Here is a 98,112-nt window from a genome sequence, read left to right as displayed (position 1 = left end):
CAAGCGGCGCCGCAGGCCGCGCTGCCCGGCACGCGCAAGTTCGCCACGCCCGCGGCGCGGCGCGTCGCGGCCGAGCGCGGCATTGCGCTGGACGCGGTCCAGGGATCCGGCCCGAACGGCCGCGTGACCGTGGCGGATATCGGGCAGGCCCGGCCGCAAGCCCGCGACGGCGGCCAGGCGAGCCCGAGGGAAGCCTGGGCGGCGACGCGGCACGGGGACGTCCGCCTGAGCTTGTGGGAGGGCGGAGCCCGGTCAGGCGGCCCGACGGTCGCGCTCGTCCATGGAATGTTCGGAGACCGGGATACCTGGGCCAGCCTGGCGCACGCGCTGAGCCGGGCCGGCGTGCGCGTGCTGGCGATGGACCTGCCCTGCCACGGCGAAACGCGTTCGCGGGCGACGCGGTTCGAGGACGTCGTCGATGCCGTGGCGGACGCCATCGCTTCCCAGTGCGTCGGGCCGGTGACGCTGGTGGGCCATTCGTTCGGCGCCGCGGTCGCGGCCAGGGCGGCGTCGCGGCCAGGCATCGGGGCGGAAGCGCTGATCCTGATCGCGCCGGTGGGGCTGGGCACCGAAATCGACCAGAGCTTCCTCACGGGCATGACGCACGCCGCCACCAACGAGGCGGCGCAGCGCGAACTGGAGAAGCTCACGGTCTCGGGCATGACGCCGTCGGCAGCCTTCATCGACGCACTGCGCCAGGGCACGCAGGCGCGCCGCGAAACGCTGATCGAGTTGTGCCGGTCGGTGGGCTGGAACGGCGTGCAGCAGGTGCACATCGGCCCCGACCTGGCCAACGCGCCCTGCCGCTGCACCATCATCCACGGACGGCGCGATGCGATCGTTCCATGGAAGCATGCCTTGAACGCGCCGCCCAGGACGGCGCTGCACCTGCTGCCCGACGCCGGGCACATGCCGCAATGGGAATCCGGCAAACTGGTCGCGGAGATCGTGCTGGAGGCCGTGCCGGCCCCGCGCTGACGCGTCGTGCCGTTCAGCCCCCCGGCACCAGCGTTTCCATGTGCTTGTTGAAGCGTTCGCCCTCGACCATGAGCCAGTCGCAGAACGTCTTGAGCAGCGGGTCGTGGCGGCGCTCTTCGCGGACGATGAGGAAGTAGCCCGGCGATTGCACGGTGAGCGGCCCGAACGGCGCCACCAGCCGCCCGTCCTCGATGTCGCTGGCCACCAGCGAGGAATAGCCTATCGTCATGCCCAGGCCGTCCAGCGCGGCCTGCAGCGCGAAATACAGGTGTTCGAGCTCCAGCGATTCGGCCGGCACGACGCGGCTGTGCTGCACGCTGGCGAGCCAGTCGTTCCACGCGCTGCGCCGGGCGCGGCAGTGCAGGAACGTGTGGCGCGACAGATCGGTGATGCGCGCAAGCGGCAGGCGCCGCAGCAGTCCCGGGGCGCATACCGGAAAGAAACTCTCGTTCAGCACACGGCGCTTGTAGAGCCCGGGCGCCGGCTCGGCTTCGCGCCGGATCACCACGTCCAGGTTGGAAGGCAGGCGGCTGAAGGGTTCCAGTCCGGTGGATATCTCCACTTCCACTTCGGGGTACTGTTCGCGGAACTTCGCCAGCCGGGGAAACAGCCAGCGCATGGTGAAGGTGGGCAGCGCATTGACGCGCAGCACCTCGCGCGAGCGCAGGCTGCGCGAGGCCGAGGCGATGGCGTTCAGCGCGGGGCTGATGGTGTCGAGATACAGCCGCCCCTGGTCCGTCAATTCGATTTTCTTGCCCAGGCGGCGGAACAGCTTCACGCCCAGCCAGTCTTCCAGCGCCTTGATCTGGTGGCTGACCGCGCCATGCGTGACGGACAGCTCGTCGGCCGCCTGCGTGAAGCTCAGTTGGCGGCCGGCGGATTCGAAGGCGCGGATGGAGGTCAGCGGCGGTAGTCTGGGCTTCATTGTGAATTTACCTCACAGCAGTCGCGAGAAATGATGCCTGGCCCTTGCGCGCGCCCCGTGCTGGAATACGCCGCATGGTTGCAGAACCGGGAATCGCGGCGGCGGATGCCGTGCCGCGAAACGCTGTGAATTTAACTCACCGGAGGGTGGCGGGCATGCTGCAGGGCAAGGTCATACTGGATCTGACGTGGGTGCTGGGCGGGCCGTTCGCCGGCCAGTTGCTGGCACAACTGGGCGCCGAGGTCATCAAGGTGGAACCGGTGGGTGGCGACTACGCCCGTTCCGTGCCGCCGGTGTCCGATACGCGGGATTCGCCGTTCTTCCTGTCGGTGAACCGGGGCAAGCGCAGCGTGGCGTTGGACCTGAAGCATCCGCTGGGCCGCCAGGCCTTCCAGGACCTTGTGCGCGAAGCGGACGCGGTGATCTACGGCTTCGCGTCGGATGTGCCGGCGCGGCTGGGCCTGGACCACGGCACGCTGGCCGCGATCAATCCCCGCATCGTCGTCGGCCAGTTGATCGGACTGGACGATAAGGGGTCCTACGCGGGGGCGCCGGCGTTCGACCTGATGTTGCAGGCCATGTCCGGGCTGATGAGCATTACCGGCGAGGCCGGCGGCAAGCCGGTGCGGGTGGGCTACCAGGTGGCGGATCTGGCGGGCGGGCTCTACCTGGCGCTGGGCGTGGCGGCGGGCCTGGTGCAGGCGCAGGCCACCGGTGCGGGCGAACGCGTCCAGGTGTCCCTGTTCGACGCGCAGATGGCCATGCTGACCTGGCAGGCGCAGGGCTACCTGCAAGGCGGCCCGGCGCCGCGCGCCAGTGGAGCGCGCCACGCGATGATCGCGCCCAGCGATATCTACCGCACGTCGGACGGGCGCTGGATCGCCCTGGCGCCCACGGGCGATGCGTTCTGGCAGGCCTTGTGCGAGGCCATCGGGCTGCCCGGGCTGGCGGCGGACGCCCGCTATGCCACCGCGGCGGCGCGCGTGGCCAATGTCGACGCCCTGACCGAAGACCTGGCGGGCGCCATCGGCCGGCGCACGGCGCAGGCATGGCTGGACATTTTCGAGGCGCGGCGGGTGCCCGCCGCGCTGGTGCTGGGCGTGGACGAAGCGCTGGCGCATCCGCTGGCGGCGTCCCGCGGCATGGTGGAAGCCGTGGCCAGGCCGCAGGGCGGCGAGCCGGTGCGCATGCTGGGCAATCCCTTCAAGTTCGCCGGCCAGCCGAGCCTGGGCTATCCGCCGGCGCTGGGGCAGGACACGGCGGCGCTGCTGCGCAGCATGGCGGGCTACGACGACGATAGCCTGGCCGCCCTGCAGGCGGCCGGCGCGATCGGGACCGGCGCCTCGCTGGCGGGAGCGGCGCAATGACGGCCGCCGTGGACGAGCGCGACGCGGGGCTGGGCGAGGACGCGCGCGCACTGCTGAGCGGCGTGGCGGCTTTCGCGCAAAGCGAGGTGGCGCCCTTGGCGGCGGCGGGCTGCGGCGCGCAGCCCTGGGCCGGCGGTCTGATCCGGCGCGCGTGCCGGCTGGGTTATGGCGGCATCGAGGTCCCGGCCGGCGACGGCGGGCTGGGCCTGCCCTACCGCATGCGCGCCAGGGTGGCGGAAACGCTGGCCGCGGCCGACTTCGCGTTCGCCTTCGCCTTCATCAACCAGCACAACGTGGCGCTGCGCATTGCCGAACACGGCAGCGCCGCGGCCCGCGCGCGCTACCTGCCGGGGCTGCTGGCGGGAGACCTGGTCGGCGGCACCGCGATGTCGGAGCCGCGCGCCGGCAGCGATTTCGCCGCCATCGCCACGCGGGCTCGGCGCGGCGAGGGCGGAGGCTGGATCCTGGACGGCGAGAAGGCCTGGGTGGCCAATGCCGCGGGCGGCGAGCTGGCGCTGGTGTTCGCGCAGACGGATCCGGCCCGCGGGCCGGGGGGGATCGCCTGCTTCATCGTCGACCTGCGCGCGCCGCAATGCGAGCGCGTGGACGGCGCGCCGCTGGAGGGGCTGGGCGCGGCCGGCATCGCCGGCATCCGCCTGGCGGGCTATCCGGCCGAGGACAGCGACATGCTTTACGCGCCGGGCCAGGGGTTCCCCATGGCGCTGGCCGGCGTGAACAAGGCGCGCACGCACATCGCGGCGATGGCCGCGGGCCTGCTCGACAGCGCGCTGCGGCTGGCGGTGCGGCACGCCTCCACGCGCCAGGCTTTCGGCCGCCCCATCATCGAACAGCAGGGCCTGCGCTGGTCGCTGGCGGACGTGTCGACGCGGCTGCAGATCCTGCGGATGCTGACGGACCGCGCCGCCGGCCTGATCGACGCGGGATCCGGCGAAGCCGTGCCCGCGGCCGCCATGGCCAAGAAGTACGCCGGCGAAGAATGCCTGGACGCCGTCGCCGCCTGCGCGCAGGCCTTGGGCGCGGGCGGGCTGCTGCCGGACCAGGGCATGGCGCGGCGGCTGCTGGCCGCCAAGGCGCTGTGCTTCGCCGACGGCACCACGGAAATGATGAACGAGCGCATCGCGGCCGGGCTGGCGTCGCGGTTCGCCACGGCGCCGCGCGCCATCGCGCCCGGCGCCGCCACTGACGGGGAGAGGGGAATGCCGTACCAGGCATTGAAACTGACGCGCGGCGAAGACGGCGCCACGCAGGCGCGGCTGGAGCGGATCGCCGAGGACGAACTGCCCGAGGGCGAGGTGCTGGTGGACGTTGCGTACTCGTCGCTGAACTACAAGGACGCCCTGGCGATCACCGGCAAGTCGCCCGTGGTGCGCAGCTTTCCCATGGTGCCGGGCATCGATTTCGCGGGCACGGTGCGCCGGAGCGCCGATCCGCGCTTCAAACCGGGCGACGCCGTGCTGCTCAACGGCTGGGGCCTGGGCGAAACGCGCTGGGGCGGCTTGGCGCAGGCCGCGCGCGTGCCGGCCGACTGGCTGCTGCGCCTGCCCGCGGGCATGGATGCCCGCCAGGCCATGGCCATCGGCACGGCCGGCTATACCGCGATGCTGTGCGTGATGGCGCTGGAACGCCACAACGCCACGCCCGAAGGCGGGCCGGTGCTGGTCACGGGCGCCAACGGCGGCGTCGGGACCGTGGCCATCGCGCTGCTGGCGGGCCAGGGCTATGCGGTTACGGCCAGCACCGGGCGCCCTCAGGAAGCGGATTACCTGTACAGCCTGGGCGCCAGCGGCATCCTGGACCGCGCCTCGCTTTCGGCGCCGGGCAAGCCCCTGCAGAAGGAGGCATGGGCGGCGGCCGTCGATTGCGTCGGCAGCCATACGCTGGCCAATGTGCTGGCCGGCATGCGCTACGGCGCGCCCGTGGCGGCCTGCGGCCTCGCTCAGGGCATGGACCTGCCCGCTACGGTGGCGCCGTTCATCCTGCGCGGCGTGGCCCTGATCGGCGTGGACAGCGTCTACGCGCCCATGGGATTGCGCGAGGAGGCGTGGCGCAGGCTGGCCGGGGAACTGCCGCGCGGCATGCTGGAGGCCAACACGCGCGAGCTGGGGCTGTCGGAGATTGCGGCCGTCGCGGCGCCGCTGCTGGAGGGCAGGATACGAGGCCGCATCGTCGTCGATGTGAACCGATAAGGGCCGCAGCATAGCGGCCCGCATACCACCAAAGGAGACTGGGCATGATCAAGCAACGATGGCGTTCCGTCATCGCTGCGGCGGCGCTTTGCGCCGCCGCGGGGGCGGCATGGGGGCAAGGCTATCCGGACAGGCCGGTGCGGCTGATCGTGCCGTTTCCGCCGGGCGGTTCGGTGGACTACGTGGCGCGCAACATCGCGCCGGTGCTGTCGCAGAAGCTGGGGCAGACCGTGGTGGTGGACAACAAGGGCGGCGCGTCCGGCACCATCGGCACGGCCGAACTGGCGCGCGCGCCGGCCGACGGCTATACGCTGATGCTGGCCTTCGATTCGCATGCGGTCAACGGCTCGCTGTACAAGAACCTGCAATACGACACGATGAAGTCGTTCGACTACATCAGCCTGATCGGCACCATGCCCGCGGTGCTGCTGACCGCCAGGAAGACCGGCATCACCACCTTGCAGCAATTCCTGGACTATGCGCGCGCGCATCCGGGGCAGGTGAACTATGGGTCGTCCGGAGTGGGAGGCTCCAATCACCTCAACCTGGCGGCCCTGGCCGCGCGCACGGACATCAAGTTGACGCACGTGCCTTACCGCGGAGGCGGACCGATGTTCAACGCGGTCCTGGGCGGCGAGGTGGACGTGGTGATCGCCAGCCTGCCCACCATCATCGGTTTCGTGCAGGGCGGGCGGCTGAACGCCCTGGCCATCGGCACGGAACAGCCCGCGCCCGCGCTGCCGGACGTGCCCCCCATCGCCAAGCTGGTGCCGGGTTTCGAGGCCTATTCCTGGGTCGGCATGCTGGCGCCGGCGGGCCTGCCGCCCGAGGTGCGCCAGCGGGTGCGGCAGGCGCTGAGCGATACGCTGGCGGCGCCGCAGGTCAGGAACAGCATGGAGCAGGGCGGCTTCAACATCGTGTCCAGCACCCCGGAAGAATTCCGGCAACGGGTGCAAACCGAATCGCAGCGCTGGGACCGGCTGATACGGGATACGGGCATCAAGATCGAGTAGGCGCGCGGCCGCCTTGCGCGGCGCGCTTTTAGCGCGCGAGCTTCATCGACACGTCGATGTGCGTGCCGCGATCCAGGTCGGCGCCCAGGGGCATGCTGCATTCGGGCAGGCTGAGCAGCTCTTTGCCGATGTCCCCGGCTTCGATGCGGCGGGCGATGTCGTCCAGAAGCAGGGTGCGCGTGGCGAAGCCTTGCCCTTGCAGGTTCTTCGCGTACAGCCGGTAGGTCAGATTGGGTTCGGAGCCCTTCATCACGCCCAGGTCCAGCACCACGCCTTGTTCGTTGCGCAGCAGCAGGTGGCCCGGGCGGGCGTAGATGCGGTAGATGCGCCAAGGGGAAGAGATGGCCGCGTGGGTGGGGCGCGAATCGCGCTGCGCGTCGCGCTTGCGTCCGCCATCGGGGGGTGTCGAGCTGCCAGGCAGCAGCTTGACGCAAGCGTTCGCCAGGCGCGCGATCGAGCGCCTGACGGCGCTCGCGTATAGCGGTTGCGTATTCATTGCCGTACTCCTGTATGGCGGTACGGCGAGGCGACGCGCGTTCAAACACCACCGGTCCAGCATACGCGCATTATCCGGAGGGTGCCGTGAAAATGGGGCGATCGTTACGTATTAACTGCAAATGCCCAGAAAAACAGGCATTTACAGAGCAGCAGGCAGCTTCGAAACAGGGCAATGATTCAACAAGGTGCTAATTGGAAACGTGCATTGACTTTCACCAACCCTGCGTCCATAGTGGTCAAGAAGCTTTTCGAGCATCGTGATTTTCGTCCGGTCTTGCTCCCTCTGTGGCGCTTTATTGTTCGCTGTCCTTTCCTTGACTGGCTCAATTCGCGGGTGTGCCCGCAGCATATAAAGGAAAGAGATCATGGAAACCGGAATCGTCAAATGGTTCAACGACGCCAAGGGCTTCGGCTTCATCATGCCCGAGGATGGCGGCAAGGACCTGTTCGCGCATTTTTCAGAAATCGTCAGCGACGGCCATAAAGTGCTCGTCGAGAATCAGCGTGTCAGCTACGTGACGGCGCAAGGCGCGAAAGGGCCGCACGCCACGCAAATCCGCGCTTTGTGAGTCAAGGGCCCGCAGGGCCCTTTGATCGCGCAGGGGGTTTTATGTTTCACAACAATATGGTTTACAAGGGCTACCGGCTTACCGCCCGCGTTTCGCGGATTTCAGTCGGGGGCTCCGATCGGCCCGCATTTACCGCGACGGTCGCCGTCGAATACGCGGGAGACCAGGACAAACTGGGCGAATCCCACGCCGTGCCTTTGTTCGAATCGGGCGGATTCGTTTCCACTCCCGGAATGGCGGTGGATGCCGCAATCAATCATGGCCGTCGCATGGTCGACGCGCACGCCAGGCCCGCATGATTTCCCGCGGCGCGTCGCGCCGCTTTACGGCTTGAGCCCGAGGCGCCGCGCCAGTTTGTGCAGGTTGCTGGGATCCACGTCCAGCGCGCGCGCGGCGACGGCCCAGTTGCCCTGATGCGCCGCCAGCGCGCGGCGGATCGCCTGGCGCTGGCAGGCATCGACCGCGTCGCGCAGCGATTGGTCGGGGCCCGACGGCGCGGGCGCGTCGTTTTCTTCGTCCGTCTCCGCCAGATCCATGCCGCCGTCCGACAGGTCCAGCAGCTTGGCGCCCAGCGTCACGATTTCGTTGCGGCTGGCGCCATGGCTGACCGCCTTGATGGCGGCGCGGCTGATGACGTGCTCCAGTTCGCGCACGTTGCCCGGCCAGCGATACCGGCGCAGCATTTCCTCGGCCTCTGTCGACAGTCTCAGGCTGCGCAGCCCCAGGCGCGCGCGGTTCAGCTCCAGGTAGCGGCCGGCCAGCAGCAGCACGTCGTTGCCCCGGTCGCGCAGGGGCGGGATCGGGATCGGGTAGACGGACAGGCGGTGATAGAGGTCGGCGCGGAAATCGCCCGCGCGCACCAGGTCGCGCAGGCTGCGGTTGGTGGCGGCGACGATGCGCACGTCCACCCTGCGCGGACGGTCGTCGCCCAGCCGCTGGATTTCGCCGTTCTGCAGGGTGCGCAGCAGCTTGGCCTGCACCAGCAGCGGCAGTTCTCCCACTTCGTCCAGGAATAGCGTGCCGCCGTTGGCGGCCTCGAAGCGGCCCGGGCGGTCGGTGACCGCGCCCGAGAAGGCGCCCTTGGCATGGCCGAACAGTTCGCTTTCGGCCAGCGATTCGGGCAGCGCGGCGCAGTTCACGTGCACCAGGGGCTTGTCGCGGCGGCGCGAAAGGCGGTGCACGCGGTGCGCGAACAGTTCCTTGCCCACGCCGGTTTCCCCCAGCAGCAGGATGGGCAGTTCGGAGTCGGCCACCACTTCGATCTCGTGCAGCAGCCGGCCGATGGATTCGCTCTGGCCCAGGATCTCGTTGCTGTCGGGCGCGGCGCTGTCCGCCGGCTCGGCTCCCCGCGCCACGCGCAGCGCCCGGATCTCGGCTTCGAGCCGCGTGGTCCGCAGCGCCGCTTCCAGCAGCACGATGTAGTCGCGCAGGTCGGATTGGGCCTCGGTGTCGAAGGTGCCGACTTCCAGCGCGTCCAGGGTCAGCACGCCCCAGGGCCGGCCTTCGATGTGCAGGCTGGTGCCCATGCAATCGTGCACCGGCAGCGGTTCGCCCGCCATGCCGTTGATCAGCCCGTCATAGGGATCGGGTAGGGTGCTGTCGTGGTGGAAACAGGTGACGCCGCGCCGCGCCAGGATCGCCGCCAGTCTTGGATGCTGCTGTACGGCGAAGCGCCGCCCCAGCGCGTCCTGCGTCAAGCCGTCCACCGCGATGGGGCGCAGATGGTCTTCCTCCAACTGCAAGAGCGCCACGGCGCCGCAGCGGAAGTGCGTGCGCAGGCTGGAGACCAGCCGCTGCAGGCGCACGGCGGGGGGAAGGTCGGCGACCAGATCGGCGAGCAGGAGATTTTGCATAGGGTGAATTCTACCGTGCGGCGGTGAATATAACCCTTATCACCCAGGGTGATATTCACCCTTTAATTTACAGATACTTGATAAATCACAACTTTTTCCTGGCACGGTTTTCGCTCTTCTCCTAGTACCCGTCATGATCAATGGAGAACACGATGAGCATGGTTGAGCAATCCCTGGGACAGTTGGCGCGCAGCATTCCTGGCGCCACACAGGTTTTTCACGAATACGAACTGGATTTCTGCTGCGGCGGCAAGAAGAGCCTGGCCGAGGCGGCGGCCCAGCGGTCGCTGGACGCGGCGCAGATCGAAGCGCGCCTGATCGCGCTGGCGCAGAATCCCTCCCAGGAAACGGACTGGGGCCTGGCCTCGCCGGCCGAGCTGATCGACCACATCCTGGAGCGCTACCACGAGGTGCACCGCCAGCAGTTGCCCGAACTGATCCGGCTCGCGCTGAAGGTGGAGCAGGTGCATGTCGACAGCCCGGACTGCCCGGCCGGCCTGGCGGACCATCTGCGCGTGATGCAGCAGGAACTGGAAAGCCACATGCAGAAAGAGGAGCAGGTGCTGTTCCCGATACTGGCCCGCGGGCACGGCGCCATGGCGGCCATGCCCATCCAGGTCATGCGCATGGAGCACGACGACCACGGGGTGGCGCTGGAGCGCCTGCTGGCCTTGACCAACGGCCTGACCTTGCCGCGCGCCGCCTGCAATACCTGGCGGGCGCTGTACCTGGGCATACGGACCTTCAAGGAAGACCTGATGGCGCACATCCACCTGGAGAACAACATCCTGTTCGAGAACGCCGCCGGTCCGGGCGGACAGTTGCGCGGCCAGCAGGCGGCGGGCTGAAGACGGCGCGGGGCGGGGTGGCCCGCCCCGCCGCTCAAGCATGGGAATCCAGGCATGAACATCGACAAATTCAAACAGCAACACGTGGATATCCTGCAGGGCATCGCGTCGCTGCGCCGGCTGGCGCACGCGGGCGTGGCCCGCAACGCGGCGGCGATCGCGCACGGCATCGTGTCCATCAGCGCGACGATCAAGCTGCATCTGGCCGTCGAGGACCGGGCCCTGTATCCGGCCCTAGCGCGTTGCGCGGATACCGACCTGGCGCGCGCGGGCCGCGCGTTCCAGGAGGAAATGGACGAGATCGCGCGAAGCTACGAAGATTTCGCCCGGCGCTGGAACAACGCGGGCAGCCTGGAACGGGACGAGGCCGGCTTCCGGGCGGACGCCAACATCGTGCTGCGCCGGGTCCACGAGCGCATGCAGCGCGAAAACCGCGATCTCTATCCGCGCATCGAGGCGATGTAGGCCCGGCGCCTGGCGTTCCTCGGCCGAACGCCTTCCAGGCCGCGCCGCGGGTCCGCCTGTACACTCGGGAAATCTCTCGGGGCGACAGGGGATGCCCAATGGCCGGAAGCAGTTTCTTCGCACTGTTCGACGACATCGCCTCCATCCTGGATGACGTGTCCGTCATGACCAAGGTGGCCGCCAAGAAAACCTCCGGGGTGCTGGGCGACGACCTGGCCCTCAATGCGCAGCAGGTCACCGGCGTGCCCGTCAACCGCGAGCTGGCGGTGGTCTGGGCGGTGGCCAAGGGCTCGTTCGTCAACAAGCTGATCCTGGTGCCGGCGGCGCTGCTCATCAGCGCTTTCGCGCCCTGGGCGATCACGCCGCTTTTGATGCTAGGCGGGGCCTTCCTCTGCTACGAGGGCGTCGAGAAACTGGCGCACAAGTACTTGTCGCACGGCGACTCGCCCGAAGGCCACCACGCCGCGCGCGCCGAAGCCCTGCAGGACCAGGCGGTCGACATGGTGGCGTTCGAGCGCGGCAAGATCAAGGGCGCGGTGCGCACCGACTTCATCCTGTCGGCGGAAATCATCGTCATCAGCCTGGGGGCGGTGGCCGGCGCCGATTTCACCCGCCAGGTCATGGTGCTGTCCATCATCGCCGTCGCCATGACGGCCGGCGTCTATGGCCTGGTGGCCGGCATCGTCAAGCTCGACGATCTGGGCCTGTACCTCAGCCGCAAGCCCTCCCGGCCCCTGGCCTGGCTGGGCCGGCGCGTCGTGAGCGCCGCGCCCTATCTGATGAAGGCGCTGTCGGTGGTGGGCACCGCCGCCATGTTCATGGTCGGCGGCGCCATCCTGACGCACGGCATCGCGCCGGTGCATGCCGTCATCGAACGCGCCGCCGCCGCCGTGGGCGGAGGCGGCGTGGTCCAGGCGCTGGCGTCCACCCTGCTCAACGCCCTGTTCGGCATCGTCGCCGGAGCCGTGGTGCTGGGGGCGGCCGGCCTGGCCAAGCGGCTGCTCAGGAAGGGCTGAGGCGCGGCCGCCAGCCTTCGCCCGGGCGGGCGCGGTGCCGCCCTAGGGAATCCCCTGCCTTGTTGATCCGGAACAGTGGCGCCTAAAATTGGCGCCAATTTATGTGATCATTGTTTCGACCACCGGCATAGACCATGGCACGCCGACACGGCCATGGAAACGAGGAAATCATGCAGTCCGACGCAGCACTCGCCATCCAACCCGACGCCGCCCGCGCCCGGGCCATCTACGATCTGGGCCACAGCACCGTTTTCGCCGCGCGCACCGACCCGCGCTTTTCCTATTGCATGTATGTGCCGCCGCACATCGACGCGGCCAGACATCCGATGGAGCTGGTGGTGATCATGCACGGCACGGGCCGCGCCTTCGTGGAATACCGCGACGCGTTCGCGGAATTCGCCCGCTGGAACGATTGCATCGTGCTGTGCCCGCTGTTCCCCGTCAGCCCGTTGGGCGACGGCAACCGCGACGGCTTCAAGCAACTGCGCGAAGGCGACATCCGCTATGACCAGGTCCTGCTGGACATGGTGGCGGAAGTGGGCGAGAAGTTCGACCGCGATTTCAAGCAGTTCGCCCTGTTCGGCTATTCGGGCGGCGGCCAGTTCGTGAACCGTTTCGCGCTGCTGCACCCGGAACGCCTGTGGGCCGTGTCGATCGGCGCGCCGGGCTCGGTGACGCTGCTGGATCCGGAGCAGGATTGGTGGGTGGGTGTGCGCGACGCGGAAACCCGATTCGGCAAGCGCATCGACGTGGATGCCCTGCGCAAGGTGGCCGTGCACATGGTCGTGGGCAAGGCCGACCTGGAAACCTGGGAAATCACCCACCGCGAAGGCGGCAAGTTCTTCATGCCGGGCGCCAATTCCGCCGGCAGGAACCGCCCGGAGCGCCTGGAATCGCTGCGCCGTTCGTTCGAAGCGGCCGGCGTGGACGTGACGCTGGACCTGGTGGACAACGTGCCGCACGACGGCCTGAAGTGCGTCGGCCAGGTCCAGGATTTCCTGGCCGGGGCGCTGGCCAGGCTGCGCAATGCGTAACACCGCAATCTTGAAGAGCGCGCGGCGCGGACGCGTCCGCGCCGGGAACTAGGAGAGGGCCATGCTGCGTTTCGCGCTATCCCGTATCGTCATGGCCGTGCCCACGCTGCTGATCGTGGCGGTGGCCGTGTTCGTGATGATCCGGCTCATCCCCGGCGATCCGGCCCAGTTGCTGCTGGGCGACCTGGCCACGCCGGCCGCGCTGGCGGACCTGCGGGCGAAGCTGGGCCTGGACCAGACCTGGGCCACCCAGTTCGGCATCTGGTTCGGCAACATGCTGCACGGCGACCTGGGCACTTCCATCAATACCGGCCAGCCCGTGCTGCCGCTGGTGTGGGACCGCTTCCTGATCAGCGGCCGCGTGGTGCTGGTGGCGGTGCTGTTCGCCGCGCTGGTGGCCGTGCCGGCCGGCATGGTCGCGGCCTGGAAGCAGAACAAGGCGCCGGACCTGTTCCTGGTGGGAACGGCCACGCTGCTGGTGTCCATCCCGACCTTCTGGCTGGGCCTGCTGCTCCTGATCTTCTTCGGCCTGAAGCTGCAATGGCTGCCGGTGGTGGGCTACGTGTCCATCGGCGACGACTGGAAGGCCGGCCTGCTGTACCTGGTCATGCCCATCGCGACCCTGTTCCTGCACGAGATCGGCGTGCTGATGCGCATGGCGCGGGCCAGCACGCTGGAAGTGCTGCGGTTGGACTACATCACCCACGCGCGCGCCAAGGGGCTGTCCGAATCGGCCGTGCTGATGCGCCACGCCTTCCGCAACGCCTTCGGCCCCACCTGGACGCTGATCGGCCTGGTGCTGGGCAACCTGCTGGGCGGTATCGCGGTCGTGGAAACCGTGTTCACGATCCCCGGCCTGGGGCGCCTGCTGGTGGATTCGATCTTCGCCCGCGACTACCCCGTGATCCAGGGCTGCCTGCTGTTCGTGGGCGTGGTCTACGTGATCGTGAACCTGCTGATCGACCTCTGCTATCCCATCTTCGACCCGAGAGTGACCGCCGAATGAAAAAGCGAATCCCCGCCAACGCGCTGCTGGGTGGCGCGATCGTGGCGCTGATGATCGCCGCGGCGATCATGGGCGCCTTCTGGACTCCCCACGATCCGCTCAAGATCAACTTCGCGGCCCGCCTGCGGCCGCCCGGCGCGGAATTCCTGCTGGGCACGGACGAGTTCGGCCGCGATGAACTGTCCCGCCTGCTGGCGGGGGCGGCAAGCAGCGTCTGGATCAGCCTCCTGACCGTGACCTTCGCCATCGTCGCGGGCACGGCCATCGGCACCCTGACGGGCTTCGTGCGGGGCTGGACCGACCGCATCATCATGGCCTTCAACAATGCGCTGCTGGCCTTTCCCGGCCTGCTGCTGGCGCTGGGCCTGCTGGCCGTGGTGGGCGCGAACAAGTACGGCATCATCCTGGCGCTGGGCCTGGCCTACACGCCTTCGGTGACGCGCATCGTGCGCGGCACGGTGCTGTCCCTGCGCGAAAAGGAGTTCATCGAGTCCTCCCGGGTGCTGGGCAACTCCGAGCTTTACACCATGTTCCGCCACGTGCTGCCGAACTGCGTGGCGCCGCTGACGGTGCTGGCCACCTCCATGTTCGGCTGGGTGATCCTGGCGGAAAGCGCGCTGTCCTTCCTGGGCCTGGGCGTGCCGCCGCCCGCGCCCACCTGGGGCAATATGCTCGCGGCGGCGCGGCCGTTCATGGCGCAGGCTTCCTATCTTTCCATTCTTCCCGGCCTGGCCATCGCGCTCGCGCTGCTGGGGATCAACCTGCTGGGCGACGCGGTGCGAGACCGCTTCGATCCCCGCATGAGGGGCGTGTAATGAGCGCACTGGTATCCGTATCGAATCTGTCGCTGACGGTAGGCCTGGGCGGACGCGAGATCGTCAGCGGGGTGTCCTTCGAAGTGGCGCCGGGCGAGATGGTCGGCATCGTCGGGGAATCCGGCAGCGGCAAGACCCAGGCCGCGCGCGCCATCATGGGCCTGACCCCGCCGCCGCTGGCGGTGGCGGGCGGCTCCATCCTGTTCGAGGGCGTGGACGTCACGAAAGCGAGCCCGGCTGTGCTGCGCAAGCTGCGCGGGGCGCGCATCGGCATGGTGTTCCAGGAACCCATGACTTCGCTGAACCCGTCCATGCCCATCGGGCGCCAGTTGGACGAAGGCCTGAAGCTGCACCGCAGGGACCTGCCGGCCGCCGCGCGGCGCGAACGCATCCTGGAGATGCTGCGCCGCGTGGGCATCCGCGATCCCAAGGCGGCGATGGAGGCCTGGCCCCACGAGTTCTCGGGCGGCATGCGCCAGCGCATGATGCTGGCCTCGGTGATGCTGCTGGAACCCGCGCTCCTGATCGCGGACGAGCCCACCACGGCGCTGGACGCCGTGGTGCAGCGCGACGTGCTGGAACTGATGGTCGACCTGACCCGCGAACACCATACGGCCGTGCTGATGATCAGCCACGATCTGCCCATGGTGGCGCGCTACACCGAGCGCATGGTGGTGATGCAGCACGGCAAGGTGCTGGAGACGGGCACCACGGCCGGCATCCTGGAGCGACCGCAGCATCCCTATACCCGCAAGCTGCTGGACGCCATGCCGCGCCGGCTGGCGGCGCGTCCGCAGACGAAGGAAGCGCCCATCGTCGAAGTGAAGAACCTGGTCGTGGACTACGCGGGCCACCAGCGGCTGTTTTCCCGCACGGGCGCCAAGCGCGCGCTGAACGGCATCGACCTGCACGTGAAGCCGCGGGAAGTGGTGGCGGTGGTGGGCGGCTCGGGCTCGGGCAAGACGACGCTGGGCCGGGCCATCGCGGGGCTGCTGACGCCTACGTCCGGCCAGATCCTGTTCCGGAACCAGCAGGTCGGCCGCCGCTCGCCCGCGTGGCGCGACTACCGGCTGAATTGCCAGATGGTGTTCCAGGACCCGTATTCCTCGCTGGACCCGCGCATGACCATCGGGCAACTGGTGGGCGAGGGCCTGCGCATGCTGGACGACATGCCGGCCGCCGACAAGCGCCGCCGGGTGGACGAGGTGCTGGCGGAAGTGGGCCTGGGGTCCGAATACGCCAGGCGTTTCCCGCATGAGCTGTCCGGCGGCCAGCGCCAGCGCGTGGCGATCGCGCGCGCCGTGGTGCGGCGGCCCGCCTTCGTGATCGCCGACGAGCCGGTTTCCGCGCTGGACGTGACGGTGCGGGCGCAGGTGCTGGACCTGTTCGCCGACCTGCAGGAGCGCCATGGATTCTCCTGCCTGTTCATCAGCCACGACCTGGGCGTGGTCGAACAGGTGGCCGACCGCGTGGTGGTGATGCGCGATGGCGGCATCGTGGAACAGGGCACCCGGGACGAGGTGTTCGACCGTCCGCAAGAGGACTACACCCGCAGCCTGCTGTCCGCGATCCCGGCGCTGGAATCCACCGAAGCGGGCGGAGTCCGCCTGCGCTGGCGGCTGGAGGGGCGGAAGGCCTTGCAGGCGACCGCGTAGGCCCTGGGGACGCCGCCGCCGCGAGCGGGCGCTGGCGCGGCGCGCACTTGCCCCTAAAATACGCGCTTCGGATTTGATTGACGGGAGGGGTCCATGCCGAAAGCGGCGGCGACACGGCCCGGCCTGGTTGATCGTATTGCCCATGATATCCAAGCGGGCGTATATGGTCCCGGCGCCTGGCTGAAACAGATCGACCTGCAGGAACGTTACGAGGCCAAGCGCCTGGACGTTCGGCGGGCGCTAGACCAATTGGCCGCCAAGCGGCTGATTGCGCACATCCCGAACCGGGGCTACCACGTGTACGCCATGGATCCCGACCTGCACCTGCAGATCCGGGATATACGCATTCTGCTGGAAACCGGCGCGGCGGCGGATCTGATGCCCAACGTCACCGCGGCCAAGGTGCGAGCGCTGCGCACGCTGGCCGAGCGCTTCGCCAAGCTGCTGCAGGACGGCACGCTGCTGGAACAGTACGAGGTCAACCTGGCTTTCCACGCCGGCATGTACGACATGTGCCGCAACCGCGAGCTGGCCGCGCTGATCCAGGAAACCCGCGCCCGCGGGCCCGCCGCGCCCGCCAAGGAATGGGTGACGCGCTCGCGCATCGAGATGTCCGCGCGCGAGCACTTCGACATGGTCGACGCGCTGGAGGCGCGCGACGTGAGGCGGCTGCAGAAAATCATCGCGGCGCACGTGGGCCAGGACATCTCCTGAGGGCATTCCTGCCCAGCCATCGCGGCGGCCATCCTGAAAAGGGGGCCGCCGCGATGCATTTGGCGCTCCGTTTCAGGGATACCCCGTATGGCGGCGGCCGGCAGACCGTCCATAATTGTCGGATTATTTTGGCGCCAATATATGCGTGAATTTCGCGCCGCACGCCGGGGAGTCTTTGCATGCACCACGTTTTCGTTCCCAGAGCGCTCGCGCTCAGCCTGGCGCTGGCCGCCATCGGTTCGGCCCAGGCCGAACTGCTGACCGTCGCCCAGCCTGCCGACATCCGCTCGACCAACCCCGGCGTCAACCGCGACAACACCACCGACGGCGTGGTGCTCAACATCGTCGAAGGCCTGGTCGGCTACCGCGAAAACGGCACCGTGGGCCCCTTGCTGGCCAAGTCGGTGGACCTGTCGGAAGACCGCCTGACCTACACCTTCAAGCTGCGCGAAGGCGTCAAGTTCCACAACGGCGCGCCGCTGACCTCGGCGGACGTGCTGTGGAACTGGCAGCGCTATATGGATCCGAAGACGGATTGGCGCTGCCGCAGCGACTTCGACGGCCGCAACGGGCTGAAGGTGACCGAGGTGTCCGCGCCCGACGCCCAGACCGTGGTGATGAAGCTGGACCGCAAGTCCGCCGTGTTCCTGGATTCGCTGGCGCGCACCGATTGCGGCATGACGGCCATTCTTTCCAAGGATTCCGTCGCGGCCGACGGCTCCTGGATCAAGCCGGTGGGCACCGGTCCGTTCGCGCTCAAGGAATGGAAGCGGGGCGAATACACCCTGTTGTCGGCCTTCAAGGACTACGTCTCGCCCGCCGGCGACAAGCCGGACGGCTACGTCGGATCCAAGCGCCCGCTGGTGGACGAAGTGAAGTTCCTGGTCGTGCCGGATCCCTCCACCTCGAAGGCGGGCCTGATGTCCGGCGCCATCGACGCCGGCCAGATCACGAGCACCGACGTCGCCGAACTGAAGAACGCGCAGCGCCTGACCGTGTTCAGTCCGCATGACGCGACCAAGCACACGCTGCTGTTCCAGACGCAGGACCCGGTGCTGAAGAACGTGAAGCTGCGCCAGGCCATCGCGGCTTCGCTGGACATCCCGCAAGTGGTGGCCGCCGCCTCGGAAGGGCTGGGCCAGTTGAACAACTCCGCGGTGTACGCGGGTTCGGCCTATTACAAGGACGCCGAAAAGCGCACCTACAAGTACGACCCGGCCCGCGCGCAGCAATTGCTGAAGGAAGCGGGCTACAAGGGCGAACCCATCGTCATCTACGCCAACAAGCGCGCCCACGTGCCGAGCTACCAGGTGGCGGTGATGGCGCAGGCCATGATGCAGGCCGTGGGCATCAACGCCAAGATCGAAGTGCTGGAATGGGCCACGCAACTGGACCGCTACAACACCGGCAAATACCAGATCAGTTCCTTCACCTATTCGTCGCGGCTGGATCCGGCGCTGAGCTTCGAACAGTTCGCCGGCGACAAGGCCAAGCAGCCGCGCAAAGTCTGGGACGACCCCGTCGCGCAGAAGCTGATCGACGAGAGCTTCCTGGAATCGGACCCGGCCAAGCGCCAGGCCCTGTTCGACCAATTGCACGCGCTGATGCTGGAGCAGACGCCGCTGCTGGTGCTGTACAACGGGGCCGACGCCTGGGCGAACAGCAAGCGCGTGCAAGGTTTCTCCGTCTGGGAGGGTAAGCCGCGCGTGTGGGAGACCAAGGTGGTCGGCGGGAAGTAACGAGAGTCGTTGGAACGTTGAGTTCTTGAGGCGCCGGCCGCGTCGGCGGCCTGGGGCGCGCGGGTCAACGATTGCGGTCCGGAGCCTTCGCTCCGGACTTCCCCTGCGTCATCCTCGTTGTCGCCTGCGGCGACTGCCTTCGGATTCCCTCGAGCTTATCGACTCCCCGCGCACCCCGGGCCGCCGACGCGACCGGCTCTGTTCGTAGAAACCTGGCGGATGCCGGGGAGGGCGGTGTGCTTGGGGTTCCCTCCGGCGGGGGAGCGGGGCGGAAGATCTTGCGGGGCCCGCCCCATGCCGGCCGCGCGGGCGGCAGGCATGGGGCCTACGCGGCATCTTGCGGGTGGTGATGACGCCGCGCGCTGTTGTGGCGGACGCGTGTCTGACATCCGCGGATCGATATTGCCGCCACGATTGGTGTCTGACACCCCGGTGCGCTGCTTCTGGGCTGTAGCGCCTTGCCGTAAGGGTGTCAGACACCTGCAGAGAGACGGCCTCTCGAGGTGTCAGACACCCATACGAGACGGCCTATGGTTCGCACCATTGCTTCCCGGGTGTCTGACACCTTCCAGCCAATCCTCAATGCCCCGCGACCCTTTCCACCTCCCAAGCCCGCGGCTTCTTCACCGCCCAGGGCTGGTATCCCTTCACATCGGCCCGATAAGCCCCGATATCCAGGCCGTTGTACAGCGGAATACTCGGCACGTCCGCCAGGAACAACTTATGCAACTGATCGAACGCCGCCTGCCGCTTCGCGTGGTCCGTGTCCACCGACGCCGCGTCGATCAGCTTCAGCGCTTCGGGGCTATCCCAGACCTTGCGCGGCTGCTTGGCCTTGTCGCCCGTCACCATCTCGTAATTCAGCGCCGCGTCCAGGCGCGCGGAATAGGGGAAGGCCATCATCTGGTAGGTGCCGGCGTTGTAGCGGTCCAGTTGCGTGGCCCATTCCACCACCGACAGGCGCGCGTTGATGCCCACGGCCTGCAGCATGGCTTGCAGGATCACGGCCGAGTTGTACGACTGCGGATAGCGCTTGGTCGTCATCAGCACCAGTTCCTGGCCCTTGTAGCCCGCTTCCTGCAGCAGCTTCTGCGACAGCGCCGCGTCATAGCTCCAGCCCTGCTTCTGCGCGGCATCGTAGTAGGGCGACACCAGCGGCACGATGGAATTGTTGGGCTGGGCCAGTCCTTCGGTCACGGCGCCGGCCAATTGGGCGTAGTCGATGGCGTGGGCCAGCGCCTGGCGCATCTTGGGATTGGACAGCAGCGGATCCTTGGTCTGCAGCAGCAGCGCCGTCATGCTCATCACGGGCGCGTACGCCACCTTGATGTTCGGCGTCTTTTGCAGCACCGGCACGTCGCTGTTGGACAGGTCCTCGATGATGTCGATGTCGCCGCGCTCCAGCGCGGCCTTGGCCGTGGAGTCGTCGGGAACGATGACGAACCGCACTTCGTCCACCAGCGGACGCTTGGATCCCGTATAGCCGTCGCGCGCGCCGCCGCGGTTGGCATAGCCGGCGAACTTGGTCAGGCGCACGTATTCGCCGCGCTTCCATTCCGCCAGCGAGAAGGGGCCGGTGCCGATGGGCTTGTCCCAACTGCCGTCGGCCTTGACCGAATCCTTGTGCAGGATGCCCGTGCCGCCGCAGTCCGTGCGGGCCAGCGACGCCAGGAACAGCGCGCTGGGCTTTTCCAGCCGGTACACGACCGTGTGGGCGTCCGGCGCTTCCACGGCCGCGACCTTCACGGTGCCGCGGCCGTCGAACTCGCTGGCGCAGCGCCAGCCCGATTTTTCCGCGGTGTAGTGCTGCCAGCTCCACAGCACGTCCGCCGACGTCAGCGGCGCGCCGTTATGGAACTTCACGTCTTCGCGCAGCTTGAAGGTGTAGGTCTTGCCGTCCGGGCTGATGTCGATCGACTTGGCCAACAGCGGGCGGACCTCCGCGTCCTCGCCGTAGGCGACCAGGCCTTCGACGATGTGCAGCACGACCGCGTCGCTGTTGCTGTCCCGGTTGACGCCGGGCTCGGTGGAACGGATGTCGGCCGTCAGCGAAATGCGCAGCGGCGCGGCTGCCTGCGCCCATGCCGTGCCGGACATGCCGCCCAGCGCCAGCGCAACCGCGGCGCTCAATAGGTGGATTTTCATGGCGATGTCTTCCTCGGGTCGCGCTGGCGCCCGCCTGTTCAGGCGGCGGCCAGCAGTTCGGGTTCGGCGTTCAGGCTGTACCGGGTGAAGCTGCGGTTCAGGGCGGGCAGCGGAGCGACCTCCATCAGGCCGGCGGCGGGCTCCATGATCACCATGGCGACCGTGGCCGACAGGTTGTCGTGGCTGCCCGGACGCGGCGGGCGGCACACCGAATAGGGGGTGCCGAAGTCGTCGAACAGGGCGCGCTTGAGGTCTTCTCGCGTCAGTTGCTGCTTTTCATTGAGCAGGCGGCGCACGCGCCAGTCGCGGTAGGCGCTTTCGGGCGTGCTGGCGCGGCCCGTGTCGCGCAGCTTGCCCAGGGCCACTTCGCTGACCCAGTGGTTGGCGTGGACGATCAGGTCATCGCTGCCCGGGTAGATGGGGAAGGCTTCGTCGGTGGTGCATTCGTAGTCCACGCCGAAGCCCGCGGCCATGCCGATCATGATGTTGTTGGAGCAGGACTTGGGGGTGGTGGCCACCGCCTTGATGGCGAGCGCGAAATGCTCCTGCTCCAGCACCTTGCGGCGGATCAGCGACAGCGGCACGCCCAGTTGGCGGAAGTCGCGGTCGGATTCCAGGTAGTTGGCGGTGATGGACACGCCCGCGCTGTTCAGGCCGCTGCGCGCCAGGCCGCCCGCTTCCACGAAGGTCAGGATGTCGGGGCCGTTATCGTTGCGCACGCGCAGCACGATGGCGGTCTCGGCGCATTCGGCGCGCCAGTCCCAGTTCTGGCCATGGATGAGACGGCCGTTGGCTGAGCGCGTGGGCAGGATCAGGGCGCCGGTGCAGCCGTCGCCCGGTTCGAGTTCGGCGGCCTTCTTCTTTTCGGCGCGCGCCTTGGCGATGACTTCGGTGCGCGCGTTGACCATGACGATGTCCTCGAAGGGCACGTCGGCGCCGGCGGCGATGCCGCGCATTTCTTCCAGGTAGTGCGGGGCGAAGCTCTCGATTTCGCGGGCGAAGCTGGCGATGAGCTGGGTGCGCGCCATGGCGTCATAGCCCAGGTCGACCAGCGTCTGGCCATACATGGCGGCGCTTTTGCGCACGCGGTCGGCGGCTTGCTGGCCATAGGAGCGGCCGCGGGCTTCGGGCGAGCCCGAAACCGATACGAAGGGAAATTGGGTGATCTGGGTCATGGACGGATGGCGGCGCGGCGCGCCTTGGGGTCGGGAGGTGGGAAATGTTTGCCGAAAAAATGTTAGCTTATTTTGGCGCCAATATTGCTCAGGGTTTACCAGGGCAAGGGGAGGGAGGGGCGTCGCGCGGACGCCCCGCGCCCAGTGGGATCAGCCGGCCGCGGCGCGCCGGGCCGCCAGGTCGGCGCAGGTCATGAAGGCGGCACCCGCCGCGCGGAAGCGTTCCAGCAACTGTTCGACTTTTTGCAGCCGCGCCGCGCGGCCGACGCCGTTGTCCGCGCGCGGGTGCAGCGTCAGGCAGGCGTAGCCGTCCGCCGCCAGCAGGGCATCGCCTTGCTCGACCCAGTGCGCGTAGGCGCGGTCCTGGGTGACGCGGCGGCTGAAGTGGGTGGCGTCGCACAGGCCTTCGCTCCAGGGCAGTTCCACCATGCCCGGCCCGCCGTCGGCGCCGAGTTCGTAAGGGGCGTCGTCGTCGATGGCGCTGCTGTCGTAGCGATAGCCCAGCCGGTGCAGCAGCGGCACGGTGCGGGGCGTGAAGGCGCTGCCCGTATAGCGGAACCCCTGCGGCGCGCGGCCCGTCAGCCCCGTCAGGCGGTCGCGGGCCCGTTCCAGGATTTCTCCTTCCCGGTCGCCCAGCGCGGCCAGGTCCTCGAAGGCATTGCCCTGGGAGGCCGCTTCGTGTCCGTCGCGCAGGCTTTGTTCCAGCAGGCCGCGGCAGCGCTCGGCCTCGAACGCGGGCCAGAACAGGGTGGCGCGGATGCCCTGCCGGCGCAGCATGTCCAGCACGCGCGCCAGTCCGCCGCCGTAGGTATAGCGGCCATGCGCGTCGCGGCCATGCAGCGAGGATTCGGGCTGGGTGGCGGCTTCGGGACCGATGCCCTGCACGTTCAGGGTGACCAGTACGGTTTTGTCGGCGCTCATGCGCTTCTCCAGGCGTCGGGGCGGGCAAGACAGTGGCGGGCCAGCGCTTCCAGCGTCATGACGTGCACGTCGGGCTGGGCGGCGACGTAGGCCAGGAAACGGTCCAGCGCGGCGGCGCGGGCGGGCGTGCCGGATCCGCCGGCGGCCTTGGGATGCACGGTCAGGTGCACGTAGCCTTCGGCCCGGCGCAGGGCCTCGAATTCCTGCACCCAGTTGTCATAGGCCTCGGCCGCGAGGCTGTGGCCCGTGAAATAGAACGGATAGTCATCCAGCGAGACGGTGTTGTTGGGCAGCATGACGAAGTCCGCCGCGCTGTCCGCGCCGTCCGGCAGATAGGGGCGGTCCTGGTCTTTCTCGCTGGCGTCGTAGCGGTAGCCCAGCTTTCGCAGCGTGGGCAGGGTGCGGTGGCTTTTGCGGCCGGACGGCGAGCACCAGCCCACGGGCGTCACGCCCAGTTCCCGCTGGATGATGCGGTGGGTTTTCTCCAGCAGCGCGGGTTCGTCCTCGCCCAGGTCCCAGGCTTCGTGCAGGTATCCGTGCGCGGCGATTTCGTGCCCCGCCGCAAGGATGCCGCGGAACAGGTCGGGGTAGTGCTCGACGTCGTAGCCGCAGGCGAAGAACGTGGCGGGCATGCCGTGGCGCGCCAGGATGTCGAGGTGCCGGGGCACGCCTCGCCGGATGGCGTAGCGGCCCGCGGTATAGGGGCCGGCGGGAAACTGCTTGCGGCCGACTTCGACCGCCGGGCCGTCGACGTGGACGGTGACGCAGAGCACCGCCCGCACCGGCGCCGCGTCCGCGGCGCGCAGGCCCTGGGCGCGCAGTTCACGGTCCAGCGGCAGCCAGGGGTTGGGGCAGGCGTCCGGCGGGACGCCATAGGGAATCCGCTGCATTAGCTGGCCTTGATGTTGGCGTTCTTGATCAGGGCGCGCCATTTTTCGCTTTCGGTGGCGACGAAGCGGCCCAGTTCCTCGGGCGTGCCGCCGTGCAATTCCAGCCCGTTCTGCGTCAGTTGCGCCAGGGCGGGCTGCTTGAGCGCGCTTTGCACGGCGGCGTTGAGCGCCTGGACGATGGCCGCCGGCGTGCCCGCGGGCGCGAACACGCCGTTCCAGCCGATGGCCTGGTAGCCGGGAAAGCCGGATTCCGCCACGGTCGGCACCTCGGGCAGCGCCTGGGCGCGCTGCGCCGAGGTCACCGCCAGCGGGCGCGATTTGCCGCCCTGGATGAACTGCTGCTGGTTGATCACCACGTCCATCAGGATCGGGAACTGCCCGCCCAGGAAGTCGTTGACGGCCGCGGCGGCGCCCTTGTACGGCACGCCGGGCAGGTCCAGGCCCGCCGTGGCCTTGAGCAGTTCCATGGCCAGGTGCGCCGAACTGCCGTTTTGCGTGATGCCGTAGAAGTACTTGCCCGGGTTGGCCTTGATGATCGCGACCAGTTCCTGGAGGTTGCGCGCCGGGAACGAGGGGTGCACGACCAGCACGTTGTTGTAGTAGCAGACCATCGATACCGGTTCGAAGTCCTTGATCGGGTCGTAGGCGATGTTCTCGTACAGGCTCTGGTTCACCGTGTGCGTGCCGGTGGATCCCAGCGCGATGGTGTAGCCGTCGGGAACCGACCGCGCCGCTTGCTGGGTGCCGATGATGCCGGCCGCGCCGCCCTTGTTGATGACGACGACGCTTTGCTTGAGCGCCTCGCCGATGCCCTGGGCCAGCGGGCGGGCCACCAGGTCGGTGCCGCCGCCCGCCGGGAAGGGCACGATGAACTGGATCGGGCGTTCGGACGGATAGCCGGCCGCCCAGGCGCTGCCGGGCCGGGCCAGCGCCGCGCTGGCCACGGCGGCCGCCGAGGCGCCCAGGAAATGCCGGCGGCTGATCCCGCCTTTGGTGCCGCAGGATTGCTTCATAGGTGTTCCCCTTGTCGTGGTCCGCACACCCGCGTCCTCGGGATCAGGGGTGTGCGTTCGTTGGTTGTGTAAATATCATTATTCGATAAAAATTTAGTCTTTAAAAGTTAAATTTATCTTTATTCGATAAAAATTCGATATTCGATAGATTGAAGCATGGGCGATGGGAAGACCCGATAGGCAGACTCGATCAAGCCGGTTCCGGGCTCCGGCGCCTGTGATACGCTGCGCCCGACCCCGCGTTGTTCCTGCCCCGATCCCATGTCCACCCTGAAGCGAGCCCTAGCGATCCTTGACCTCTTCAGCCTCGAAACCCCGGTGCTGACGGCGGAAGAGATCATTTCCCGCCTGTCGTATTCGGCGCCCACCGGCTACCGGTACATCCGGGACCTGTCGGACTTGGGCTATCTGCTGCGCATGACGGGAGGGGGCTACAAGCTGGGGCCGCGCATCATCGAACTGGACCACCTCATCATCGACGGCGATCCGGTGCTGGGCGTGGCGCGGCCGATCATGCGGGAAGTGGTGGACCAGGTGGGCGGCGACGTGCTGCTCAGCGTGATCCACGGCCTGCGGATCCTGAACATCCACCACGAGCGCGGCCCGGACGAACTGGGCATTCCCCACGGGCGCGGCCGCGCGCATCCGCTGTTTCGCGGCGCCACGGCCAAGACCATCGTGGCGTTCCTGCCGCGCAAGGACCAGCGCCGGCTGTACGACGCGCACCCGGACGAGATCCGGGAACTGGGGCTGGGCGGGACGCTCGCCGAATTCACCGGCAACCTGGACAAGATCCGCGTGCAGGGCTTTTACCTGGGCGTGGGCGAGATTTCACCGGAGCGCGCGGGCATCGCGGTGCCCGTATTCCAGGAAGACCGCCGCATCTTCGGCGCGCTGACGGTCACCTTCTTGGCGACGCGCCTGAACACGATTGCGCAGGACAGGACGGCGGCGCTGCTGCAATCGGCCGCCCGCCGCATCGAATCGCTGGCGCTGGCCACGCGCATGAAGGAACAAGCCCCCGCGGCGTGACGCGCCGGTGCGCCGCGGCTATCGCTGCGCGGCTTCCTGTGGCGCGCGCACCGGAGACCCCATCGCCTGGAACAGCGCCGCCGTTTCGATCAGGCGCGCATCGGCATAGTCGATTTCGCGCAGCCGGGCGGCGACGTAGTGCTGTTCGGCCGCGTACTCGGTATAGGGGGGCAGCGCGCCCAGCCGGACGCGGCTGGCCGTATTGCGGTAGGACTGCTCCGCGGCCCGCCGCGACGCTTCGGCCGAGGCCAGCGCCTGCCCGCCCGCGTCCAGGCGGGACAGCGTGTCGGCCACGTCGCGGAACGCCGTCAGCACCGTTTGTTTGTATTGCAGCAGGGACGCCTCGTAGCGTTCCTTGGCCGCGTTGCGTTCGGCCAGCAGCGCGCCGCCATGGAAGATGGGCTGCGTCAGCGACGCGCCGATGGCCCAGATGGAGCCGGCGCCCGACATGGCCGTGGCCCAGTTGAAGCCGGCCTGGCCCATGGATGCCGATAGCGACAGGCTGGGGAACAATTGCGCCGTGGCCGTGCCCACGTCGGCGGCCGCGGCCTGCACCACGGCGTCGGCCAGCAGGATGTCGGGGCGCGAGGCCAGCAGTTCGGACGGCACCGCCACCGGCACCTGTTCCGGCACCGCCAGCGCGCCGAAGGCCAGGTCGGGCGGAGCCTGGTCGGGGTTGCGGCCCAGCAGCACGGCCAGCGCGTGCCGCGTGGCATGCCAGCGCGCGCGCAGTCCGGGCAGCGACGCCTCCAGCGTGGCGGCGTCCTGGTCGGCGTCCAGGGCGTCGTTCTGCGACGCGGCGCCCAGTTCGTAGCGGCGCTGCGTATCGCGCGCCACCTGCCGCGCCAGCACCGCCTGTTTTTCCGTCAGGGCCACGCGTTCGGCCAGTGCCGCGGAGGCGATGGCGCCGGTGACGATGTTGCCGGCCAGGGAGCGGCGGGCGGATTCGAGCTGGAAGGCCTGCTGCGCCACCTGCGCCGCCAGCGACAGGTTGGCGAAGCGCGCCGCGCCGAACAGGTCCAGGTCGTACCTGGCCTGGATCTGGCCGGTGAAGACGTTGTAGCGGGCCGTGGGTTCGGGCAGGTTCGGCATCGTGAGCGCGCGCCTGCGCGAGGCGTCCGCGCCCGCGTCCACCGAGGGCAGCAGGGACGAATTCACCTGCCCGCGCAGTTGTTCGCGCGCGCCGGCAAGATTGCGTTCGGCGGCGGCCAGGTCGGGGCTGTTGGCCAGGCCCTCTTCCACCAGGGCGTCCAGCGCGTCGGAACGGTAGCGCTTCCACCATTCGGGCACCGGCCGGGCGCCCGGTTCGAAGCGCTGCGCCACGCCCTGGGCCAAGGCGCCCGTGGCGGGCGCCGGCTCCACGCCGTACTGCGCGGGCTGCGCCACGGCGGGCGGCTTGCCGCTGGGCGCGAAGGCGCAGGCGCCCAGGGCCAGCACCAGGGGCAGGGCGGCGAGGCGGATCGGGAATCGGGTCATGCTCATTGGATTACCTCCACGCTGCGCACTCCGGTATTCGCCCTTGGGGCGGCCCGGCGGGCTCATGTTCCCCGCTCCACGGTGTCGCCGGCGTTCGCGCCCGGCGGCACGCCTTCGGGTTCGTCGCGCTCGTCGTGGCGGACGCGGAACCAGGCGGCGTACAGCGCCGGCAGGAAGAACAGCGTCAGCACCGTGGCGCTGGTGATGCCGCCCATCAGGGCGGTGGCCATGGGGCCGAAGAAGTTGCTGCGCAACAGCGGGATCAGGGCCAGCACGGCGGCCGCGGCGGTCAGCGTGATGGGCCGGAAGCGCCGCACGGTGGCGCCCACGATCGCGTCCACGCGCTTGTGGCCGGCGGCGATGTCCTGTTCGATCTGGTCCACCAGGATGACGGAGTTGCGCATGATGATGCCGAACATCGCGATCACGCCCAGCATGGCCACGAAGCCGAAAGGCTTGCCGAACATCAGCAGCGCGGCGACCACGCCGATGAGGCCGAGCGGGGCGGTCAGCACCACCATCAGCACCCGGGCGAAACTCTGGAGCTGCACCATCAGCAGCGTCAGCACGGCAATCGCCATCAGCGGCATCTGGGCATTGATGGACGACTGGCCCTTGCCGCTTTCCTCGACGGGGCCGCCCACTTCGACGCGGTAGCCGACGGGCAGGCCGGCGCGCAGGGTGTCGAGCTTCGCGTCGATGGCGCGGGTGACGTCGATGCCCTGGGCGCCGCCGGTCACGTCGGCCTGCACCGTGATGGTAGGCTGGCGGTCGCGTTCCCAGACGACGCCATATTCCAGGCCGTAGCGGACGTGGCCCAGGCTGCCCAGCGGCACCGCGCCGTTGGGGGTGGGCATGGCCAGGGTGGCCAGGCGCGCGGGGTCGATCCGTTCGGCTGGCGGCGCGCGCAGGCTGACGTTGATCAGCTTGTCGCGCTCGCGGTACTGCGTCACCGCGTAGCCCGACAGCGTCATGGCGAGGAAATCGGAAATGTCGCTGGAACCGATGCCCAACTCGCGCGCCTTCTGCTGGTCGATCTCGAAGCGCACCGAACGCTCGGAGGGCTCGTCCCAGTCGAACTGCACGTTCGTCGACCGCTTGTCGGCGCGGACTTCGGCGGCCACCTGCTCGGCCACCGCGCGCACTTCGGAGATCTGGTCGCCGCTGACGCGGAACTGCACCTGGAAGCCCACGGGCGGCCCGTTCTCCAGGCGCGACAGGCGGGTGCGGATGGCGGGGAACGCCTCGCGCAGCATGGGCTGCAGCCATTGCGCCAGTTTTTCCCGGTCTTCCACGGAATGGGTGGTGATCACCAATTGGGCGAAGTTGGGGGTGGCGAGCTGCTGGTCCAGCGGCAGGTAGAAGCGCGGCGCGCCGGTGCCGACGAAGCTGACCGAATGCTCGATCTCGGGGCGTCCCTCCAGCGCCTTTTCCAGCCGCTCCACCTGGCGCAGCGTGGCCGCGAACGAGGCGCCTTCCTGCAGGCGCACGTCCACCAGCAGTTCGCTGCGGTCGGAACTGGGAAAGAACTGCTGGGGCACGAGCCCGAAGCCGGCCATGGATACCGCGAACGCCAGCACCGTTCCGCCCAGCACCAGGTAGCGCCGGTCCACGCACCACGCCACCCAGCCGCGCAGACGCAGGTAGAAGCGGGTGTTGTAGATGTCGTGTTCGTGGTCGTCGGGCAGATGGGCCTCGCGCTTGCGCTCGGGCAGCATCCGGTAGCCCAGCAGCGGAATCAGCACCACGGCGGCGAACCACGAGGTGATCAGCGCGATGGCCGACACCTGGAAGATCGAGCGGGTGTATTCGCCCGTGCTCGACTTGGCCAGCGCGATCGGCAGAAAGCCCGCCACCGTGACCAGGGTGCCGGTCAGCATGGGAAAGGCGGTGCTGGTATAGGCGAACGCCGCCGCGCGCGCGCGGCTCCAGCCCTGCTCCAGCTTCACGGCCATCATTTCGACGGCGATGATCGCGTCGTCCACCAGCAGGCCCAGGGCCAGCACCAGCGTGCCCAGCGATACCTTGTGCAGGCCGATGCCGAACATATCCATGAACAGCGCCGTGACCGCCAGCACCACCGGGATGGAAATGACCACCACCATGCCGGTGCGCAGCCCCAGCGAGACCAGGCTCACGATCAGCACGATGGCGACCGCTTCCGCCACCGAGCGCAGGAATTCGTCGACCGAATGCGACACCGCCCGCGGCATGCTGGACACTTCCTTCAACGCGAGGCCGGCGGGCAACTGGGCCCGCAGTTCGCCGAACTTGGCGGTCAGCGATTCGCCCAGACGCACCACGTCCTGCCCGGGCTGCATCGTGATGCCGATGCCCAGCGCCAGGCGGCCGCCCAGCCGCATTTGTTCCACGGGCGGGTCGTCGTAGCCGCGGCGGATCGTGGCGATGTCGCCCAGCCGCACCGACTTGCCGTCGATCCGGATCAGCGTGTCCGCCAGTTCCCGGGGGTTCGCGTACTGGCCGGTGGGCCGCACGAACACGCGGTCGTCGGCGGTGGTCAGCGTGCCGGCGCTCGCCACGGCGTTCTGGCTGTTGATGGCCTGCGCGATCTGCTGCGGGGACACGCCCAGCCGGCTCAGTTGCGTGTTGGCGATTTCGACGTAGACGTGTTCGGGCTGTTCGCCGAAGTAGTCCACCTTGGCCACGCCGGGCACGCGCAGCAGCACCGTGCGCAGCTTGTCCGCGTAGTCGCGCAACTGGGCGGGCGAAAAGCCGTCGCCCTGCAGCGTGTAGATGTTGGTATAGACGTCGCCGAATTCATCGTTGAAGAACGGGCCTTGCACGCCCTGGGGCAGCGTCGCGGCGATGTCGCCGACCTTCTTGCGGACCTGGTACCACTGCTCGGCCACGGTGCTGGCGGGCGCGGAGTCCTTCATGGTGTAGAAGATCAGCGATTCGCCCGGCCGCGAGTAGCTGCGCATGAAGTCGGTATTGGAGGCCTCTTGCAGCTTCTTGGCGATGCGGTCGGTGACCTGTTCCTGCACCTGCTGCGCGGTGGCGCCGGGCCAGAGCGTCTTGATGACCATGACGCGGAAGGTGAAGGGCGGGTCTTCGGACTGCGCCAGTTTCGAATACGACAGCACGCCGAACAGCGTCACCAGCGCGATGAGGAAAACGACCAGCGGCTGGTGGCGCAGCGCCCACGCCGACAGGTTGAAGCGGCCTTCTTCGTGGCGCCGGGCCGGCGCGTCCAGGTCGGCGCGGCTCATGAAGCGTAGTCCTCGGGATGCAGCGGCGGAATGGGGCGCACTTTTTCGCCGGCCGTCACGGTGTGCACGCCTTGCCATACGACGCGCTCGCCCGCCCGCAGTCCCTGGGTCAGGGTGACGGTGCGCGCGTCGTAGCGCAGCACGCCGACGCGGCGCAGTTCCAGGGTGTCGTCGCCGGCCTTCACGATCCAGACCGCGGGCGCGGGTCCGTCATGGAACAGCGCGGTAGCGGGCACGGTGTAGGTGGCCGGCCCGTCGCCGGACCGGTTGTCGAAGCTGATGTTGGCGGTCATGCCCAGGCGCACGTCCGGCGTGGGCGCTTCCAGGGTGAGCTTGGCGCGATAGGTGCGGCTGCGCGGGTCCGCCGCCGGCGAGATCTCGCGCAGCACGGCGGCGTACGTCCGGCCGGGCAGGGGGCCGAGCGCGACGCTGGCCCGCTGGCCGATGGACAGGCCCGCCAGCACGCTTTCCGGCACGTCGCAGATGGCGTCGATGTCGCCGGACCAGGCCAGGCTGTACACCGGTTCGCCGGCCGCGACGTTCTGGCCGGTGTCGGCCTGCTCCGCGGTGATGACGCCCGCGTGGTCGGCCTGCAGCGTCGTGTACTTCAACTGGTCGGCCGACAGCGCGGCCTGCTGCGCGGCCTGGTCGCGCTGCGCCAGCGCCGCGGCGTAGGCGTTGCGGGTCTGTTCCAACTGGGTCGCGGCGATCAGGTTTTCGCGGGCCTGGGCGCGGTCGCGGTCCAGTTGCTGGCGCGCATAGTCGAGCTGATGCTGGGCGGCCGACAACTGCGCGCGGGCGCTGGCCGCGTTCTTGCTGGCATCGGCCGGGTCCAGCCGGGCCACGGCTTGCCCGGGTTCGACCGTATCGCCCAGCCTGACGCTGCGTTCGATGATCTTGCCGCCCACGCGGAACGACAGCGGCGTGCTGTAGCGCGCCTGGACCTCGCCGGGCAAGGTCCAGGTCGGCAGGCGTTCATCGGCCTGCGCGGGCATGGCGACGACGGGGCGCGGAGCGGGCGGGGGGGCTTCGTGGCGGCCGCAGCCGGCCAACGCCAGCGCCAGCGCCGCCGCGGCGGACAGCGGCAGCATGCGGGGCCGGCCGCGGGCGGGAAAGGAGGGCGCCGCGTCGGCAGCGGAGTTGCGGGCGGCTGGGCGCGCGCAAGGGCCAGGGCAATTCACGGAACACCTCGCGGCGCGGAAAAGGACGGGAAGGGGGCCGGATCCGGCCCGATACGGCCTGGATTCTAATACAGGTATGTATTTGGATTCAATATTGAATCTGAAATAGGACCGAATGCTAAACTCGCGCCATGTCAAAAGTCCGTCTTACGCGAGAGCAAAGCCGTGATCAGACGCGGCAGCGTCTGTTCGACGCCGCGCAATCGATTTTTCTTGCCAAAGGGTTCGTGGCCGCCAGCGTCGAGGACATCGCCGAGCAGGCGGGGTACACGCGCGGGGCGTTCTATTCCAACTTTTCCAGCAAGTCGGAACTGTTCCTGCAATTGCTCAAGCGCGACCACGAAAGCGTGATGGCCGACATGCGCGCCATCTTCGAGGACGGCGAATCGCGGGCGCAGATGGAAGCCCGCGTGCTGGAGTACTACTCGACGCACTACCGCGAGAACGATTGTTTCCTGCTGTGGATGGAAGCCAAGCTGCAGGCCGCCCGCGACCCGGATTTCCGGGTGGGCTTCACGACCTGTCTGCGCGAACTGCGCGAGGCCACCACGGAATACATCCGCCAGTTTTCGGCGCGGGTGGGCACGCCGCTGCCGTTGCCGGCGGAACAACTGGCGCTGGGCCTGCTGGCCCTGTCGGACGGCATGCAGTTCAGCTATGCCTTCGATCCCCAGGCCGTCACCCCGGAAATGACCGAGGCGGTGCTGGCGGGCTTCTTCCGCCGCGTGGTCTTCGGCGACGCCAGCCCGCAATAACTACGGCAGCAGTTCCGATATCTCGATCAGGTTCAGGTCCGGGTCGCGCAGGTACACCGAGCGGATCCTGCCGGTCGCGCCGGTGCGCGGCACGGGGCCTTCGATGATGGCGGCGCCCGCCTGGCGCAACTGGGCGATCACGTCGTCCAGGGGGCGGTCGGCGATGAAGCACAGGTCCAGCGCGCCCGGCACCGGCAGGTGGGCCTTGGGCTCGAATTCGCGGCCGCGCACGTGCAGGTTGATTTTCTGGTTGCCGAAACGCAGCGCCTGCCGGCCTTCGCCGAAGGTTTCCAGGCGCATGCCCAGGACGCGGGTGTAGAAATCCACCGTGGCGCCGGGGTCGGTGCAGGTCAGGACCAGGTGGTCCAGGCGATCGATCATGAACGTCTCCGTATGTCAGCCAGCCTCAGGGCGTGATAGTAATCCTCGCGGAACCCGGCCACCCGCCGCTGTCCGCGCCAGCTTTTCCGCCCGTCCCGCCGCCAGATTCCTGGCGGCTTTTTGCTTTCTGGTTCCGCCAATAACCCTGCGCCATCGCGGGGATTGTGCAAGCCATTTTGACGAAATCGCGGATATCATTGATTATTCCAAGAATAATCTTTGATAAATAGCGAGCGGATCATGAAGTCGAATTCAGGAGCGTGGACGGCGGGGGCCGTCGCACTGGCGGTGGCGCTGGGCGGCGGCCTGTACTGGAAGTACGGCGGCGCAAAGCAGAACGGCGGCTGGACCATGGCGCCGGCCAGGGTCGCCGTCGCGGCCGCCGAGCAGGCGGACTTTCCCATGGCCCTGGGCGGCATCGGCTCGCTGGAGGCCACGCGCCAGGTGCAGGTGGCGGCCGAGGTGGACGGCAGGGTGGCGCAGATCCTGTTCGCGCCGGGCGAAAGGGTGAAGGCCGGCCAGTTGCTGGTGCAGTTGAACGACGCGCCCGAACAGGGCGAACTGGCGCGGCTGCAGGCGCAGGCGCGCAATGCCCGCGCCCTGCTGGAACGCACCCGCCGCCTGCTGCCGCAGCAGGCGGCCACGCGCGAACAACTGGACCAGGCCCAGGCGGACTACGACCAGGCCGCGGGCGATATCAAGCGCGTGCAGGCGCTGATCGAGCAAAAGCGCGTCAAGGCGCCGTTCGACGGCGTGCTCGGCGTGCGGCGGGTGAACCTGGGGCAATTCGCCCGGGCGGGCGATCCGCTGGTGTCCCTGACCGACGGTTCCGTCATGTACGCCAACATCACGCTGCCCGAACAGGCCCTGGGCGCGCTGCGCGTGGGCCAGCCCGTGGCGGTGACGGTGGACGCCCATGCGGGGCGCGTCTTCGGCGGCGAGGTCACGACGGTGGAGCCGCAGGTGGATCCGGGCTCGCGCACCGTGCGCGTGCAGGCGACCCTGCCCAACGCCGACGGCGCCCTGGCGGCCGGGATGTTCGCGCATGGCGAAGTGGGCCTGCCCGCCCGGCCGGGCGTGATCACCGTGCCGGAAACCGCCGTCAGCTACAGCGCCTATGGCGATTCCGTCTATGTGCTGACGCCGCCCAAGCCGGGGCAGGAGCCCGCCGGGCCGACCGTGCGGCAGGCCTATGTGAAGACCGCGGAGCGCGTGCGCGGGCGCGTCGTCGTGACCGAAGGCCTGCAGGCCGGAGACCGGGTGGTGACCTCGGGCCAATTGCGCCTGCACAACGGCGCGGCGGTGGAGGTCGGCGCCGAGGACACGGTGGCGCTGGGCGGTTTGCCGCAAGCCGTGGCGCAGGCCCGGTGAGGGCGCGGGAGCGAACATGAAATTCACCGATCTTTTCGTGCGCCGGCCGGTGCTGGCCCTGGTGGTCAGCACCCTGATCCTGCTGCTGGGCCTCAAGGCCCTGAGCGGCCTGCCGGTGCGGCAGTACCCGCTGACCGAAAGCACCACTATCACGATCACCACGCAGTACCCGGGCGCTTCGCCCGACCTGATGCAGGGCTTCGTCACCCAGCCCATCGCGCAGTCGGTGGCCACCGTGGAAGGCATCGACTACCTGTCTTCGTCGTCCACCCAGGGGCGCAGCGTGATCACGGTGCGGATGAAGCTGAACGCCGACTCGAACAAGGCCATGACCGAGGTGATGGCCAAGGTCAATGAGGTCAAGTACCGGCTGCCGCGGGACGTCTACGATCCCGTGCTGGTGAAGTCCGCCGGCGAGGCGACCGCCGTGGCCTATGTGGGATTCTCCAGTTCGACCCTGTCCCTGGCCGCGCTGACCGATTACCTGTCGCGGGTGGTGCAGCCGCAGCTCTCGTCCATCGACGGCGTGGCCAGCGTGGAACTGTACGGCGGGCAGAAGCTGGCCATGCGGGTGTGGCTGGATCCGAACCGGATGGCCGCGCGCGGCATTTCCGCCGGCGAGCTGGCCGACGCCCTGCGCGAGAACAACGTGCAGGCCGCGCCGGGGCAGGCCAAGGGCCTGTACGTCGTGTCCAACATCCAGGTCAACACGGACCTGGTCAACGTGGCGGAATTCCGCGACATGGTCGTCAAGCGTGACGGCGACGCCATCGTGCGGCTGGGCGACGTGGCGACGGTGGAACTGGGCGCGGCGTCCACGGATTCCAGCGGCCTGATGGACGGCGAGCCGGCGGTGTATTTCGGCCTGAACGCCACGCCGGTGGGCAACCCGCTGGTCATCGTGAAGCGCCTGAACGAGCTGCTGCCCAACATCAAGCAGAACCTGCCTCCGGGCACCAGCGTGCAGGTGCCATTCGAACTGGCCCGCTTCATCAGCGCGTCCATCGACGGCGTGGCGCATACGCTGATCGAGGCCATCGCCATCGTGGTGGCGGTGATCTTCCTGTGCCTGGGATCGCTGCGCGCCGTGCTGATCCCGGTGGTGACCATTCCCCTGTCCATGCTGGGCGGGGCGGCGATCATGGCCCTGTTCGGCTTCAGCGTGAACCTGCTGACGCTGCTGGCCATGGTGCTGGCGATCGGCCTGGTGGTGGACGACGCCATCGTGGTGGTGGAAAACGTGCACCGCCACATCGAGGAGGGCAGGTCGCCGGTGCGCGCCGCCCTCATTGGCGCGCGCGAGGTGGCCGGGCCGGTGATCGCGATGACGATCACGCTGGCCGCGGTCTATGCGCCCATCGGTCTGATGGGCGGCCTGACCGGCTCGCTGTTCAAGGAATTCGCCTTCACCCTGGCGGGCGCGGTGGTCGTCTCCGGCGTCATCGCGCTGACCCTGTCGCCCGTGATGAGCTCGTTCCTGCTGGACAGCCGCGTTTCCGAGGGCTGGATGGCGCGCCGGGCCGAGCATGTCTTCGGGCGCCTGGGCGACGCCTACGGCCGCTTGCTGGACGTGTCGCTGCGCCACCGCTGGGTAACCGGCCTGGTCGCGGTGGCGGTGCTGGCCAGCCTGCCGTTCCTGTACAACGCCGCCCAGCGCGAACTGGCTCCGGTGGAGGACCAGTCCACCGTGCTGACCGCGATCAAGTCTCCGCAGCAGGCCAACATCGACTACGTGGAGAAGTTCGGCAAGAAGTGGGACGACGTGATGAAGACGCTGCCCGAACAGAACGGGCGCTGGCTGATCAACGGCTCCGACGGAGTGTCCAACAGCATCGGCGGCGTGGACTTCGTGTCCTGGGAACACCGCAAGCGTTCGGCCGACGAAATCCAGGCCGACATGCAATCGATGGCCAACCAGGTCGAGGGCAGCAACATCTTCGCCTTCCAGTTGCCGTCCCTGCCGGGCTCCACCGGCGGCCTGCCGGTGCAGATGGTCCTCATGAGCGCCTCGGACTATCCCGTGGTCTACGAGGCCATGGAAGGGCTGAAGAAGGCGGCGCGCGAGAGCGGCCTGTTCATGGTGGTCGACAGCGACCTGGACTACAACAATCCGGTCGTGCAGTTGAAGGTGGACCGGGCCAAGGCCAACAGCCTGGGCGTCACCATGAAGGCGATCGGCGACACGCTGGCCGTGCTGGTGGGCGAAAACTACGTCAACCGCTTCGGCATGGACGGGCGTTCCTATGACGTCATTCCGCAGAGCCTGCGGGAGCAGCGCATTTCGCCCGAGTCGCTGGCGCGCTATTACGTCAAGAGCGCCAGCGGCGCGCAGGTGCCGCTGTCGAACATCGTGACGGTGTCCATGGGAGTTGAACCCAACAAGCTCACGCAGTTCAACCAGCTCAACGCCGCCACCTTCCAGGCGATTCCCATGCCGGGCGTCACCATGGGCGACGCGGTGCAGTTCCTGGCCCGGCAGGCGCAGGCGCTGCCCGCGGGCTTCAGCTACGACTGGCAGTCGGACGCGCGCCAGTTCACCCAGGAGGGGACGGCGCTGATGGTCACCTTCATCTTCGCCATCATCGTGATCTACCTGGTGCTGGCCGCGCAGTACGAAAGCCTGCGGGATCCGTTCATCATCCTGGTGAGCGTGCCCATGTCCATCTGCGGCGCGCTGATCCCGCTGGCGCTGGGCATGGCCACGGTCAACATCTATACCCAGATCGGGCTGGTGACGCTGATCGGCCTGATCAGCAAGCACGGCATCCTGATGGTGGAATTCGCCAACGAGATGCAGGTCAGCCACGGGCTGGACCGGCGCGCCGCCATGGAACAGGCCGCCCGGATCCGCCTGCGCCCGATCCTGATGACGACCGCCGCCATGGTGATGGGGCTGATCCCGCTGCTGTTCGCCACCGGCGCGGGCGCGCACAGCCGCTACAGCCTGGGCTTGGTGATCGTGGTGGGCCTGCTGGTGGGCACGCTCTTCACGCTGTTCGTGCTGCCCACCGTCTACACCGTATTCGCCCGCGACCACCGGGCCGCGAACGACACGCCGCGCGCCCGGGAACTGGCGCTGGCGCAGGCCGAGGACGCCGCCGCGCCCGGCGTCTCCGCCTAGAAGGAACCGACCATGAACGATTTTTCCCTGTACCCGCGCCTGCGCGGCGCCGCCGCGGCGCTGCTGGCCGCGCTGGCGGCCGCCGGCTGCGCCGTCGGACCCGATTACCAGGCGCCGCGGCCCCCGCCGGTTGCCCTGGCCAGCCCCGAGCAATCCCTGTTCTCCACGGACCGGGTGCAGCGCGACTGGTGGAAACAGTTGCGGGACCCGCGGCTGGACCGCCTGATCGAACTGACGCTTGCGCGCAACCTGGACATCCGCATCGCGCAGGCGCGCCTGGCCGAATCGCGGGCGGCGCTGGACGAAAAGGAGCTGGACCGGCTGCCCGCGGTCACGTTGGACGGCGGCTACGAGCGCAGCCTGTCCCAGGCCAACCCCGGCGCCGCGGGGCGGCGCAACCTGGCCGAAAGCTACCGGGCGGGCTTCGACGCCACCTGGGAGCTGGACCTCTTCGGACGCCTGCGCCGGGCGGCCGAGGGCGCGGCGGCGCGCAGCGAGGTTCAGGCCGCGGACCTCGCCCAGGCCCGCATCGTGGTGGCCGCCGAGGTGGCGCGCAACTACTTCGAATTGCGCGGCGCCGAGCAGCGGCTGGCGGTGGCGCGCGCCAACCTGGCGAGCCAGCGCGACAGCCTGCGGGTCATCCAGGCCATGGTATCGGCGGGCCGCGGCGACGAAGGCGACCTGGCGAGCGCGCGGGCCGAACTGGAAACCGTGCAGGCCAGCGTGCCGGTGCAGATCGCGGCGCGGCGGCTGGCGCAGTACCGGATCGCGGTGCTGGCGGGCCTGAGGCCGGTGGAACTGGGCGAACTGGAGGCGGGCGGGCCGCTGGCCCCCCTGGATGTCCGCCTGCCGATCGGCGACGTGAGCGCCTTGTTGTCCCGCCGTCCGGACATCCGCGCGGCCGAGCAGGGCATGGCGGCGGCCAACGCGGACGTGGGCGTGGCGGTCGCGGAACTGTACCCGCGCATCGACCTGGGGGGATTCCTGGGCTTCATCGCGCTGCGCGGCGCGGACTTCGGCTCGGCGGCCAGCCGGGGATTCAGCGTGGCGGCCGGGGCGAACTGGCCCGCGTTCCACCTGCCCACGGCGCTGGCGCGCAAGCGCGGCGCGGTCGCCCGCTATGAAGGGGAGGCGGCGCGCTACGAACAGACCGTGCTGCGCGCGGTCGAGGAACTGGAATCGGCGTTGACCGAGTACGGGCAGACCCAGCAGCGCCTGGGCAGCCTGGCGCAGGCGGCCGCGCACAGCGGCAGGGCGGCCGAACTGGCGCAACTGCGCTACCGCGAAGGCGGCGCGCCCTATTTGACGGTGCTGGACGCGCAGCGTACGCTTTTGCGCGCCCAGGACGCCGTCGCCGTCGCGGAGACCGAGTCCTATACCCGCCTGATCGCGCTCTACAAGGCGCTGGGGGGCGGCTGGGAGGCGGGCGGGGAAGCCCCGGCCGCCCCGGGCTGACCGGCCGCCGCCGTTCGTGGCACCATAGGAAAACCTCCGGAGCATCATTCCCCCATGTCCGACAGCCTGTCCCATCCCGTCGCCTGGCCGCAGCAGCCCGCGGACCGCGTGCTCATGACCCTGAAGACGCGCGGCCCGCAGTCGGTCGCGGTCATCGCGAAGGCCATGGACGTGACGGCCGAGGCAGTGCGCCAGCAGATGGCCCGCCTGCACGCCGACGGGCTGGTCGATTCCGAAAGCCGCAGCGCCGGCCGGGGCCGGCCCACCCAGATCTGGTTCCTCACCGAGGCCGGCCATGCCCGCTTCCCGGATACGCATGCCGAGATGACGGTGCAGATGATCGGCGCCATACGCCAGGTATTCGGCGACGATGGCGTGGACAAGCTGATCCAGGTGCGCGAAGCCGCCATGCTGAGCAGCTACCGCGAGGCCATGCGGGGCGCCAGGAACCTGAAGGGCCGGCTGGAGCGCCTGGCGGAGATCCGCTGCGCGGAAGGCTATATGGCCGAACTGCGCAAGGAGGGCGCGGACTTCCTCTTCATCGAGAACCATTGCCCGATCTGTTCCGCGGCCAAGGCCTGTATGGGCTTTTGCCGCAGCGAACTCGACCTCTTCCACCTGGTGCTGGGCGACGATGTCCAGGTCCATCGCGAAGAGCACATCCTGACGGGCGCGCGCCGCTGCGCCTACCGGATCCGCGCGCGCGATCGTGACGGGCGCGCCCGGGCATGACCCTCAAGCAACTCGAAGCCTTCTACTGGGCCGCCACCTGCGCAAGTTTCGCGGTGGCCGCCGAACGCCTGCACCTGTCGGTGTCTTCGCTGTCCAAGCGCATCGCCGAACTTGAAGAGGCCCTTGGCCAGCCGTTGTTCGACCGCAGCGGGCACAAGGCGGTGCTGACCGACGCCGGCCAGCGCCTCTTGCCGCAGGCGCGCGACCTGCTGGCCGCGGCCGAGCGGGTGCGGGCCTCGCTCGCGGAAAGCCCGGGGCTACGCGGCCGCTGCCGCTTCGGGGTGGGCGAACTGACCGCGCTGACCTGGCTGCCCCGCCTGATCCGGGGCGTGCGCGCGGCCTATCCGGACCTGGTGCTGGAACCCTATGTGGACATCGGCCAGGTGCTGGAACAGCGCGTGGCCGACGGCGAACTCGATTTCGCGGTGATCGCCGGCCGCTCGTCGCGGCCGGGCATCGCGTCCGAGCCCATCGGCCAGGCCGGCTTCTCCTGGGCCGCCTCGCCGGCCGTGCTGGACGGCGCCGTCCGCATGGTCCCCGAACTGCTGGAGCGCCTGCCGCTGGTGACGCTGCCGGCGGGGGCGGGCACCACGCGCATCATCGACGACTGGCTCGCGGGCCGGCACGCCGGCGGCGAACGCCTGTGCTGCAACAACTGGGGCGCGGTGGTCGGGCTGCTGATCGAAGGCACCGGCGTCGGGCTGCTGCCCAGCCATTGGGCCAGGGCGCTCCAGGCCGAAGGCAGCCTGCGCCTGCTGGACTGCGAGCCCGCTCTGGCGGCCTTGCCCTACGCCTTCCAGTACCGGCGCGACGACACCCGGCCGCTGGTCGGCAAGCTGCGCGACGAGGTCCGGGCCGCCGTGGATTTCTCGGCGCCCTGCCGGATTCCCTGACCACCAGGGGAAATTTAGGCTTCCGACAGCCCCGCTCTATACAATCGCTGCGCGCCTGGCGCAGAATCCAACAAGAACGTGCGCGGCGGGGGATGGACCCGGCGGCGCGGCACGGCTCGGGTCTGTTCCTCCATGCCGGGCGGCGTGCCGGCGGCGCGCGGGGAAGCAGGCCGACCTGAATCGACGGAGATATTCATGCGTAAACTTTGCCTTGCCATGGCCATGGCGGGAATGCTGGCCGGCGGATTGGCGCAAGCCCAGTCCACCCTGCGTATCGGCCTGCAGGACGATCCCGATGTGCTGGACCCGGTGCGCGCCCGCACTTTCGTCGGCCGCATCGTCTTCGCCTCGCTGTGCGACAAGCTGGTGGAGATCACGCCGGACCTGAAGATCGTGCCGCAACTGGCGCAATCCTGGACCGTCAGCCCCGACAACAAGGTGCTGACGTTCAAGCTGCGCACGGACGCCGTCTTCCATGACGGCACGCCGGTGAACGCGGCGGCCGTCAAGGCCAACCTGGACCGCGCCCGGACCCTGCCCGACAGCAACCGCAAGAGCGAACTGGCCACGGTGGCCAGCGTCGATGCGCCGGACGCCCAGACCGTCGTGCTGAACCTGTCCGAGCCGGACGCTTCGCTGCTGTCGCAGTTGTCGGACCGCGCCGGGATGATGATGTCGCCCGCCACGTTCGACAAGGATCCTGGCGGCAAGCCCGTGTGCTCGGGCCCGTACCAATTCAAGGAGCGCGTGCAGAACGACCGCATCGTGCTCGAGAAATTTCCCAAATACTGGGATGCGGCCAACTACCACTTCGACCGCCTGGTCTACACGCCGATCCCCGACAACACGGTGCGCCTGAACAACCTGCGCGCCGGCGACCTGGACATCATCGAACGCGTGGCGCCCAGCGACGCCAAGGCCGTGAAGGACGACAAGAACCTGCGCCTGGCGCCGGTGACGGGCCTGGGCTTCCAGGCGATCTCGGTCAACCTGGCCAATGGCGCCCGCGCCGACAATCCGCTGGCCAAGGACAAGCGCGTGCGCCAGGCGCTCGACCTGGCGATCGACCGCGACGTGCTGAACCAGGTGATCGGCGAAGGCATGTTCCAGCCCGCCTACCAGCCGTTCCCGCCGGCCAGCTTCGCCTACAACACCGCTTTCGAGCACAAGGGCCGCGATCCGAAGAAGGCGCAGGCCCTGCTGAAGGAAGCCGGCTTCGACCGCGTCAAGTTCGAGATCACCTTCGGCAACAACACGACCATGCAGCAGGTGTTCGAACTGGTGCAGGCCATGGGCGCCGAAGCGGGCTTCGACATCACCTTGCGTCCGGTGGAGTTCGCGTCGCTGCAGTCCTCGCTCGCCCGCGGCGATTTCGAGGTGGGCCAGAGCGGCTGGTCCGGCCGGGTCGATCCCAGCGGCAACATCCACCAGTACCTGAGCTGCAAGGGCAACCTGAACGACGGCAAGTTCTGCGACCCCGCCGTGGACAAGCTGCTCAACGACGCCCGCGCCGAATCCGACAACGCCAAGCGCCGCGCCCTGTACGACCAGGTGCTCGCGGCCATGCAGGACCAGCGCCCCATCGTCTACCTGTTCTACCTGCCGTGGACCTTCGGCGTGCAGAAGAAACTGGAAGGCTTCGTGCCTTATCCCGACGGTTTGATCCGTCTGAAGGGCGTAACCGTCGCCAAGAAGTAAATCAGTCAGGTCCGGTGTCTGGCACCCGGCGAGCGCCGTCGCGGATCGACGCGCGTCTCGTGGGGGGGCCAGACACCGCGTATCTCTATCGGGGTCCTTCCTGATGTTTGACACCTTTTGTGAGGTAGAACGTGGATATGCCATCCAGCGCGCCGCATGCGCAAGTGAACAACAGTACCTACGTAGCGCGCCCCATCGGGGACGCCGCGGATCCGGCTTTGCCGGTCCGTGGGCATCGCCCCCTTGACGGGGCCCGCGCAGCGGGCAGGGGGTGAGCCATGTTCACGACTCGCCCGGAAATCCTCGGCACCTTCGGTGTCGTGACCTCTACCCATTGGCTGGCCAGCGCGGCCGGCATGTCGCTTCTTGAGCGCGGCGGCAATGCCTTCGACGCCTGCGTCGCCTCGGCCTTCGTGCTGCAGGTGGTCGAGCCCCACCTGGTGGGCCCGGCCGGCGAAGTGCCCGCCGTGTTCTATTCCGCGCGCACCGGCCGCGTCGAGGTCCTGTGCGGCCAAGGCACCACGCCGGCCGCGGCCACGCTGGAACGCTACCGCGCCGAAGGCCTGAAGCTCATCCCCGGCAACGGCCTCCTGGCCACCGTCATCCCGGGCGCCTTCGACGCCTGGATGCAGCTATTGCGCGACCACGGCACGATGCGCGTGCGCGACGTGCTCGAACCCGCTATCTATTATGCGGAGCACGGCCACGCGCTGATGCCGCGCATCTCCAACACCATCGCCGGCCTGAAGGACTTTTTCGAGACCCATTGGCCGACGACGGCCCAGGTCTACGTGCCGGGCGGCAAGGTGCCCGAAGCCCGCAAGCTGTTCCGCAATCCGGCGCTGGCCCGCACCTGGACCCGCGTGCTGAAGCAGGCCGAAAGCGCAGGTTCGGACCGCGAACGCCAGATCGAGGCGGCGCGCGATGCCTTCTACCGCGGCTTCGTGGCCGAAGAAATCGACAAGTTCGCGCGCGGCACCGACGTCATGGACGAGAGCGGCTCCACCCACCGGGGCGTCATCACCGCCGACGACCTGGCGGGCTGGTCCGCCAGCTACGACACGCCGGTCACCTACGACTACCACGGCTATACCGTGGCCAAGGCCGGTTCCTGGAGCCAGGGGCCGGTCTTCCTGCAGACCCTGGCGCTGCTCAAGGACATGGACCTGGCCGGCGTCGGCCCGACCAGCGCCGAGTTCGTGCACCGGGTCACGGAAGCCATGAAGCTGGCCTTCGCCGACCGCGAGGCCTATTACGGCGATCCGGCTTTCGTCGACGTGCCGCTGGACCACCTGCTGTCCGACGCCTACAACGCCGAACGCCGCGCGCTGATCGGCGAGACGGCGTCGCAGGACCTGCTGCCCGGCCAGGTGCCCGGCTTCGAGGCGCAGGTGGCGCGGGTCATGGACACGCTGGAGCGCCTGTCGCAGGTCTCCGCGCCCGGCAGCGCCACCAACGAGCCCACGCTGGCCGACATGCGCGCCTCCGCCAAGCGCGGCGACACCACGCACGTGGACGTCATCGACCGCTGGGGCAACATGATCTCGGCCACGCCGTCGGGCGGATGGTTCCAGTCGTCGCCGGTGATCCCCGAACTGGGATTCGGCCTCAACACCCGCGCTCAGATGTTCTGGCTGGAAGAGGGCCTGCCCGGCACGCTGGCGCCGGGCAAGCGTCCGCGCACCACGCTGACGCCGTCGCTGGCGCTGCGCGACGGCAAGCCCTACCTGGCGTTCGGCACGCCGGGCGGCGACCAGCAGGAACAATGGCAATTACTGTTCTTCCTGCGCCACGTGCACCACGGGCTGAACCTGCAGGAAGCGATCGACCTCCCCATGTCCCACACCATGCATTTCCCCACGTCGTTCTATCCGCGGGACCGCAAGCCCGGGCATCTGGCGGTGGAGGCCAGCTTCGGGGCCGAGGTCATCGAGGCGCTGCGCCAGCGCGGGCACCGGATCGAACAGGTGCCCGAGTGGTCGGTCGGCCGCCTGACCGCGGCGTCGCGCGATGCCGACGGCCTGCTGCACGCGGCCGCCACGCCGCGCCTGATGCAGGCCTACGCCATCGGCCGCTGATCCGCCGCGACCCGGGCCGCGGGCTTTGTTGCGGCGCTTTGCCGGCATGGGGTATGTTTGACCCATGACGCCATCCCAGCAGAGCCCCGCGGCGGGGGTCCGATCCCTGACGGGACAAGAACCGCTCTTCATCGTCCTCAACACCGGATCGGGGCGCGGCGACGCGCAGGCGCTGCAGGACACCGTCCGCCGCATCCTCGATGCGGCCGGACGGCGCTACCAGTTGATCCCCGTGGAAGACCCGTCCCGGCTGGCCGAATCGGCCCGGACCGCGGTCCGGCGCGCGCAGGACGAGCAGGGCGTCGTGATCGCCGCGGGCGGCGACGGCACGCTCAGCGCGGTCGCCGGCGCCGTGCTGGGCCAGGGCGTGCCGTTCGGCATCCTGCCCCAGGGCACCTTCAATTACTTCGGCCGCAGCTACGGCATTTCCCAGGACACGGAAACGGCATTGCATGGTTTCCTGCAAGGCCAGCCCAGGCCGGTGCGGGTCGGCCTGCTCAACGGCCGGCTGTTCCTGGTCAACGCCAGCCTGGGCCTGTATCCGCAATTGCTCGAAGACCGCGAGGCCTACAAACAGAAGTACGGCCGCAGCCGCCTGGTCGCCCTGTGGTCGGGACTGGTCACGCTGCTGCGCGCGCCGCGCCAGTTGACCCTGATGCTCGACTACGAAGGCAAGGCCCGCAGCCTGCGGTCCCCCACCTTGGTGGTGGGCAACAACAAGCTCCAGCTCGAACACGTCGGCATCCCTTCCGAGGAACTCGGCCAGGACCGCCTGATCGCCATGGCCGCGCGGCCGGTCGGCACCCTGGCGCTGTATGGCCTGTTGCTGCGCGGGCTGGCCAGCCGGCTGGGCGAAGCGGAGCATGTCGTCAGTTTCGCCTTCGACCGCCTGACGGTGGGCGTGCGCGGGCGCCGGCGCGTCAAGGTGGCGATGGACGGCGAAATCTCCTGGATGGATACGCCGCTGGAATTCAAGGTGGCGGCCGACCGGCTGCCGCTGGTGGTGCCGGCGGACCCGCAATACCTGGACCGTTCATGACGCGCATCCTGCATCTTTCCGACACCCACTTCGGCACGGAACGCAAACCCGTCGTCGAGGCGGCGCTGGACCTGGCCCGCTCGCTCGCGCCCGACCTGGTCGTGCTCAGCGGCGACATCACGCAGCGCGCGCGCCGCGGCCAGTTCGCCGCCGCCCGCAAATTCATCGAACGCCTGTCGCTGCCGGTGCTGGCCGTGCCGGGCAACCACGACATTCCCCTGTTCAACCTGTTCGCGCGCGCGCTCAATCCCTACGGCAACTACAAGCGGGCGCTGGGCGCGGTGCTGGAACCGGTGTTCGAGAACGACGGCCTGCTTGCGATCGGCGTGAACACGACCCGGCCGCGGCGGCGCAAGGACGGCGAGATCTCGGGCGGGCAGATCGCCCGCGTCGCCCAGCGCCTGCGGCAGGCCCGGCCCGGGCAGTTGCGCGTCGTGGTGGCGCACCACCCGGTCCGCGCCAAGGTGGATTCGGACCTGTCCAACCTGCTGATCGGGCGCGAGCACGCGCTGGACGCCTGGAAACAGGCCGGGGTCGACCTGGTCCTGGGCGGCCACATCCATCTGCCCTACGTGCTGCCGCTGGACCCGTCGGCCCCGGCCGGCGGCTGGATCGTCCAGGCCGGGACCGCCTGCTCGCATCGCGTGCGCGGCAACGTTCCCAACTCGGTGAACGTCATCGCCCGCGATGGGGAGGGCGGCTGCCATGTCGAGCGTTGGGATTACGCTGCCGGGACGCATGCGTTTGCACCGGTCGACAGGACGCTGGTCGCGTTGTAGCGTGGCCTGCGGCGGGAATCTCTTCATGGGCGCTTGCAAATGACCGATGTCTATGCGGCGTGGGCCGCGGGCCACGCCCTGCTGCTGTTCATCGCGCTGCCGCTCCTGAGCGGCGCGGGGGCGCTGCTGTTCGCGCGCTGCTATCCGGGCTTGTCGCGCCGCGGCCGCGCCGCGTGCTTCGCGCTCGGCACCTGCGCCTCGTTCGCGCTGTTCCTGGCCCTGGCCCGCGCGGTGGGGCGCCAAAGCGCCGTGGTGGAATTCGACAAGGCCCTGGCCGGCGCCCTGAGCATGTCCATGCCGGTCCCCCTATTGTGGCTGCTGTCGTGGTTCACCTACCTGGGCGACCGGAACTTCCTCACGGGCGTGAGCATGCTGATGACGCTGTTCCTGCTCTGGAACCGGCAATGGGGGCTGGCGGTGTTCTGCGCCGTGGCCACCGGGGCGGGAGGCGCGCTCAACTGGCTGCTCAAGCACGGTTTCGAGCGGATCCGCCCGGACCACGACCACGGTTATGCCAGCGTGGCGGGATGGAGCTTTCCCAGCGGCCACTCCTCGGCCGCCATGACGGTCTACGGAGCGGCCTGCTACCTATTGTGGCGGCTGGCGCCGCCGGCCTGGCGGATGCCGGGCATCGCGATCCTGGCGGCGCTCATCATGGCGATCGGACTCAGCCGCATCCTGCTGCAGGTCCATTTCGCCAGCGACGTGCTTGCCGGCTTCGCGGTCAGCCTGGGCTGGCTGGCGCTGTGCGTGGCGGCGGCGCGGCGCTGGGGCGCGTCAGGCGACGAGCGCCAGCGCCTTCAATAGGCGCGCCTCGGCGGCGCCGGCGGCCGAGGCCGCCTGCAGGGGCGCGCAGGCGTAGCGGCCGCCCGCCGCGACAATCGCCTGGTCCAGCCTGCGCGCGCGCTCGGCGGACGGCGGTTCCAGGTCCACGATCAGCTTGCCGGCCACGGGCGCCGTGACGTTGCCGTCGCTGAAGCGCTCCAGCGTGCGGTCGATCTCGCGCTCGCGCGGCAAGGCCAGCACGATGGTGTCCGATTCCGCCAGCGCCTCGCGCGCGGACGTGGCCAGGGTGGCGCTGCCGCGAAAGTCCTCGCAACGGTCCGGTTCGATATCGTAGAGGGTCAGCGCGATGTCCGGCTCGGCCTCCAGAAGGCGCCGGGCGGCCCGCGTGCCGGTGCTTCCCATGCCGACGATGCTGACGCGCAGGTTCATGGCTTGGGCACCGACCAGGTGCTCACGATATGGGCGAGGGGCTCGTCCGAGCCTTCGCCGGTCAGGATGACTTCCCCCGCGGACAGCCGGCCCACCTTGAGCAGCCGGGCGTCGGCGTAGATCGCGCCGGCGGGGCTCTTGCGCAGAAAATTGATCGTCAGGCTGGCCGTGACGGCATGCGCCTGGCCGGTGGCGCCCACCACCGCCGCGTACATCGTCAGGTCGGCCAGGCCCATCAGCATCGGGCCGGCGACGATGCCGCCCAGCCGCTGGTGGGCATCGCGCGCGGGCAGCACGGCGCGGGCCGTGCCATGGCCGATGCGCAGCACGTCGATGCCGAGCAGCATCGAGAAAGGATGCTGGTCCGCCAGCAGGATATGGAAATCGGCCAGGCTGATCAGCGGGGCCTCGGTCCGGGTGTCCAGGTCGGTTGCGGTCATCGTTGTTCCAGGGCGTGGCAGTAGTTGTCCAGCAGCGCCTCCGCGCGCTGGCCCAGGGATTTCAGGCGATGGGTGTGCTGCAGCAGCAGCAGCCCCATCAGGTAAGTGAAGAGGTTCATCTGTTCGACCTCGACCGCGGCGGCCTCCCAGGACTTGGTCCTGGAGAGGGCCAGGCCCAGCAGGTCCACGCACTGGCGCAGGCGGGCATTGAGCCGTTCGTCCATGTCGCGGCCCAGCCCGCGCGGCCCCAGTCCCTGGAACAGGTACATGCCCAGCGAGAAATCGGTCCGGCGCTCGGCGTAATAGCCGAAAAAGGCGTGGATCGCGCCGCGCGCGGCGGTCCGGGCGTCGCCCGTGGCGGCGGCCTCGCTCAGGCAGGCGTGCAGCCGCTGCAGCGATTCCTCGAGCAGCGCGCCATAGATGGTCTCCTTGCCGGCGAACCAGGGGTAGATGGCGCCGGTGGTGCAGCCGGCCTCCGCGGCGATCGCGCGGATCGTCGTCTTTTCCAGGCCGTCGCGTTCGAATACGCGCTGGGCGGCGTCGAGGATGAGCTGCCGGCGCAGGGCGTTCAGGCGTTCACTGCGGCCGGAGCGGGCGGAAGGAGAGGGCATGGCGCGAGGCGAGAGGATCGACACGCTCGATCATATCGGCGATTTTTATTCATAACAATGTTATTTTCCGGCTTCCCGCCGCTCGCCCTCTTATGGGGCGGCCCGGAAGGCCGGCGAGGGCGAACGGCGCTTGCGGGTCGCGTCGGAGGGCGGACAGGAGGGCGGGAAATACGGTGGAAGGGCGGACGCCGGAAATGGCCAGATAATTAGGGGCAGGGCTGAAAGTCGCATGAATAGGACCTGTCCTGATTCGTAAGGGTAAGCCCCTAGCGCACTCGCCGGGCGGCCGGCGAGATGTTGCAATATCCCAACAAGCCTGTCGCAAACCTGCACTTTTCTGATGCCGACCATAGCCAGTCCCCCTGATTTTTGATGCAATAGCGTCAACTTCCCTTCGCGGAGTTAGGGGGGCGGCAGGCTGGTTTGCTGGATTGCTGCTCTTGTCACTCAAATCAACGGAGATTTCTTAAATGAAAAAGACTCTGCTCGCTGCCGCCCTGCTCGCCGGTTTTGCCGGTGTCGCCCAGGCAGAAACGTCTGTCACCCTGTACGGTATTATCGATACCGGTATCGGCTACAACAAGGTTAAGGGTCCGGATGGCTACAGCGCCAGCCGTGTTGGCATGATCAACGGCGTGCAGAACGGTTCGCGCTGGGGTCTGCGTGGTTCGGAAGATCTGGGTGATGGCCTGCGCGCTGTTTTCCAACTGGAATCGGGCTTTGATTCGGGCAACGGCAACTCCGCTCAAGGTGGCCGTCTGTTCGGTCGTCAAGCCACGATCGGTCTGGCCAGCGATAGCTGGGGTCAACTGGACTTCGGTCGCCAAACCAACATCGCGTCGAAGTACTTCGGCTCGATCGACCCGTTCGGCGCCGGCTTCGGTCAAGCTAACATCGGCGTTGGCCTGAGCTCGACCAACACCGTCCGCTACGACAACATGGTCATGTACCAAACCCCGTCGTTCAGCGGCTTCCAGTTCGGCATCGGCTACTCGTTCAGCGCCGACGACACCAAGACGACCAAGGACGGCTGGGTCAATGATCCGGTTACCGGCACCCCGACGTGGACCCGCAACGGCGCCCCGGGCCAAGTTGGCTTCCGCACCGCCGACAACACCCGCGCCATCACGGCTGGCCTGCGCTACACGAACGGCCCCCTGAACGTCGCTCTGTCGTACGACCAACTGAACGCCGCGAACACCCTGTCGCAAGCTGCCGTCGATGCTACCCCGCGTAGCTACGTCATCGGTGGTTCGTACGACTTCGAAGTGGTCAAGCTGGCTCTGGCCTACGGTCGCACGACCGACGGCTGGTTCGGCGGTCAAGGCAGCGTGACGGGTTCGGGCATCCCGGGCTTCGGCGGCAACATCTTCGCTGACGGCTTCAAGTCGAACTCCTACCTGCTGGGTCTGTCGGCCCCCATCGGCGGCGCCAGCAAGCTGTTCGGTTCGTGGCAAATGGTTGACCCGTCGAACGACAAGCTGACGGGCGGCGACGAGAAGATGAACGTCTTCTCGCTGGGCTACACCTACGACCTGTCCAAGCGCACCAACCTGTACGCTTACGGTTCGTACGCCAAGAACTACGCCTTCATCGACGAAGTCAAGTCGACCGCCGTCGGCGTCGGCATCCGCCACCGCTTCTAATCCACAGCAGGGCGCAAGTCCTGCCTGGATTCAAAGCGTGCGAACGGGCTTCGGCCCGTTCGCATGAAGCCACCCTTCGGGGTGGTTTTTTTTCGTCTTGCCGCCGGGTTTTCGGGGTTGGGCGAGGCGTGGTTGGATCAAGTGTTGTAAGCTTGCCTTGTTGTTCCGAAAGCAGCGACTGTTCCATTTGAGGAATGCTGTCTTTCACCTGCTGTTCAAGCTACAGAGTTCAGCCAGAAGTAACCACGCGAATGCTACAATCCTAAGGTTTGCGCATTTGACGGACGCCTGAATGAACCTGCAACAGTATTTCCCCGTCCTGCTGTTTATCGTAGTGGCCACCCTCATCGGGTTCGCGCTTCTAACGGCGGGCTCCCTCCTTGGTCCGCGGCGTCCGTACGCCGAGAAGCTCTCGCCGTACGAATGCGGTTTCGAGGCCTTCGAAGACGCCCGCATGAAGTTTGACGTGCGCTACTACCTGGTGGCGATCCTGTTCATTCTTTTCGACCTCGAAATCGCGTTCCTGTTCCCGTGGGCCATCGCCCAGGGCACGGTCGGGCTCGTCGGCTTCTGGACGGTCATGGTTTTCCTGGCCGTGCTTACCGTCGGCTTCATCTACGAATGGAAAAAGGGCGCGCTGGATTGGGAATAAGCCCCAGGCTTTCTCCTACACAGCACGCTATCAGAGACGAATATGGCTATAGACGGCATTCTCAAGCAAGGGTTCATCACAACCAGCGCCGACAAGTTCCTTAATTGGGCGAAGACCGGCTCCATGTGGCCCATGACCTTCGGTCTGGCCTGTTGCGCGGTTGAGATGATGCACGCGGGCGCGGCCCGCTACGACCTGGACCAGTTCGGAATCATCTTCCGGCCCAGTCCGCGCCAGTCCGATCTGATGATCGTCGCCGGCACGCTGTGCAACAAGATGGCGCCCGCGCTGCGCAAGGTCTATGACCAGATGCCCGAGCCGCGCTGGGTGGTTTCGATGGGCTCCTGTGCCAACGGTGGCGGCTACTACCACTATTCGTATTCGGTGGTCCGTGGCTGCGACCGCATCGTACCGGTAGACGTCTACGTGCCGGGCTGCCCGCCCACGGCCGAGGCGCTGGTCTACGGCTTGCTGCAAATGCAGAACAAGATCCGCCTGACCAACACGATTGCGCGCTGAACCTTCGCCCAGCCTCGCGGCAGTCCCTGCCGCCGGCCCCGCGAAGCCAGCGTATCGGTTCACCTAAGCGTACAAGATGATGACCAGGCTCGAAACCCTGAAAAACAATTTGCAGACCACCCTCGGCGCGGATATCGCGCTGACCGAGGCGCTGGGCGAGCTGACGCTCGAAGTGCCCGCGCAACAGTGGTTCTCGGTCTGCAACAAGCTGCGCACCGAAGCCGGCCTGCGCTTTGAAACCTGTATCGACCTCTGCGGCGTCGACTACCTGACGTGGGGCAACGGCACCCGCCAGTTGCCCGAGGAAGCGAACGCCAAGATCCACCGCGCGCGTTTCGCCGTGGCCGTGCACCTGCTTTCCATCCAGAACAACTGGCGCCTGCGCGTGCGCACCTGGGCCGAGGACGACGAGTTCCCGGTGGTCGCCTCGCTGATGGAGTGCTGGCCGGCCGTGGGCTGGTTCGAGCGCGAAGCCTTCGACCTGTACGGCATCGTCTTCGAAGGCCACCCCGACCTGCGCCGCATCCTGACCGACTACGGCTTCATCGGTCACCCTTTCCGCAAGGACTTCCCGTTGTCCGGCACGGTCGAAATGCGCTACGACCCCGAACAACGCCGCGTCATCTACCAGCCGGTCACGATCGATCCGCGCGAGATCACCCCGCGCGTGGTCCGCGAAGACTCCTACGGCTTGGGGCGTTAAATCATGGCAGAAATCAAGAACTACACGCTCAACTTCGGCCCCCAGCATCCGGCCGCGCACGGTGTGCTGCGCCTGGTGCTCGAGCTCGACGGCGAAGTGATCCAGCGCGCCGATCCGCACATCGGCCTGCTGCATCGCGCCACGGAAAAGCTGGCCGAACACAAGACCTACATCCAGGCGCTGCCCTACATGGACCGCCTGGACTACGTGTCCATGATGTGCAACGAGCACGCCTACGTCATGGCCATCGAGAAGCTGCTGGGCGTCGAAGCCCCGCTGCGCGCGCAGTACATCCGCGTGATGTTCGACGAGATCACCCGTCTGCTGAACCACCTGATGTCGCTGGGTTCGCACGCGCTGGACGTGGGCGCCATGGCGGTGTTCCTGTACGCCTTCCGTGAACGCGAAGACCTGATGGACTGCTACGAGGCGGTCTCGGGCGCGCGCATGCACGCGGCCTACTACCGCCCGGGCGGCGTCTACCGCGACCTGCCGGACTCGATGCCGCAGTACGGCGACACCAGCAAGTATCGCGGCGACAAAGAAGTGCGCCTCATGAACGACGCGCGCTCGGGTTCGCTGCTGGACTTCATCGAAGACTTCACCAACCGCTTCCCCGGCTGCGTGGACGAATACGAAACGCTGCTGACCGACAACCGGATCTGGAAGCAGCGCCTGGTGGGCATCGGCGTGGTCGATCCCGACCGCGCCAAGGCGCTGGGCTTCACCGGCCCGATGCTGCGCGGCTCGGGCGTGGCCTGGGACCTGCGCAAGACGCAGCCCTACGAAGTCTACGACCTGCTCGATTTCGACATCCCCGTGGGTGTCAACGGCGATTGCTACGACCGCTACCTGGTCCGTGTCGCCGAAATGCGCGAAAGCAACCGCATCATCCGCCAGTGCGTGGAATGGCTGCGCAACAACCCGGGCCCGGTCATGATCGAGAACCACAAGATCGCCCCGCCCAAGCGCACCGCCATGAAGACCAACATGGAAGAGCTGATCCACCATTTCAAGCTCTTCACCGAAGGTTTCCACGTGCCCCCGGGCGAGGCGTATGCCTCGGTGGAGCATCCCAAGGGCGAGTTCGGCATCTATCTGGTGTCGGACGGCGCCAACAAGCCTTACCGCCTGAAGATTCGGGCCCCCGGCTTTGTCCACCTGCAAGCGCTGGACGAAATGTCGCGCGGTCACATGATCGCCGACGCCGTCACCATCATTGGTACGCAGGACATCGTTTTCGGCGAGATCGATCGCTGATCCGCCCAGACAGTCACGAGCACGCCCGCATAACCCGGATTCAAACTATGCTGCTTTCCGAACAGGCCTACCAGAAAATCGACCGAGAACTCGCGAAGTTCCCGGCCGACCAGCGGCAGTCCGCCATCATGGCCTCGCTTGCCATCGCGCAAGAAGAGAAGGGCTGGTTGGCTACCGAAATCATCGAAGATGTGGCCAACTACATCGGCGTTCCGCCTATCGCGGTCCAGGAAGTCGCCACTTTCTACAACATGTTCGACGTCAAGCCCGTCGGCAAGAACAAGATCGCCGTCTGCACGAACCTGCCCTGTGCCTTGCGCGATGGCGAGCGCGCCGGCGACTACCTCAAGCGCAAGCTGGGTGTCGACTACCGCGAGACCACCGCCGACGGCCAGTTCACGCTGGTCGAGGGCGAGTGCATGGGCGCTTGCGGCGATTCGCCCGTGCTGATCGTGAACAACAAGCATATGTGCGTGCGCATGACCGAAGAAAAGCTGGACGCGCTGGTCGCGGCCCTCAAGGCGCAAGGAGAGTCGGCATGAACGCGCCCGACCTGTACAAGCAGTTCGCGCAGGGGCTGGACCCCAACCCGCTGAACGACCTGTCCAATTCGATGTGCCTGCACGGCCGGCACATCCAGCCGCAGATCATGGCCGACGTCGACGGCGCCAACTGGCGCCTGGCCGACTACGTCAAGCGCGGCGGCTACGAAGCCCTGAAGAAGATCCTGACCACCGGCATGAAGCCGGAAGACGTGATCGCCGAAGTCAAGGCGTCCGGCCTGCGCGGCCGCGGCGGCGCGGGCTTCCCGACCGGCCTGAAGTGGAGCTTCATGCCGCGCGCCTTCCCGGGCCAGAAATACCTCGTCTGCAACTCCGACGAGGGCGAGCCGGGCACGTTCAAGGACCGCGACATCCTGCGCTTCAATCCGCACATCGTGATCGAAGGCATGGCGATCGCGGCCTACGCCATGGGCATCAGCGCCGGCTACAACTATATCCACGGCGAAATCTTCGAAGTCTACGAGCGCTTCGAGGAAGCGCTGGAAGAGGCGCGCGCCGCCGGCTTCCTGGGCGACAGGATCCTGGGTTCGGACTACAGCTTCCAGTTGCACGCGTTCCACGGCTACGGCGCCTACATCTGCGGCGAAGAAACCGCGCTGCTGGAATCCCTGGAAGGCAAGAAGGGCCAGCCGCGCTTCAAGCCGCCGTTCCCGGCCAGCTTCGGCCTGTACGGCAAGCCCACCACGATCAACAACACCGAAACGTTCGCGGCGGTGCCCTGGATCATCCGCAACAGCGGCCAGGCCTACCTGGAAGTCGGCAAGCCGAACAACGGCGGCACCAAGCTGTTCTCGATCACCGGCGACGTCGAGCGTCCCGGCAACTACGAGATCCCGCTGGGCACCCCGTTCTCGACCCTGCTGGAACTGGCGGGCGGCATGCGCGGCGGCAAGAAGCTGAAGGCCGTGATCCCCGGCGGCTCCAGCGCCCCGGTGCTGCCGGCCGACATCATGATGGAAACCACGATGGACTACGACGCCATCGCCAAGGCGGGTTCCATGCTGGGTTCCGGCGCCGTGATCGTCATGGACGAGACGCGCTGCATGGTGAAGTCGCTCTTGCGCCTGTCGTATTTCTATTTCGAGGAAAGCTGCGGCCAGTGCACGCCGTGCCGCGAAGGCACCGGCTGGCTCTACCGCATGGTGCACCGCATCGAGAACGGCCAGGGCCGCCCGGAAGACCTGGACCTGCTGGACAACGTGGCGAGCAACATCATGGGACGCACCATCTGCGCCCTGGGTGACGCCGCCGCCATGCCCGTCCGGGGCTTCCTCAAGCATTTTCGCGACGAATTCGCGCACCACATCGAGCACAAGTCTTGTGTGGTCCCGCAATATCTGTAGGTCTCAGGAACAGCAATGGTTGAACTAACCGTCGACGGCAACAAGGTCGAAGTGCCCGAAGGCAGCATGGTCATGCATGCCGCCCAGAAAGTCGGGCTTTACGTGCCGCATTTCTGCTACCACAAGAAACTGTCCATCGCGGCCAATTGCCGCATGTGCCTGGTTGAAGTGGAAAAGGCGCCCAAGGCGCTGCCCGCCTGCGCCACCCCGGTGACCAATGGCATGGTCGTCCACACCTGCTCCGAGAAGGCGCGCGCCGCCCAGAAGTCGGTGATGGAATTCCTGCTCATCAATCACCCCCTCGACTGCCCGATCTGCGATCAGGGCGGCGAATGCCAGTTGCAGGACCTGGCCGTGGGCTACGGCGGCTCTTCCTCGCGTTACCAAGAGGAAAAGCGCGTCGTCTTCCACAAGGACCTGGGCTCGCTGGTTTCCGCCGAGGAAATGAGCCGCTGCATCCACTGCACCCGCTGCGTGCGCTTCGGCCAGGAAATCGCCGGCGTCATGGAGCTCGGCATGCTGGGCCGCGGCGAGCACTCCGAGATCACGACGTTCGTCGGCCGCTCGATCGAGTCCGAGCTGTCGGGCAACATGATCGACATCTGTCCGGTGGGCGCGCTGACCTCGAAGCCCTTCCGCTACAGCGCGCGTACCTGGGAACTGGCGCGCCGCCGTTCGGTCAGCCCGCACGACAGCCTGGGCGCCAACCTGGTGATCCAGGTCAAGGGCGACCGCGTCATGCGCGTGGTGCCGTTCGAAGACGAAGCCGTCAACGAATGCTGGATCAGCGACCGCGACCGCTTCTCGTACGAAGGCCTGAACAGCGAAGACCGCCTGTCCGCCCCGATGATCAAGGGCACCGACGGCAAGTGGCAGGAAGCCTCCTGGGCCGACGCGCTGCAAGCCGTGGCCCAGGGCCTGTCGCGCGTGCGCGACAGCTTCGGCGCCGGCCAGATCGGGGCGCTGGCTTCCGAATACGCCACCACCGAGGAATACGCGCTGCTGGGCCGTTTGGTCCGCTCGCTGGGTTCCGAGAACATCGACTTCCGCCTGCGCCAGACCGACCCGGCCTTCGACGCCGCGCTGACCGGCGCGCCGTGGCTGGGCATGCCCATCGCCGAACTCGACAACCTGGACCGCGTCCTGATCGTCGGTTCGTTCCTGCGCAAGGACCACCCGCTGATGGCGCAGCGCCTGCGCCAGGCCGCCAAGCGCGGCACGCAGATCCTGATGGTCGACAGCGCCGCGGACGATCCGCTGATGCCCGTGGCCGCCCGCAGCACCGTGGCGCCGTCCGAGCTGGCGCGCGCGCTGGCCGAAGTGGCCGTCGCGCTGGCCCAGGCCAAGGAACAGGCCGTGCCGGCCGAGTTCGCCTCGGTCGTCCCGGGTGAAAACGCCAAGATGATCGCGGCCAGCCTGGCTTCCGGCTCGAACACCGCCGTGCTGATGGGCAACCTGGCCGTGGCCAGCGCCCAGGCCTCGACCCTGGCCGCCAACGGCCGCGCCGTGGCGGATCTTGCCGGCGGCAAGTTCGGCTTCCTGACCTCCGGCGGCAACACCGTCGGCGGCTACCTGGCCGGCGCCATCCCGGGCAAGGGCGGCAAAAACGCCGCCGCCATGCTGGCCGAGCCCCTGAAGGCCTATGTGGTCCTGCACGCCGAGCCGCTGCTGGACGCCGACAACGGCCAGCAGGCCATCGCCGCGCTGCGCGGCGCGCAATTCGCCGTCGCCCTGACGCCTTACCGTTCGGCCGCCGCCGAATGGGCCGACGTCATGCTGCCGGTGTCGCCGTTCACCGAAACCTCGGGCACCTTCGTCAACGCGCAAGGCCTGGCCCAGAGCTTCAAGGGCACGGTTTCGCCGTTCGGCCAGACGCGTCCGGCCTGGAAGGTCCTGCGCGTGCTGGGCAACGTCCTGCACCTGGCGGGCTTCGACGACGAAACCTCCGAGTCCGTGCGCGACGTCGCGCTGGCCGGCGGCATCGAAAGCCGCCTGTCCAACGACATCAAGGCGCCGCTGGGCCTGGGCCAGGCCGCGACCGGCCTGGAACGCGTGGCCGACGTGCCGATCTACCGCACCGACGCCATGGTCCGCCGTTCGGAGCCGCTGCAAGCCTCCCCGGCCTCGAAGAAGCCGGCTGCCGCCATGAACGGCCGCACGTTGACCAGCCTGGGCCTGACGGCCGGGGTCAAGGTTCGCGTCGCGGGCGCCCAAGGCGCCGTCGAACTCGAAACCGTGCAGGACGATGCCGTGGCCGACCGCGCCGTGCGCATTTCGGCTGCCTTTGAAAACACCGCGGCCCTGGGTGGCGCATTCGGTCAAATCAGCGTGGAGCGTGCCTGATGGAATGGCTTAATGTTCTTGAGAGCCAGGGATCGGCATTGCTGGGCCCGACGGTCTGGATGGTCCTCTGGACCCTCATCAAGATTGTGATCATCGCCGTGCCCATCATCCTGTGCGTGGCCTACCTGACGTACTGGGAACGCAAGATGATCGGTGCCATGCACGTGCGCATGGGTCCGAACCGCGTCGGCTTCAAGGGGTTGCTGCAACCGTTCGCCGACGTGTTCAAGCTGCTGACCAAGGAAGTCGTCGTCCCCAGCCAGGCCAACAAGGTGCTGTTCATCGTGGCCCCCGTGGTCACGCTGATGCCCGCGCTGGCCGCCTGGGCCGTCGTGCCCTTCGGTCCGGAAATCGTGCTGGCCAACGTCAACGCCGGCCTGCTGTACATCATGGCCATCACGTCCGTCGGCGTGTACGGCGTGATCGTCGCCGGCTGGGCGTCCAACTCCAAGTACGCCTTCCTGGGCGCGCTGCGCGCATCGGCCCAGATGCTGTCGTACGAACTGGCCATCGGCTTCGTGCTGGTGACGGTCCTGCTGGTCTCCGGCAGCCTGAACATGTCCGAGATCGTGCATGTGCAGAACCGCGGCTGGTTCGCCGAAAAGGGCCTGACGTTCCTGTCCTGGAACTGGCTGCCGCTCTTGCCGCTGTTCGTGATCTACGTGATTTCGGCCGTGGCCGAAACCAACCGCCACCCGTTCGACGTGGTCGAGGGCGAATCGGAAATCGTGGCCGGCCACATGGTCGAATACTCGGGCATGGCGTTCGCGCTGTTCTTCCTGGGCGAATACGCCAACATGATCCTGCTGTCCTGCATGGCGTCGATCATGTTCCTGGGCGGCTGGGCTTCCCCGATCGATATCGCGCCGCTGACCTGGATTCCGGGTTGGATCTGGCTGGGTCTCAAGACGTTCGTCGTGGTCTCGTTGTTCGTGTGGTTCCGCGCGTCGTTCCCGCGCTACCGCTACGACCAGATCATGCGCTTGGGTTGGAAAATCTTCATCCCGCTGACCGGTGTTTGGCTGGTCGTGGTGGCGATCTGGATGCAGACGCCCTGGAACATTTGGCGCTAAGCCGCCAGGCAGAGGCAGGATATGGAAGCGATCAAGGATTTCTTCGGCAGCCTGATGCTGACCGAATTGCTCAAGGGCATGCGCCTGACGGGCAAGTATTTTTTCAAGCGCAAGGTCACCTTGCGCTACCCCCAGGAAAAGACGCCCGCGTCGCCGCGTTTCCGCGGCCTGCATGCGCTGCGCCGCTACCCCAACGGGGAAGAGCGGTGCATTGCGTGCAAGCTGTGCGAAGCGGTGTGCCCGGCGCTGGCGATCACCATCGAGTCCGACCAGCGCGACGACGGCACCCGCCGCACCACGCGCTACGACATCGATCTCACCAAGTGCATTTTCTGCGGCTTCTGTGAGGAAAGCTGCCCGGTGGATTCCATCGTGGAAACGCACATCCACGAATACCACGGCGAAAAGCGCGGCGACCTGTATTTCACCAAAGACATGCTGCTCGCCGTGGGCGACCGCTACGAAGCCGACATCGCCCAGCGCCGGGCCGAAGACGCTCCCTATCGTTGAAGCCCAGGGTCTGATCCATGACTTTTACCACTGTCCTGTTTTACATACTGGCCGCCGTGCTGGTGATCGCGGCCTTCCGCGTGATCACCGCGCGCAGTCCGGTCACCGCCGTCCTGCACCTGATCCTGGCGTTCGTCAACGCGGCCATGCTGTGGATGCTGCTGGGCGCCGAATTCCTCGCGCTGCTGCTCGTGCTGGTGTACGTGGGCGCCGTGATGGTGCTTTTCCTCTTCGTCGTCATGATGCTGGACATCCGCATGGATGCGCTGCGCCAGGGCATGAAGACCTACCTGCCGCTGGGCCTGGTGATCGGCCTGGTCATGGTGCTGGAAATGGCCTTCGTGCTGGGCTCGACCTGGTACGGCGCCGGCCCGCAAGCCCCGGTCGCCGGCGACTACAACAACGCCCGCGCGCTGGGCGAAGCCATGTACACCCAGTACATCTACGCGATTGAAGTGGGCGCCGCGCTGCTGCTGGTGGGCATGGTCGCCGCTATCGCGCTGACCCTGCGCCGCCGCCGCGACGCCAAGTACAACGACCCCGTCGCCGCCGTCCGCGTGCGCGCCAAGGACCGTTTCCGCCTGGTGAGCATGCCCGCCCAGAGCGAGCGCGCCCAGTCGCAGATCGGTGCCTCGTCCGCCGCCGCGCCCCAAGGAGAACAAAAATGACGCTGACGCTGGCCCATTACCTGATCCTGGGGGCGATCCTGTTCGCCATCGGAATCTTCGGCATCTTCCTGAACCGCCGCAACCTGATCATTCTCCTGATGTCCATCGAGCTGGTGCTCCTGGCCGTCAACATGAACTTCGTGGCGTTCTCCAGTTGGTTCGGCGACACCGCCGGCCAGGTGTTCGTGTTCTTCATCCTGACCGTGGCCGCCGCCGAGGCGGCGATCGGCCTGGCCATCCTGGTGCTGCTGTTCCGCAACCTGAACACGATCAACGTCGATGATCTCGATCGCCTGAAGGGCTGACGGGGTATTGGAAGAAAATGTCTAGCTCACCCAACCTCTATTTGCTCATCGCGCTGGCGCCGCTGGCCGGGGCGATTCTCGCGGGCCTCTTCGGCACCGGGTTCCTGGGCCGCCCGATCGGCCGCCGCGCGTCGCACGTGATCACCATCCTGGGCGTGCTCATCTCCACCATCGGTTCGGTGGTGGTGCTGAATGACGTGCTCAACGGCCTGCGCTTCGACGGCGCGGTCTACACCTGGAGCCTGATCGGCCAGACCAAGCTGGAAATCGGCTTCCTGATCGACCCGCTGTCCGCCATGATGATGGTCGTGGTCACCTCGGTGTCGCTGATGGTGCACATCTACACCATCGGCTACATGGCCGACGATCCCGGCTACCAGCGCTTCTTCTCGTACATCTCGCTGTTCACGTTCTCCATGCTGATGCTGGTGATGTCGAACAACATGGTGCAGTTGTTCTTCGGCTGGGAAGCGGTGGGCCTGGTGTCGTACCTGCTGATCGGCTTCTGGTACACGCGGCCCACGGCGATCTTCGCCAACATGAAGGCATTCCTGATCAACCGCGTCGGCGACTTCGGCTTCGTGCTGGGCATCGGCCTGCTGTTCGCTTACGCCGGCACGATGCACTACGGCGAAGTCTTCGCCCAGGCCGACAAGCTGGCCGCCCTTACGCTGCCCGGCTCGGACTGGATGCTGCTGACGGTCGCCTGCATCTGCCTGTTCATCGGCGCCATGGGCAAATCGGCCCAGGTTCCGCTGCACGCCTGGCTGCCCGACTCGATGGAAGGCCCGACCCCGATCTCCGCGCTGATCCACGCCGCCACCATGGTGACGGCCGGCATCTTCATGGTCGCGCGCTTTTCGCCGCTGTTCGAACTGTCGGACACCGCGCTGTCCTTCATCATCGTGATCGGCGCCATCGGCGCGCTGTTCCTGGGCATCCTGGGCATCATCCAGAACGACATCAAGCGCGTCGTCGCGTATTCCACGCTGTCGCAACTGGGCTACATGACGGTCGCGCTGGGCGCCTCGGCCTACTCGGTGGCGATCTTCCACCTGATGACCCACGCCTTCTTCAAGGCGCTGCTGTTCCTGGGCGCGGGCTCGGTCATCATCGGCATGCACCACGACCAGGACATCCGCAACATGGGCGGCCTGCGCAAGTACATGCCCATCACCTGGATCACCTTCCTGCTGGGCACGCTGGCGCTCGTCGGCACTCCGTTCTTCTCGGGCTTCTACTCGAAGGAACACATCATCGAGGCCGCCGGCGCCGCCAACGTCTGGGGCGCGACCTTCGCCTACTACGCGACGCTGATCGGCGTGTTCGTGACCTCGCTGTACTCGTTCCGCGTGTATTTCCTGGTCTTCCACGGCAAGGAACGCTTCGACACCGGCGACCACGGCCATGACCACCATCACCATGCGGCCGACGTCGACGAAGAGCCCGACGGCCACGGCCATCATGGCGGCAAGCCGCATGAGTCGCCCTGGGTGGTCACGCTGCCGCTGGTGCTGCTGGCGATCCCGTCGGTCGTCATCGGCGCCTGGGTGGTCGACCCGATGCTGTTCGGCAAGTTCTTCGACGGCGTCATCAAGGTGCTGCCGCAGCATCCCGCCATGCACGAACTGCACGAAGAATGGCACGGCTGGGTCGCCTTCGGCCTGCACGCCTTCCAGACGGCTCCGTTCTGGCTGGTCGTGGCCGGCGCCGTCATCGCCTGGTACTGCTACCTGATCAATCCCAAGGTCCCGGCCGCGATCAAGTCCAGCCTGTCCGGCGTCAACAAGGTGCTTGAAAACAAGTACTACGTGGATTGGGTCAACGAGCAGATCATCGCCCGCGGCCTGCGCTGCCTGGGCCGTGGCCTGTGGCAGACCGGCGACCGCGGCATCATCGACGGCCTGCTGATCAACGGCAGCGCCCGTGTGGTGGGCTGGGTGGCAGCGGTCAGCCGCCACCTGCAGTCCGGCTTCATCTATCACTACGCGTTCGCGATGATCATCGGCATCATGGCGCTGGTGACTTTCTTTGTGCTGATTCCCCAATGATGGCAAGCGAGATGGCATCCAACACTTTCCCCTGGCTCACGCTTGCGATCTTCGTTCCGATCGTATTCGGCCTGCTGGTGCTGGCGGTGGGCCGTGACGACCGTCCCGGCCTGACGCGCGGCCTGTCGCTCGTCGGCTCGATCGCCGGTTTCCTGGTCACGATCCCGCTCTATACCGGTTTCGACTCCTCCACGGCCGCCATGCAGTTCGTGGAGAAGGCGTCCTGGATCGAGGCCTTCAACGTCAATTACCACCTGGGCATCGACGGCATCTCGATGTGGTTCGTGCTCCTGACCGCCTTCATCACGATCATCGTGGTGCTGGCCGGCTGGGAAGTCATCACCAGCCGCGTCGCCCAGTACATGGCCGCCTTCCTGATCCTGTCGGGCCTGATGGTCGGCGTGTTCTGCGCGCTGGACGGCATGCTGTTCTACGTGTTCTTCGAAGCCACGCTGATCCCGATGTACATCATCATCGGCGTCTGGGGCGGCCCGAACCGCGTGTACGCAGCCTTCAAGTTCTTCCTGTACACCCTGATGGGCTCGCTCCTGACGCTGGTCGCGTTCGTGTACCTGTGGAACGCTTCGGGCGGTTCGTTCGACATCCTGACCTGGCAGCAGACCAAGCTGGGCTACACCCCGCAGATCCTGATCTTCGTGGCGCTGCTGGCGGCCTTCGCGGTCAAGGTGCCGATGTGGCCGGTCCACACGTGGTTGCCCGACGCCCACGTCGAGGCGCCCACGGGCGGCTCCATCGTGCTGGCCGCGATCATGCTGAAGCTGGGCGCCTACGGTTTCCTGCGCTTCTCGCTGCCGATCGCCCCCGACGCCTCGCACAGCCTGGCGGGCATGATGATCGCGCTGTCGCTGATCGCCGTGATCTACATCGGCCTGGTCGCGATCGTCCAGGACGACATGAAGAAACTGGTGGCCTATTCGTCGGTCGCCCACATGGGTTTCGTGACGCTGGGCTTCTTCATCTTCAACACGGCCGGCGTCGAAGGCGCCATCGTGCAGATGATCTCCCACGGCTTCGTGTCGGGCGCCATGTTCATGTGTATCGGCGTGCTCTACGACCGCATGCATTCGCGCCGCATCGCCGACTACGGCGGCGTGGTCAACGTGATGCCGCGCTTCGCCACGTTCTTCATCCTGTTCTCGATGGCCAACAGCGGCCTGCCGGCCACCAGCGGTTTCGTCGGCGAGTTCATGGTGATCATGGGCGCGGTCGAGCATAATTTCTGGATCGGCCTGCTGGCGGCGACCGCCCTGATCCTGGGCGCCTCGTATTCGCTGTGGATGGTCAAGCGCGTGGTCCTGGGCGACGTCGCCAATGACCATGTGCGCGAACTGACCGATATCAACCGCCGCGAGTTCGTGATTCTTGGCGCGATGGCGATCGCGGTGTTGTACATGGGGATCTATCCCAAGCCCTTCACCGACGTCATGCACGTTTCGGTGGAGGCCCTGCTGCAACACGTTGCCGTCTCGAAACTGTAAGACAAGACAATGATGCAATCCCAAATCGATTTCGCCCTGGCGACACCGGAAATCCTCTTGCTGGTTTTCGGCCTGGCTATCCTGCTCGTCGACGCGGTCAGCAATCACCCCGAGCGCAAGCCGACGTTCCTGCTGACCATGCTCGCGTTGGGCGTACTGACCGTCGTGTCGGCGCTGCAATGGAAGAATGGCGTGGTCGGGTCGACCTTCAACGGCCTGTACGTCACCGACGAGCTGTCGCACCTGCTGAAGATCGCGTCGTACATCGCGGTGGCCGCGACCCTGGTGTATGGCCGCGTCTACGCGCAAGTGCGCGACATGCTCCGGGGCGGCGAGCTCTACGTGCTGACGCTGTTCGCCCTGCTGGGCCAGATGGTCATGATCTCCTCCGGGAACCTGATCTCGATCTACCTGGGCCTGGAGCTGATGTCGCTGGCGCTGTACGCGCTGATCGCGCTGCGCCGCGACAACGTCGTGGCCACCGAAGCCGCCATGAAGTACTTCGTGCTGGGCGCGCTGGCCTCGGGTTTCCTGCTGTACGGCATGTCCATGGTCTACGGCGCCACCGGCCACCTGGACCTGGGCGAAGTCGCCAAGGTCATCGCCGCGGGCAAGGCCGAGAAGCTGGCGCTGGTGTTCGGCATCGTGTTCCTGGTCTCGGGCCTGGCGTTCAAGCTCGGCGCCGTGCCGTTCCACATGTGGGTGCCCGACGTCTACCAGGGTTCGCCCACCGCCGTGACCCTGATCCTGGGCGCCGCGCCCAAGCTGGCCGCCTTCGCCATCACGCTGCGCCTGCTGGTGGACGGCCTGCACGGCCTGGCCGCCGACTGGCAGCCGATGCTGATGATCCTGGCGGTGCTGTCGCTGGCCATCGGCAACCTGACCGCCATCGCGCAGACCAACTTCAAGCGCATGCTGGCCTATTCGACCATCTCGCACATGGGCTTCGTGCTGCTGGGCCTGATGTCGGGCTCGGTCGAGGGCAAGCCGGACCTGTCGTCCGCCGCCTACGGCGCGTCGCTCTTCTACATGCTGACCTACGTGCTGACCACGCTGGCCAGCTTCGGCATCGTCCTGCTGCTGTCGCGCCAGGGCTTCGAGTGCGAGCACATCGACGACCTGAAGGGCCTGAACCGCCGCAGCCCGTGGCATGCCGCCATCGTGCTGCTGCTGATGTTCTCGCTGGCCGGCATCCCGCCGCTGGTGGGCTTCTACGCCAAGCTGGCGGTGCTGCAGGCGCTGATCAGCGCCGGCCACGTCACGCTGGCCGTGATCGCGGTGCTGTTCTCGCTGATCGGCGCGTTCTACTACCTGCGCGTGGTCAAGGTCGTGTACTTCGACGAACCGGCGGCCGACGCCGCGCCGATGGTGGCCACCTGCGGCCAGCGCGGCGTGCTGTCGATCAACGGCGCCCTGATCCTGATCCTGGGCATATTGCCCGGCGGCCTGATGGCCCTGTGCGTGCAGGCCATCCGCAGCTCGCTGAGCCTGTAGGCGGAAAACGGGGCCATGAACCAGACACTGGCGGTATGGCTGCTGATCGCGCTGGCCCTGGTCAGCGCGAATCTCCCGTTCCTGACGGAGCGGGTGTTCGCCATCCTGCCCTGGAAACAGGGCGGGGCGACCGCGGTCAAGCCGTTCTGGGTCCGCCTGATCGAAGTGCTGGTGTTCTATGCCATCGTCGGCGCGCTGGGTTTCGCTTTCGAATCCGCGCTGGGCAACCGGTTTTCCCAGACTTGGGAGTTCTACGCGATCACGCTGAGCCTGTACCTGGTGCTGGCCTATCCGGGGTTCGTGTACCGGTATCTTTTCAAGCGGCATCCCCGGCTGCGGACCTGAATCCGTCCCCTGTGAAAAACGCCCTGTGGGGCGTTTTTTTTTGTGGGCATGGGGAATGTGCCGGCCTATTGAGGAAGTTCGTCCAGCGGCCGTTTTCATGCGCCTGGGCCGTGTTCCCGGGGCCGAGGGACGCGCGCCAGGCGGACTTGGCGCGGCTTTTCGGGAAAGGCGGGGCGCTGCGCAATGCTTCGCTCCAAATCGAACGATATTCAGATTTTCGTCAAACATTGGAACCGGTTTAAGGGTCCGACCCTGCCGCCCAGAAAGCAGCGAAAACCCGCATAAAGCCCGTGCCGAATGTTGTTTTTTCATCTTTTAGATGAATTTGGATAATTGATTCAGGTTTCATTCAGCAGTCCGGTTCAGAATCGCAAACGTTGAAAAAAACAAGAATCGTTGCTATTTAGAATTGGAGAAGCCGGTTTGAAGCCCCAAGACTCGTATTCGCTGAATACGCTCACTACCTCCCTGGCCGCCGCCATCGCGGTTCCCGCGCTGTTCATCAGTCCGTATGCCTCCGCCCAATCCGCGGATGGCGTGACACAGCTTTCGCCGGTGCGCGTGGAAGGCGAGGGGTCTTCCTACCAGACCACGACGGTGCCGTCGCCGAAGATGACCGCGCCCCTGCTGGACACCCCGCGCACCGTGCAGGTGGTGCCGAAGCAGGTGATCCAGGACCAGTCGGCGTCCACGCTGCAGGACGTGCTGCGCAACTCGCCGGGCATTACCTTCGGCGCCGGCGAGGGCGGACGCCCCGGCGGCGACCTGCCCATCATCCGCGGCCAGAACTCGGCGGGCAGCATCTTCCTGGACGGTATCCGCGACTCCAGCACGCAGGTGCGCGATACCTTCAACCTGGAAGAGGTGGAAGTGATCAAGGGCCCGGACTCCGTGTACTCCGGCCGTGGCGGCGCGGGCGGCAGCATCAATATGATCAGCAAGACGCCCAAGGCCGCGGACTTCACGGAAGGCACCGTCCAGATCGGCACGGACAACAACTACCGCGCCACGATCGACAGCAACTGGCGCCTGGACGAAAAGGCCGCCTTCCGCCTGAACGTGATGGGCACCAAGGGCGACGTGCCGGGCCGCGACAATGCGGTGGATTTCGAACGCTGGGGCGTGGCGCCGTCGCTGACGCTGGGCGTGGGCACGCCGACGCGCATTACGCTGAGCTACTACCACTACCAAGACGACAGCATGCCCGACTACTCCATCCCGTATGACCCGAAGACGGGTCAGCCGGTGACGGAGACCATGGGCGTGAGCCGCAAGAGCTTCTACGGCCTGACCGGCCGCGACTTCATGAAGACGCGCGACGACGTCGCCTCCGTCGATCTCCAGCACGACTTCTCCGACAAGCTGCAACTGCGCAGCGTGCTGCGCTATGGCCGCGGCACGACCGACTTCGCCGCGACCAATCCGGACGACAGCAAGGGCAACGTGCCCAAGGGCCTGGTGTACCGCGCGCTCAAGTCGGGCTATTACGTCACCAAGACCTTCGCCAGCCAGACCGACCTGACCGGCGAGTTCGAGACCGGCAGCCTGAAGCACTCGTTCGACCTGGGCTTCGAGTACAGCAACATCAAGCAGGACAAGGACGGCTATACCGAGTCGGGCGTTCCGACCAACGGCAATTGCACCCAGGTCTCGACCATGTGCGCGTCGCTGTGGGATCCGGATCCCCACGTCTCCTATCCGGGATCCCTGCAGCGCAACGGCAATCCGGCGCGCTACAACACCGATACCGTGGCGGTCTACGGGTTCGACACCATCAAGTTCAACGAGCAGTGGCAGGCCAGCCTGGGTCTGCGCTGGGACAACTACCGCACCAGCGGCAGCAACATTGCGCGCGGCCGCAACGATCCGGCCAGCGCGCCGGCGATCTACAGCACCAGCCGCGAGGACAATCTCTTCAACTACCAGGTTGGCGTGGCCTACAAGCCCATGCCCAACGGCACGATCTACGCCACCTACGGCACGTCGTCGACGCCGTCGGCCATCGCGTCCAGCGCGATCAGCGATGCCGCCTCGCTGACGAGCCAGTCGCTCGAGCCGGAAAAGAGCCGCACGGTCGAAGTGGGCACGAAGTGGCAGGTGTTCGATGACCGCCTGACGCTGTCGGCGGCCGCGTTCCAGGACATCCGCAAGAACACCAGCGTGGCCGTGTCGGCGACCGAGACCGAACAGGTCGGCGAGGCCAAGGTGCGCGGTATCGAACTGGGCTTCTCGGGCAGCATCACGCCCAGGTGGAACGTGTTCGGCGGCTACACCTTCATGAACAGCGAACTGACCAAGGGCGCGTTCAATAGCGGCGCCGTTGGCCAGGACCTGCCCAACACCCCGCGCAATGCCTTCAGCCTGTGGACCACCTACAAGGTGCTGCCCAAGCTGACGGTGGGCGGCGGCGCCTACTACGTGGACAAGGTGTACGGCAATTCGGACTCGGCGAAGAACGCCGACGGCACGCCGAAGACGCGCTGGGTGCCTTCGTACTGGCGCTTCGATGCCATGGCGGCCTACGAGTTTAACGAAAATGTGTCGGCCCAGTTGAACGTGCTGAACATCTTCGACGAAACGTACTACACCAAGGCCTATGCCGCGCACTATGCCGCGCTGGGCACCGGCCGCGCCGCGCTGCTGTCGCTGCGCATGCGCTACTGATCCCGGTCCCGGGAATGGAAAAAGCCACCGCGAGGTGGCTTTTTTCTTTTTGCCGGGAGGGTGTCAGACACCCGTGCCGGGTGCTTCAAGCTTGCCGCGTCTCGTCATAAGGGTGTCGGACACTTGGGGGAGGGCGGTTCGCGGGTGTTAGACCGCCTCGCAGGTGTCTGACACCCGATGAGACGTCCGTGCAGTTGAAGCGCATTTCTCGTGGGTGTCAGACACCCGTGCAGGGTGCTTCAAGCTTGTCGCGCCTCGTCATAAGGGTGTCGGACACTTGGGGGAGGGCGGTTCGCGGGTGTTGGACCGCCTCGCAGGTGTCTGACACCCGATGAGACGCCCGCGCAAGTTGAAGCGCATTTCTCGCGGGTGTCAGACACCGGAACCGTGGGTGTCAGCCACCAGAAAACTGCCGCTCAGCCTTCGAACCAGTTGAGCACGCCGTCCAGCCCGGACACGTTGAGCGCGTAGCGCGTCTGCTGGCGCACCAGCGGTTTGGCGTGGTAGGCCACGGGGAAGCCCGCCGCGCCCAGCATTTTCAGGTCGTTGGCGCCGTCGCCCATGGCGATGATCTGTTCCTTGGTGGCGCCGTGCTGGCGGGCGAATTCGCGCAGGTGCACCGCCTTGGCGTCGGCGTCCAGGATGTCGCCGACCACCTTGCCGGTCAGCACGCCGTTGGAGATTTCCAGGGTGTTGGCGTGCGCGCTGTCCAGGTTCAGCCGTTCGCGCAGGCGGTCCGTGAAGAACGTGAAGCCGCCGGAGACGAGCAGCACCTTGATGCCGACGGCCTGGGCCGTGGAGATCAGCCGTTCGGCGCCCGGGTTCAGGCGCAGCTTTTCCGCGTACACCTGTTCCAGCGCGTCGGCGGGCACGCCCTCCAGCAGGGCGACGCGGCGGCGCAGGCTCTCGGAGAAGTCCTTGATTTCTCCCCGCATCGCGGCCTCGGTGATTTCGGACACCTTGTCTTTCACGCCGACCACGCCCGCGATCTCGTCGATGCATTCGATGTTGATCAGCGTGGAGTCCATGTCCATGGCCAGCACTTTGCAGGCCGACAGTTTCAGGCCGGCGGGCAGGAAGGCTGCGTCTACGCCATGGCGTTCGGCCCAGCCCACGACTTCGGCGCGGGTCTCGCCATCGTGCTGCACGTCGAGCAGGCGGGCCGCGGTGGCGCTGATGCGCGCGATGCCCTGCGCCTGGGCCAGGGCCGCCAGTTGTTCCGCATGTTCGGCGCTCAGGCCCGGGGATTGGACGACAAGATGATGGGTAGTCATAAAAATGTGAGTAATGGGTGCGGTTACTTCAAGGCGCGCAGCACGGCGCGCACGGCGTCGGCGCGGGCCGGAACCTGCGCGGCCTTGATCTCAACCCGCAATTTATCCTGTCCGGCGAGTTTGATGTGGCGCTGGCGCTGCACGAGCTCGATGATGCGGGCGGGATCGACGGAGGTCTTGGGGCCGAATTGCAGCAGCGCCTGCGTCTCGCTGGCGTCGATTTTGACGATGCCCAGGGGCTGGGCGGCCAGGCGCAGGCGGTGCGTGGCGAGCAGCGTCTGCGCGGCTTCCGGCAGCTTGCCGAAACGGTCGATCAGTTCTTCCTGGATGCGGATCAGGTCGTCTTCGTCGGCGGCGTGCGCCAGGCGCTTGTAGATGCCCAGGCGGGCGTGCACGTCGGCGCAATAGTCCGAGGGCAGCAGGGCGGGCGCGTGCAGGTTGACTTCGCAGGCCAGGTTGAAGGGGGCGTCGAGGTCGGGCTCTTCGCCGGCGCGCAAGGCGCGCACCGCCTCGTTGAGCATCTCGTTGTACATCGAGAAACCCACTTCCTGGATGTTGCCCGACTGCGAATCCCCCAGCACTTCGCCCGTTCCCCGGATTTCCAGGTCGTGCATGGCGAGGTAGAAGCCCGAGCCCAGTTCCTCCATGGCCTGGATGGCTTCGAGGCGCTTCTTGGCGTTATTGGTGATGGCGTCTTCGCCAGGCGTCAGCAGGTAGGCATAGGCCTGGTGGTGGGACCGGCCGACGCGGCCGCGAAGCTGGTGCAACTGGGCCAGCCCGAAGCGGTCGGCCCGGTGGATCACGATGGTGTTGGCGCTGGGCACGTCGATGCCCGTCTCGATGATGGTGGTGCACAGCAGCACGTTGTAGCGCTGCTGGTAGAAGCCCTTCATCACCTGTTCTAGCTCGCGCTCGGGCATCTGGCCGTGGGCCACCGCGATGCGCGCCTCGGGCACCAGTTCTTCGAGGCGCGCGCGGCGGTTGTGGATGGTTTCGACCTCGTTGTGCAGGAAATAGCACTGGCCGCCGCGCTTGAGTTCGCGCAACAGGGCCTCGCGCAGGGTGCTGCCGTCCTCGCGCCGCACGAAGGTCTTGATGGCCAGGCGCTTTTGCGGGGCGGTGGCGATGACGGAGAAGTCGCGGATGCCCTCCAGCGACATGCCCAGGGTGCGCGGAATGGGCGTGGCGGTCAGCGTCAGCACGTCGACCTCGGCGCGCAGCGCCTTCAGCGCCTCTTTCTGGCGCACGCCGAAGCGGTGTTCTTCGTCGATGATGACCAGGCCCAGGCGCTTGAACTTCACGTCCTTGGACAGGATCTTGTGGGTGCCGATGACGATGTCGACCCGGCCGTCGTTGATGCCCTCGATGGCGGCGGCCACTTCCTTGGCCGAGCGGAAGCGCGACAGTTCCACGACGCGCACCGGCCAGTCGGCGAAGCGGTCGGAGAAGGTCTGCGCATGTTGTTCGGCCAGCAGCGTGGTGGGGCAGAGCAGGGCGACCTGCTTGCCGTTGGCCACGGCCAGGAAGGCGGCGCGCAGGGCGACTTCCGTCTTGCCGAAGCCCACGTCGCCGCACACCAGGCGGTCCATGGGGCGGCCGGAGGTCATGTCGGCGATGACGGCCTCGATGGCGGCCGTCTGGTCGACCGTTTCTTCGAAGCCGAAGCCCTCGGCGAACGCCTGGTAGTCATTCAGCGGCAGGTTGAAGGCAAAGCCTTCGCGCGCGGCGCGCTGGGCATACAGGGCCAGCAGTTCGGCGGCGGTGTCGCGCACCTGTTTGGCGGCCTTGCGGCGCGCCTTGTCCCACTGACCGGAGCCCAACTGGTGCAGGGGCGCGGCTTCCGGGTCGGCGCCGCTGTAGCGGGCGATCACGTGCAGTTGCGAGACGGGCACGTACAGCGTGCTGCCGTTGGCATATTCCAGATGGAGGAACTCCATCCCGCCTTCGCCCATGTCCATGTTGACCAGGCCATGGTAGCGGCCGATCCCGTGCTGCGCGTGGACGACGGGGTCGCCCTCCCGCAGTTCGGACAGGTCGCGCACCATCGCTTCGACGTTGCTGGCGCGTTCCTGGTCGCGCTTGCCGCGGCGGCCGGTCGTGGCCAGGCCCGGGTACAGGTCGTTCTCGGTCAGGAAGGCCAGGTTGGCCTGGGGCAGCTCGAAGCCGGTGGACAGGGGCGCCGCGACGATGCCGAAATGCGCGTCCGAGGCCAGGAAGGCCTCGATGGCGTCGGGCTGCGCGTCCGGCGTGACGCCGAATTCGTTCAGCATCTGCACCAGCGTTTCGCGCCGGCCCGCGGAATCCGCGCACAGCAGCACGCGCGTGCGGCCCGTCTGCACCAGCGCGCGCAGCTTGGCGATGGGGTCCTCGGACCGCCGGGCCACGCTGACGTCGGGGGCGGCGCGGAAATCGGGATGGGGCTGGCCGGCGGCCAGCGACAGTCGGCGGAAAGCCTTCAGGCGGGAATAGAGCGCCTCGCTGTCCAGGAACAGCGAAGACGGCGGCAGGACCGGGCGTTCGCGGTCGCTCTTGAGGAAGCCGTAGCGGCTGGCGGTGTCCTGGTTGAAGCGCTGGATCGCATCGTCGATGTCGCCGACGGTGACGGTGATCGTGCCGTCCGTCAGGTAGTCGAACAGGGTGGCCGTTTCCTCGAAGAAGAGCGGCAGATAGTATTCGACGCCGGCGAACGGGATGCCGTTGCCGATGTCCTTGTAGGGCAGCGCGCGCGACGGGTCGCCTTCGAAGACTTCGCGGAAGCGGGCGCGGAAGCGGGTGCGCGAATCCTCGTCCATCGGGAATTCGCGGCCGGGCAGCAACTGCACCTCGCGCACCGGATACAGGCTGCGCTGCGTATCCACGTCGAAGCTGCGGATGGTTTCGATTTCGTCGTCGAACAGGTCCAGGCGGTAAGGCAGCGCCGACCCCATCGGGAACAGGTCGATCAGCCCGCCGCGCAGGCAGAATTCACCGGGCGCCGTCACCTGGGTGACGTGGTTGTAGTTGGCCAGCGTCAACTGGGCGCGCAGCGCCGCTTCGTTCAGCTTGTCCTTCTGCTTGAAGGAAAAGGTGTAGGCCGCCAGGAACGAGGGCGGGGCCAGGCGGTACAGCGCGGTCGTGATCGGCACCGTCAGCACGTCCACCGACTTCGTCATGAGCGAATGCAGCGTGTGCAGGCGTTCCGAAATCAGGTCCTGGTGCGGCGAGAACGCGTCGTAGGGCAGGGTTTCCCAGTCCGGAAGCTGGCGCACGCGCAGGCCGGGGGCGAATAGCTGGATTTCTTCCGCCAGGCGCTGGGCCTCGACCGGCTCGGCCGTCAGGACGACCAGCGGCGCCGACGCCTGGCGCGCCAGGTCGGCCAGCAGCCAGGCGTCGCCCGAGCCCGGAGGCCTCGGTTGCGCATAGCGCGCGCCCGGTTTGAGCGCGGACAGGGTGGGGGCCGTCGCGGGGACGGAGGGCGCGGCTGTGGCGGGGATAGAGGGGGCGGGCATCAGGCTGGCAGCAGGCATCAAGCGGAAGATTATAAAATCACCGCACCATGTCTGCCTCCATCATTGCAATCGTGCCCGCCGCGGGCGTCGGCGCCCGCGCCAGCCGGCCCGGGCACGAGACCGTTCCCAAGCAATACCGTCCGCTGTCCGGACAGCCCATGCTGCGCCACGCGGTAAGCGCGCTGCTGGCCGATGAGCGGGTATCCCAGGTGCGCGTGGCCGTGACGCCGGGCGATGGCTGGGTGGACGCGGCGCTGGCCGGACTGCCCCGCACGGTGTGGCGGGCCTGCGGCGGCGCGACGCGCGCCGATACCGTGGCCGGCGCGCTGGCTGAAAGCGGCGTCGCCGACGATGCCTGGGTGCTGGTGCACGACGCGGCGCGGCCGGGCCTGCCCGCCGACGCGCTGGGCCGCCTGATCGACGCCTGCCTGGCGGATCCCGTGGGCGGCCTGCTGGCCCTGCCGGTGGCGGATACGGTCAAGGCGGGCCATGGGCGCGTGGAACGCACGCTCGACCGCAATGGCCTGTGGCTGGCGCAGACCCCGCAGATGTTCCGGGCCGGCGTGCTGCGCGACGCGCTGACGGCGGCCTCCGTGAGCGGCGCGGCCGTCACCGACGAGGCGTCGGCCATCGAGGCGGCCGGCTACGCGCCGCTGCTCGTGCCCGGCGCCATGCGCAATTTCAAGGTGACGTGGCCGGATGATTTCGAACTGATGGAAAAATGGCTATGAGCATTCCCTTTCGCGTCGGGCAGGGCTTCGACGTGCATGCGCTGGTCGAGGGCCGCCCGCTGATCATCGGCGGCGTCACGATCCCCCATACACACGGCCTGCTGGGCCATTCCGACGCGGACGTGCTGCTGCACGCGGTCACCGACGCGCTGCTGGGCGCCGCCGGCCTGGGCGACATCGGCCGCCATTTCCCGGATACCGACCCGGCCTTCAAGGGCGCCGACAGCCGCGTGCTGCTGCGCGAGGCGATGGCCCGCGTGCGCAAGGCCGGCTGGGCCCCGGTGAACATCGACGCGACGGTGCATGCGCAGGCCCCCAAGATCGGCCCGCACGCGCCGGCCATGGTGAAGAACATCGCGGCCGACACGGGGCTGGCCGAAGCCGATATCAACATCAAGGCCAAGACGAACGAAAGCCTGGGGTACCTGGGAAGGAAAGAAGGGATCGCGGCGACGGTGGTCGCGCTATTGGCGAAAGCGGGATAGCAACGGTGCCAGGCACCTGGAGGTGTCTGGCACGCGCGCTATTAGGCTTTACCCTGCGCCGCCAGCGCCAGGGCGGCGGCGTTGACGACAGCGGCGATGCGGCCGGCGTCGCGCAGTTGTTCAGTCGACAGGCCGTCGTTCTTCAGGTTTTCGTAGTGCGAGGCCACGCAGAAATGGCACTTGCCGATGATCGACGCCGCCAGCGCGAACAGTTCGAAGCGCTTCTTCTCCACGCCGCCGTGGGTGGCGTAGGCGTTCATGCGCAGTTGCGCCGGCAGGCTCTTCAATTGGGCGTCGCCGGTCATTTCCACGTAGGGATACCAGGTGTTGTTCATGCCCATGAGGGCCGAAGCGGTCAGGGCGGCGTTGGCGTCGGCTTCCGACAGGCCGCTCTTGAAGGCTTCGACCAGCGCCGGGCTGCGCGCGGCGTAGGCGGCCGACAGGGCGGTGCCGACGGCGTCCTCGGGGGCCAGCGTCGAGCGGGCGATCACGGCGTCCAGATTCAGGCGGATGTCCTTGGCCCAATCCGGTAGCTGTTCCTTAATGGTCGTAAGAAATTCCATAGTTTTTACCTATAATCTAGAGCAGTTAAAGCCCAGCGCGGGACCTGCTGGGCAGGCCCCTGGCCGGGCTGGAAATTACAGCGTGGCGCCGCCAACCGTACGGTTGCACGGGCACAGCTCGTCGGTTTGCAGACCGTCGAGCAGACGCAGGACTTCTTCCGGGTTACGGCCGACGTTCAGGTTGTTCACCGAAACGTGCTGGATCGTGTTGTCCGGATCGACGATGAACGTGGCGCGCAGGGCAACGCCAGCGCCCTTTTCACGCACGCCCAGTTGGTCGATCAGGGCGCCGGTGGTGTCGCCGAACTGGTAGTGGCCCAGCTTGTTCAGGTCCGGGTGCTCACGGCGCCAGGCCAGCTTGACGAATTCGTTGTCGCTCGAACCGCCCAGCAGGACGGCGTCGCGGTCTTCGAAATCCTTGGCCAGCTTGTTGAAGCCGACGATTTCGGTCGGGCACACAAACGTGAAGTCTTTCGGGTAGAAGTAGATCACCTTCCACTTGCCGGGGAACGAGCTTTCGGTGATGTCTTCAAACGCCGACACGCCGTTTTCTTCGTGCTGGTTGAAGCCGGGCTTGACGCCGGTGACCTTGAAGGGCTCGAGTTTGTCGCCAACAGTTTTCATGTTTACTCCCAGTTGTTGGTGGAATTAAGGCTGTGCCTCAAACCATAAATTCTACGCTATGGATTATCGTTGTCTAATTGATAATTCCTAAATCGAGCTTTGGGTAACTCTATCCTGGCGGTCAGGCCGCCGCCCTCTCGGGGGAGCATGCGCAAAGAGCCGCCGACGTGCTTGAGCAGGCGTTCGACGATGGCCAGGCCCAGCCCCGCGCCGCTGACGCCGGTGCGCGCCGCTTCCCCGCGCGAGAAGGGCCGCAGCAGGCGGTCGACGTCCTCGGGAGCGATGCCGGGTCCGCGATCGGACACCTCGATCGCGATCATGGCGCCGTCAGCTTGCAGTGTCATGACCAGATGCGCCATGCCGTCGGTGGAGCGTCCGTAGCGGCGGGCGTTCTCGATCAGGTTGCTGACGATGCGCTTGAGGTCCAGCGCGGTGATGCGGGCGCGCAGGCCCGGCTCCAGCGAGGCTTCCAGTTCTCCGCCCACCGAAGCGGTGTGGCTGCGTTCGCGTTCGTAGAGTTCGGCCAGGACCGCGGAAATGTCCGTGGCCAGTTGCGGCAGCGTGCCGGCGGGGCGCGCGTATTCCATCAACTGCCCGATGCTGTGGTCGATCTGGCCCAGGTCCTCGTCGATGGCCTGGCGGGCGTCCTCGGAGACGCCGCTCAGTTCGATTTCCAGCCGCATCCGCGCCAGTGGGGTGCGCAGATCGTGCGAAATCCCCGCCAGCATCAGTTCCCGGTCGGCCTCGGCCTGCCTGAGGTCCTTGGCCATGCGGTTGAAGGATGCGTTCAGGTCGCGGATCTCCAGCGGCCCCTGCTCGGGCAGGGCGGCGGGCGTCTCGCCCCGCGAGAGCACCTGGGCCGCCCGCGCCAGCCGCGACAGCGGCCGGTTGACGAAGCCCACGCTGACCGCGGCCCCCACCAGGGAGAGCAATAGCGCGGTGGCGCCCCAGCCCAGCCATTCGATCCCGCCGGTCAGTCCGATCTGCTCGCGTTCGAACACCAGCCAGTAGAGGTCTTTTTCTATCTGGAAACTGACCCAGAAGCCGGGCACCTGGTTCACGCCCCAGGCGATCTGCGTCTCCGGGCCGAAGCGCGTGCGGATGTGCTGGGCGACGCGTTGCCAGTAGTCGTCGTCGGGGAGGGCTTCGGCGAAGTCGGTCACTTCGCGCGGATAGACCTGGATCCCTTCGTTGGTGGCCAGGTCTAGCAGGAGCTTGCTGCGCTCGTCGTTATGCGAGTAGATCAGCGCGGTGCGCGTGATATTGACGGCCGTGATCACCCGCTGCGCCATTTGATTGGCGCGCGGGCCCAGCTCCATGCTGAAAAAGACTTGTAGCCACGCGCCCAGGCTGACGAGCATCAGCGCGGCGAGCAACAGGAACGTGCGGCCGAACAAGCCGAGCCGCAGTCGTGATGTCAGGTTCCTGAAGGTTCTGCGCAAGCGGGGCACGAAGCTGCGCTCCTGCCCGGGGCGGGCGAGCCGGTCAACTGCCACCGTCCGGCACGAACACGTATCCCAGACCCCAGACGGTCTGGATGAATACGGGCTTGGACGGATTGGGTTCGATCAGCTTGCGCAGGCGCGAGATCTGGACGTCGAGGCTGCGATCGAAGGCTTCGTATTCGCGGCCGCGGGCCAGTTCCATGAGCTTGTCGCGCGACAGCGGGATCTTGGGGTGGCGTGCGAACACCTTGAGCACCGAGAATTCGCCCGTGGTGATGGGCACCTGTTCCCCGTTGCGCGTGAGCGTGCGGGTGGACAGGTTCAGCACATAGGGGCCGAAGGCGATGGATTCGTTCTCCTGGCTGGGGGCGCCGGGGTGTTCCTCGGTGCCGCGGCGGCGCAGGATCGCGTTGATCCGCGCCAGCAGTTCCCGGGGGTTGAACGGCTTGGACAGGTAATCGTCCGCGCCCATCTCCAGGCCGACGATGCGGTCGATCTCTTCCGCCTTGGCCGTCAGCATGATGATGGGAGTATTGTCGTGGCCACCGCGCAGCCGGCGGCAGATGGACAGGCCATCTTCGCCAGGCAGCATCAGATCCAGCACGAGCAGGTCGAAGTGCTCGCGTTGCCAGAGTTTGCCCATCTCTTTGGCGTCTTCGGCGACGAAAACGTTGAATCCCTGCTCGGACAAATACCGGCGCAGCAGATCGCGCAAGCGCGGATCATCGTCGACGACGAGGATTTTTCGGGTGGGGGTGGTGTTTTGCGTATTCATGGCCGGAAATGTAACAGTGACAAGAACCAGCGGCTAGTGGGCGTTCACAAGATATTACACATTGCGATCCATCGTTGAAATCCCCCTGATAACCGGGGGCGGAGCCGCGGTATTTCGTACAATCTGCATCTATGGAACTAAACCTGCTGGCCCTGGAAACTTCTTCGTCCCGTTGCGGCGTGGCTCTCTTGCGCGCGGCCGGCGGCCGCCTGGAGGTCAGCGTGCGGGAACACGAGGGCTCCCAGGAACACGCCGAACGGCTCCTGCCCATGGCCAATGAACTGCTGGTGGCGTCCGGGCTGGGTCCGGCCTCCCTGCATGCCGTGGCTTTCGGCCAGGGCCCGGGCGGCTTCACGGGCCTGCGGGTGGCTTGCGGCGTGGCGCAGGGCATGGGGCTCGGGCTGGGCATTCCGGTATTGCCCATTGTCTCTCATCAGGCGGTCGCCGCCCAGGTGGAAGCGACCCCCGCCGACGCGATCGTCGTGGCGCTGGACGCCCGCATGAATGAAGTCTACCTGGCCGTGTACCGGCAGGCCGGCGTTTCGGATGGCGAAATCGCCTGGGAAACGCTGCAGGCGCCGCTGCTGATCGCGGCGGCCGAGGTCGTGCCCTGGACCGAGCATCACCTGCCGGACTGGTCGGCCCGCGCCGGCCGTCCGCTGAACGCGGTGCTGGCCGGCGACGCCTGGGATGCCTATGCGGTCGACATGGCCCCGCCCGGCGCGTGGCGCCGCGCCGCCGGCGCGCAGCGGCCGGAAGCGGCCAGCGTGGCGCGCCTGGCGCGGCAGGGCTGGATGAGGGGCGAGGCCGTGGCGCCCGAACTGGCCGCGCCGCTCTACGTGCGCGACAAGGTGGCCTTCACCACCGCCGAGCGCATGCGCGGGGAGGGCGGCAATCCCAAGGCCCGGTCCACGCTGGTTCCCTGGGTGCCCCAGCCGATGTCGGATGCCGACCTGGACGAGGTGGTGGAGCTGGAAGCGCAGGTGCAGTCCTTCCCCTGGACCCGCGGCAATTTCGCCGACGCCCTGGCGGCGGGCTACGGCGCCTGGGTGCTGCGGCGGGACGGAAAGCTGGCGGGATTCTGCATCGTCATGTCCGCCCCGGACGTGGCGCACCTGCTCGTGATCGCCGTGGCCAGGAAGCTGCATCGCCAGGGCCTGGGCGGCATCCTGCTCGACTGGTGCGAGCAACAGGCGCGCGAACGCGGCCTGGAGGGCGTGCTGCTGGAAGTGCGCCCGTCCAACGAGCCGGCCATCGGGTTCTACAAGCGGCATGGCTATCTGCAGATCGGCGTGCGCCGCGGCTACTATCCGGCCGAGAAGGGCGGCCGCGAAGACGCCCTCGTCATGCAGAAGCGGTTTGCGGCCGCTGCCGGAGAGGCCGCATGATCCAGTCCGCCACTCCCCCTAACTCGGCCACACCTCAGCCGGCCACACCTCAGCCGGCCGCACCTCGCGTCAATCCGCTGCAGCGCATCTGGCTGCGCGAGATCGGCATGGAACGGCTGTGGCTGCGTCCGGCGCCGGCTCCCAGCCGGCCGGCCGCCGAGCCCCAAACCCTTGTTTCCAAACCGGTTTTGCCGGCGGTCGCGCCGCCGGCCGAAGCGCCGGCGGTGGCGCGTCCCGCCGTTGCCGCGCCCGTCGCGCCGGCCGCGGAGCCCGCCGCGGCCCGCCCCGGCATGCCGGCTTCCATCCTGAACCGCAACGGCCCGCCGCCACGCCCGGCCCCCAAGGCGGCGGAGGAAGCGCCGGCGCCCGCGCCGATCCCGGTGGCCGAGGCCATCCGGAATTCCAGCCTGGACGAGATGCGCGAACAGGTCGTGGCCTGCGAGGCCTGCGGCCTGTGCAAGGGCCGCCGCAACGCGGTGTTCGGCCACGGCGGCCAGCCGACGCGCTGGCTGGTGGTGGGCGAGGCGCCGGGCGAACAGGAAGACCGGCAGGGGCAGCCCTTCGTGGGCCGCTCGGGCCAGTTGCTGGACGCCATGCTGTCGGCGGTGTCCATGAGCCGCGAGCGCGACGTTTTCATCACCAACGTCATCAAGTGCCGTCCGCCGGGCAACCGGAACCCCAAGCCGGAAGAGATCGCGGCCTGCAGCCCTTACCTGATGCGGCAGATCGCCTTGCTCAAGCCGGAGCGGATCCTGGTGCTGGGCCGTTTCGCCGCCCAGACGCTGTTGGGCACGGACGCCACGATCGGCAGCCTGCGGGGCCGCATCCACCAATTGAAGACGGACGAGGGCCTGCAGATTCCGGCGGTGGTCAGCTATCACCCGGCCTATCTGCTGCGCAGCCCCGTTGAAAAGGCGCGCGCCTGGCAGGACCTGCAACTGGCGACCCGGATGGGCTGAGGCGGTATCGGCGGGAATGAAAAAACCGGGCGCAGGCCCGGTTTTTCATTGGAAGATCAAGCGCTTAGTGCGAAGAATCCAGCGCGCGGCCGTGGCCTTCCTGGCCGATCTGGTCGTGGAGTTCCGGGTTGGCCTGCAGGTTGCGCTTGCTCCAGCGCATGAAGACCACCATCAGCACGGCGACTACGGTGCCGAAGATCACGATGATCACGTTGATCGGCAGTTGCAGCCACAGCAGCACCGTGTACATGGCCACCATCAGCAGGATATTGAGTTGTTCGTTGAAGTTCTGCACGGCGATGGAGTGGCCGGCCGACAGCAGGACGTGGCCGCGGTGCTGCAGCAAGGCGTTCATCGGGACCACGAAGAAGCCGGCCAGGCCGCCCGTGATCAGCAGCAGCAGGTAGACGCTCCAGGGCGAATAGACCAGCGGCATCAGCAGGACGACCAGGCCCATGGCCGCGCCGACCGGCAGCACGGACAGCGCGCGCCGCAGCGGGATGCGGCCCGCCAGGATGGAGCCGACCACCGTGCCCAGGGCGGCGACCCCCATCAGCATCGAGGCCTTGTCCAACTGGTATCCCAGGTGGCTGCGGCCCCATTCGATGACGATCAGTTGCAGCGTGGCGCCGGCGCCCCAGAAGAGGGTCGTGACGGCCAGCGAGATCTGGCCCAGCTTGTCCTTCCAGAGGACGCGGACGTAGCCCCAGAAGGTGCGGACCAGGCGGATGGGGCTTTTCTGCTGCGGCGGATAGCGCACGTGGGTGTGCGGGATCATCAGGTTGCACAGGGCCGCCAGCAGGTATACGAAGGCGATGACGAGGATCGCGGCCTCGGCCGGGGTATGGACCAGCTTGCCGATGAACGAGTGGCTGAGCAGCGTGGTGGAAACGGAGGACGAAATGAGCAGGCCGCCCAGCACGGTGCCCAGGATGATGGAGAAGACCGTCAGGCCCTCGATCCAGCTATTGCCCTTGACCAGCATGGCGGGGGGCAGCATTTCGGTCACGATGCCGTACTTGGCCGGGGAGTAGGCCGCGGCGCCGATGCCCACGATCCCGTAGGCCATGCAGACCAGATAGGTCTGGTACTGGGCGGCGACGCCGATGTTGGCGTAGGAGAACATCAGCATGCAGCCGGCCACTTTCAGCGCGTTGGTGGAGAACATCACGCGCCCCTTGGGGAAGGAGTCCGCCAGCGCCCCGACAAAGGCGGCCAGGACGACGTATGCCAGCGCGAACGACCATTTCATCATGGGAGCCAGCCAGTCCGGCCCGTGCAGTTCCTGTATCAAGGCGATGGCTGCGATGAACAGCGCATTGTCCGCCAATGACGAGAAGGCCTGCGCGGCCATGACCAGATAGAAACCACGTTTCAAGAATGTCCCCGTTCTTCGGCCTGAGCCCGGCCAGTCCGCGTGAAAATTTATGTGTCGTGCCAAAAAGTGTCAGGGAGTATAGCCGGAGCCCCGACGGCGGCCTGTGCGCGTTTGCCCGCGGGTTGACGGTTGCTGACTTCGGGGACGGACTGCCTGCGGTATCATACGAGCCATATGAGAGCCGGCCCTCCAGGGGGCCGGTTTGCAATCTGCGCGGCAGGTCCGTTAACGCCTTTCGTTCAACCCACCCCGTCGTCATCGTACTGTGCGTCTTACTCAGCTCAAACTCGCCGGCTTCAAGTCCTTCGTCGATCCTACCGTGATTCCCGTGCCCAGCCAGTTGGTGGGCGTGGTGGGTCCCAACGGCTGCGGGAAGTCGAACATCATCGACGCCGTGCGTTGGGTGCTGGGCGAGGCCAAGGCCTCGGAACTGCGCGGCGAGTCCATGCAGGACGTCATTTTCAACGGGTCCGGCAACCGCAAGCCGGCCGCCCGGGCGTCGGTCGAAATGGTGTTCGACAACAGCGAGGGCCGCGCCGCCGGCCAATGGAGCAGCTACGCGGAAATCGCCGTGCGCCGCGTGCTGACCCGCGACGGAACCAGCAGCTACTTCGTCAACAACCAGCAGGTCCGCCGCCGCGACATCCACGACATCTTCCTGGGCACGGGCCTGGGCGCCCGCGGCTACGCCATCATCGGGCAGGGCATGATCAACCGCCTGATCGAGGCGCGCCCGGAAGAACTGCGGGTGTTCCTCGAGGAAGCGGCCGGGGTGTCGCGCTACAAGGAACGGCGCCGCGAAACCGAGAACCGCCTGTCCGACACGCGCGAAAACCTGACCCGCGTCGAGGACATCCTGCGCGAGTTGACCAGCCAGTTGGAAAAGCTGGAAGCGCAGGCCGAAGTGGCCACGCGCTACCGCGAGCTTCAGGCCGACGGCGAAAAGAAACAGCATGCGCTGTGGTTCCTGAAGGAAACCGGGGCGCGCGAAGAACGCGCCAGGAAGGCCCAGGAAATGGCGCAGGCCCAGAACGAACTGGAAGCCGCCATCGCCGGCCTGCGGGCGGGCGAGGCCGCGCTGGAATCCCGGCGCCAGGCCCACTACGCGGCCAGCGACACCGTCCACACGGCCCAGGGCGCGCTGTACGAGGCCAATGCCCAGGTGAGCCGCCTGGAAGCCGAGATCCGGCACGTCGTGGATTCCCGCAACCGCCTGCAGGCGCGCCGCGAGCAATTGCAGCAGCAGATCGCGGAATGGACCTCCCAGCGCGAACACTGCACCGAGCAGATCGCCCAGGCCGAGGACGACCTGGCGACCGGCGCCGCCCGCACGGAAGAGGCGCGCGCCAAGGCCGAGGACGCCCAGGCCGCCTTGCCGTCGGTGGAGCAGCGCGTGCGCGAAGCCGCCTCCGGCCGCGACGAGATGCGCGCCGCGCTGGCCCGAGTCGAACAGAACCTGGCCCTGGTCGCCCAGACGCAGCGCGACGCCGACCGCCAGATGCAGACCCTGGAGCAGCGCCGCGAGCGCCTGCAGCAGGAACTGCGCGAATTGCACAGCCCCGATCCCGTCCGCCTGGAACAGTTGGCCGGCGACCGGCTGGCCGGCGAAGACCAGCTCGAGGAAGCCCAGGAAGAACTGGCCACGCTGGAAGGCCGCGTGCCGGAAGCGGACGCCGAGCGCAGCCGCGCCCAGGCCGCCGCCCAGACCGACGCGCAGAACCTGGCGCGCCTGGAAGCCCGCCTGTCCGCGCTGGTGAAGCTGCAGGAAGACGTGCAGAAGCAGGGGGCGCTGGAACCCTGGCTCGCCAAGCACGAACTGGCCGGGCTGACCCGCCTGTGGCAGAAGCTGCACGTCGAACCCGGCTGGGAAACCGCCCTGGAAGCCGCCTTGCGCGAACGCATGGCCTCCATGGAAGTGCGCAGCCTGGACTGGGCCCGCGCCTTTGCCGAGGACGCGCCGCCGGCCCGCCTGGCGTTCTATCAATTGCCGGCCGCCGCGCCGGCGCCGGCCGCCCCGGCCGGGCTGACCCCGCTGGCCAGCCTGCTGCGCATCACCGATCCCGACCTGCGCACGCTGCTCAATGAATGGCTGGGCGGCGTCTACACGGCCGCCGACCTGACCCAGGCCCTGTCCATGCGCGCCAGCCTGCCCGCCGGCAGCGCCTGCGTGGTCAAGGCCGGGCACCTGGTGGATGCGCACAGCGTGCGCTTCTACGCCCCGGATTCCGAGCAGGCCGGCCTTCTGGCCCGCCAGCAGGAAATCGAAAACCTGCAGCGCGAGATCAAGGCCCAGCAACTGATCGCCGACCAGGCGCGCGCCGCGGTCGCCCGCGCCGAGACCGCCTGGCAGCAGGTGTCCCAGGCCATCGCGCCGGCCCGCCAGCGCGTGGCCGAAGTCACGCGCCGGGTGCACGACATCCAGTTGGAACACTCGCGCCTGCAGCAGCAGGCCGAACAGTCGGGCGAGCGCGCGTCGCGCCTGCGCCAGGACCTGGAGGAAATCAAGGTCCAGGAAGAAGACCTGCGCGCCACCCGCGAAGAGGCCGAGGCGCGCTTCGAGGCGCTGGACGAAGAACTGGCCGAACATCAATCCCGCTTCGCCGATGCCGAAATCGACGGCGAAACCCTGGCGGCGCAGGCCGAGGCCGCCCGCGCCGGACTGCGCGAACTGGAACGCGCCGCCCAGGAAGCCGAATTCGCCGAGCGCAGCATCCAGGTCCGGATCACCGACCTGCAGCGCAACCAGCTATTGGCGGCCGACCAGAGCCAGCGCGCCAGCGTCGAACTGGAGCAGTTGCAGGTGGACCTGGCCGAACTGGACGCGTCGGCTTCCCAGGCCGGCTTGCAGGACGCCCTGGAAGCGCGCGCCGAGCGCGAGGAAGCGCTTTCCCGCGCGCGCCAGGAAATGGAAAACCTGGCGGCCCTGCTGCGCGGCGCCGACGAAGACCGCCTGCAGCAGGAGCAGACGCTGGAGCCGCGGCGCGCCCGCATCATGGAATTGCAGTTGCAGGAACAGGCCGCCCGCCTGGCCGAAGAGCAGTTCACGGAACAACTGAACGCGCGCGAGGTCGACCGCGAGGCCCTGGCCCAGGAATTGGCCAACCAGCCGGACGAATGGCGCCGCGCCAGTTGGCTGCAATCGGAAGTCGGCCGCATTTCGCGGCAGATCGAGTCCCTGGGGTCGGTCAACCTGGCCGCGCTGGACGAACTGAATACCTCGCGCGAGCGCAAGGGCTTCCTGGATTCGCAGCACCAGGACCTGATGACCGCCATCGAGACCCTCGAAGACGCCATCCGCAAGATCGACCGCGAAACCCGCGAGTTGCTCCAGGAAACCTTCAACGTCGTCAACGGCCACTTCGGCGAACTGTTCCCCAAGCTCTTCGGTGGCGGCGAGGCGCGGCTGAGCATGACGGGCGAGGAAATCCTCGACGCCGGCGTGCAGGTCATGGCCCAGCCTCCCGGCAAGCGCAACAGCACCATCCACCTGCTGTCGGGCGGCGAGAAGGCCCTGACCGCGACCGCCCTGGTGTTCGCGCTGTTCAAGCTCAATCCGGCCCCGTTCTGCCTGCTGGACGAGGTGGACGCGCCGCTGGACGACGCCAACACGGAACGCTATGCCAACCTGGTCGCCAACATGAGCGAGCAGACCCAGTTCCTGTTCATCTCGCACAACAAGATCGCGATGCAGATGGCCAAGCAGCTCATCGGTGTAACCATGCAAGAGCAAGGGGTTTCGCGTATCGTTGCGGTAGATATAGATTCGGCCGTGCAGATGATGGCCTCCGAAGCGGCATAAACCAATATTCAGAAGGGCGCCGGGCGTTTCGGCGCGGGATTGATACATGAGTGATTTGCAGATCGGGCTGATTGCCCTGGGCGTCCTGCTGATACTGCTGGTGCTGGGATTCAACTGGTGGCAGGATCGGCGCGTCCGGCGCAAGATGCAGACCCATTTCCCCGCCTCCGAACAGGATCCGCTCCTGGGAGCGGGAACCGTCTCCGGCGCCGCGAACGCCGGCGGCGGCCCGGCGTCCCGGCGCGAGCCGGGCATGGGCGGCGAGTCGCTGCGCGCGCAGTCCGGCCAGCCGGCCCCGGTCGATCCGGGCACCGACGCCGACGACGCCGAAGAACCCGATCCCGCCTGCGAAGTGGTCATCGAGATCAATTTCGCCGAACCGGTGCGCGGCGCCGACCTGCTGCCCTATATGCAAAGCCTGCGCCACGTCGGCCGCAAGCCCATGCGCGTGTTCGCCGAGACCGACCAGCGCCGCCACCGCGCGCGCGTCCACGCCGGCGAGTCCTACGCGTCGATGCAACTGGCCGTGTTGCTGGCCAACCGCAGCGGCCCGCTGACCGCCATCGAATGGTCGCAGGCCTGGGCCCGTGCCCAGGACATGGCCGAGCGCTTCGACGCCACCATCGAAGGCCCGGACCAGCAGGCCGTGCTGGAGCAGGGCGCTCGCCTGGACGATACCTGCGCCGCCCTGGACACCCAGGTCGGCCTGACCCTGCTGCTGGGCACGGCCCAGCCCGCCGCCGAGGTTCTGGCCGTAGCGCGCGACACCGGCTTCGTCCCGGACGGCAACCGCCTGGCCTGGCCGGCGGAGAACGGCGTGGCCCGCTTCACGCTGGCGCGGGCCGACGGCGCGGCGTTCGATGCCGGCATGGGCGGGATCGAACGCCTGTACCTGTTGCTCGACGTGCCGTGCAGTCCCGCGGACAGCCGCGCGTTCGGCCGCATGGTCGACGTCGGCCGCGACCTGGCCGCCCGCTTGCGCGCGGAACTGGTAGACGACCAGGGCAAGCCGCTGGCCGATGGTTCTGAAACGGTCATCGACGAGCGGCTCCAGGTGCTGTTCGGCCAGTTGGAGCAGGCGGGCCTGCCCGCCGGCAGCGAACGCGCCCAAAGGGTGTTTGCCTAAATGAGCGGCGTGTCCGGCAGTGAAAACGCGGCGCAAGCCGCGGCGCGCTTGCGCGCCGAGATCGAACAGCACAACGTCCGCTATTACGTCTACGACGACCCTTCCGTCTCGGATGCCGAGTACGACGGGCTGATGCGGGAGCTGCAGGCCCTGGAGGCCGAGCATCCGGAGCTCGTGACGCCGGAATCGCCCACGCAGCGCGTGGGCGCGGCGCCCGTGTCCGCATTCGGCGCCGTGCGCCACGCGGTGCCCATGCTGTCGCTGGGCAATGCCTTCGACGAGGAAGACGTGGTGGCGTTCGACCGCCGCGTGACCGACACGCTGCGCGGCGCGGGCCTGTTGGGGCCGGCTCAGCAGGCGGACTATTTCTGCGAACTCAAGCTGGACGGGTTGGCGATCAGCCTGCGCTACGAGGACGGCCGACTGGTGCAGGCCGCCACGCGCGGCGACGGCCAGACGGGCGAGGACGTCACGTCCAACATCCGCACCATCAAGGCGATTCCGCTGCAGCTCAAGGGCGCCGCCCCGAAGGTGCTGGAAGTGCGCGGCGAGGTGCTGATGAACCGCGCCGACTTCGAGAAACTGAACCAGGCCCAGGCCAGGCGCGACGAGAAGGTGTTCGTCAACCCGCGCAACGCGGCCGCCGGCAGCCTGCGCCAACTGGATCCGCGCATCACGGCCAAGCGGCCGCTGCGCTTTTTCGCCTACGGCTGGGGCGAAGTGCACGGCCTGCCGGGTTCCCAGGGCGGCCTGTTCGCCGAGGCGTCGGCGGGCGCGGCCGAAGCCTCGCAGTTGCCCGAGAAATCGCACGGCGCGATGCTGGAATGGCTTGCCTCGCTGGGCCTGCCGGTCAATGTAAAGCACAACCACCGCGCCACCGGCGCCGAAGGCCTGATGGCCTTCTATGCCAAGGTGGGCGCGATGCGCGCGGAACTGCCCTACGACATCGACGGCGTGGTCTACAAGGTGGATTCGCTGCCGGCCCAGAAGGTGCTGGGCTTCGTGGCGCGCGCGCCGCGCTTCGCGCTGGCGCACAAGTTCGCCGCCGAAGAGGCCACCACCACGCTGCTGGACATCGAGGTCCAGGTCGGCCGCACCGGCGCCATCACGCCGGTGGCCCGTCTGAAGCCGGTGTTCGTGGGAGGCGTCACCGTCACGAACGCCACGCTGCACAATGAAGACGAGATCCGCCGCAAGGACGTGCGCATCGGCGATACGGTCATCGTGCGCCGCGCGGGCGACGTGATTCCCGAAGTGCTGGCCCCGGTGCTGGAAAAACGGCCGGACGACGCCCGCGAATTCGTCATGCCGACCGCCTGTCCGGTCTGCGGCTCCACCATCGAGCGCCTGGAAGACGAAACCATCGCGCGCTGCACCGGCGGCCTGTTCTGCGGCGCCCAGCGCAAGCAGACGCTCTGGCACGCGGCCAGCCGCAAGGCGCTGGATATCGAAGGCCTGGGCGAGAAACTGGTGGATCAATTGGTCGACAGCGGCCGCGTCAAGACGCTGGCCGATCTATATGGCCTGCGCCCGCTCGAACTGGTGGGGCTGGACCGCATGGGCCAGAAGTCCGCCGACAACCTGGTGGCCGCCATCGAAAAGGCGCGCACGCCCGGACTGGCCAGGCTGCTGTTCGCGCTGGGCATCCGCCACGTGGGCGAGACCACGGCGCGCGACGTGGCGCGCCACTTCGGCAGCATCGACGCCATCATGGACGCCGACGAAGAGGCGCTGTCCGCCGTGCCCGACGTGGGGCCGGTGGTGGCGGCGTCGATCCGCCACTTCTTCGCCGAACAGCACAACCGCGACGTGATCGGGCAACTGAAAGCGCAGGGCGTGAATCCGGTGGCCGAAGCGGCGCCGCAAGGCACGACCCTGGCCGGCAAGACCTTCGTGCTGACGGGCACCCTGCCCAACTGGACGCGCGAAGAGGCCTCCATGCACATCCAGGCGGCCGGCGGCAAGGTCAGCGGCTCGGTGTCGAAGAAGACGGCCTACCTGGTGGCCGGCGAAGAGGCCGGCAGCAAGCTCACCAAGGCCCAGGAACTGGGCGTGGCGGTGCTGGACGAAGACGGCCTGAAAGCCCTGCTGGGGATGGCCGGCTGAACTTCGGCCCTCGGCCCTGGCGAAAAAAAACTGCCCGCATGAAGCGGGCAGTTTTCGTTTGCGCGGCCAGGATTACTGGACCTTGGCCTTTTCGCGCAGTTCCTTCTGGTAGTCGGCCAGGGTTTGCTGGCGCAGCATTTCTTCCAGTTGCGTGCGCACCTGGTCGAGCGGGGGGAATTCCACCGGACGAGTGTCGTCGACCATGATGATGTGCCAGCCGAATTGGGTCTGGACCGGCTTGTCGACCAGTTCGCCCTTCTTCAACTGGGTCACGGCTTGCGCGAACGGCTGGACGTAGTTGGTCGGGGGAGCCCAACCCAGGTCGCCGCCCTTTTCGGCGCTGCCGGGGTCCTTCGAGTTCTTCTTGGCCAGGTCGTTGAACTTGCTCTTGTTGCTCTTGATCTGGGCCAGCAGGTCGTTGGCCGTCTTCTCGTCTTCGACGAGGATGTGGCGGACCTTGTATTCCATCTTGCCGGCTTGTTCCTTCTTGATCTTCTCGTATTCGGCGGTGACCTTGGCTTCCGACACCGGGTGCTTGGCCAGGTAGTCGGCCATCAGGGCGCGGACCAGGATGCCTTGGCGGGCCAGCTCGATTTCGGTCTGGACGTCGGCCTGCTTGGCGATGCCGCCGGTTTCGGCGGCCTGCACGAAGATCTGGCGGTTGATCATTTCCTGCTTGACCTGTTCGCGCAGTTGCGGCGAATCGGTCGCACCCTGGCTGACCAGCAGCTTGACGAATTGATCCAAGCTCTTTTGCGAAATGGCCTTGCCGTTGACGGTGGCCACGTTCTGGGCAAAAGCCGGCACGGCGATGACGCAGGCCGCAGCCAGCATGACGATGCGTTTCATGAATATCCTTTTACTTTCTATTTGGGAGCCTGGGCATCTAGCGCAAGCGCATGAATCGGATAGGGGATCAAATCTTGCAAATGATGATACACCAGCCGATGCCGCGCGACGGGCGAGAGCCCCGCAAAACAGGACGCAACAATGATCACGCGATAGTGGCCGGCGCCGTTTTTACTGCCTTCGTGGCCGGCGTGCAAATGCGAGTCGTCCAGGATGTCCAGGCTGGCGGGTTCCAGGACGGCGAGCCGTTCCCGGATCAGGGCGATGCGGTCGGTGGTGTCTGACATGGCGGCGGATAGGAAAGTTCCGGCGCGCGGGCGCCGGACGGGAGAGGGGGGCGGTTCAGGGCTTGCCGGCCGGCGTGTCGGGGCCGGAGGGCGTTTGTTCCTCGGCCTGGATGTGCTTGCCCAGCCAGACCGACTGGCCGATCACGAAGACCACCATCAGGCCCATCAGGCCGAAGGCCTTGAAGCTGACCCATTGCGACTCGGTGAAATGGCCGGAAAACGCCACGTACAGATTGAGCGCGCCGGCGATCAGGAAGAAGGCGGCCCACACCAGGTTCAGCCGTTCCCAGGCCGCATCCGGCAACTGGATCTGCTTTTCCATCAGGCGGCGGATCAGGTTACGGCCGAAGAACAGGCGCGCGAAGACCAGCGCGCCGCCGAACAGCCAGTACAGCACCGTGGGCTTCCACTTGATGAAGACGTCGCTGTGTAGCCAGATCGTCGCGCCGCCGAACACCAGGATGACCGTGAGGTTGACCCAGTGCATGGCCTCGGTGGCGCGTCCGGTGGCCTTGAGCCAGACGATCTGCGCGACGGCCGCGGCCATGGCGACGCCCGTGGCGGTGAAGATGTCCGTGTACCGGTAGGCGATGAAGAAAAGGAACAGCGGAAACAGGTCGAACAGGAACTTCTTCATTCAATCTTCTACGGGTTCAAACGTCATCGACAGGGAATTGATGCAGTAGCGCAGGCCGGTGGGCTCGGGGCCGTCGGGAAAGACGTGTCCCAGGTGCGAGTCGCAGACGTTGCACAGCACCTCCGTGCGGACCATGCCGTGGGTGGTGTCCCGTTCTTCGCGCACCTTTTCCGGGTCCAGCGGCTGGAAATAGCTGGGCCAGCCACAGCCGGCGTCGAACTTGGTGTCCGACGCGAACAGCGCCGTGCCACAGCCCACGCAGCGGTAGATGCCATGCGAGAACGTATTCCAGTAACGCCCGGTGAATGCGCGTTCGGTACCCTTTTCGCGGGTGACGACGTATTCTTCGGGGGAAAGCTGGGCCCGCCATTCGGCGTCGGATTTTCGTACTTTGTCCATATGAGCTCTTGGAGTCCCGATGCCCGAAATGGTTCGGGCATAATCCCGCCCCATGTTAATCGAGTTTGACCAGGCGATTGTATCCACGCCCCAGGCGGAAGTGCTGCGCGGGGTGAGCGCGACGCTGGCCGAGCGCCGCGTCGGCATCGTCGGCCCCAACGGCGCCGGCAAGAGCACCCTGGCGCGCCTGGTCAATGGACTGGTGCTGCCGTCGTCGGGCAGCGTGCGGGTGGGCGGGCTGGATACCCGGCAGGACCTGAAGGCGGTGCGCCGGCAGGTCGGGTTCGTTTTCCAGAACCCCGAAAACCAGATCGTCTTTCCCATCGTGCGCGAGGACCTCGCGTTCGGCCTGAAACACCTGGCGCCGGACCGCCGGCAGCGCGAAGACCGCATCGAGGCCCAGTTGGACAGCCTGGGCGTGGGGCACCTGGCCGACCGCAGCAGCCACACCCTGTCGGGCGGCGAGCGCCAATTGGTGGCGCTGGCGGCGGTGCTGGTCATGGAGCCCGCGCTGATCGTGTTCGACGAACCCACCGCCCAGCTCGACCTGCGCAACCGCAACCGCGTGCGCGACGCCATTGCCGGGCTGCCCCACGACGCCATCGTCGTCAGCCACGACCTGGAACTGCTGGAGGACTTCGACCGGGTGCTGGTCGTGCGCGACGGCAATATCGCGGCGGACGACAACCCGGCCGCGGCCCTGCGCTGGTACCGGGAGCACTGCGCATGATGGAGCCGCTATATGTGCCGGGCGGCACGCTGCTGCACCGCCTGCCGGCCTGGCTGAAACTATTGGCGCTGATGGCGGCGGGGGCGGGGCTGTTCCTGCTGCGCGACCCGCGCTGGCTGGCGCTGGCCTGCCTGGCCGCCGCCGTGCTGGTCTGGTCCACGGGAGTGGCCGCCGCCGCGGTCTGGCGGCAGTTGAAGGGGCTGGCCTGGGTATTGCTGGCCGTGGGCGGCTTCACCGCCGGGTTCCAGGGCGGGATGGAGGCGCTGGCCGTGCTGCTGCGCGTGGGGGCGCTGGTGGGGATGGCGCTGGCCGTCACGCTGGCTACCCGCACTTCCGACCTGATCGCCGTCTGCGAAAAGGCGCTGAAGCCGCTTGAGCGCGCCGGGCTGGTCGATGCCGGCAAGGTCGCGCTGGCCCTGGCCCTGGCCTTGCGCTTCGTGCCCGAGATCTGGCGCAATTTCCAGGAAATCCGCGAGGCGCAGGCCGCGCGGGGCCTGGGCGCCAATCCCGTCGCCCTCATCGTGCCATTGATCGTGCTGACCCTGAAAAGGGCCCAGGAAGTCGCCGAAGCCATCGACGCGCGCAGCGCCTGAGCGCCGCGCGCCTTAATCCACCTGCAAGGGGAAAACCGTGAAATCCAGCAACACCGTGCTGATCGCGCTGTTCGCGGCGCTGATAGTCGTCCTGAGCCTAATCCCGCCCATTCCATTGCCCGCCATCCCGGTCCCCATCACATTGCAGACGCTGGGCGCCATGCTGGCGGGCGCGATGCTGGGGCCGGTGCGGGGCGCGCTGGCCTGCCTGCTGTACCTGGCGCTGGCGGCCATCGGGCTGCCCGTGCTGCCGGGCGGCCGGGGCGGGCTGGGCGCGTTCCTCGGGCCGACGGGCGGCTTCCTCGTCGGCCTGGTGGCCGGCGCCTTCGTCACGGGCTGGCTGGCGCGCCGCCTGGCCGCCCGCGCCGCGGGCGCGAAGCAGGTGGCCGGCTACATCGTCGCGTGCGCCGTCGGCGGCATCGCGGTGGTGTACGCCTTCGGCGTGCCGTGGCTGGCCACGGTCGCGAAGATGGACCTGTCCAAGGCCGCGCTGGCGGTGGCCGTGTTCCTTCCCGGCGATGCGGTCAAGGCCGTGGTGGCGGCTTGGGTCGCGTCGCGGGTGGAGCGTGTGTGGCCGATGCTGGAACGCTGAAGTGGGCCAAGGGAATCCCCCAACTGACGCCTACCCGCCTTTTCTAGTACAAGTTCGCCATTAACGAATGCGTTTGCTAAACACTTTGATATGGCGCATCAGGGATTTACCGGAGTTGCGCGTAGTCATCTGATACTGTTTTAACCCTATAATATTTTTTTCTGTATAACTTTAACTAGGCTCGCCCTTGCCTCGGTCGAGGCGCCTTTGAGCCACCACAGGAGACAAAAATATGCGCAAGCACTTCGGCTTGTCCGCGGCGGCTGCCGCTGTTGCCCTGACTCTGCCGCTCCTGGCGAGCGCGCAGGTCAAGGTCGGCGTCACGGTGTCCAGCACCGGTCCCGCCGCGTCGCTGGGGATTCCCGAGCGCAACACGGTGGCGCTCCTGCCCAAGGAAGTGGCCGGCCAGAAGATCGAATGGATCGTCCTGGACGACGCCACCGATACGACGCAAGCCGTCAAGAACTCGCGCAAGCTGGCCTCCGACGACAAGGTCGACGTGCTGATCGGCACCTCCGTCACGCCGGGCTCGCTGGCCATGGTCGACGTGGCCGCCGAAGCCAAGGTTCCCATGATCAGCGTGGCCGCCAGCGCCAAGATCGTCGAACCCGTGGACGATAAGCGCCGCTGGGTCTTCAAGACCCCGCAGAACGATGCGCTGATGGCCGGCGCCCTGGCTGACGCCATGGCCAAGTCCAAGGTCAAGACGCTGGGCTTCATCGGCTTTGCCGACGCCTACGGCGACGGCTGGCTGGACGTGATGCAGAAGGCCGCCAAGGCCAAGGGCATCGAGATCGTCGCCATCGAAAAATACAGCCGCACCGACACCAGCGTGACGGGCCAGGTGCTGAAGCTGGTCGGCGCAAAGCCCGACGCGATCCTGATCGCCGGCGCGGGCACTCCCTCGGCGCTGCCGCAGAAGGAACTGAAGGCCCGCAACTACGGCGGCACCATCTATCAAACGCACGGCGCCGCCAACAACGACGTGCTGCGCGTCTGCGGCAAGGACTGCGACGGCATGCTGCTGCCGGCCGGCCCGCTGCTGGTCGCGGCCCAGCTTCCGGACAGCAACCAGGTCAAGAAATCGGCCCTGGCCTACGTGGAATCCTACGAGAAGGCCAACGGCGCGGGCTCCACCAACACGTTCGGCGGCCACATGTGGGACGCCGGCCAGTTGGTCGTGGCCGCGCTGCCGGTGGCCCTGAAGACGGGCGCCAAGCCGGGCACGCCGGAGTTCCGCGCCGCCATGCGCGACGCCCTGGAAGGCGTGAAGGACCTGGCCGCCTCGCAAGGCGTGTTCAACATGTCGCCGACGGATCATGCCGGCTTTGACGAGCGCTCGCGCGTCATCGTCAAGGTGGAAGGCGGCAAGTGGGTCTACCAGCCCGACCTGTAAATCCACCGGATCGCCCGATCCACGGGTGCGCAATGCGGCGGCGCCGGCCAGGCGCACGTCCGCGGCACCCGGGCAATGCTTCGCACCGGCCTTTCCGGCCGGTGTGTCGTATCAGTGTCCCGGACGCGGCCTGGACACCAAGAAACCACAAGGTAGTTGTTAGATGGATTCCTCAATTGCGCTGATCCTGCTGCAAGACGGTGTCGTCAATGGCGCCATCTATGCCCTCCTGGGCATGGCTCTGGTGCTGGTATTCGCCGTCACGCGAGTCATTTTCATTCCCCAGGGCGAGTTCGTGGCGTTCGGCGCCCTGACCCTGGCCATGCTGGTGGATGGCAAGGTGCCCGGCACCGCCTATCTCTTGCCGCTGCTGGGCGTCGTGTGCCTGGCGCTCGAATTGCTGCGCGCGCTGCGCGCCCGCAGCGCCGCCGGCCTGCCCAAGGCCCTGGCGACCTGCGTGGTCCTGCCCCTGGCGCTGCTTTGGCTCACCGTGACCTACGCCGCGCCCGGCAATTCGCTGTGGCTGAACATGCTGCTGACGCTGCTGCTGGTGATCCCGATGGGGCCGATGGTCTATCGCATCGTCTACCAGCCGCTGGCCGAAGCCACCGTGCTGGTGCTGTTGATCGTCTCGGTCGCGGTGCACTTCGCGCTGACCGGCCTGGCCCTGGTGTTCTTCGGCGCCGAGGGCTGGCGCACGCCGGCGTTCGTCAGCGGGCAAGTCGACCTGGGCTTCACGACCTGGTCCGCGCAGAGCCTGTTCGTGGTCGCGACCTGCGCGATCCTGATCGTCGGCCTGTGGCTGTTTTTCGGCAAGACGCTCTATGGCCGCGCCCTGCGCGCCACCGCCGTCAACCGCCGCGGCGCGCGCCTGGTGGGAATCAGCACCACGATGTCCGGCAGCCTGACCTTCACGCTGGCGATCGCCATCGGCGCCATGTCCGGCATGCTGATCGCGCCCATCACCACCGTCTACTACGACACCGGATTCCTGATCGGCCTGAAGGGCTTCGTCGGCGCCATCATCGGCGGCCTCGCCAGCTACCCCGTGGCGGCCGCGGGCTCGCTGCTGGTGGGCGTGCTGGAATCCTTTTCTTCCTTCTGGGCCAGCGCCTATAAGGAAGTGATCGTCTTCACCTTGATTATCCCGGTTCTGGTCTGGCGTTCGTTCAGCACCCATCACGTGGACGAAGAGGAGTAAACGCCATGAACCGCATTCTGCTTGCCGTCTTCATCGTCGTCCTGGCGGGCCTGCCCCTGGTGCCGGCCACGCCCGAATTCTGGGTGACGCAACTCAACTACATCGGCCTGGCCAGCCTGGTCGTGCTGGGCCTGGTGCTGCTGACAGGCGTGGGCGGCCTGACCTCGTTCGGCCAGGCGGCGTTCGTGGGCCTGGGCGCCTACACCACCGCTTTCCTGACCACGCAATACGACGTGTCGCCCTGGCTGGCCCTGCCGGCCGGCTTGGTCCTGACCGCCGCCGTGGCCTACCTGCTGGGCGCCATTACCCTGCGCCTGTCGGGCCACTACCTGCCGCTGGGCACCATCGCGTGGGGCCTGTCGCTGTACTTCCTGTTCGGCAACATCGACTGGCTGGGCAAGCACGACGGCATCGCCGGCATCGAACCCATCAGCATTTTCGGCATGTCGCTGGCCAGCGGCCGCCACATCTATTACCTGATCTGGGTGTTTGTGCTGCTGGCGCTGTGGGCGACCCGCAACCTGCTGAACTCGCGTCCGGGGCGCGCCATCCGCGCGCTCAAGAGCGGCGCCGGCATGGCCGAGTCCATGGGCGTGAACACCGCCGCCTACAAGGTCGTGATCTTCGTCTGGGCCGCCTTGCTGGCCTGCATGTCGGGCTGGCTGTACGCGCACATGCAGCGCGCCGTCAGCCCCAGCCCCTTCGGCGTGAACTACGGCATCGAATACCTGTTCATGGCCGTGGTGGGCGGCGCCGGCTACGTGTGGGGCGCCTTGCTGGGCTCCAGCGTCATCCTGGTGCTGAAGGACCAGTTGCAGAACCTCCTGCCCAAGTTGCTGGACACCAACGCCAACTTCGAGATGATCGTCTTCGGCGTGCTGCTGATCCTGATGCTGCAATACGCCCGCAACGGCCTGTGGCCGATCCTGGCCGGCTGGTGGGACAGCGTCACCGGCGCCGACGGTTCGCGCCGCAACCTGGCGCCGCCCGCGCCGGCGCCGGCGCTGCCGACGCGCGCGCGTCCGCAGGCCGGCCAGGTGGTGCTGGAAGTGGACGCCATCCGCAAGGAATTCGGCGGCCTGGTCGCGGTCAACGACATCACGTTCAAGGTCAGCTCCGGCGAGATCATGGGCCTGATCGGCCCCAACGGCGCCGGCAAGAGCACGACTTTCAACCTGATCAGCGGCGTGCTGCCCGTGACCCGCGGCAAGGTCACGTTCATGGGTCAGCGCATCGACAACCGCTCGGCGCGCGAGATCGCCAAGCTGGGCGTCGGACGCACCTTCCAGCACGTGCAGTTGCTGCCCGGCATGACAGTGCTGGAGAACGTGGCGCTGGGCGCGCACCTGCGCTCCGACGTCGGCGTGCTGGCGGGCGCGCTGCATTCGGACCGGGCCCGCGAAGCCCAACTGCTGCACGAGGCCGCCGAACAGATCAAGCGCGTGGGCCTGGGCGAATACCTGTACGAGCAGGCGGGCAACCTGGCGCTGGGCCAGCAACGCATCCTGGAAATCGCGCGCGCCCTGGCCGCCGACCCGGTGCTGCTGCTGCTGGACGAGCCCGCGGCCGGCCTGCGCTACAAGGAAAAGCAAGACCTGGCCCGCGTGCTGGAGCAACTGCGCGCCGAGGGAATGAGCATTCTGCTCGTCGAACACGATATGGATTTTGTGATGCGCCTGACCAACCACCTGGTGGTGATGGATTTCGGCACCAAGCTGGCGGAAGGCGTGCCGGCCGACGTGCAAAAGAACCCGGCGGTGCTGGAAGCCTACCTGGGCGGCATCGATGACGACCTGCCCGAAGCGGACCAGGCCAAGCCCGTGTCGGCGGGAGGCGTGTGATGAGCGCGACGCAATCCCCCGTCCTCGAAGTCAGCAAGCTGTCGGCCCGCTACGGCAAGGTCGGCGCGCTGGTGGGCGCCACGCTCACCGTGCCCGCCGGCAGCATCGTCACGGTGATCGGCGCCAACGGCGCCGGCAAGTCCACCATGCTGAACGCCATCATGGGCTCCTTGCCCCAGACCGGCCATGCGGCCGGCACCGTGCAGTACGCCGGCACCGACGTGTCGGGCTGGCAGGTCGAGCGCCGCGTCGGGGCCGGCATGTCGCTGGTGCCCGAGCGCCGCGAACTGTTCGGCACCATGTCGGTGGAAGACAACCTGCTGCTGGGCGGCTTCCGGCGCTACCGCGCCCGCGAGAGCGGCTGGCGCGATACCTTGAACGAAGTCTTCGATCTGTTCCCGCGCCTGCGCGAGCGGCGCGGCCAGCAGGCCGGCACCCTGTCCGGCGGCGAGCGCCAGATGCTGGCGGTGGGCCGCGCGCTGATGGCCAAGCCCAACCTGCTGATGCTGGACGAGCCCAGCCTGGGCCTGGCCCCGCGCATCGTGCGCGAGATCTTCCACATCATCGCGCGCCTGCGCGAAACCGGCGTGGCGATCCTGCTGGTCGAGCAGAACGCGCGCGCGGCGCTGCAGGTGGCCGATTACGGCTACGTGCTGGAAACCGGCGAAGTCATCCTGCACGGCCCGGCGCGCGAACTGGCCGGGGATCCCAAGGTCATCGAAAGCTACCTGGGCCTGGGCAAGGGCGGCGAGCAGGCCGGCGAGGCCTGACGCTTCCTGCGGCGCGCGGGCCGGTTCAGGCCTGCGCGTTCCACTCCAGTATCGCTTCCCGTCCCATCGCGGGATCGGAGGTGGACGGCCGGCCCGTTTCGACCCGCCCGGCCAGCCGGCGCACGAAGACGGGATCCTCCGCAATGCGCACGGTGAAGTCGTACCAGCCGCCGTTGTCCTCCAGCGGCCAGGCGTAAGCGGCTTCCAGGCCCGCTTCGATGGCCTGCGTGGCGGCGGGCCTTCCATAGGCCTGGTCCTCGATCGTGAACGTACAGGCCCGCGCGCCGGTATTGCGGACCGACAGGCGCAATTCCGCATCGCCGCTTCCATACGCGGCGCGGACCTCCAGCGCGTATTGCGCGTTCGGCGCAATACGGCCCGCGCAATGGCGATGAAAGCCGTTGGGGCCCAGCACCCAAAGATCGTAGCGGCCATCGTCCTCGGCCGTATCCCATGAACCCGCCAATTGCTTGCCCGCTTCCACCGTATAGCGGCGCGGACCGCGCTCGAGGCGCAGCCGGTCGTAGACGTGCAGCACGGCGCCGGCCGTGCCGGCATTCTCGAAGTCCAGGGCGATCCGCTGGCCGGCCGCGCTGGCGTGGACGTGCAGCGCGTAGGGCAGGGCCCGCGAGGGCCGCGTGCCGGCCTCCTGGCGCGCCGCGCCGGGCTGCGCGGGCGCGGGCGGGGTGACGGTGCCGGGCAGGG

The 98,112-nt window shown here is 67.5% G+C and carries 84 protein-coding genes and 1 pseudogene; 58 read left to right on the top strand and 27 right to left on the bottom strand.

Annotated features, from left to right (window positions below; all coding sequences use genetic code 11):
- The coding region (locus tag AVE30378_RS21065) for an alpha/beta fold hydrolase (protein WP_129242978.1) at nucleotides 1-978 on the top strand (978 nt) is incomplete at its 5' end.
- Nucleotides 979-991: 13 nt separating this feature from the next.
- On the opposite strand, the gene gcvA is transcribed toward AVE30378_RS21065, so the two are convergent.
- Complete coding sequence (gene gcvA, locus AVE30378_RS21060; RefSeq protein WP_129242976.1) at nucleotides 992-1,903, bottom strand: transcriptional regulator GcvA; 912 nt, start codon at nucleotides 1,901-1,903, stop codon at nucleotides 992-994.
- A 155-nt stretch (nucleotides 1,904-2,058) separates the two neighbouring features.
- Between gcvA and AVE30378_RS21055 the strand changes: the two genes are divergently transcribed.
- The 4 genes and pseudogenes from AVE30378_RS21055 to AVE30378_RS21045 all read left to right on the top strand — a co-directional run bounded on the left by AVE30378_RS21055 (nucleotide 2,059) and on the right by AVE30378_RS21045 (nucleotide 6,490).
- Complete coding sequence (locus AVE30378_RS21055) at nucleotides 2,059-3,270, top strand: CaiB/BaiF CoA transferase family protein (RefSeq protein ID WP_129242974.1); 1,212 nt, start codon at nucleotides 2,059-2,061, stop codon at nucleotides 3,268-3,270.
- Nucleotides 3,267-4,409: pseudogene (locus AVE30378_RS32900) on the top strand (acyl-CoA dehydrogenase family protein); the annotation flags it as partial. The gene AVE30378_RS21055 and the pseudogene AVE30378_RS32900, both read left to right, overlap by 4 nt.
- Nucleotides 4,410-4,487: 78 nt before the next feature.
- Nucleotides 4,488-5,477, top strand: coding sequence for an acrylyl-CoA reductase (NADPH) (acuI, locus tag AVE30378_RS32895; protein WP_244235112.1), 990 nt, complete (start codon nucleotides 4,488-4,490; stop codon nucleotides 5,475-5,477).
- A gap of 44 nt (nucleotides 5,478-5,521) precedes the next feature.
- Entirely contained in the window at nucleotides 5,522-6,490 is a 969-nt protein-coding gene (locus AVE30378_RS21045) for a tripartite tricarboxylate transporter substrate binding protein (protein ID WP_129242970.1), read from the top strand.
- A 28-nt stretch (nucleotides 6,491-6,518) separates the two neighbouring features.
- Here the strand turns inward: AVE30378_RS21045 and AVE30378_RS21040 are convergent, their stop codons facing one another.
- Complete coding sequence (locus AVE30378_RS21040) at nucleotides 6,519-6,986, bottom strand: hypothetical protein (RefSeq protein ID WP_129242968.1); 468 nt, start codon at nucleotides 6,984-6,986, stop codon at nucleotides 6,519-6,521.
- 367 nt (nucleotides 6,987-7,353) lie between these two features.
- Between AVE30378_RS21040 and AVE30378_RS21035 the strand changes: the two genes are divergently transcribed.
- The gene (locus AVE30378_RS21035; RefSeq protein ID WP_129242965.1) at nucleotides 7,354-7,557 is read left to right on the top strand and encodes a cold-shock protein; all 204 of its coding nucleotides are present in this window, start codon (nucleotides 7,354-7,356) and stop codon (nucleotides 7,555-7,557) included.
- 323 nt (nucleotides 7,558-7,880) lie between these two features.
- Here the strand turns inward: AVE30378_RS21035 and norR are convergent, their stop codons facing one another.
- Nucleotides 7,881-9,410, bottom strand: a complete 1,530-nt coding sequence (gene norR / locus AVE30378_RS21025; protein WP_129242961.1) for a nitric oxide reductase transcriptional regulator NorR — start codon at nucleotides 9,408-9,410, stop codon at nucleotides 7,881-7,883.
- A gap of 152 nt (nucleotides 9,411-9,562) precedes the next feature.
- Between norR and ytfE the strand changes: the two genes are divergently transcribed.
- The 9 genes from ytfE to AVE30378_RS20980 all read left to right on the top strand — a co-directional run bounded on the left by ytfE (nucleotide 9,563) and on the right by AVE30378_RS20980 (nucleotide 18,702).
- Nucleotides 9,563-10,258 carry an iron-sulfur cluster repair protein YtfE gene (gene ytfE, locus AVE30378_RS21020; protein ID WP_129242959.1) on the top strand — a complete coding sequence of 232 codons (696 nt, stop codon included), beginning with the start codon at nucleotides 9,563-9,565 and terminating at the stop codon, nucleotides 10,256-10,258.
- Between the two features lie 54 nt (nucleotides 10,259-10,312).
- A complete protein-coding gene (locus AVE30378_RS21015; RefSeq protein WP_129242957.1) occupies nucleotides 10,313-10,723 on the top strand; it encodes a hemerythrin domain-containing protein in 411 nt (136 codons plus the stop codon).
- 98 nt (nucleotides 10,724-10,821) lie between these two features.
- The gene (locus tag AVE30378_RS21010) at nucleotides 10,822-11,739 is read left to right on the top strand and encodes a DUF808 domain-containing protein (protein ID WP_129242955.1); all 918 of its coding nucleotides are present in this window, start codon (nucleotides 10,822-10,824) and stop codon (nucleotides 11,737-11,739) included.
- Nucleotides 11,740-11,909: 170 nt separating this feature from the next.
- A complete protein-coding gene (locus tag AVE30378_RS21005; protein ID WP_129242953.1) occupies nucleotides 11,910-12,773 on the top strand; it encodes an alpha/beta hydrolase family protein in 864 nt (287 codons plus the stop codon).
- 61 nt (nucleotides 12,774-12,834) lie between these two features.
- Nucleotides 12,835-13,779: an ABC transporter permease gene (locus AVE30378_RS21000; protein WP_129242950.1), complete on the top strand. Its 945-nt coding sequence runs from the start codon at nucleotides 12,835-12,837 to the stop codon at nucleotides 13,777-13,779.
- Entirely contained in the window at nucleotides 13,776-14,594 is an 819-nt protein-coding gene (locus AVE30378_RS20995; RefSeq protein WP_129242948.1) for an ABC transporter permease, read from the top strand. Before AVE30378_RS21000 ends, AVE30378_RS20995 begins: the two co-directional genes overlap by 4 nt.
- Nucleotides 14,594-16,249 (top strand): ABC transporter ATP-binding protein, encoded by a 1,656-nt coding sequence (locus AVE30378_RS20990; protein ID WP_129242946.1) that lies wholly within the window; start codon nucleotides 14,594-14,596, stop codon nucleotides 16,247-16,249. Before AVE30378_RS20995 ends, AVE30378_RS20990 begins: the two co-directional genes overlap by 1 nt.
- 93 nt (nucleotides 16,250-16,342) lie before the next feature.
- Nucleotides 16,343-16,963, top strand: a complete 621-nt coding sequence (locus tag AVE30378_RS20985; RefSeq protein WP_129242944.1) for a GntR family transcriptional regulator — start codon at nucleotides 16,343-16,345, stop codon at nucleotides 16,961-16,963.
- A gap of 179 nt (nucleotides 16,964-17,142) precedes the next feature.
- On the top strand, nucleotides 17,143-18,702 hold the full coding sequence (locus tag AVE30378_RS20980) for an ABC transporter substrate-binding protein (RefSeq protein WP_129242943.1): 1,560 nt from the start codon (nucleotides 17,143-17,145) through the stop codon (nucleotides 18,700-18,702).
- Nucleotides 18,703-19,281: 579 nt separating this feature from the next.
- On the opposite strand, the gene AVE30378_RS20975 is transcribed toward AVE30378_RS20980, so the two are convergent.
- From AVE30378_RS20975 to AVE30378_RS20955, 5 genes are all read right to left on the bottom strand, one after another.
- Nucleotides 19,282-20,847 carry an ABC transporter substrate-binding protein gene (locus AVE30378_RS20975; protein WP_129242940.1) on the bottom strand — a complete coding sequence of 522 codons (1,566 nt, stop codon included), beginning with the start codon at nucleotides 20,845-20,847 and terminating at the stop codon, nucleotides 19,282-19,284.
- 38 nt (nucleotides 20,848-20,885) lie between these two features.
- A complete protein-coding gene (locus tag AVE30378_RS20970) occupies nucleotides 20,886-22,022 on the bottom strand; it encodes a C45 family autoproteolytic acyltransferase/hydrolase (protein WP_129242938.1) in 1,137 nt (378 codons plus the stop codon).
- Between the two features lie 150 nt (nucleotides 22,023-22,172).
- A complete protein-coding gene (locus AVE30378_RS20965; RefSeq protein WP_129242936.1) occupies nucleotides 22,173-22,943 on the bottom strand; it encodes a polysaccharide deacetylase family protein in 771 nt (256 codons plus the stop codon).
- Nucleotides 22,940-23,833, bottom strand: a complete 894-nt coding sequence (locus tag AVE30378_RS20960) for a polysaccharide deacetylase family protein (RefSeq protein WP_129242934.1) — start codon at nucleotides 23,831-23,833, stop codon at nucleotides 22,940-22,942. Before AVE30378_RS20960 ends, AVE30378_RS20965 begins: the two co-directional genes overlap by 4 nt.
- The gene (locus AVE30378_RS20955) at nucleotides 23,833-24,846 is read right to left on the bottom strand and encodes a Bug family tripartite tricarboxylate transporter substrate binding protein (protein WP_129242932.1); all 1,014 of its coding nucleotides are present in this window, start codon (nucleotides 24,844-24,846) and stop codon (nucleotides 23,833-23,835) included. Before AVE30378_RS20955 ends, AVE30378_RS20960 begins: the two co-directional genes overlap by 1 nt.
- Before the next feature lie 261 nt (nucleotides 24,847-25,107).
- On the opposite strand from AVE30378_RS20955, the gene AVE30378_RS20950 reads away from it, so the two are divergent.
- Nucleotides 25,108-25,878, top strand: coding sequence for an IclR family transcriptional regulator (locus AVE30378_RS20950; protein ID WP_129242931.1), 771 nt, complete (start codon nucleotides 25,108-25,110; stop codon nucleotides 25,876-25,878).
- An 18-nt stretch (nucleotides 25,879-25,896) separates the two neighbouring features.
- Here AVE30378_RS20950 and AVE30378_RS20945 read toward each other — a convergent pair whose 3' ends face one another.
- The 3 genes from AVE30378_RS20945 to AVE30378_RS20935 form a co-directional block, all read right to left on the bottom strand.
- Nucleotides 25,897-27,354, bottom strand: a complete 1,458-nt coding sequence (locus AVE30378_RS20945; protein ID WP_425265788.1) for an efflux transporter outer membrane subunit — start codon at nucleotides 27,352-27,354, stop codon at nucleotides 25,897-25,899.
- Between the two features lie 62 nt (nucleotides 27,355-27,416).
- Complete coding sequence (locus AVE30378_RS20940) at nucleotides 27,417-30,584, bottom strand: efflux RND transporter permease subunit (RefSeq protein WP_129242928.1); 3,168 nt, start codon at nucleotides 30,582-30,584, stop codon at nucleotides 27,417-27,419.
- Nucleotides 30,581-31,675: an efflux RND transporter periplasmic adaptor subunit gene (locus tag AVE30378_RS20935; RefSeq protein ID WP_129242926.1), complete on the bottom strand. Its 1,095-nt coding sequence runs from the start codon at nucleotides 31,673-31,675 to the stop codon at nucleotides 30,581-30,583. Before AVE30378_RS20935 ends, AVE30378_RS20940 begins: the two co-directional genes overlap by 4 nt.
- Nucleotides 31,676-31,896: 221 nt before the next feature.
- Here AVE30378_RS20935 and AVE30378_RS20930 point away from each other — a divergent pair, with 221 nt between their 5' ends.
- Nucleotides 31,897-32,520 carry a TetR/AcrR family transcriptional regulator gene (locus tag AVE30378_RS20930; RefSeq protein ID WP_129242923.1) on the top strand — a complete coding sequence of 208 codons (624 nt, stop codon included), beginning with the start codon at nucleotides 31,897-31,899 and terminating at the stop codon, nucleotides 32,518-32,520.
- Here AVE30378_RS20930 and AVE30378_RS20925 read toward each other — a convergent pair whose 3' ends face one another.
- Nucleotides 32,521-32,901, bottom strand: a complete 381-nt coding sequence (locus tag AVE30378_RS20925; protein WP_129242921.1) for a VOC family protein — start codon at nucleotides 32,899-32,901, stop codon at nucleotides 32,521-32,523.
- Between the two features lie 240 nt (nucleotides 32,902-33,141).
- Here AVE30378_RS20925 and AVE30378_RS20920 point away from each other — a divergent pair, with 240 nt between their 5' ends.
- The 10 genes from AVE30378_RS20920 (at nucleotide 33,142) to AVE30378_RS20875 (ending at nucleotide 46,874) form a co-directional block, all read left to right on the top strand.
- Complete coding sequence (locus tag AVE30378_RS20920; RefSeq protein WP_129242919.1) at nucleotides 33,142-34,272, top strand: efflux RND transporter periplasmic adaptor subunit; 1,131 nt, start codon at nucleotides 33,142-33,144, stop codon at nucleotides 34,270-34,272.
- Between the two features lie 16 nt (nucleotides 34,273-34,288).
- Complete coding sequence (locus AVE30378_RS20915) at nucleotides 34,289-37,393, top strand: MexW/MexI family multidrug efflux RND transporter permease subunit (protein WP_129242917.1); 3,105 nt, start codon at nucleotides 34,289-34,291, stop codon at nucleotides 37,391-37,393.
- A 12-nt stretch (nucleotides 37,394-37,405) separates the two neighbouring features.
- Complete coding sequence (locus tag AVE30378_RS20910; protein WP_129242915.1) at nucleotides 37,406-38,848, top strand: efflux transporter outer membrane subunit; 1,443 nt, start codon at nucleotides 37,406-37,408, stop codon at nucleotides 38,846-38,848.
- A 54-nt stretch (nucleotides 38,849-38,902) separates the two neighbouring features.
- Nucleotides 38,903-39,580, top strand: a complete 678-nt coding sequence (locus tag AVE30378_RS20905) for a helix-turn-helix transcriptional regulator (RefSeq protein ID WP_129242913.1) — start codon at nucleotides 38,903-38,905, stop codon at nucleotides 39,578-39,580.
- A complete protein-coding gene (locus tag AVE30378_RS20900) occupies nucleotides 39,577-40,473 on the top strand; it encodes a LysR family transcriptional regulator (RefSeq protein ID WP_129242911.1) in 897 nt (298 codons plus the stop codon). The genes AVE30378_RS20905 and AVE30378_RS20900 overlap by 4 nt, the downstream gene beginning before the upstream one ends.
- Nucleotides 40,474-40,668: 195 nt before the next feature.
- Nucleotides 40,669-42,171: an ABC transporter substrate-binding protein gene (locus AVE30378_RS20895; RefSeq protein ID WP_129242909.1), complete on the top strand. Its 1,503-nt coding sequence runs from the start codon at nucleotides 40,669-40,671 to the stop codon at nucleotides 42,169-42,171.
- A gap of 278 nt (nucleotides 42,172-42,449) precedes the next feature.
- On the top strand, nucleotides 42,450-44,249 hold the full coding sequence (locus AVE30378_RS20890; protein WP_129242907.1) for a gamma-glutamyltransferase family protein: 1,800 nt from the start codon (nucleotides 42,450-42,452) through the stop codon (nucleotides 44,247-44,249).
- 64 nt (nucleotides 44,250-44,313) lie between these two features.
- Nucleotides 44,314-45,288: a diacylglycerol/lipid kinase family protein gene (locus AVE30378_RS20885; protein ID WP_129242901.1), complete on the top strand. Its 975-nt coding sequence runs from the start codon at nucleotides 44,314-44,316 to the stop codon at nucleotides 45,286-45,288.
- On the top strand, nucleotides 45,285-46,067 hold the full coding sequence (locus AVE30378_RS20880; protein WP_129242899.1) for a metallophosphoesterase family protein: 783 nt from the start codon (nucleotides 45,285-45,287) through the stop codon (nucleotides 46,065-46,067). Before AVE30378_RS20885 ends, AVE30378_RS20880 begins: the two co-directional genes overlap by 4 nt.
- 39 nt (nucleotides 46,068-46,106) lie before the next feature.
- Nucleotides 46,107-46,874 carry a phosphatase PAP2 family protein gene (locus AVE30378_RS20875; RefSeq protein ID WP_129242897.1) on the top strand — a complete coding sequence of 256 codons (768 nt, stop codon included), beginning with the start codon at nucleotides 46,107-46,109 and terminating at the stop codon, nucleotides 46,872-46,874.
- Here AVE30378_RS20875 and AVE30378_RS20870 read toward each other — a convergent pair.
- Genes AVE30378_RS20870 through AVE30378_RS20860 form a run of 3 tightly spaced genes read right to left on the bottom strand, consistent with a single transcriptional unit; the run spans nucleotide 46,845 to nucleotide 48,333 of the window.
- Entirely contained in the window at nucleotides 46,845-47,282 is a 438-nt protein-coding gene (locus AVE30378_RS20870; RefSeq protein ID WP_129242895.1) for an NAD(P)-binding domain-containing protein, read from the bottom strand. The two genes, AVE30378_RS20875 and AVE30378_RS20870, sit on opposite strands and share 30 nt — an antisense overlap.
- A complete protein-coding gene (locus AVE30378_RS20865; RefSeq protein ID WP_129242893.1) occupies nucleotides 47,279-47,722 on the bottom strand; it encodes a PaaI family thioesterase in 444 nt (147 codons plus the stop codon). Before AVE30378_RS20865 ends, AVE30378_RS20870 begins: the two co-directional genes overlap by 4 nt.
- Complete coding sequence (locus AVE30378_RS20860; protein WP_129242891.1) at nucleotides 47,719-48,333, bottom strand: TetR/AcrR family transcriptional regulator; 615 nt, start codon at nucleotides 48,331-48,333, stop codon at nucleotides 47,719-47,721. The genes AVE30378_RS20865 and AVE30378_RS20860 overlap by 4 nt, the downstream gene beginning before the upstream one ends.
- A 470-nt stretch (nucleotides 48,334-48,803) precedes the next feature.
- Between AVE30378_RS20860 and AVE30378_RS20855 the strand changes: the two genes are divergently transcribed.
- From AVE30378_RS20855 to AVE30378_RS20775, 17 genes are all read left to right on the top strand, one after another.
- Nucleotides 48,804-49,979: a porin gene (locus AVE30378_RS20855; protein ID WP_129242889.1), complete on the top strand. Its 1,176-nt coding sequence runs from the start codon at nucleotides 48,804-48,806 to the stop codon at nucleotides 49,977-49,979.
- A 292-nt stretch (nucleotides 49,980-50,271) separates the two neighbouring features.
- Nucleotides 50,272-50,631: an NADH-quinone oxidoreductase subunit A gene (locus tag AVE30378_RS20850; RefSeq protein WP_006217959.1), complete on the top strand. Its 360-nt coding sequence runs from the start codon at nucleotides 50,272-50,274 to the stop codon at nucleotides 50,629-50,631.
- A 42-nt stretch (nucleotides 50,632-50,673) separates the two neighbouring features.
- On the top strand, nucleotides 50,674-51,150 hold the full coding sequence (locus AVE30378_RS20845; RefSeq protein WP_006217960.1) for a NuoB/complex I 20 kDa subunit family protein: 477 nt from the start codon (nucleotides 50,674-50,676) through the stop codon (nucleotides 51,148-51,150).
- A 76-nt stretch (nucleotides 51,151-51,226) separates the two neighbouring features.
- The gene (locus AVE30378_RS20840) at nucleotides 51,227-51,853 is read left to right on the top strand and encodes an NADH-quinone oxidoreductase subunit C (RefSeq protein ID WP_129242887.1); all 627 of its coding nucleotides are present in this window, start codon (nucleotides 51,227-51,229) and stop codon (nucleotides 51,851-51,853) included.
- 3 nt (nucleotides 51,854-51,856) lie between these two features.
- Nucleotides 51,857-53,113: an NADH-quinone oxidoreductase subunit D gene (locus tag AVE30378_RS20835; protein WP_129242885.1), complete on the top strand. Its 1,257-nt coding sequence runs from the start codon at nucleotides 51,857-51,859 to the stop codon at nucleotides 53,111-53,113.
- 47 nt (nucleotides 53,114-53,160) lie between these two features.
- Nucleotides 53,161-53,655, top strand: coding sequence for an NADH-quinone oxidoreductase subunit NuoE (gene nuoE / locus AVE30378_RS20830; protein WP_043543414.1), 495 nt, complete (start codon nucleotides 53,161-53,163; stop codon nucleotides 53,653-53,655).
- Nucleotides 53,652-55,019: an NADH-quinone oxidoreductase subunit NuoF gene (nuoF, locus tag AVE30378_RS20825; RefSeq protein ID WP_129242883.1), complete on the top strand. Its 1,368-nt coding sequence runs from the start codon at nucleotides 53,652-53,654 to the stop codon at nucleotides 55,017-55,019. The genes nuoE and nuoF overlap by 4 nt, the downstream gene beginning before the upstream one ends.
- Before the next feature lie 15 nt (nucleotides 55,020-55,034).
- The gene (nuoG, locus tag AVE30378_RS20820) at nucleotides 55,035-57,362 is read left to right on the top strand and encodes an NADH-quinone oxidoreductase subunit NuoG (RefSeq protein WP_129242881.1); all 2,328 of its coding nucleotides are present in this window, start codon (nucleotides 55,035-55,037) and stop codon (nucleotides 57,360-57,362) included.
- Nucleotides 57,362-58,435, top strand: a complete 1,074-nt coding sequence (gene nuoH, locus AVE30378_RS20815; protein WP_129242878.1) for an NADH-quinone oxidoreductase subunit NuoH — start codon at nucleotides 57,362-57,364, stop codon at nucleotides 58,433-58,435. The genes nuoG and nuoH overlap by 1 nt, the downstream gene beginning before the upstream one ends.
- A 21-nt stretch (nucleotides 58,436-58,456) precedes the next feature.
- Nucleotides 58,457-58,945 carry an NADH-quinone oxidoreductase subunit NuoI gene (nuoI, locus tag AVE30378_RS20810; RefSeq protein WP_129242876.1) on the top strand — a complete coding sequence of 163 codons (489 nt, stop codon included), beginning with the start codon at nucleotides 58,457-58,459 and terminating at the stop codon, nucleotides 58,943-58,945.
- A gap of 17 nt (nucleotides 58,946-58,962) precedes the next feature.
- Nucleotides 58,963-59,613, top strand: coding sequence for an NADH-quinone oxidoreductase subunit J (locus tag AVE30378_RS20805; protein ID WP_129242874.1), 651 nt, complete (start codon nucleotides 58,963-58,965; stop codon nucleotides 59,611-59,613).
- Complete coding sequence (gene nuoK, locus AVE30378_RS20800) at nucleotides 59,610-59,918, top strand: NADH-quinone oxidoreductase subunit NuoK (RefSeq protein WP_025137065.1); 309 nt, start codon at nucleotides 59,610-59,612, stop codon at nucleotides 59,916-59,918. Before AVE30378_RS20805 ends, nuoK begins: the two co-directional genes overlap by 4 nt.
- 17 nt (nucleotides 59,919-59,935) lie before the next feature.
- Nucleotides 59,936-61,969, top strand: coding sequence for an NADH-quinone oxidoreductase subunit L (gene nuoL, locus AVE30378_RS20795; RefSeq protein ID WP_129242872.1), 2,034 nt, complete (start codon nucleotides 59,936-59,938; stop codon nucleotides 61,967-61,969).
- Nucleotides 61,966-63,468, top strand: coding sequence for an NADH-quinone oxidoreductase subunit M (locus tag AVE30378_RS20790; protein ID WP_129242870.1), 1,503 nt, complete (start codon nucleotides 61,966-61,968; stop codon nucleotides 63,466-63,468). Before nuoL ends, AVE30378_RS20790 begins: the two co-directional genes overlap by 4 nt.
- Nucleotides 63,469-63,477: 9 nt before the next feature.
- Complete coding sequence (gene nuoN, locus AVE30378_RS20785; protein WP_129242868.1) at nucleotides 63,478-64,962, top strand: NADH-quinone oxidoreductase subunit NuoN; 1,485 nt, start codon at nucleotides 63,478-63,480, stop codon at nucleotides 64,960-64,962.
- A gap of 15 nt (nucleotides 64,963-64,977) precedes the next feature.
- On the top strand, nucleotides 64,978-65,307 hold the full coding sequence (locus tag AVE30378_RS20780; RefSeq protein WP_129242866.1) for a DUF2818 family protein: 330 nt from the start codon (nucleotides 64,978-64,980) through the stop codon (nucleotides 65,305-65,307).
- A gap of 423 nt (nucleotides 65,308-65,730) precedes the next feature.
- A complete protein-coding gene (locus AVE30378_RS20775) occupies nucleotides 65,731-67,971 on the top strand; it encodes a TonB-dependent receptor (RefSeq protein ID WP_129242864.1) in 2,241 nt (746 codons plus the stop codon).
- A gap of 416 nt (nucleotides 67,972-68,387) precedes the next feature.
- On the opposite strand, the gene serB is transcribed toward AVE30378_RS20775, so the two are convergent.
- Nucleotides 68,388-69,245: a phosphoserine phosphatase SerB gene (gene serB, locus AVE30378_RS20770; protein ID WP_129242862.1), complete on the bottom strand. Its 858-nt coding sequence runs from the start codon at nucleotides 69,243-69,245 to the stop codon at nucleotides 68,388-68,390.
- A gap of 23 nt (nucleotides 69,246-69,268) precedes the next feature.
- Nucleotides 69,269-72,751, bottom strand: a complete 3,483-nt coding sequence (gene mfd / locus AVE30378_RS20765) for a transcription-repair coupling factor (protein ID WP_165360258.1) — start codon at nucleotides 72,749-72,751, stop codon at nucleotides 69,269-69,271.
- A 29-nt stretch (nucleotides 72,752-72,780) separates the two neighbouring features.
- Between mfd and ispD the strand changes: the two genes are divergently transcribed.
- The gene (gene ispD / locus AVE30378_RS20760; RefSeq protein WP_129242858.1) at nucleotides 72,781-73,464 is read left to right on the top strand and encodes a 2-C-methyl-D-erythritol 4-phosphate cytidylyltransferase; all 684 of its coding nucleotides are present in this window, start codon (nucleotides 72,781-72,783) and stop codon (nucleotides 73,462-73,464) included.
- The gene (gene ispF, locus AVE30378_RS20755; protein WP_129242856.1) at nucleotides 73,461-73,949 is read left to right on the top strand and encodes a 2-C-methyl-D-erythritol 2,4-cyclodiphosphate synthase; all 489 of its coding nucleotides are present in this window, start codon (nucleotides 73,461-73,463) and stop codon (nucleotides 73,947-73,949) included. The genes ispD and ispF overlap by 4 nt, the downstream gene beginning before the upstream one ends.
- 41 nt (nucleotides 73,950-73,990) lie before the next feature.
- Here ispF and AVE30378_RS20750 read toward each other — a convergent pair whose 3' ends face one another.
- From AVE30378_RS20750 to risA, 4 genes are all read right to left on the bottom strand, one after another.
- Complete coding sequence (locus tag AVE30378_RS20750; protein WP_129242855.1) at nucleotides 73,991-74,512, bottom strand: carboxymuconolactone decarboxylase family protein; 522 nt, start codon at nucleotides 74,510-74,512, stop codon at nucleotides 73,991-73,993.
- A 75-nt stretch (nucleotides 74,513-74,587) separates the two neighbouring features.
- Complete coding sequence (locus tag AVE30378_RS20745; RefSeq protein WP_006389231.1) at nucleotides 74,588-75,136, bottom strand: peroxiredoxin; 549 nt, start codon at nucleotides 75,134-75,136, stop codon at nucleotides 74,588-74,590.
- A 56-nt stretch (nucleotides 75,137-75,192) separates the two neighbouring features.
- Nucleotides 75,193-76,587 (bottom strand): sensor histidine kinase RisS, encoded by a 1,395-nt coding sequence (gene risS / locus AVE30378_RS20740; protein WP_165360257.1) that lies wholly within the window; start codon nucleotides 76,585-76,587, stop codon nucleotides 75,193-75,195.
- Nucleotides 76,588-76,621: 34 nt separating this feature from the next.
- The gene (gene risA, locus AVE30378_RS20735; protein WP_003813882.1) at nucleotides 76,622-77,356 is read right to left on the bottom strand and encodes a response regulator transcription factor RisA; all 735 of its coding nucleotides are present in this window, start codon (nucleotides 77,354-77,356) and stop codon (nucleotides 76,622-76,624) included.
- Between the two features lie 131 nt (nucleotides 77,357-77,487).
- Here risA and tsaB point away from each other — a divergent pair, with 131 nt between their 5' ends.
- Nucleotides 77,488-78,744 carry a tRNA (adenosine(37)-N6)-threonylcarbamoyltransferase complex dimerization subunit type 1 TsaB gene (gene tsaB / locus AVE30378_RS20730; RefSeq protein WP_129242852.1) on the top strand — a complete coding sequence of 419 codons (1,257 nt, stop codon included), beginning with the start codon at nucleotides 77,488-77,490 and terminating at the stop codon, nucleotides 78,742-78,744.
- Nucleotides 78,741-79,703 carry a uracil-DNA glycosylase gene (locus AVE30378_RS20725; RefSeq protein ID WP_129242850.1) on the top strand — a complete coding sequence of 321 codons (963 nt, stop codon included), beginning with the start codon at nucleotides 78,741-78,743 and terminating at the stop codon, nucleotides 79,701-79,703. The genes tsaB and AVE30378_RS20725 overlap by 4 nt, the downstream gene beginning before the upstream one ends.
- A 64-nt stretch (nucleotides 79,704-79,767) precedes the next feature.
- Here the strand turns inward: AVE30378_RS20725 and lplT are convergent, their stop codons facing one another.
- Nucleotides 79,768-81,081, bottom strand: coding sequence for a lysophospholipid transporter LplT (lplT, locus tag AVE30378_RS20720; RefSeq protein WP_129242848.1), 1,314 nt, complete (start codon nucleotides 81,079-81,081; stop codon nucleotides 79,768-79,770).
- Between the two features lie 265 nt (nucleotides 81,082-81,346).
- Between lplT and smc the strand changes: the two genes are divergently transcribed.
- The 3 genes from smc to ligA are packed head-to-tail and all read left to right on the top strand — an operon-like array spanning nucleotide 81,347 to nucleotide 88,112.
- Nucleotides 81,347-84,880: a chromosome segregation protein SMC gene (gene smc, locus AVE30378_RS20715; protein WP_129242846.1), complete on the top strand. Its 3,534-nt coding sequence runs from the start codon at nucleotides 81,347-81,349 to the stop codon at nucleotides 84,878-84,880.
- Between the two features lie 46 nt (nucleotides 84,881-84,926).
- Nucleotides 84,927-86,006, top strand: coding sequence for a cell division protein ZipA C-terminal FtsZ-binding domain-containing protein (locus AVE30378_RS20710; RefSeq protein WP_129242844.1), 1,080 nt, complete (start codon nucleotides 84,927-84,929; stop codon nucleotides 86,004-86,006).
- Nucleotides 86,007-88,112, top strand: a complete 2,106-nt coding sequence (gene ligA / locus AVE30378_RS20705) for an NAD-dependent DNA ligase LigA (protein ID WP_129242842.1) — start codon at nucleotides 86,007-86,009, stop codon at nucleotides 88,110-88,112.
- Between the two features lie 72 nt (nucleotides 88,113-88,184).
- On the opposite strand, the gene AVE30378_RS20700 is transcribed toward ligA, so the two are convergent.
- Genes AVE30378_RS20700 through msrB form a run of 4 tightly spaced genes read right to left on the bottom strand, consistent with a single transcriptional unit; the run spans nucleotide 88,185 to nucleotide 90,284 of the window.
- Complete coding sequence (locus tag AVE30378_RS20700; protein WP_129242840.1) at nucleotides 88,185-88,961, bottom strand: peptidylprolyl isomerase; 777 nt, start codon at nucleotides 88,959-88,961, stop codon at nucleotides 88,185-88,187.
- Between the two features lie 17 nt (nucleotides 88,962-88,978).
- Entirely contained in the window at nucleotides 88,979-89,248 is a 270-nt protein-coding gene (locus AVE30378_RS20695; RefSeq protein WP_129242837.1) for a BolA family protein, read from the bottom strand.
- Nucleotides 89,249-89,303: 55 nt separating this feature from the next.
- Complete coding sequence (locus AVE30378_RS20690) at nucleotides 89,304-89,885, bottom strand: septation protein A (protein ID WP_129242835.1); 582 nt, start codon at nucleotides 89,883-89,885, stop codon at nucleotides 89,304-89,306.
- Nucleotides 89,886-90,284: a peptide-methionine (R)-S-oxide reductase MsrB gene (gene msrB / locus AVE30378_RS20685; RefSeq protein ID WP_129242833.1), complete on the bottom strand. Its 399-nt coding sequence runs from the start codon at nucleotides 90,282-90,284 to the stop codon at nucleotides 89,886-89,888. It lies immediately after the preceding gene.
- Nucleotides 90,285-90,336: 52 nt separating this feature from the next.
- Here msrB and AVE30378_RS20680 point away from each other — a divergent pair, with 52 nt between their 5' ends.
- From AVE30378_RS20680 to AVE30378_RS20650, 7 genes are all read left to right on the top strand, one after another.
- Nucleotides 90,337-91,014, top strand: coding sequence for an energy-coupling factor ABC transporter ATP-binding protein (locus AVE30378_RS20680; protein WP_129242831.1), 678 nt, complete (start codon nucleotides 90,337-90,339; stop codon nucleotides 91,012-91,014).
- Nucleotides 91,011-91,607: an energy-coupling factor transporter transmembrane component T family protein gene (locus AVE30378_RS20675; RefSeq protein WP_129242829.1), complete on the top strand. Its 597-nt coding sequence runs from the start codon at nucleotides 91,011-91,013 to the stop codon at nucleotides 91,605-91,607. The genes AVE30378_RS20680 and AVE30378_RS20675 overlap by 4 nt, the downstream gene beginning before the upstream one ends.
- Before the next feature lie 37 nt (nucleotides 91,608-91,644).
- Complete coding sequence (locus tag AVE30378_RS20670; protein ID WP_129242826.1) at nucleotides 91,645-92,199, top strand: biotin transporter BioY; 555 nt, start codon at nucleotides 91,645-91,647, stop codon at nucleotides 92,197-92,199.
- A gap of 232 nt (nucleotides 92,200-92,431) precedes the next feature.
- Nucleotides 92,432-93,595 (top strand): ABC transporter substrate-binding protein, encoded by a 1,164-nt coding sequence (locus AVE30378_RS20665; RefSeq protein ID WP_129242823.1) that lies wholly within the window; start codon nucleotides 92,432-92,434, stop codon nucleotides 93,593-93,595.
- 163 nt (nucleotides 93,596-93,758) lie between these two features.
- Nucleotides 93,759-94,796, top strand: coding sequence for a branched-chain amino acid ABC transporter permease (locus AVE30378_RS20660; protein ID WP_129242822.1), 1,038 nt, complete (start codon nucleotides 93,759-93,761; stop codon nucleotides 94,794-94,796).
- Between the two features lie 5 nt (nucleotides 94,797-94,801).
- Nucleotides 94,802-96,637 (top strand): branched-chain amino acid ABC transporter ATP-binding protein/permease, encoded by a 1,836-nt coding sequence (locus tag AVE30378_RS20655; protein ID WP_129242820.1) that lies wholly within the window; start codon nucleotides 94,802-94,804, stop codon nucleotides 96,635-96,637.
- Nucleotides 96,637-97,407 carry an ABC transporter ATP-binding protein gene (locus tag AVE30378_RS20650; protein WP_129242818.1) on the top strand — a complete coding sequence of 257 codons (771 nt, stop codon included), beginning with the start codon at nucleotides 96,637-96,639 and terminating at the stop codon, nucleotides 97,405-97,407. Before AVE30378_RS20655 ends, AVE30378_RS20650 begins: the two co-directional genes overlap by 1 nt.
- Before the next feature lie 25 nt (nucleotides 97,408-97,432).
- Here AVE30378_RS20650 and AVE30378_RS20645 read toward each other — a convergent pair.
- On the bottom strand, nucleotides 97,433-98,112 hold a 680-nt coding region (locus AVE30378_RS20645; protein ID WP_129242815.1), incomplete at its 5' end, for a phospholipase domain-containing protein.

Origin of the sequence: Achromobacter veterisilvae (genome assembly GCF_900496975.1) — a bacterium.
Classification (GTDB): domain Bacteria; phylum Pseudomonadota; class Gammaproteobacteria; order Burkholderiales; family Burkholderiaceae_B; genus Achromobacter; species Achromobacter veterisilvae.
The sequence above is the reverse complement of the archived record's forward strand: the minus strand, read 5'-3'. Positions and strand labels throughout refer to the sequence as shown.

What these genes read in the sequence shown, in the direction of transcription:
- AVE30378_RS20980 (WP_129242943.1), top strand. Translation starts at nt 17,143, where the DNA reads ATGCACCACGTTTTCGTTCCCAGAGCGCTCGCGCTCAGCCTGGCGCTG.
- nuoK (WP_025137065.1), top strand. Translation starts at nt 59,610, where the DNA reads ATGACGCTGACGCTGGCCCATTACCTGATCCTGGGGGCGATCCTGTTC.
- nuoH (WP_129242878.1), top strand. Translation starts at nt 57,362, where the DNA reads ATGGAATGGCTTAATGTTCTTGAGAGCCAGGGATCGGCATTGCTGGGC.
- AVE30378_RS21055 (WP_129242974.1), top strand. Translation starts at nt 2,059, where the DNA reads ATGCTGCAGGGCAAGGTCATACTGGATCTGACGTGGGTGCTGGGCGGG.
- AVE30378_RS20960 (WP_129242934.1), bottom strand. Translation starts at nt 23,833, where the DNA reads ATGCAGCGGATTCCCTATGGCGTCCCGCCGGACGCCTGCCCCAACCCC.
- AVE30378_RS20745 (WP_006389231.1), bottom strand. Translation starts at nt 75,136, where the DNA reads ATGAAAACTGTTGGCGACAAACTCGAGCCCTTCAAGGTCACCGGCGTC.
- AVE30378_RS20920 (WP_129242919.1), top strand. Translation starts at nt 33,142, where the DNA reads ATGAAGTCGAATTCAGGAGCGTGGACGGCGGGGGCCGTCGCACTGGCG.
- nuoI (WP_129242876.1), top strand. Translation starts at nt 58,457, where the DNA reads ATGGAAGCGATCAAGGATTTCTTCGGCAGCCTGATGCTGACCGAATTG.
- AVE30378_RS20660 (WP_129242822.1), top strand. Translation starts at nt 93,759, where the DNA reads ATGGATTCCTCAATTGCGCTGATCCTGCTGCAAGACGGTGTCGTCAAT.
- risA (WP_003813882.1), bottom strand. Translation starts at nt 77,356, where the DNA reads ATGAATACGCAAAACACCACCCCCACCCGAAAAATCCTCGTCGTCGAC.
- gcvA (WP_129242976.1), bottom strand. Translation starts at nt 1,903, where the DNA reads ATGAAGCCCAGACTACCGCCGCTGACCTCCATCCGCGCCTTCGAATCC.
- nuoN (WP_129242868.1), top strand. Translation starts at nt 63,478, where the DNA reads ATGATGCAATCCCAAATCGATTTCGCCCTGGCGACACCGGAAATCCTC.
- AVE30378_RS21035 (WP_129242965.1), top strand. Translation starts at nt 7,354, where the DNA reads ATGGAAACCGGAATCGTCAAATGGTTCAACGACGCCAAGGGCTTCGGC.
- AVE30378_RS20700 (WP_129242840.1), bottom strand. Translation starts at nt 88,961, where the DNA reads ATGAAACGCATCGTCATGCTGGCTGCGGCCTGCGTCATCGCCGTGCCG.
- norR (WP_129242961.1), bottom strand. Translation starts at nt 9,410, where the DNA reads ATGCAAAATCTCCTGCTCGCCGATCTGGTCGCCGACCTTCCCCCCGCC.
- mfd (WP_165360258.1), bottom strand. Translation starts at nt 72,751, where the DNA reads ATGCCTGCTGCCAGCCTGATGCCCGCCCCCTCTATCCCCGCCACAGCC.
- AVE30378_RS20835 (WP_129242885.1), top strand. Translation starts at nt 51,857, where the DNA reads ATGGCAGAAATCAAGAACTACACGCTCAACTTCGGCCCCCAGCATCCG.
- AVE30378_RS20975 (WP_129242940.1), bottom strand. Translation starts at nt 20,847, where the DNA reads ATGAAAATCCACCTATTGAGCGCCGCGGTTGCGCTGGCGCTGGGCGGC.
- AVE30378_RS20945 (WP_425265788.1), bottom strand. Translation starts at nt 27,354, where the DNA reads ATGACCCGATTCCCGATCCGCCTCGCCGCCCTGCCCCTGGTGCTGGCC.
- AVE30378_RS20935 (WP_129242926.1), bottom strand. Translation starts at nt 31,675, where the DNA reads ATGCTGCCGCTGTCCGCCGCGGCGGCGCTGGCGCTGGCGTTGGCCGGC.
- AVE30378_RS20805 (WP_129242874.1), top strand. Translation starts at nt 58,963, where the DNA reads ATGACTTTTACCACTGTCCTGTTTTACATACTGGCCGCCGTGCTGGTG.
- AVE30378_RS20725 (WP_129242850.1), top strand. Translation starts at nt 78,741, where the DNA reads ATGATCCAGTCCGCCACTCCCCCTAACTCGGCCACACCTCAGCCGGCC.
- AVE30378_RS20695 (WP_129242837.1), bottom strand. Translation starts at nt 89,248, where the DNA reads ATGTCAGACACCACCGACCGCATCGCCCTGATCCGGGAACGGCTCGCC.
- AVE30378_RS20890 (WP_129242907.1), top strand. Translation starts at nt 42,450, where the DNA reads ATGTTCACGACTCGCCCGGAAATCCTCGGCACCTTCGGTGTCGTGACC.
- AVE30378_RS20900 (WP_129242911.1), top strand. Translation starts at nt 39,577, where the DNA reads ATGACCCTCAAGCAACTCGAAGCCTTCTACTGGGCCGCCACCTGCGCA.
- ispD (WP_129242858.1), top strand. Translation starts at nt 72,781, where the DNA reads ATGTCTGCCTCCATCATTGCAATCGTGCCCGCCGCGGGCGTCGGCGCC.
- nuoE (WP_043543414.1), top strand. Translation starts at nt 53,161, where the DNA reads ATGCTGCTTTCCGAACAGGCCTACCAGAAAATCGACCGAGAACTCGCG.
- AVE30378_RS20870 (WP_129242895.1), bottom strand. Translation starts at nt 47,282, where the DNA reads ATGAACCTGCGCGTCAGCATCGTCGGCATGGGAAGCACCGGCACGCGG.
- AVE30378_RS21000 (WP_129242950.1), top strand. Translation starts at nt 12,835, where the DNA reads ATGCTGCGTTTCGCGCTATCCCGTATCGTCATGGCCGTGCCCACGCTG.
- AVE30378_RS20850 (WP_006217959.1), top strand. Translation starts at nt 50,272, where the DNA reads ATGAACCTGCAACAGTATTTCCCCGTCCTGCTGTTTATCGTAGTGGCC.
- AVE30378_RS20925 (WP_129242921.1), bottom strand. Translation starts at nt 32,901, where the DNA reads ATGATCGATCGCCTGGACCACCTGGTCCTGACCTGCACCGACCCCGGC.
- AVE30378_RS20885 (WP_129242901.1), top strand. Translation starts at nt 44,314, where the DNA reads ATGACGCCATCCCAGCAGAGCCCCGCGGCGGGGGTCCGATCCCTGACG.
- AVE30378_RS20915 (WP_129242917.1), top strand. Translation starts at nt 34,289, where the DNA reads ATGAAATTCACCGATCTTTTCGTGCGCCGGCCGGTGCTGGCCCTGGTG.
- AVE30378_RS20665 (WP_129242823.1), top strand. Translation starts at nt 92,432, where the DNA reads ATGCGCAAGCACTTCGGCTTGTCCGCGGCGGCTGCCGCTGTTGCCCTG.
- AVE30378_RS20650 (WP_129242818.1), top strand. Translation starts at nt 96,637, where the DNA reads ATGAGCGCGACGCAATCCCCCGTCCTCGAAGTCAGCAAGCTGTCGGCC.
- AVE30378_RS20845 (WP_006217960.1), top strand. Translation starts at nt 50,674, where the DNA reads ATGGCTATAGACGGCATTCTCAAGCAAGGGTTCATCACAACCAGCGCC.
- AVE30378_RS20895 (WP_129242909.1), top strand. Translation starts at nt 40,669, where the DNA reads ATGCGTAAACTTTGCCTTGCCATGGCCATGGCGGGAATGCTGGCCGGC.
- AVE30378_RS21005 (WP_129242953.1), top strand. Translation starts at nt 11,910, where the DNA reads ATGCAGTCCGACGCAGCACTCGCCATCCAACCCGACGCCGCCCGCGCC.
- nuoF (WP_129242883.1), top strand. Translation starts at nt 53,652, where the DNA reads ATGAACGCGCCCGACCTGTACAAGCAGTTCGCGCAGGGGCTGGACCCC.
- AVE30378_RS20790 (WP_129242870.1), top strand. Translation starts at nt 61,966, where the DNA reads ATGATGGCAAGCGAGATGGCATCCAACACTTTCCCCTGGCTCACGCTT.
- AVE30378_RS20995 (WP_129242948.1), top strand. Translation starts at nt 13,776, where the DNA reads ATGAAAAAGCGAATCCCCGCCAACGCGCTGCTGGGTGGCGCGATCGTG.
- serB (WP_129242862.1), bottom strand. Translation starts at nt 69,245, where the DNA reads ATGACTACCCATCATCTTGTCGTCCAATCCCCGGGCCTGAGCGCCGAA.
- AVE30378_RS20955 (WP_129242932.1), bottom strand. Translation starts at nt 24,846, where the DNA reads ATGAAGCAATCCTGCGGCACCAAAGGCGGGATCAGCCGCCGGCATTTC.
- AVE30378_RS21045 (WP_129242970.1), top strand. Translation starts at nt 5,522, where the DNA reads ATGATCAAGCAACGATGGCGTTCCGTCATCGCTGCGGCGGCGCTTTGC.
- AVE30378_RS20875 (WP_129242897.1), top strand. Translation starts at nt 46,107, where the DNA reads ATGACCGATGTCTATGCGGCGTGGGCCGCGGGCCACGCCCTGCTGCTG.
- AVE30378_RS20940 (WP_129242928.1), bottom strand. Translation starts at nt 30,584, where the DNA reads ATGAGCCGCGCCGACCTGGACGCGCCGGCCCGGCGCCACGAAGAAGGC.
- AVE30378_RS20950 (WP_129242931.1), top strand. Translation starts at nt 25,108, where the DNA reads ATGTCCACCCTGAAGCGAGCCCTAGCGATCCTTGACCTCTTCAGCCTC.
- AVE30378_RS21040 (WP_129242968.1), bottom strand. Translation starts at nt 6,986, where the DNA reads ATGAATACGCAACCGCTATACGCGAGCGCCGTCAGGCGCTCGATCGCG.
- ytfE (WP_129242959.1), top strand. Translation starts at nt 9,563, where the DNA reads ATGAGCATGGTTGAGCAATCCCTGGGACAGTTGGCGCGCAGCATTCCT.
- AVE30378_RS20910 (WP_129242915.1), top strand. Translation starts at nt 37,406, where the DNA reads ATGAACGATTTTTCCCTGTACCCGCGCCTGCGCGGCGCCGCCGCGGCG.
- AVE30378_RS21015 (WP_129242957.1), top strand. Translation starts at nt 10,313, where the DNA reads ATGAACATCGACAAATTCAAACAGCAACACGTGGATATCCTGCAGGGC.
- AVE30378_RS20965 (WP_129242936.1), bottom strand. Translation starts at nt 22,943, where the DNA reads ATGAGCGCCGACAAAACCGTACTGGTCACCCTGAACGTGCAGGGCATC.
- AVE30378_RS20865 (WP_129242893.1), bottom strand. Translation starts at nt 47,722, where the DNA reads ATGACCGCAACCGACCTGGACACCCGGACCGAGGCCCCGCTGATCAGC.
- ligA (WP_129242842.1), top strand. Translation starts at nt 86,007, where the DNA reads ATGAGCGGCGTGTCCGGCAGTGAAAACGCGGCGCAAGCCGCGGCGCGC.
- AVE30378_RS20750 (WP_129242855.1), bottom strand. Translation starts at nt 74,512, where the DNA reads ATGGAATTTCTTACGACCATTAAGGAACAGCTACCGGATTGGGCCAAG.
- AVE30378_RS20690 (WP_129242835.1), bottom strand. Translation starts at nt 89,885, where the DNA reads ATGAAGAAGTTCCTGTTCGACCTGTTTCCGCTGTTCCTTTTCTTCATC.
- tsaB (WP_129242852.1), top strand. Translation starts at nt 77,488, where the DNA reads ATGGAACTAAACCTGCTGGCCCTGGAAACTTCTTCGTCCCGTTGCGGC.
- AVE30378_RS21010 (WP_129242955.1), top strand. Translation starts at nt 10,822, where the DNA reads ATGGCCGGAAGCAGTTTCTTCGCACTGTTCGACGACATCGCCTCCATC.
- AVE30378_RS20840 (WP_129242887.1), top strand. Translation starts at nt 51,227, where the DNA reads ATGATGACCAGGCTCGAAACCCTGAAAAACAATTTGCAGACCACCCTC.
- AVE30378_RS20655 (WP_129242820.1), top strand. Translation starts at nt 94,802, where the DNA reads ATGAACCGCATTCTGCTTGCCGTCTTCATCGTCGTCCTGGCGGGCCTG.
- AVE30378_RS20680 (WP_129242831.1), top strand. Translation starts at nt 90,337, where the DNA reads ATGTTAATCGAGTTTGACCAGGCGATTGTATCCACGCCCCAGGCGGAA.
- acuI (WP_244235112.1), top strand. Translation starts at nt 4,488, where the DNA reads ATGCCGTACCAGGCATTGAAACTGACGCGCGGCGAAGACGGCGCCACG.
- msrB (WP_129242833.1), bottom strand. Translation starts at nt 90,284, where the DNA reads ATGGACAAAGTACGAAAATCCGACGCCGAATGGCGGGCCCAGCTTTCC.
- AVE30378_RS20860 (WP_129242891.1), bottom strand. Translation starts at nt 48,333, where the DNA reads ATGCCCTCTCCTTCCGCCCGCTCCGGCCGCAGTGAACGCCTGAACGCC.
- AVE30378_RS20710 (WP_129242844.1), top strand. Translation starts at nt 84,927, where the DNA reads ATGAGTGATTTGCAGATCGGGCTGATTGCCCTGGGCGTCCTGCTGATA.
- AVE30378_RS20780 (WP_129242866.1), top strand. Translation starts at nt 64,978, where the DNA reads ATGAACCAGACACTGGCGGTATGGCTGCTGATCGCGCTGGCCCTGGTC.
- AVE30378_RS20930 (WP_129242923.1), top strand. Translation starts at nt 31,897, where the DNA reads ATGTCAAAAGTCCGTCTTACGCGAGAGCAAAGCCGTGATCAGACGCGG.
- AVE30378_RS20905 (WP_129242913.1), top strand. Translation starts at nt 38,903, where the DNA reads ATGTCCGACAGCCTGTCCCATCCCGTCGCCTGGCCGCAGCAGCCCGCG.
- AVE30378_RS20855 (WP_129242889.1), top strand. Translation starts at nt 48,804, where the DNA reads ATGAAAAAGACTCTGCTCGCTGCCGCCCTGCTCGCCGGTTTTGCCGGT.
- nuoG (WP_129242881.1), top strand. Translation starts at nt 55,035, where the DNA reads ATGGTTGAACTAACCGTCGACGGCAACAAGGTCGAAGTGCCCGAAGGC.
- AVE30378_RS20970 (WP_129242938.1), bottom strand. Translation starts at nt 22,022, where the DNA reads ATGACCCAGATCACCCAATTTCCCTTCGTATCGGTTTCGGGCTCGCCC.
- AVE30378_RS20880 (WP_129242899.1), top strand. Translation starts at nt 45,285, where the DNA reads ATGACGCGCATCCTGCATCTTTCCGACACCCACTTCGGCACGGAACGC.
- nuoL (WP_129242872.1), top strand. Translation starts at nt 59,936, where the DNA reads ATGTCTAGCTCACCCAACCTCTATTTGCTCATCGCGCTGGCGCCGCTG.
- AVE30378_RS20990 (WP_129242946.1), top strand. Translation starts at nt 14,594, where the DNA reads ATGAGCGCACTGGTATCCGTATCGAATCTGTCGCTGACGGTAGGCCTG.
- AVE30378_RS20985 (WP_129242944.1), top strand. Translation starts at nt 16,343, where the DNA reads ATGCCGAAAGCGGCGGCGACACGGCCCGGCCTGGTTGATCGTATTGCC.
- ispF (WP_129242856.1), top strand. Translation starts at nt 73,461, where the DNA reads ATGAGCATTCCCTTTCGCGTCGGGCAGGGCTTCGACGTGCATGCGCTG.
- AVE30378_RS20675 (WP_129242829.1), top strand. Translation starts at nt 91,011, where the DNA reads ATGATGGAGCCGCTATATGTGCCGGGCGGCACGCTGCTGCACCGCCTG.